This is a genomic window from Thioclava sp. JE_KL1 (assembly GCF_009296265.1).
Lineage (GTDB): Bacteria > Pseudomonadota > Alphaproteobacteria > Rhodobacterales > Rhodobacteraceae > Thioclava.
Window position 1 is genome coordinate 171,002 of record NZ_WBJS01000001.1, and the last position, 111,383, is coordinate 282,384.

At 64.6% G+C, this 111,383-nt stretch carries 109 protein-coding genes, 3 tRNA genes, 1 pseudogene and 1 riboswitch (2 of these 114 running past the window's edge); of the genes and pseudogenes, 62 read left to right on the forward strand and 51 right to left on the reverse strand.

Annotation, left to right across the window (positions count from 1 at the left end):
* A protein-coding gene (locus F8R15_RS00585; protein ID WP_368730985.1) for a Fur family transcriptional regulator crosses the window boundary here: on the reverse strand, positions 1 to 265 show its 5' portion. Its footprint begins 245 nt before the window's first position; 265 of the gene's 510 nt are visible here — the first part of the coding sequence; the start codon lies at positions 263 to 265; the stop codon falls past the left edge of the window.
* A 91-nt stretch (positions 266 to 356) separates the two neighbouring features.
* Here F8R15_RS00585 and F8R15_RS00590 point away from each other — a divergent pair, with 91 nt between their 5' ends.
* Genes F8R15_RS00590 through F8R15_RS00600 form a run of 3 tightly spaced genes read left to right on the forward strand, consistent with a single transcriptional unit; the run spans position 357 to position 2,676 of the window.
* Positions 357 to 1,313 carry a zinc ABC transporter substrate-binding protein gene (locus F8R15_RS00590; RefSeq protein WP_152842877.1) on the forward strand — a complete coding sequence of 319 codons (957 nt, stop codon included), beginning with the start codon at positions 357 to 359 and terminating at the stop codon, positions 1,311 to 1,313.
* 32 nt (positions 1,314 to 1,345) lie between these two features.
* The gene (locus F8R15_RS00595; RefSeq protein ID WP_152842879.1) at positions 1,346 to 2,110 is read left to right on the forward strand and encodes a 2-dehydro-3-deoxygalactonokinase; all 765 of its coding nucleotides are present in this window, start codon (positions 1,346 to 1,348) and stop codon (positions 2,108 to 2,110) included.
* 35 nt (positions 2,111 to 2,145) lie between these two features.
* Entirely contained in the window at positions 2,146 to 2,676 is a 531-nt protein-coding gene (locus tag F8R15_RS00600) for a GbsR/MarR family transcriptional regulator (protein WP_152842881.1), read from the forward strand.
* 33 nt (positions 2,677 to 2,709) lie between these two features.
* Here F8R15_RS00600 and F8R15_RS00605 read toward each other — a convergent pair whose 3' ends face one another.
* The 3 genes from F8R15_RS00605 to secG form a co-directional block, all read right to left on the reverse strand.
* Positions 2,710 to 3,492 carry a sulfotransferase gene (locus F8R15_RS00605; protein WP_152842883.1) on the reverse strand — a complete coding sequence of 261 codons (783 nt, stop codon included), beginning with the start codon at positions 3,490 to 3,492 and terminating at the stop codon, positions 2,710 to 2,712.
* Positions 3,493 to 3,536: 44 nt separating this feature from the next.
* Entirely contained in the window at positions 3,537 to 5,180 is a 1,644-nt protein-coding gene (locus F8R15_RS00610) for a CTP synthase (RefSeq protein ID WP_078519623.1), read from the reverse strand.
* A 183-nt stretch (positions 5,181 to 5,363) separates the two neighbouring features.
* Entirely contained in the window at positions 5,364 to 5,816 is a 453-nt protein-coding gene (secG, locus tag F8R15_RS00615) for a preprotein translocase subunit SecG (RefSeq protein WP_078569428.1), read from the reverse strand.
* A 290-nt stretch (positions 5,817 to 6,106) separates the two neighbouring features.
* Between secG and F8R15_RS00620 the strand changes: the two genes are divergently transcribed.
* From F8R15_RS00620 to F8R15_RS00630, 3 genes are read left to right on the forward strand one after another with little or no spacing between them, the layout of a single operon-like run.
* Positions 6,107 to 7,402: an adenylosuccinate synthase gene (locus F8R15_RS00620; protein ID WP_152842885.1), complete on the forward strand. Its 1,296-nt coding sequence runs from the start codon at positions 6,107 to 6,109 to the stop codon at positions 7,400 to 7,402.
* 4 nt (positions 7,403 to 7,406) lie between these two features.
* Positions 7,407 to 7,646 carry a DUF2842 domain-containing protein gene (locus tag F8R15_RS00625; protein ID WP_152842887.1) on the forward strand — a complete coding sequence of 80 codons (240 nt, stop codon included), beginning with the start codon at positions 7,407 to 7,409 and terminating at the stop codon, positions 7,644 to 7,646.
* 42 nt (positions 7,647 to 7,688) lie between these two features.
* Positions 7,689 to 8,867, forward strand: a complete 1,179-nt coding sequence (locus tag F8R15_RS00630; protein WP_152842889.1) for an amidohydrolase — start codon at positions 7,689 to 7,691, stop codon at positions 8,865 to 8,867.
* A 54-nt stretch (positions 8,868 to 8,921) separates the two neighbouring features.
* On the opposite strand, the gene F8R15_RS00635 is transcribed toward F8R15_RS00630, so the two are convergent.
* Positions 8,922 to 11,768, reverse strand: coding sequence for a hypothetical protein (locus F8R15_RS00635; RefSeq protein ID WP_152842891.1), 2,847 nt, complete (start codon positions 11,766 to 11,768; stop codon positions 8,922 to 8,924).
* A gap of 141 nt (positions 11,769 to 11,909) precedes the next feature.
* On the opposite strand from F8R15_RS00635, the gene F8R15_RS00640 reads away from it, so the two are divergent.
* Positions 11,910 to 12,563 carry a thiamine diphosphokinase gene (locus F8R15_RS00640; RefSeq protein ID WP_083079239.1) on the forward strand — a complete coding sequence of 218 codons (654 nt, stop codon included), beginning with the start codon at positions 11,910 to 11,912 and terminating at the stop codon, positions 12,561 to 12,563.
* A gap of 4 nt (positions 12,564 to 12,567) precedes the next feature.
* Here F8R15_RS00640 and F8R15_RS00645 read toward each other — a convergent pair whose 3' ends face one another.
* Positions 12,568 to 13,518: a LysR family transcriptional regulator gene (locus F8R15_RS00645; protein ID WP_152842893.1), complete on the reverse strand. Its 951-nt coding sequence runs from the start codon at positions 13,516 to 13,518 to the stop codon at positions 12,568 to 12,570.
* A gap of 166 nt (positions 13,519 to 13,684) precedes the next feature.
* Between F8R15_RS00645 and F8R15_RS00650 the strand changes: the two genes are divergently transcribed.
* Both F8R15_RS00650 and F8R15_RS00655 read left to right on the forward strand, forming a co-directional pair.
* Entirely contained in the window at positions 13,685 to 15,043 is a 1,359-nt protein-coding gene (locus tag F8R15_RS00650; RefSeq protein WP_152842895.1) for an aminotransferase, read from the forward strand.
* Between the two features lie 135 nt (positions 15,044 to 15,178).
* Entirely contained in the window at positions 15,179 to 15,676 is a 498-nt protein-coding gene (locus tag F8R15_RS00655; protein ID WP_083079130.1) for a hypothetical protein, read from the forward strand.
* Positions 15,677 to 15,779: 103 nt separating this feature from the next.
* Here F8R15_RS00655 and F8R15_RS00660 read toward each other — a convergent pair whose 3' ends face one another.
* Together F8R15_RS00660 and F8R15_RS00665 are read right to left on the reverse strand one after the other, a co-directional pair.
* Positions 15,780 to 17,159 (reverse strand): DEAD/DEAH box helicase, encoded by a 1,380-nt coding sequence (locus tag F8R15_RS00660; protein WP_078539702.1) that lies wholly within the window; start codon positions 17,157 to 17,159, stop codon positions 15,780 to 15,782.
* 507 nt (positions 17,160 to 17,666) lie between these two features.
* Positions 17,667 to 19,046: an L-serine ammonia-lyase gene (locus tag F8R15_RS00665; protein WP_152842897.1), complete on the reverse strand. Its 1,380-nt coding sequence runs from the start codon at positions 19,044 to 19,046 to the stop codon at positions 17,667 to 17,669.
* Between the two features lie 153 nt (positions 19,047 to 19,199).
* On the opposite strand from F8R15_RS00665, the gene F8R15_RS00670 reads away from it, so the two are divergent.
* The 8 genes from F8R15_RS00670 (at position 19,200) to F8R15_RS22070 (ending at position 27,347) form a co-directional block, all read left to right on the forward strand.
* Entirely contained in the window at positions 19,200 to 20,216 is a 1,017-nt protein-coding gene (locus tag F8R15_RS00670; RefSeq protein WP_152842899.1) for a Hint domain-containing protein, read from the forward strand.
* A gap of 85 nt (positions 20,217 to 20,301) precedes the next feature.
* Complete coding sequence (gene rpiA, locus F8R15_RS00675) at positions 20,302 to 21,087, forward strand: ribose-5-phosphate isomerase RpiA (protein ID WP_078519635.1); 786 nt, start codon at positions 20,302 to 20,304, stop codon at positions 21,085 to 21,087.
* 142 nt (positions 21,088 to 21,229) lie between these two features.
* On the forward strand, positions 21,230 to 22,582 hold the full coding sequence (gene gor, locus F8R15_RS00680; protein WP_152842901.1) for a glutathione-disulfide reductase: 1,353 nt from the start codon (positions 21,230 to 21,232) through the stop codon (positions 22,580 to 22,582).
* A gap of 55 nt (positions 22,583 to 22,637) precedes the next feature.
* The gene (gene hflK / locus F8R15_RS00685; RefSeq protein WP_078569437.1) at positions 22,638 to 23,819 is read left to right on the forward strand and encodes an FtsH protease activity modulator HflK; all 1,182 of its coding nucleotides are present in this window, start codon (positions 22,638 to 22,640) and stop codon (positions 23,817 to 23,819) included.
* Positions 23,816 to 24,751, forward strand: a complete 936-nt coding sequence (hflC, locus tag F8R15_RS00690; protein ID WP_166741438.1) for a protease modulator HflC — start codon at positions 23,816 to 23,818, stop codon at positions 24,749 to 24,751. The genes hflK and hflC overlap by 4 nt, the downstream gene beginning before the upstream one ends.
* The gene (locus F8R15_RS00695; protein ID WP_152842903.1) at positions 24,751 to 24,942 is read left to right on the forward strand and encodes a DUF2065 family protein; all 192 of its coding nucleotides are present in this window, start codon (positions 24,751 to 24,753) and stop codon (positions 24,940 to 24,942) included. Before hflC ends, F8R15_RS00695 begins: the two co-directional genes overlap by 1 nt.
* Positions 24,943 to 25,117: 175 nt before the next feature.
* Entirely contained in the window at positions 25,118 to 26,590 is a 1,473-nt protein-coding gene (locus tag F8R15_RS00700) for a DegQ family serine endoprotease (protein WP_078519638.1), read from the forward strand.
* Between the two features lie 199 nt (positions 26,591 to 26,789).
* Entirely contained in the window at positions 26,790 to 27,347 is a 558-nt protein-coding gene (locus tag F8R15_RS22070; protein WP_216644086.1) for a nucleotidyltransferase family protein, read from the forward strand.
* Positions 27,348 to 27,478: 131 nt separating this feature from the next.
* Here the strand turns inward: F8R15_RS22070 and F8R15_RS00710 are convergent, their stop codons facing one another.
* Positions 27,479 to 28,717 (reverse strand): MFS transporter, encoded by a 1,239-nt coding sequence (locus F8R15_RS00710; protein ID WP_152842905.1) that lies wholly within the window; start codon positions 28,715 to 28,717, stop codon positions 27,479 to 27,481.
* A 108-nt stretch (positions 28,718 to 28,825) separates the two neighbouring features.
* Positions 28,826 to 29,389, reverse strand: a complete 564-nt coding sequence (locus F8R15_RS00715; protein WP_152842907.1) for a peptidoglycan-binding protein — start codon at positions 29,387 to 29,389, stop codon at positions 28,826 to 28,828.
* 167 nt (positions 29,390 to 29,556) lie between these two features.
* Between F8R15_RS00715 and F8R15_RS00720 the strand changes: the two genes are divergently transcribed.
* The 4 genes from F8R15_RS00720 to purU all read left to right on the forward strand — a co-directional run bounded on the left by F8R15_RS00720 (position 29,557) and on the right by purU (position 32,748).
* Positions 29,557 to 29,880, forward strand: coding sequence for a 2Fe-2S iron-sulfur cluster-binding protein (locus tag F8R15_RS00720; protein WP_075776110.1), 324 nt, complete (start codon positions 29,557 to 29,559; stop codon positions 29,878 to 29,880).
* Positions 29,880 to 30,641, forward strand: a complete 762-nt coding sequence (locus F8R15_RS00725; protein ID WP_152842909.1) for a VCBS repeat-containing protein — start codon at positions 29,880 to 29,882, stop codon at positions 30,639 to 30,641. The genes F8R15_RS00720 and F8R15_RS00725 overlap by 1 nt, the downstream gene beginning before the upstream one ends.
* A 115-nt stretch (positions 30,642 to 30,756) precedes the next feature.
* Complete coding sequence (locus F8R15_RS00730) at positions 30,757 to 31,707, forward strand: cation diffusion facilitator family transporter (RefSeq protein ID WP_152842911.1); 951 nt, start codon at positions 30,757 to 30,759, stop codon at positions 31,705 to 31,707.
* 144 nt (positions 31,708 to 31,851) lie between these two features.
* On the forward strand, positions 31,852 to 32,748 hold the full coding sequence (gene purU, locus F8R15_RS00735; protein ID WP_152842913.1) for a formyltetrahydrofolate deformylase: 897 nt from the start codon (positions 31,852 to 31,854) through the stop codon (positions 32,746 to 32,748).
* Here purU and F8R15_RS00740 read toward each other — a convergent pair whose 3' ends face one another.
* Positions 32,749 to 33,285 carry a 5-formyltetrahydrofolate cyclo-ligase gene (locus F8R15_RS00740; protein ID WP_152842915.1) on the reverse strand — a complete coding sequence of 179 codons (537 nt, stop codon included), beginning with the start codon at positions 33,283 to 33,285 and terminating at the stop codon, positions 32,749 to 32,751.
* On the reverse strand, positions 33,282 to 34,667 hold the full coding sequence (mgtE, locus tag F8R15_RS00745; protein WP_078519646.1) for a magnesium transporter: 1,386 nt from the start codon (positions 34,665 to 34,667) through the stop codon (positions 33,282 to 33,284). Before mgtE ends, F8R15_RS00740 begins: the two co-directional genes overlap by 4 nt.
* Positions 34,668 to 34,813: 146 nt before the next feature.
* Between mgtE and guaD the strand changes: the two genes are divergently transcribed.
* Both guaD and F8R15_RS00755 read left to right on the forward strand, forming a co-directional pair.
* Positions 34,814 to 36,097, forward strand: coding sequence for a guanine deaminase (guaD, locus tag F8R15_RS00750; RefSeq protein ID WP_152842917.1), 1,284 nt, complete (start codon positions 34,814 to 34,816; stop codon positions 36,095 to 36,097).
* The gene (locus F8R15_RS00755; RefSeq protein ID WP_152842919.1) at positions 36,094 to 36,825 is read left to right on the forward strand and encodes a hypothetical protein; all 732 of its coding nucleotides are present in this window, start codon (positions 36,094 to 36,096) and stop codon (positions 36,823 to 36,825) included. The genes guaD and F8R15_RS00755 overlap by 4 nt, the downstream gene beginning before the upstream one ends.
* Here the strand turns inward: F8R15_RS00755 and F8R15_RS00760 are convergent.
* The 7 genes from F8R15_RS00760 to F8R15_RS00790 form a co-directional block, all read right to left on the reverse strand.
* Complete coding sequence (locus tag F8R15_RS00760) at positions 36,815 to 38,152, reverse strand: 8-oxoguanine deaminase (protein ID WP_152842921.1); 1,338 nt, start codon at positions 38,150 to 38,152, stop codon at positions 36,815 to 36,817. The two genes, F8R15_RS00755 and F8R15_RS00760, sit on opposite strands and share 11 nt — an antisense overlap.
* Before the next feature lie 66 nt (positions 38,153 to 38,218).
* Positions 38,219 to 38,785, reverse strand: a complete 567-nt coding sequence (locus F8R15_RS00765; RefSeq protein WP_078539717.1) for a peroxidase-related enzyme — start codon at positions 38,783 to 38,785, stop codon at positions 38,219 to 38,221.
* 76 nt (positions 38,786 to 38,861) lie between these two features.
* A complete protein-coding gene (gene xth / locus F8R15_RS00770) occupies positions 38,862 to 39,671 on the reverse strand; it encodes an exodeoxyribonuclease III (protein ID WP_152842923.1) in 810 nt (269 codons plus the stop codon).
* A gap of 66 nt (positions 39,672 to 39,737) precedes the next feature.
* Positions 39,738 to 40,349, reverse strand: a complete 612-nt coding sequence (locus F8R15_RS00775; RefSeq protein ID WP_078519652.1) for an inner membrane-spanning protein YciB — start codon at positions 40,347 to 40,349, stop codon at positions 39,738 to 39,740.
* A 6-nt stretch (positions 40,350 to 40,355) separates the two neighbouring features.
* Positions 40,356 to 41,258 carry an EamA family transporter gene (locus tag F8R15_RS00780; RefSeq protein ID WP_152842924.1) on the reverse strand — a complete coding sequence of 301 codons (903 nt, stop codon included), beginning with the start codon at positions 41,256 to 41,258 and terminating at the stop codon, positions 40,356 to 40,358.
* 180 nt (positions 41,259 to 41,438) lie between these two features.
* Positions 41,439 to 42,725, reverse strand: coding sequence for a signal recognition particle-docking protein FtsY (gene ftsY / locus F8R15_RS00785; protein ID WP_152842925.1), 1,287 nt, complete (start codon positions 42,723 to 42,725; stop codon positions 41,439 to 41,441).
* A gap of 55 nt (positions 42,726 to 42,780) precedes the next feature.
* Positions 42,781 to 43,419 carry a lysoplasmalogenase family protein gene (locus F8R15_RS00790; RefSeq protein WP_152842926.1) on the reverse strand — a complete coding sequence of 213 codons (639 nt, stop codon included), beginning with the start codon at positions 43,417 to 43,419 and terminating at the stop codon, positions 42,781 to 42,783.
* Positions 43,420 to 43,541: 122 nt separating this feature from the next.
* Between F8R15_RS00790 and F8R15_RS00795 the strand changes: the two genes are divergently transcribed.
* Both F8R15_RS00795 and F8R15_RS00800 read left to right on the forward strand, forming a co-directional pair.
* Positions 43,542 to 44,735, forward strand: coding sequence for an alkane 1-monooxygenase (locus F8R15_RS00795; protein WP_368730986.1), 1,194 nt, complete (start codon positions 43,542 to 43,544; stop codon positions 44,733 to 44,735).
* A gap of 55 nt (positions 44,736 to 44,790) precedes the next feature.
* The gene (locus tag F8R15_RS00800) at positions 44,791 to 45,213 is read left to right on the forward strand and encodes a hypothetical protein (protein WP_083079155.1); all 423 of its coding nucleotides are present in this window, start codon (positions 44,791 to 44,793) and stop codon (positions 45,211 to 45,213) included.
* Between the two features lie 3 nt (positions 45,214 to 45,216).
* On the opposite strand, the gene xseA is transcribed toward F8R15_RS00800, so the two are convergent.
* Entirely contained in the window at positions 45,217 to 46,797 is a 1,581-nt protein-coding gene (xseA, locus tag F8R15_RS00805) for an exodeoxyribonuclease VII large subunit (protein ID WP_152842927.1), read from the reverse strand.
* Between the two features lie 93 nt (positions 46,798 to 46,890).
* Between xseA and purD the strand changes: the two genes are divergently transcribed.
* From purD to F8R15_RS00835, 6 genes are all read left to right on the forward strand, one after another.
* Positions 46,891 to 48,156 (forward strand): phosphoribosylamine--glycine ligase, encoded by a 1,266-nt coding sequence (gene purD / locus F8R15_RS00810; RefSeq protein ID WP_152842928.1) that lies wholly within the window; start codon positions 46,891 to 46,893, stop codon positions 48,154 to 48,156.
* A 430-nt stretch (positions 48,157 to 48,586) separates the two neighbouring features.
* Positions 48,587 to 48,661 (forward strand) — tRNA-Gly (locus tag F8R15_RS00815).
* 22 nt (positions 48,662 to 48,683) lie between these two features.
* A tRNA-Gly gene (locus F8R15_RS00820) sits at positions 48,684 to 48,758 on the forward strand.
* Between the two features lie 127 nt (positions 48,759 to 48,885).
* Positions 48,886 to 49,473, forward strand: coding sequence for an imidazoleglycerol-phosphate dehydratase HisB (gene hisB / locus F8R15_RS00825; RefSeq protein WP_152842929.1), 588 nt, complete (start codon positions 48,886 to 48,888; stop codon positions 49,471 to 49,473).
* Entirely contained in the window at positions 49,473 to 50,111 is a 639-nt protein-coding gene (gene hisH, locus F8R15_RS00830; protein ID WP_152842930.1) for an imidazole glycerol phosphate synthase subunit HisH, read from the forward strand. Before hisB ends, hisH begins: the two co-directional genes overlap by 1 nt.
* Complete coding sequence (locus tag F8R15_RS00835; RefSeq protein ID WP_172976135.1) at positions 50,111 to 50,776, forward strand: adenine nucleotide alpha hydrolase; 666 nt, start codon at positions 50,111 to 50,113, stop codon at positions 50,774 to 50,776. Before hisH ends, F8R15_RS00835 begins: the two co-directional genes overlap by 1 nt.
* A gap of 52 nt (positions 50,777 to 50,828) precedes the next feature.
* Here the strand turns inward: F8R15_RS00835 and F8R15_RS00840 are convergent, their stop codons facing one another.
* Positions 50,829 to 51,215, reverse strand: a complete 387-nt coding sequence (locus F8R15_RS00840; RefSeq protein ID WP_152842932.1) for a DUF2147 domain-containing protein — start codon at positions 51,213 to 51,215, stop codon at positions 50,829 to 50,831.
* Between the two features lie 145 nt (positions 51,216 to 51,360).
* On the opposite strand from F8R15_RS00840, the gene hisA reads away from it, so the two are divergent.
* A complete protein-coding gene (gene hisA, locus F8R15_RS00845) occupies positions 51,361 to 52,080 on the forward strand; it encodes a 1-(5-phosphoribosyl)-5-[(5-phosphoribosylamino)methylideneamino]imidazole-4-carboxamide isomerase (protein WP_152842933.1) in 720 nt (239 codons plus the stop codon).
* A gap of 102 nt (positions 52,081 to 52,182) precedes the next feature.
* Positions 52,183 to 52,665: a hypothetical protein gene (locus F8R15_RS00850; RefSeq protein WP_152842934.1), complete on the forward strand. Its 483-nt coding sequence runs from the start codon at positions 52,183 to 52,185 to the stop codon at positions 52,663 to 52,665.
* A gap of 36 nt (positions 52,666 to 52,701) precedes the next feature.
* Here F8R15_RS00850 and F8R15_RS00855 read toward each other — a convergent pair whose 3' ends face one another.
* Positions 52,702 to 53,289 (reverse strand): TetR/AcrR family transcriptional regulator, encoded by a 588-nt coding sequence (locus F8R15_RS00855; protein WP_078539730.1) that lies wholly within the window; start codon positions 53,287 to 53,289, stop codon positions 52,702 to 52,704.
* A gap of 114 nt (positions 53,290 to 53,403) precedes the next feature.
* On the opposite strand from F8R15_RS00855, the gene F8R15_RS00860 reads away from it, so the two are divergent.
* The 3 genes from F8R15_RS00860 (at position 53,404) to glpX (ending at position 56,256) form a co-directional block, all read left to right on the forward strand.
* Positions 53,404 to 53,607 carry a hypothetical protein gene (locus tag F8R15_RS00860; RefSeq protein ID WP_098410351.1) on the forward strand — a complete coding sequence of 68 codons (204 nt, stop codon included), beginning with the start codon at positions 53,404 to 53,406 and terminating at the stop codon, positions 53,605 to 53,607.
* 100 nt (positions 53,608 to 53,707) lie between these two features.
* Positions 53,708 to 55,009: a homoserine dehydrogenase gene (locus F8R15_RS00865; protein WP_152842935.1), complete on the forward strand. Its 1,302-nt coding sequence runs from the start codon at positions 53,708 to 53,710 to the stop codon at positions 55,007 to 55,009.
* Between the two features lie 281 nt (positions 55,010 to 55,290).
* Complete coding sequence (glpX, locus tag F8R15_RS00870; RefSeq protein WP_078519667.1) at positions 55,291 to 56,256, forward strand: class II fructose-bisphosphatase; 966 nt, start codon at positions 55,291 to 55,293, stop codon at positions 56,254 to 56,256.
* A gap of 149 nt (positions 56,257 to 56,405) precedes the next feature.
* Here glpX and gcvP read toward each other — a convergent pair whose 3' ends face one another.
* From gcvP to gltX, 4 genes are all read right to left on the reverse strand, one after another.
* Positions 56,406 to 59,246 (reverse strand): aminomethyl-transferring glycine dehydrogenase, encoded by a 2,841-nt coding sequence (gcvP, locus tag F8R15_RS00875; RefSeq protein WP_152842936.1) that lies wholly within the window; start codon positions 59,244 to 59,246, stop codon positions 56,406 to 56,408.
* A 5-nt stretch (positions 59,247 to 59,251) separates the two neighbouring features.
* On the reverse strand, positions 59,252 to 59,611 hold the full coding sequence (gcvH, locus tag F8R15_RS00880; RefSeq protein ID WP_078599469.1) for a glycine cleavage system protein GcvH: 360 nt from the start codon (positions 59,609 to 59,611) through the stop codon (positions 59,252 to 59,254).
* A 22-nt stretch (positions 59,612 to 59,633) separates the two neighbouring features.
* A complete protein-coding gene (gene gcvT / locus F8R15_RS00885; RefSeq protein WP_152842937.1) occupies positions 59,634 to 60,737 on the reverse strand; it encodes a glycine cleavage system aminomethyltransferase GcvT in 1,104 nt (367 codons plus the stop codon).
* A gap of 156 nt (positions 60,738 to 60,893) precedes the next feature.
* Positions 60,894 to 60,984, reverse strand: a riboswitch (glycine riboswitch).
* Positions 60,985 to 61,150: 166 nt separating this feature from the next.
* Positions 61,151 to 62,479 carry a glutamate--tRNA ligase gene (gltX, locus tag F8R15_RS00890; protein ID WP_152842938.1) on the reverse strand — a complete coding sequence of 443 codons (1,329 nt, stop codon included), beginning with the start codon at positions 62,477 to 62,479 and terminating at the stop codon, positions 61,151 to 61,153.
* 97 nt (positions 62,480 to 62,576) lie between these two features.
* Between gltX and F8R15_RS00895 the strand changes: the two genes are divergently transcribed.
* Both F8R15_RS00895 and F8R15_RS00900 read left to right on the forward strand, forming a co-directional pair.
* Positions 62,577 to 62,993, forward strand: coding sequence for a metallopeptidase family protein (locus tag F8R15_RS00895; protein ID WP_152842939.1), 417 nt, complete (start codon positions 62,577 to 62,579; stop codon positions 62,991 to 62,993).
* Between the two features lie 97 nt (positions 62,994 to 63,090).
* Positions 63,091 to 64,023: an MBL fold metallo-hydrolase gene (locus F8R15_RS00900; protein ID WP_152842940.1), complete on the forward strand. Its 933-nt coding sequence runs from the start codon at positions 63,091 to 63,093 to the stop codon at positions 64,021 to 64,023.
* 132 nt (positions 64,024 to 64,155) lie between these two features.
* Here F8R15_RS00900 and F8R15_RS00905 read toward each other — a convergent pair whose 3' ends face one another.
* Both F8R15_RS00905 and F8R15_RS00910 read right to left on the reverse strand, forming a co-directional pair.
* Positions 64,156 to 65,154 carry a hypothetical protein gene (locus F8R15_RS00905; protein WP_152842942.1) on the reverse strand — a complete coding sequence of 333 codons (999 nt, stop codon included), beginning with the start codon at positions 65,152 to 65,154 and terminating at the stop codon, positions 64,156 to 64,158.
* A gap of 19 nt (positions 65,155 to 65,173) precedes the next feature.
* Positions 65,174 to 65,419 carry a hypothetical protein gene (locus F8R15_RS00910; RefSeq protein ID WP_253732307.1) on the reverse strand — a complete coding sequence of 82 codons (246 nt, stop codon included), beginning with the start codon at positions 65,417 to 65,419 and terminating at the stop codon, positions 65,174 to 65,176.
* An 80-nt stretch (positions 65,420 to 65,499) separates the two neighbouring features.
* On the opposite strand from F8R15_RS00910, the gene F8R15_RS00915 reads away from it, so the two are divergent.
* From F8R15_RS00915 to F8R15_RS21340, 3 genes are all read left to right on the forward strand, one after another.
* Entirely contained in the window at positions 65,500 to 66,447 is a 948-nt protein-coding gene (locus F8R15_RS00915; RefSeq protein WP_152842944.1) for a 1-phosphofructokinase family hexose kinase, read from the forward strand.
* A gap of 62 nt (positions 66,448 to 66,509) precedes the next feature.
* A complete protein-coding gene (hisF, locus tag F8R15_RS00920; protein ID WP_078519675.1) occupies positions 66,510 to 67,271 on the forward strand; it encodes an imidazole glycerol phosphate synthase subunit HisF in 762 nt (253 codons plus the stop codon).
* A complete protein-coding gene (locus F8R15_RS21340; RefSeq protein WP_088719062.1) occupies positions 67,268 to 67,579 on the forward strand; it encodes a phosphoribosyl-ATP diphosphatase in 312 nt (103 codons plus the stop codon). Before hisF ends, F8R15_RS21340 begins: the two co-directional genes overlap by 4 nt.
* 678 nt (positions 67,580 to 68,257) lie before the next feature.
* On the opposite strand, the pseudogene F8R15_RS21730 reads toward F8R15_RS21340, so the two are convergent.
* The 5 genes and pseudogenes from F8R15_RS21730 to F8R15_RS00945 all read right to left on the reverse strand — a co-directional run.
* A pseudogene (locus F8R15_RS21730) lies at positions 68,258 to 69,307 on the reverse strand (recombinase family protein); the annotation flags it as partial.
* A 6-nt stretch (positions 69,308 to 69,313) separates the two neighbouring features.
* Positions 69,314 to 69,505 (reverse strand): hypothetical protein, encoded by a 192-nt coding sequence (locus F8R15_RS00930; RefSeq protein WP_038148594.1) that lies wholly within the window; start codon positions 69,503 to 69,505, stop codon positions 69,314 to 69,316.
* Between the two features lie 278 nt (positions 69,506 to 69,783).
* Positions 69,784 to 70,119, reverse strand: coding sequence for a hypothetical protein (locus F8R15_RS00935; protein WP_152842948.1), 336 nt, complete (start codon positions 70,117 to 70,119; stop codon positions 69,784 to 69,786).
* 95 nt (positions 70,120 to 70,214) lie between these two features.
* On the reverse strand, positions 70,215 to 70,655 hold the full coding sequence (locus F8R15_RS00940; RefSeq protein ID WP_152842949.1) for a hypothetical protein: 441 nt from the start codon (positions 70,653 to 70,655) through the stop codon (positions 70,215 to 70,217).
* A 103-nt stretch (positions 70,656 to 70,758) separates the two neighbouring features.
* Positions 70,759 to 71,247, reverse strand: a complete 489-nt coding sequence (locus F8R15_RS00945; protein WP_152842950.1) for a hypothetical protein — start codon at positions 71,245 to 71,247, stop codon at positions 70,759 to 70,761.
* Between the two features lie 564 nt (positions 71,248 to 71,811).
* On the opposite strand from F8R15_RS00945, the gene F8R15_RS00950 reads away from it, so the two are divergent.
* Positions 71,812 to 73,368, forward strand: a complete 1,557-nt coding sequence (locus F8R15_RS00950; RefSeq protein WP_152842952.1) for a hypothetical protein — start codon at positions 71,812 to 71,814, stop codon at positions 73,366 to 73,368.
* A 24-nt stretch (positions 73,369 to 73,392) separates the two neighbouring features.
* On the opposite strand, the gene F8R15_RS00955 is transcribed toward F8R15_RS00950, so the two are convergent.
* The 6 genes from F8R15_RS00955 to F8R15_RS00980 all read right to left on the reverse strand — a co-directional run bounded on the left by F8R15_RS00955 (position 73,393) and on the right by F8R15_RS00980 (position 80,782).
* Positions 73,393 to 74,013, reverse strand: a complete 621-nt coding sequence (locus tag F8R15_RS00955; RefSeq protein ID WP_152842953.1) for a DNA-binding protein — start codon at positions 74,011 to 74,013, stop codon at positions 73,393 to 73,395.
* 407 nt (positions 74,014 to 74,420) lie between these two features.
* Positions 74,421 to 75,431 carry a PD-(D/E)XK motif protein gene (locus tag F8R15_RS00960; protein ID WP_152842955.1) on the reverse strand — a complete coding sequence of 337 codons (1,011 nt, stop codon included), beginning with the start codon at positions 75,429 to 75,431 and terminating at the stop codon, positions 74,421 to 74,423.
* Positions 75,428 to 77,659: a Z1 domain-containing protein gene (locus tag F8R15_RS00965; protein WP_152842957.1), complete on the reverse strand. Its 2,232-nt coding sequence runs from the start codon at positions 77,657 to 77,659 to the stop codon at positions 75,428 to 75,430. Before F8R15_RS00965 ends, F8R15_RS00960 begins: the two co-directional genes overlap by 4 nt.
* A 16-nt stretch (positions 77,660 to 77,675) precedes the next feature.
* Complete coding sequence (locus F8R15_RS00970; RefSeq protein ID WP_152842959.1) at positions 77,676 to 79,205, reverse strand: ATP-binding protein; 1,530 nt, start codon at positions 79,203 to 79,205, stop codon at positions 77,676 to 77,678.
* A gap of 28 nt (positions 79,206 to 79,233) precedes the next feature.
* Complete coding sequence (locus F8R15_RS00975) at positions 79,234 to 80,592, reverse strand: DNA cytosine methyltransferase (protein ID WP_152842961.1); 1,359 nt, start codon at positions 80,590 to 80,592, stop codon at positions 79,234 to 79,236.
* A gap of 1 nt (position 80,593) precedes the next feature.
* The gene (locus F8R15_RS00980; RefSeq protein ID WP_152842963.1) at positions 80,594 to 80,782 is read right to left on the reverse strand and encodes a hypothetical protein; all 189 of its coding nucleotides are present in this window, start codon (positions 80,780 to 80,782) and stop codon (positions 80,594 to 80,596) included.
* Between the two features lie 744 nt (positions 80,783 to 81,526).
* Between F8R15_RS00980 and F8R15_RS00985 the strand changes: the two genes are divergently transcribed.
* The 7 genes from F8R15_RS00985 to F8R15_RS01015 all read left to right on the forward strand — a co-directional run bounded on the left by F8R15_RS00985 (position 81,527) and on the right by F8R15_RS01015 (position 87,880).
* The gene (locus tag F8R15_RS00985) at positions 81,527 to 82,558 is read left to right on the forward strand and encodes an NADP-dependent oxidoreductase (protein WP_152842965.1); all 1,032 of its coding nucleotides are present in this window, start codon (positions 81,527 to 81,529) and stop codon (positions 82,556 to 82,558) included.
* A 93-nt stretch (positions 82,559 to 82,651) separates the two neighbouring features.
* Complete coding sequence (locus tag F8R15_RS00990; protein ID WP_246831943.1) at positions 82,652 to 83,074, forward strand: TerB family tellurite resistance protein; 423 nt, start codon at positions 82,652 to 82,654, stop codon at positions 83,072 to 83,074.
* Between the two features lie 163 nt (positions 83,075 to 83,237).
* On the forward strand, positions 83,238 to 84,032 hold the full coding sequence (locus F8R15_RS00995) for an ABC transporter ATP-binding protein (protein ID WP_078519679.1): 795 nt from the start codon (positions 83,238 to 83,240) through the stop codon (positions 84,030 to 84,032).
* A 32-nt stretch (positions 84,033 to 84,064) separates the two neighbouring features.
* On the forward strand, positions 84,065 to 84,787 hold the full coding sequence (locus F8R15_RS01000) for a transporter substrate-binding domain-containing protein (RefSeq protein WP_152842968.1): 723 nt from the start codon (positions 84,065 to 84,067) through the stop codon (positions 84,785 to 84,787).
* Between the two features lie 55 nt (positions 84,788 to 84,842).
* Entirely contained in the window at positions 84,843 to 85,721 is an 879-nt protein-coding gene (locus F8R15_RS01005; RefSeq protein ID WP_078519681.1) for an ABC transporter permease, read from the forward strand.
* Entirely contained in the window at positions 85,718 to 86,545 is an 828-nt protein-coding gene (locus tag F8R15_RS01010) for an ABC transporter permease (protein WP_078519682.1), read from the forward strand. Before F8R15_RS01005 ends, F8R15_RS01010 begins: the two co-directional genes overlap by 4 nt.
* Before the next feature lie 3 nt (positions 86,546 to 86,548).
* Positions 86,549 to 87,880: a glutamine synthetase family protein gene (locus tag F8R15_RS01015; protein WP_098410336.1), complete on the forward strand. Its 1,332-nt coding sequence runs from the start codon at positions 86,549 to 86,551 to the stop codon at positions 87,878 to 87,880.
* A 93-nt stretch (positions 87,881 to 87,973) separates the two neighbouring features.
* On the opposite strand, the gene F8R15_RS01020 is transcribed toward F8R15_RS01015, so the two are convergent.
* From F8R15_RS01020 to F8R15_RS01040, 5 genes are all read right to left on the reverse strand, one after another.
* The gene (locus F8R15_RS01020) at positions 87,974 to 89,281 is read right to left on the reverse strand and encodes an MATE family efflux transporter (RefSeq protein WP_078539745.1); all 1,308 of its coding nucleotides are present in this window, start codon (positions 89,279 to 89,281) and stop codon (positions 87,974 to 87,976) included.
* Positions 89,274 to 89,798, reverse strand: coding sequence for a PaaI family thioesterase (locus tag F8R15_RS01025; protein ID WP_075776152.1), 525 nt, complete (start codon positions 89,796 to 89,798; stop codon positions 89,274 to 89,276). Before F8R15_RS01025 ends, F8R15_RS01020 begins: the two co-directional genes overlap by 8 nt.
* A complete protein-coding gene (locus F8R15_RS01030) occupies positions 89,795 to 90,253 on the reverse strand; it encodes a PaaI family thioesterase (protein WP_152842970.1) in 459 nt (152 codons plus the stop codon). The genes F8R15_RS01025 and F8R15_RS01030 overlap by 4 nt, the downstream gene beginning before the upstream one ends.
* 65 nt (positions 90,254 to 90,318) lie before the next feature.
* Entirely contained in the window at positions 90,319 to 90,594 is a 276-nt protein-coding gene (locus F8R15_RS01035; RefSeq protein WP_152842972.1) for a peptidase, read from the reverse strand.
* Between the two features lie 105 nt (positions 90,595 to 90,699).
* A complete protein-coding gene (locus tag F8R15_RS01040; protein ID WP_152842974.1) occupies positions 90,700 to 91,149 on the reverse strand; it encodes a nucleoside deaminase in 450 nt (149 codons plus the stop codon).
* Positions 91,150 to 91,272: 123 nt separating this feature from the next.
* Between F8R15_RS01040 and F8R15_RS01045 the strand changes: the two genes are divergently transcribed.
* From F8R15_RS01045 to F8R15_RS01070, 6 genes are all read left to right on the forward strand, one after another.
* Entirely contained in the window at positions 91,273 to 92,916 is a 1,644-nt protein-coding gene (locus tag F8R15_RS01045; protein ID WP_152842976.1) for a pseudouridine synthase, read from the forward strand.
* Between the two features lie 253 nt (positions 92,917 to 93,169).
* Entirely contained in the window at positions 93,170 to 94,081 is a 912-nt protein-coding gene (locus F8R15_RS01050; RefSeq protein ID WP_152842978.1) for a 5-bromo-4-chloroindolyl phosphate hydrolysis family protein, read from the forward strand.
* Positions 94,082 to 94,142: 61 nt separating this feature from the next.
* Positions 94,143 to 95,321 (forward strand): toxic anion resistance protein, encoded by a 1,179-nt coding sequence (locus F8R15_RS01055; RefSeq protein ID WP_078519690.1) that lies wholly within the window; start codon positions 94,143 to 94,145, stop codon positions 95,319 to 95,321.
* A complete protein-coding gene (locus F8R15_RS01060; RefSeq protein WP_078539751.1) occupies positions 95,318 to 96,286 on the forward strand; it encodes a DUF2927 domain-containing protein in 969 nt (322 codons plus the stop codon). The genes F8R15_RS01055 and F8R15_RS01060 overlap by 4 nt, the downstream gene beginning before the upstream one ends.
* 22 nt (positions 96,287 to 96,308) lie before the next feature.
* The gene (locus F8R15_RS01065) at positions 96,309 to 97,445 is read left to right on the forward strand and encodes an SPFH domain-containing protein (RefSeq protein WP_078599486.1); all 1,137 of its coding nucleotides are present in this window, start codon (positions 96,309 to 96,311) and stop codon (positions 97,443 to 97,445) included.
* Between the two features lie 4 nt (positions 97,446 to 97,449).
* Positions 97,450 to 98,583 carry a zinc ribbon domain-containing protein gene (locus F8R15_RS01070; protein ID WP_253732309.1) on the forward strand — a complete coding sequence of 378 codons (1,134 nt, stop codon included), beginning with the start codon at positions 97,450 to 97,452 and terminating at the stop codon, positions 98,581 to 98,583.
* A gap of 5 nt (positions 98,584 to 98,588) precedes the next feature.
* On the opposite strand, the gene F8R15_RS21355 is transcribed toward F8R15_RS01070, so the two are convergent.
* Positions 98,589 to 98,765, reverse strand: coding sequence for a hypothetical protein (locus F8R15_RS21355; protein ID WP_158522074.1), 177 nt, complete (start codon positions 98,763 to 98,765; stop codon positions 98,589 to 98,591).
* 68 nt (positions 98,766 to 98,833) lie between these two features.
* Between F8R15_RS21355 and F8R15_RS01075 the strand changes: the two genes are divergently transcribed.
* The 7 genes from F8R15_RS01075 to F8R15_RS01105 all read left to right on the forward strand — a co-directional run bounded on the left by F8R15_RS01075 (position 98,834) and on the right by F8R15_RS01105 (position 103,516).
* Entirely contained in the window at positions 98,834 to 99,286 is a 453-nt protein-coding gene (locus tag F8R15_RS01075; protein ID WP_078569482.1) for a thioredoxin domain-containing protein, read from the forward strand.
* Between the two features lie 86 nt (positions 99,287 to 99,372).
* Positions 99,373 to 99,448, forward strand: a tRNA-Ala gene (locus F8R15_RS01080).
* Positions 99,449 to 99,732: 284 nt separating this feature from the next.
* A complete protein-coding gene (locus tag F8R15_RS01085; protein WP_078519694.1) occupies positions 99,733 to 100,236 on the forward strand; it encodes a YbjN domain-containing protein in 504 nt (167 codons plus the stop codon).
* 27 nt (positions 100,237 to 100,263) lie between these two features.
* Complete coding sequence (gene proC / locus F8R15_RS01090; protein ID WP_152842980.1) at positions 100,264 to 101,076, forward strand: pyrroline-5-carboxylate reductase; 813 nt, start codon at positions 100,264 to 100,266, stop codon at positions 101,074 to 101,076.
* Positions 101,073 to 101,408, forward strand: a complete 336-nt coding sequence (locus F8R15_RS01095; protein ID WP_078519696.1) for a tRNA-binding protein — start codon at positions 101,073 to 101,075, stop codon at positions 101,406 to 101,408. Before proC ends, F8R15_RS01095 begins: the two co-directional genes overlap by 4 nt.
* On the forward strand, positions 101,408 to 102,355 hold the full coding sequence (locus F8R15_RS01100) for a D-glycerate dehydrogenase (RefSeq protein ID WP_152842982.1): 948 nt from the start codon (positions 101,408 to 101,410) through the stop codon (positions 102,353 to 102,355). Before F8R15_RS01095 ends, F8R15_RS01100 begins: the two co-directional genes overlap by 1 nt.
* A gap of 42 nt (positions 102,356 to 102,397) precedes the next feature.
* Positions 102,398 to 103,516, forward strand: coding sequence for a beta-ketoacyl-ACP synthase III (locus tag F8R15_RS01105; RefSeq protein WP_152842984.1), 1,119 nt, complete (start codon positions 102,398 to 102,400; stop codon positions 103,514 to 103,516).
* A gap of 3 nt (positions 103,517 to 103,519) precedes the next feature.
* Here F8R15_RS01105 and F8R15_RS01110 read toward each other — a convergent pair whose 3' ends face one another.
* The 6 genes from F8R15_RS01110 to F8R15_RS01135 all read right to left on the reverse strand — a co-directional run.
* On the reverse strand, positions 103,520 to 104,101 hold the full coding sequence (locus tag F8R15_RS01110; RefSeq protein ID WP_152842986.1) for a thymidine kinase: 582 nt from the start codon (positions 104,099 to 104,101) through the stop codon (positions 103,520 to 103,522).
* Between the two features lie 51 nt (positions 104,102 to 104,152).
* Positions 104,153 to 104,602, reverse strand: coding sequence for a D-aminoacyl-tRNA deacylase (gene dtd / locus F8R15_RS01115; RefSeq protein ID WP_152842988.1), 450 nt, complete (start codon positions 104,600 to 104,602; stop codon positions 104,153 to 104,155).
* Entirely contained in the window at positions 104,599 to 105,522 is a 924-nt protein-coding gene (locus F8R15_RS01120) for a carbohydrate kinase (protein ID WP_152842990.1), read from the reverse strand. The genes dtd and F8R15_RS01120 overlap by 4 nt, the downstream gene beginning before the upstream one ends.
* Before the next feature lie 73 nt (positions 105,523 to 105,595).
* A complete protein-coding gene (locus tag F8R15_RS01125) occupies positions 105,596 to 107,734 on the reverse strand; it encodes a hypothetical protein (RefSeq protein ID WP_152842992.1) in 2,139 nt (712 codons plus the stop codon).
* Entirely contained in the window at positions 107,731 to 110,472 is a 2,742-nt protein-coding gene (locus tag F8R15_RS01130; protein ID WP_152842994.1) for a DUF4159 domain-containing protein, read from the reverse strand. The genes F8R15_RS01125 and F8R15_RS01130 overlap by 4 nt, the downstream gene beginning before the upstream one ends.
* Positions 110,472 to 111,383 carry the 3' portion of a DUF58 domain-containing protein gene (locus tag F8R15_RS01135; protein ID WP_253732312.1) on the reverse strand. Its footprint extends 9 nt past the window's final position, so only the last 912 of its 921 coding nucleotides appear in the window; its start codon lies beyond the right edge, outside the window — the gene reads right to left on this strand; its stop codon occupies positions 110,472 to 110,474. Before F8R15_RS01135 ends, F8R15_RS01130 begins: the two co-directional genes overlap by 1 nt.

Below are 111,383 nucleotides of genomic sequence, written 5' to 3' on the forward strand. Positions count from 1 at the left end.
GACCATGCTCGACAAGGAATTCCAGCGCGCGATAGGCGACGGGCGGCTGCTTGCCGAACCCATCCTCCGCGAGCCGGTCGAGCACCTCGTAGGCGCCCATAGCCCGATGTTCTTCCAGCAGAATTTCCAGCGCGCGCTTGCGCACCGGGGTCAGACGCGCGCCCTTTTCGGCGGCGACAGCCTCGGCGCGCGCCAGCGTCGTGCCAGCGCATCGGCTGTGGTCATGCGGCGTGAAAGCCTTGGCGGAAGAGGTCGAAGATCCCACGAGAGCGTTACCTTATCACATTTCTTCTTGACGAGTGATTTTATAACATACATGTTCCGCTCCTCAGATCAAGTTGGACAGGAGACCTCCGATGCGCCCCACCCTTCCCGTTCTCGTGAGCGCGCTTGCCGCACTGCCCGCCCTCTCCCAAGCCGAGGTGCCCAGCGTCGTCACCGATGTGCCGCCGGTGCAGTCGCTCGTCGCGCAGGTGATGGGCGATCTGGGCAAGCCCGAAGTGCTGCTCGGTCAGAATTCGGACGCGCATCACTATCAGCTGAAGCCCAGCCAAGCGCGCGATCTGCAGGATGCCGACCTCGTCTTCTGGGTCGGCCCGCGCCTGACGCCGTGGCTCGAACGCGCGATCGAGGGCGTCGGAGTGAAGGGCCAATCGGTCGAATTGCTGCACGCGCCCGGAACGACGCTGCGCAGCTTCTCGGCGCAGGATCCGCATGATCACAGCGCCGATCTCGACGAGGACGAGGATCACGCCGAGGCGGGGCACGACGACCACGGTGAGGTCGATCAGATGACCGATCCCCATGCGTGGCTCGACCCCGACAATGCGAAGCTTTGGCTCGGCCTGATCGCCGACGACCTCTCCAAAGCCGATCCCGAACATGCCGACACCTACGCGGCCAATGCCGAAGCCGCGCAGGCGCGGATCGAGACGCTCGACGCCAAACTCAAGGCCGAATTCGCCCCCGTCGCGGACAAGCCCTTCCTCGTCTATCACGCGGCTTATGGCTATCTGGCCGATCATTACGGGCTGACCATCATGGGCGCGCTCTCGCCCAGCGACGCCTCGACCCCCGGCGCGGCGCATCTGGTGAGCCTGCGCGACGAGGCCTCGGCAAAGGATGCCGTCTGTGCTTTCCCGGAAGCGAACCACGATCCGAAAATGGTCGAAATCCTCGTCGATGGGACGCCGGTGACGCTCGGCAAGCCGCTCGATCCGTCCGGCACCGCGCTGACCTATGGCCCCGGCCTCTATGAGGACCTGATGCAGGGAATGGCGGACACGATCACCACCTGCCTGTCGCAGGGTTGATCCTGCAAGACCTCCGTGCGATCTGGTGAGCCATGGCTGATTGGATCGCACTCACGGAAGAATTCGGGCGCTGGCGCGCCGCACATGTCTCGGACGGGGCGGTGAGCGACCGCAAATCCGGGCCCGCCGCGCGCCCGCTCTTGCCCGAAGGGGCCGCTGCGATCGTGGCGGCCTCCACTGCAGGCCCCGCCCCGCGCGCCCTGCCCTGCACGCCGCGCCCGGAAGGCGCGCTGCCGCTGACCGAGATCGGCGGACAAAGCTATCCTGCCCTGCCCGGCCTGATCCAAGACAGCGACGGCACCGAGATCAGCGCCCCCGAGGCGGCCCGGATCGCCGGCATCCTCGCAGGCCTCCCGCAATTCGACGGCGTGATCTGGATCTGCGGCGCAAGCGCGATCTGGGCGCATATCTCGGCGGGCGAAGTGGTCAGCGCGATGCGCGCAGGCTCCGCCGCGATGCTGGCCGCGCTTGGCGCGCCGCTGGAGGCAGGCGACGGGTTCGACGCAGCCCTCGCCGATACGCTTTCGCGCCCCGAACGCCTCGCGCGCGAATTGGCCCCGCTCAGCCTCGGACGCCCCACCCCGCGCGCCGCTGGGGCCGTGCTCGGAGCGGAACTCGCCGCGGCGAAACCGTGGTGGCTCGGGCAAACCGTGCTGGCGCTATCCTCCGCCTCCGCCCCCGGCTGGTCGGAAATTTGCGCCCGCGCCTTGCAAGCGCAGGGCGCGCAGGTCACTTTGGGCGATGGGGAGGCCGCGCTGATCGCGGGGCTGTCCGCGGCGCGCCGACCCGGCGCGTAACCGAGCGGCGACAATAGGCGGCAGAGGATGGATGCATGAGTGAAACCGAACTGCCCGAAGCCTTCGCCGAACTCGCCCCTCGTTTCGGATTTTCCCGCCCCGCAGGCCGCTGCCTCGGCGCGATCTGGCGCGCGGCGCAAGCGCCCTCGGCCGACGATCTGGTGACGCAGCTTGGGCTGTCGCGCTCCAATGTCTCGACCGCGCTGAAGGAGTTGCGCGATGCCGGTCTCGTGCAGGCCGCACGCTCGCCGGGCTCGCGCAAGGATTTCTTCGTGGCGCCCACCGAGCCGTGGGAACTGGCACGCCTGATGCTGGCCGAGCGCGAACGCCGCGTGATCGGCCCCGCGCGCGACCACCTGTCCGCCCTGGAAGCCCGCAGCGCCGATCCCCGCGCGGCGGCCCTATGCGAGCTGCTCGACGCGGCCTCGGGCTATATTCAGACGCTGATCCGCCTCGACCCGGCCGAGCTTGCCCGCCACATCGACCCGGCGCGCGGCGGTGGCAAAGCGGAAAAGCCCGCGCCTAAGCCGTCGAAGAAGAAAAAGAAAAAAGCCGCGCAAAGCTGAGCGCGGTTTTTTAGCCCGGCACCAAGAAGAAAGTTATCGGGACTTAGGCACCACGCTCGAATTCAAGTGAGGAATTGGCCCGACTTTATCGTCACCGACGTCGAGAAACTGACAAATCTCGCGTGTATCTTTGCTTTTGCTTAGATCAACACAGAGAAAATCATTCGGTCGATGAAGAAAGTATCGAATGATTTCGTCATTCCGCTTCAAGTATTTTGAGATGCAGAAATCGCGATCATACAAGAGACTCCAGTCCTCGCGCGGCTTTCCGTTCTCAACCACTGTCACAAATTGCTTATTCTGTTCGTAGAAGTAATTGTTCCGTATACCCTTCCAAAAATCGGGCCCCGCCTCGTCAATAGACTTGAAACCAAATACTTTTTGATGAAATCGGGTCAGACTTTCGTACCACGCGTCAGCGTCCCGAACAGTTAAAATGAACTTACTGTTCGGGAAGAGCGCATCTAGCGCAACGTAAAGCGAGTCTTGTGAAAAAGGTACATCTTGGAACGCATCGAAGTCTGAAACGAACCGCTTAAGAATATCGTATCGCCCCGATGAGAAGACGTGAGCCAGCAAGTTCTCCTGCAGGCCCTGATGCGGCATTCTCAACCCGAGATCCTTGAGTATTCTCTCTAGCGACGTCGTTCCGGTTTTATTGAAACCGATACAGAATACTTTATCGGAATTTGATCTCTTCCGGCCCTTCCCAGAGAAATATTCACGAAGCGCGGTCTCATCCTTTCCGATCAGACCCGAAGCATCTCTCGCGTACCTACGATACTGGAGCCAGCGCCGGATCTGTCTTCGTCCCATTACTCTGTAACCTCAGAACTTTGTCATTAGGCAGTCAGTCTCAATCACACCAACCGGCTCTGATCCCGCGCGGCCTTGATGAAGCCCGCAAACAGCGGATGCGGCGCGAAGGGCTTCGATTTCAGCTCGGGGTGGAACTGCACGCCGATGAACCACGGATGGTCCTTGTGCTCGACGATCTCGGGCAGGCGGCCATCGGGCGACATGCCGGAGAAGGTCATGCCGCATTTCTCCAGCGGCTCGCGATACTTGATGTCGACCTCGTAGCGGTGGCGGTGACGCTCTTCGATGTCGGTCGAGCCGTAGACTTCGGCGACCTTCGAGCCCTCTTTCAGCGCGGCGGAATAGGCGCCCAGACGCATCGTGCCGCCCTTGTCGTCGGTCACCTTGCGCTCGACCCGGTGGTTGCCCTGCACCCATTCCTTGAGGTGATAGACGACCGGGGTGAAGCGCTTCTTGCCCGCCTCGTGGTCGAACTCCTCAGAGCCCGCATCGCTGACCCCCGCGAGGTTCCGCGCGGCTTCGATGACGGCCATCTGCATCCCCAGACAGATGCCCAGATAAGGAACGCCCTTTTCGCGCGCGAATTGGGCCGCACGGATCTTGCCTTCCGTGCCGCGCTCGCCGAAGCCGCCGGGCACGAGGATGGCGTGGTAGTTCTCCAGATAGGGCGCGGGGTCTTCGTTCTCGAAAATCTCCGCGTCGATCCATTCCGCCTTCACGCGGACCCGGTTCGCCATGCCACCATGGGTCAGCGCCTCGGCGATCGACTTGTAGGCGTCTTCCAGCTGGACGTATTTGCCCACGATCGCGACGCGCACCTCGCCTTCGGCATGGTCGAGACGGTCCATCACGTCTTCCCAGCGGCTCAGTTCCGGCTTTGGCGCGGGCGAGATGCCGAACGCGTCCAGAACCGCCTGATCGAGCCCCATGCGGTGATAGGCCAGCGGCGCCTCGTAGATCGACTTCAGGTCATAGGCCGGGATCACCGCCTCGGGGCGCACGTTACAGAACAGCGCGATCTTGCCGCGCTCTTTCTCCGGAATCGGCTGCTCCGAACGGCAGACCAGTACGTCGGGCTGCAGGCCGATCGAGCGCAATTCCTTCACCGAGTGCTGCGTCGGCTTGGTCTTCAGCTCGCCCGACGCCGCCAGATAGGGCAGCAGCGTGAGATGCATGAAGATACATTGGCCGCGCGGACGGTCCTGGCTGAACTGGCGGATCGCTTCGAAGAAGGGCAGGCCCTCGATATCGCCGACCGTGCCGCCGATCTCGCAGAGCATGAAATCGACCTCGTCATCGCCGACATCGAGGAAGTCCTTGATCTCGTTGGTGACGTGCGGGATCACCTGAATCGTTTTGCCCAGATATTCGCCGCGGCGCTCCTTCTCGAGCACGTTGGTGTAGATCCGCCCCGACGAGATCGAGTCGGTCTTGCGCGCCGAGACACCGGTGAAGCGTTCGTAATGGCCAAGGTCGAGATCGGTCTCGGCCCCGTCATCGGTGACGAAGACCTCGCCATGCTCGAACGGGCTCATCGTGCCCGGATCGACGTTGAGATACGGGTCGAGCTTGCGCAGCCGAACCGAAAAGCCGCGTGCTTGCAGCAATGCCCCCAAGGCGGCGGATGCCAAACCCTTGCCGAGCGACGAGACAACGCCGCCGGTAATGAAGACATAACGTGCCATGAAGACCCCCGTGATCTGCGAAATTCGAATGGTTTCCCTGCCCCAAAGAGGGTCAGGATCACGGGATTTAATGCTTACACGATTCGCGGCCTGCCCGCAACCAGACCGCAAGCTATTGAGTTTGGATTGGACGCACCCGCAACTTTTTGTGGGTGCGAACCGATTGTCGGCTGAAGTGACGGCTTAGTTGGCGGCGGGCGGCGTAACCGGACCGCTTTGCGTATCCGTCGTGGTCTCGCCCGCGTTTCCGCCGGTCGAGGAATCCGACCCGCTTGCCGGCGGCGGCATCACCACATCGAGCGACGGCGTCGAGCCGGTCGTGTCATTGGCCGGCGCGGTCTCTGCCGGAGCGCTTTGCTCGGGCGCGGCGCTATCGAGCACCGAGCTGCTGCCCGCTTTCTGCGCGGCCAGAACCGTCAACGTCACCGAGGTCGCGAAGAAGCCAGCGGCCAGAACCCAGGTCACGCGAGTCAGCGCATTGGCCGCCTGCCGACCGGTCATCAGCCCGCCGACACCGCCGCCAGAGCTGTTGGACGACCCCATACCGAGGCCACCCCCTTCGGAGCGTTGCAGCAGCACCACGCCAATCAGCAGCAGTGCGAGGATCAGATGGATCGAGAGAACGACGTTTTCCATGAACGGGTCGGGCCTTCTTTCTTGCGACGCGCCTATCTAGGCGGATGAGACTGAGGGTGCAAGGCCGCAGAGGTGGATTTTCGGCTTTCGCGGGGTCAAATCGGCACACCCGCGCGGCCCACCTGCGCCCTCCCCTTCGTTTTGGTCCAAATATCCCGCCGGAGGCGCCTGCCTCCTCGCGCGCGCGTCACACGTGAATAGAGTGAACCACCTCTCGCAAATGCGGGCTTTCGCACCGCGCGCTCAGCCGCTATACCTCGCGCGGTTTTACACCTGCCAAGGAGAGAGCAATGGCCAATGTCGTCGTCGTCGGCGCCCAATGGGGTGACGAGGGGAAAGGCAAGATCGTGGACTGGCTCAGCGAGCGCGCGGATGTGATCGCGCGGTTTCAGGGCGGTCATAACGCGGGCCATACGCTCGTGATCGACGGCAAGGTCTACAAGCTCAACGCACTGCCTTCGGGCGTGGTGCGGGGCGGCAAGCTCTCGGTGATCGGCAATGGCGTCGTGCTCGACCCGTTCCACCTGCTCGCAGAGATCGAGAAGATCCGCGATCAGGGCGTTGAGATCACCCCCGAGACGCTGATGATCGCGGAAAACACACCGCTGATCCTGCCGATTCACGGCGAACTCGACCGCGCCCGCGAGGAAGCGGCGTCGAAAGGCACCAAGATCGGCACCACCGGTCGCGGCATCGGCCCGGCCTATGAAGACAAGGTGGGTCGCCGTTCGGTCCGCGTGGCAGACCTCGCCGATGACGCGACGCTGGAAGCCCGCGTCGACCGCGCGCTGCAGCACCACGATCCGCTGCGCAAGGGTCTCGGCATCGAGGCGATCGACCGCGACGCGCTGATCGCAAAGCTCAAGGAAGTCGCGCCCGAGATCCTGAAATACGCAGCCCCGGTCTGGAAAGTGCTCAACGAGAAGCGCAAGCAGGGCAAGCGCATCCTGTTCGAAGGTGCGCAGGGCTCGCTGCTGGACATCGATTTCGGCACCTACCCCTTCGTGACCTCGTCGAACGTGGTCGCGGGTCAGGCCGCAGCGGGCACCGGCATGGGCCCGGGCGCGATCGATTTCGTCCTCGGCATCGTCAAAGCCTACACCACCCGCGTCGGCGAAGGCCCCTTCCCGACCGAGCTGGACGACGAAGACGGCAATCGTCTCGGCACGCGCGGCCATGAATTCGGCACCGTCACCGGCCGCAAGCGTCGCTGCGGTTGGTTCGACGCGGCGCTGGTGCGCCAGACCTGCGCGATCTCGGGCGTGAACGGCATCGCGCTGACCAAGCTCGACGTGCTCGACGGGTTCGCGACGATCAAGATCTGCACCGGCTATGAGCTCGACGGCGAGACGCTCGACTATCTGCCGACCGCCGCGGAAGAGCAAAAGCGCTGCATCCCGGTCTATGAAGAGATCGAGGGCTGGGCCGAATCGACCGAAGGCGCGCGCAGCTGGGCCGATCTTCCGGCGGCGGCGATCAAATATGTCCGCCGGATCGAAGAGCTGATCGACTGCCCGGTCGCGATGCTGTCGACCTCGCCCGAGCGCGACGACACGATCCTCGTGACCGACCCCTTCGCGGATTGATCCGATGGCGCTGACCTACAAGGCCCGTCGCCGCCTCTCGCTGCTGGCCCTCGTCGTGGGGCTGCCCGCCTATATCGTCGTCGCGGTGACGGTGGTGAACTGGGCGGGCGCGCGCTGGGGGCGGTTGCCGATCTGGGCGGAGTTCGGCGTCTATGTCGTGCTTGGCCTGCTGTGGATCGCGCCGCTCAAGCCGATCTTCAAAGGCGTCGGCAAGGACGATCCCGACGATCCGTCGCAGCCGTGACACCCTCTGGCGGGCGCGCTGAAAAACGGGCAAATTAGCCCGATGACAAGCGCGCCCTGCCCCCTCCCGCCCGACAGTCTGACCAATTCCGACATCGCGGAACTGACCGCGTGGCGGCACCGTCTGCATCAGGACCCCGAGCTTTCCGGCGAGGAACGCGACACCGCCGCGCGTGTCGTCGCGATGCTGCTACCGACCGCCCCCGACCGGACGCTGACCGAGCTTGGTGGGCATGGCGTGGCCGCGATCTACGAGGGTGCGGAACCCGGGCCGACGATTCTCCTGCGCTGCGAATTGGACGCGCTGCCGATCCACGAGACCGGCACGCCGCCTTACCGGTCGAACTTTCCCGGCAAGGGGCATCTGTGCGGCCATGACGGCCACATGGCGATTCTCGCAGGGGTCGCGCGCTGGCTGTCGCGCAATCGTCCTGCGCGGGGCCGCGCGATCTTGCTGTTCCAACCTGCTGAAGAGACGGGCGCGGGGGCTGCGGCGGTGATCGCCGATCCGCGCTTTGCCGAGATCGCGCCCGATCTCTCCTTCGCGCTGCACAATATGCCCGGCGTGCCCTTCGGGGCGGCGGCGCTGCAGGACGGGGTGATGAATTGCGCCTCGCGCGGTATGAAAATCACGCTCACGGGGTGGACCGCCCATGCCTCGCTGCCTGAAAGCGGTCGTTCCCCCGCCCCGGCGCTGGCCCGGCTGCTGACCGACCTGACGGCGCTCGGCAACGATCTGCACCAGAGCGATCCCGATTTCGCGCGCGTGACGATCACCCATGCGCGGCTCGGCGAACCCGCCTTCGGTGTCGCGCCCGGCGCGGCGGAGCTGTGGGCGACCCTGCGCACCCAGCGCGATACGAGGATGGCGGGTCTCGTGGAGAAAGCCGAGGCGATGGTGCATGAGGCTGCCGATGCGCACGGTCTGGAGCGCGAGATCACCTATCACGACGTCTTTCGCCATTGCGAAAACACCCCCGAAGCGACCGAAATTCTGCGTGCGGCGCTGCAGGCCGAGGGGATCGAGACCACCGAGACCGATCTGCCGATGCGCGCCTCCGAGGATTTCGGGCGTTTCGCCGATCACGGCCTCGCCGCGATGGCGCTTCTGGGCGCGGGCGACCGCCCGGCCCTGCACAACCCCGATTACGATTTCCCCGACGCGCTGATCGGCCCCGGCGCGCGCGTTCTGATTCAGTGCCTGCGCGCGCGACTCTACTGATCCAATGAGAAGGGGCGGCCCCGCAGGACCGCCCCTTCTGATCTGTCGCCGGGCTTACTGCCCCGAGGCCATCTTCGCCTCGTCCCAGTAGCGCGAGGCTTCGGTGATCGCGTATTGGCCGCGCTTCACCTTGGTGATCTTGCCCTGACGCAGCAGGCGGCCGAAGACGCGCATCCGCTCTTCGCGCGGCACGTCAGCCGCATCGTCCATGACGGACAGCTTGCGCATGATCTGCGGCGGCGAGAAATGCGGGCGCCCTTCCACGGCCGAGGTATAGGCGGCGGCGGCTTCCAGCAGATCGGAGAGGCCTTGCGTGCCGAGGCTTTCCGCGAATTCGGCGAAGCTGGTCGCCTGCTCGGGGTTCATCGGCGTGGCTTCGGATTCGTCGCCTTGGGCAGCGGCGAACTGACCTGCCGAGACACGGCGCGGACGGATCGCGGCGGCAGGCTGAGCCGCGGGCTGCTCGACCTCCTCGACATCCGAGGCTTCTTCGGCGTCGACGCGCTGTTCGGAAACCAGCACCAGCGGCGCGGGGCGCAACGGATCGGGACGGCGCGATGCCGTCTCGCCCGAGCTGACCGGGCGGCGCGGGCGCACAGCCTGGGTCAGATCGGCGCGGTAGGGCTCGGACCCGTCCTCGTCCTCGACGCCCCCTTTCGCGGTGTCCTGCCCCTTGGCCAGACGATCCGCGACAGTGGCGGCGACGGCGGCCTTGAGATGCGCGATCGCGGAGAAGCGGCGGCGGGTTTCGACGACTTCGGCCTGCTTGTCGGCCTCGGCCAGAAGGCGATCCACCTCGGCTTCGCGGTCGGTCTCTTCCTCGGAGAGCGACGCGGCCTCGCGTGCGGCAACCTCGGTCGGGGCTTCTGCCTCTTCCATGTCTTCCGCATCGGCGGTCTCGAGGGTTTCGGCCTCTGCCTCCGCGCCCTCGGCTTCGGTCTCGTCTGCGGCCTCGGCGTCAAATTCCGGTGCGAAGACGTCGGCGGAGATATCCTCGGCCTCATCCTCGGCCACGACGTCGTCTTCCGACATCTCGGCTTCGGCCTCTTCGGCGATGATCGCGTTGCCCAGAACCAGCACGTTTTGCGCGTCGAGCGATGCGGCTTCCATGGACGCCTCGGGCTCTTCCGCCTCGGGCGCGGCGGCCTCGTCTTGCGTCAGAACCAGCGGCGCGTCGACCGCCTCGTCTTCCAGATCGGACAGGTCGATATCAGGCAGCGCCAGATCTTCGTAAACATCTGCCTGCGCGACCGCCTCTTCCGGGGTTTCGTCAGCAGTCTCGATTTCGGCGCCGGTGAAGAGGTTCTCCATCTGCAGCGCGGCGAGTTCGCGCATGAGATCGGCTTCGGCCTCGGGCGAGAGGCGCCCCGGCATCCGGCTGTCGCGATCACCTTCATCCTGCGGCTGCTCTGCCTGCGGCGTGACCGGAGCAGGGCTTGCCTCCTCCGTCGTTTCGTTCAACTCGGCAGCCAGACGTGCGGCGAGGTCGTCATCCTCGGCCTCTGCCTCCAGCTCGGCCTCGGTTTCGACGTCTTGCTCGGCTTCGGCAGCCACTTCAGGCACCTGTTGCGCGGCGTCGTCCTCGACCTGTTCGTCAGCCGGGATCGACTGGTCCTCGGCGCTGTCTGCCGTGGCCGCATCGTCGGTCTGCGCCGGAAGCTCGTCAGATGCGTCCGCTGCAACCTCCGCAACCGCGGCTTCGATCGTTTCGCGGCGGCGCACCTTGATCACACGCGCGCGCATTCGCGGCGCGGCGGGTGCTTCGGCCTCGAAGGTGATATCAGCCGTGGTCTCTTCGGTTTGATCCTCAGCCTGCTCGACCGTTTTCTCTTCGGTCGCACCGAGTTCTTCCGCTGCGGCCTTGAGCGCGGCGATGCGCTTGGCACGTTTGGCCGAGCGGCGCGCGCGGCGGCTTGCCTGACGGCGCTGCATATGATCGTCGGTCGGGCCAAACGCGGCTTCGGCTTCGTCGACAGCGTCCTCTTCCGAGGCAATGGGTTCGGCTGCTGCGATGTCTTCGGCTTCAACCTCATCCGCTTCGGCGACGGGCTCTTCCTCGGTGACGACCTCTTCGTCTTCGCGAGCAACTTCCGCCGCTTCTTCGTTTTCTTCCGCGATCTGTTCGAGTGCGGCGTCTGCCGAGGCTTCTTCTGCCACGTCCGCCTCGGGCATCTCGGCCTCGGGCTGCGTGGGTTCGGAGGCTTCGGGTTCGATTTCCTCGGCACTCAGCGGGCCGGAAATGTCGAGGTCATAGCCGAAATCTTCCGCTTCGCTCGACGGTTCGGCGTCGAAGCGATCCAGAAGTGCCTCGGGGGCGGAAACGGGTTCGTCTTCCTCAGAGAAGCTGTCGGCCTGAACCTCGCGGGCGCGGGCCACGGCTTCGCGGATACGTTGCAGCTTGGCGGCGACGGTTTCCGGCTGCGCGAAGCCTGCTTCGGGTTCGGCGTGCTGCGCCGCAACCTCGGCTTCGGGCTGCTCTGCGACCGGTTCGGGCGCGGCTGCCGGCTCAGGCGTCTCGGCGACCTCCGGCTGCGCGGGCGCTTCGGCGGCAGGCGCGGCTTCTTGCGGCGCTTCCGACGTCACCAACGGCTCTTCCTGAGAAGATGCGGGCGCTTCGTCGGCTGCAGCCTCGCCACCCAGAAGCGTGTCTTGCTGGCGCAGAACCACGCCGTTTTCTTGAATTTTCGCTTCGACCCGGCGCTGAATTTCGCGCTCTGCGATACGGTGAAGCATCTCCGCATCGGGCTGGGGCGGCTCTGCACCGAAATACCGGTCGTCGGCAGCCAGATCGCGGAAATACTCCGCAATCGCCTTCATCGTGTTGAAAGGCTCATCAAATCCTTCCAAGGTGCACGAAAAGGTGCCGTAGGATACGGTCAGGATCTTGCTCGCACCAACCATGGACCACTCGCTTTCTATTGGACCTCAATGCGTCGACATTCCTGTCCAACTGGTTCTTTCGCGTGGACGAAAGAAGGCATTTGAAAGGTTTTTTACCGGTCTCGATTGTCTTTCTTTGCCACAATCGTCATCAATCAGCCCATGATTAGCAGTATTGTCCATTCGTCAACCGGGGTTTCGCTTCTCGGCGCCGGCGCAGTTAACCATGCGGATGTTGACGAAGCGTTGACAATCGCCCCCTGTCTCGTGGCCGCAGATGGTGGCGGAGACCGGGCCTTGGCGATGGGTCTCGAGCCCGAAGCGGTGATCGGCGACCTCGATTCCCTGTCCGATGCGGCGCGCGCCACACTTGGCCCGCGGGTGCATCCGGTGGCCGAGCAGGACAGCACCGATTTCGCGAAATGCCTACAACGGATCAAAGCGCCGTTCATCCTGGCGCTCGGCTTCACCGGGATGCGGCTGGATCACACGCTGGCCGCGATGACCGATCTGATCCGCACGCCGCACCGGGTCGTGATGCTGGCCGAGGAAGAGGTGATCTTCCGCTGCCCCCCGTCCCTCTCGCTGGATGTGACGGAAGGCACGCGAGTCTCTTTGTTTCCATTCGGCGAGGTAAAGGCGCGTTCGGAAGGGCTGCAATGGCCGCTGGACGGGATCGGCTTCACGCCCGCCGAGCGGGTCGGCACATCGAACCGGGCGACGGGGCCTGTGCGGATCATGCTGGAGGGTCCAGCCCTGATGATGCTGCCGCGCGAAGAATTGGCCGCCGCCCTGACAGGTCTGGGGATCGGCTGAGGCGCTAGCCCGCCTCGACCCGCAACGTCCCGTCCAGCCACGGCGCTTCTTCCAGCGCTGGTCCGACCACGCGTTCTTGCAGCAGCGCCCGCAGGCGGGCAGCCACTTTCGCGGGCCAATCGGCCATCATCCCGTCGCGCGCCGCCAGCACGATGCGTCGGGTCAGCGGCGGCCCGTCGAGCGGCGAGAGCGCAAGCCCCGCACGTGGTGCATGGCGCACCGCCGACGGCGTCAGGATCGTCCAACCTCGCCCGGCCGCGACCAGTGCGAGGATCGCAGGATAACTGTCGAGCTCCAGCTGATGCGGCGGCGCCTTGCCCGTCTGTGCCAGATGCGCGGCGATCTGGCGGCCCATCAGCGTGCGCTGGGAATAGTGGATCAGCGGCAGCGGCGGATCGCTTTTCGCAGGCGCATCGGCGGGATGAATGGCGAGGAACGGTTCGGTCAGAAGCGGGTGCAGCTCGATCCCGTCGAGCGCCGCGCCCTGCGGCTCGGCGGCGACGGCGACATCCAGCCCGCGCGCTTCGAGCTTCGACAGCAGCCGGTGGCTCGGCCCGGTTTCCAGCTCGAAGCGGCAGGTGCTGAGCTCGTCGGCCATGCCCGCCAGCAGAAGCGGCGTCACCTCGGCCTCGAAATCCTCGATCATGCCCAGCCGAAAACTCGTGAGCCCCGCCGGATCGGCCTGACCGACCCCCGCACGACCGCGGGCCAACTCGTCCAGCATTGCCTCGGCATGAGGCAGGAAGGCCCGCCCGGCGGCCGTCAACGCGAAAGGTCGGGCCGAACGGTCCACGAGCTCCGCGCCCAAAGCTCCCTCCAGACCCGCAAGCTGCTGGCTGACCGCCGAAGCCGAGACGCCCAGACGGCGCGCGGCGGCGGTGGTCGCGCCTTCCTCCGCCGTGGCCACGAAGACCTCGACCGCCCAGAGGCTGATGCGCGGATTGGGGGCGGGCATGGGAGGCTCCGTGATCGGGGAGGCGGTAAGGCTTGAGGCGCAGACTGCCTTGCCCCGCCCCGGCGCGCAAGCCATGTGGCATCCTGAGACATCGCGGGCCATTGACGCCGCCCGCGCCGCGGATAGCCTCGCTTTCATCCATCGCCCATCCCGGAGGAGTCGCGAGATGAAAGACCAAAGCTGGCAGGCCCGCGCCGATGCGCATAGCTTCTACGGTTTCACCGATCTGCCCACGATCCACGATCGCGGCGCGGTCGTCGTGACCCATGGCGAGGGGCCGTACATCTTCGACACCGAGGGGCGGAAATATCTCGATGCGAATTCCGGGCTCTGGAACATGGTCGCGGGGTTCGACCACCCCGGACTGATCGAGGCCGCGCAGGCGCAATATGCGCGTTTCCCCGGTTATCACGCCTTCTTCGGTCGGATGTCGGACCAGACGGTGATGCTGTCCGAGAAGCTGATCGAGGTCTCGCCTTTCGAAGACGGCAAGGTGTTCTACACCAACTCCGGCTCCGAGGCGAATGACACGATGGTCAAGATGCTGTGGTTCCTGCACGGAGCCGAGGGCAAGCCGCAGAAGCGCAAGATCCTGACCCGCAAGAACGCCTATCACGGGGTCACGGCGGTTTCGGCTTCGATGACGGGCAAGCCCTACAACTCTGTCTTCGGCCTGCCGCTGCCGGGATTTCTGCACCTCACATGCCCGCATTTCTGGCGCGAAGGTCAGCCCGGCGAGACGGAAGAGCAGTTCACCCAGCGCCTCGCGAACGAACTGGAAGCCAAGATCATCAAGGAAGGCGCCGACACGATTGCGGGCTTCTTCGCGGAACCGGTGATGGGTGCAGGCGGGGTGATCACGCCACCCAAGGGCTATTTCCAGGCGGTCGCGAAGATCCTCAAGAAATACGACATCCCGCTGATCTCCGACGAGGTGATCTGCGGCTTCGGGCGCACCGGCAACACATGGGGCTGCGAGACCTATGACTTCCAGCCCGACGCGATCATCTCGTCGAAGAACCTCACCGCCGGGTTCTTCCCGATGGGCGCGGTGATCCTCGGCCCGGAATTGTCGGACCGCCTGCAGGCGGCCTCCGAGGCGATCGAGGAATTCCCCCACGGCTTCACCGCCTCGGGCCACCCCGTCGGCTGCGCGATTGCGCTGAAGGCGATCGACGTGGTGATGAACGAGGGCCTGGCCGAGAATGTCCGCCGCCTGAGCCCGCGGCTCGAAGCCGGCCTCGCCCAGATCGCGCAAAACCCCAATATCGGCGAGCTGCGCGGCGTGGGCTACATGTGGGCGCTGGAAGCGGTGAAGGATCGCGAGAGCAAGACCCCGTTCGACGGGTCGCTCTCGGTCTCGGAGCGCATCGCCAATGCCTGCACCGATCAGGGACTGATCTGCCGACCGCTCGGGCAATCGGTGGTGCTGTGCCCGCCGTTCATCCTGACGGAAGCGCAGATGGACGAGATGTTGGAAAAGCTGGAGACGGCGCTGAAGAAGGTGTTCACAGAGGTGGGGTGACCCGCCAAACCGCGAGATCACCTGCGTTCTGTCTTAGGCACCCCGACGCATAATTCAGTCCAACTGACGAAAATTATGCTATTTTTACCTCGCCCCCTGTGGGCGAGGTAAATTACGTTGGTCGGAGGAACGCGCATGAGCCGTCTTCTCAGAGTACTTATCTGCGCCGCCCTGATCGCCCTCGGTGCGCTCTCGCCAACCTATGCCGCCGATAGCATCGGCAATGTCGGGAAGTGGAGCGTCTTCGAAGAGAGAAACGGCACCATGAAGACCTGCTGGACAGCGACCGCGAATGATCGGCGGATTTTGCTGAATGGCTCGCTTCTCTATGTCGCGGTGACGAAGCACTCGGGCAGGCAACCGGAGCTGTCCGTCTATGCCGACCGACGACTTCCGCGCTCCGGCGGACTGACCATCGCGATCGGGCAGAGCACATTCCGCCTGCGTTCGACAGGGCAATATGCCTGGCTGGATCAACGCACCGACAAGCTTGCGATCAACGCGCTAAAACAAGTTGAGGCGGCAGGCGGGAACGCAAATTTCACCGTCTCCATTCCGAACGTGGGTGTCTTCGACTTCTCCGCAAAAGGCTTCGCCGCCGCGTTGGACATGACATTGAAGCGATGCAGATGACGGCTGAGGATGCGTTTCGATTGGGTCGTTCGGACGCGTCTCACGTGGACCGGACGGAGGAACTGAAACGGGCCGCATCTTACGATGCGGCCCGCTGTCAATTTCATGCAGCGCCTGCATTGCGCCGACGCGGGCGACGCCGCTTCGGCGAGGCGTTGCCACCGGCATCGACCTTGGGCTTGGCTTCGGCGCGAGGTTTCGAGCGCGCCTGGGCCTGAGCTTGACCTTGCGGCTGCCCCTGCCCCTGCGGTTTGCCCTGAGGCTTGCCACCGCGACCCTTGTTGCCGCCAGAGCGCGGACCGCCGCGACCGCGGCCTCGAGCTGCACGCGCCGAGGGGCGCACGGCCGCAGACGGGCGTTCGCCGCTCGCGGTCGGGATCTCGATCTTCATCAGCTTTTCGATCTGCAGGAAGTTATCTGCCTCGTCCGGCGAGCAGAAAGCAATCGCCTCGCCCTCGCGCCCGGCACGCGCGGTGCGCCCGATGCGGTGGACATAAGCGTCCGGCACGTCCGGCAGGTCGAAGTTCACGACATAGGACACGCCCGGAATGTCGATCCCGCGCGCGGCCACGTCGGTCGCGACCAGCACGTTGACCTTGCCATCGCGGAAGCCCTTGATCGCGCGGTCACGCTGGCCCTGCGATTTGTTGCCATGGATCGATTCCGCGTTGTAGCCATCGGCGCGCAGGCTCTTCATCAGCTTTTCCGCGCCGTGCTTGGTGCGGGCGAACACAAGCGTCAGCGCGCCCATATCGGCCGAGAGAATATCGCGCAGCTTGCGGGCCTTCTCGGCCTTGCTGTCGAGGAAGTGCACCGACTGGGTGATCTTGTCGGCGGCCTTGCCCGGGGGCGAGACCTGCACGCGCTTGGGATCGGTCAGATACGCCTGCGAGATTTCTTCCATCTGCTTCGGCATCGTGGCCGAGAACAGCAGGGTCTGGCGCGGCGTGCCAAGGCGCGACGCGATCTTGCGCAGCGCATGGATGAAGCCGAGGTCGAGCATCTGGTCGGCCTCGTCGAGCACCAGATGGCGGGTGTAGCGGAGGTCAACCGCGCCGCGATCCATCAGGTCGATCAGACGGCCCGGGGTGGCGACGAGAATGTCGTTGCCGCGATGCATCATGGTGATCTGACGGTTGATCGACTGGCCGCCGACGACGGTGGCCACGTTCATCTTGGTGCCCTGAACGAGCCCCGCGAGGTTGTCGGCGATCTGGTTCACCAGCTCGCGAGTCGGCGCGAGGATCAGCGCCTTGCAGGTCTTGGGCGAGGGTTTGCCTGGCTGCGCCATCAGCTTGTCGATGAGCGGCAGGCCGAAGGCCAGCGTCTTGCCGGTGCCGGTCTGGGCGAGGCCCAGCACGTCATGGCCCGCAAGAACCAGCGGGATCGCTTTTTCCTGAATCGGGGTCGGCTGGGTGAATTTTGCGCGTGCGAGCGACTTGAGAATGGCCGGGGAGAGCCCCAGCGAAGAGAAATCGGACAATGCCTATCCTTTATGGCCGAGGCTCCCAACGCGGGGATGCGCACGGCGATCAGCCCGGACGGGATTGTCCGGAGCGCAGGTTGACGCAGACCTCGGGACAGGCGGGCTAGTCCCGCGTGGTCCGGTCTTGCGTGTCAGAACCCTGCGTGAATGGGAACTCGGGAGGTATCGCCGGTGCGCCTCTCTCGGGCGCGGCTTGCTCACGCGGCAGCGCGGCGATTGGGGGTAAATGCGCGTGATGGCGCGAAAAGTCAAGGGGGAGCGTGTTTTGAGGGCTCCCCTTGGCGTGATGCCCCGCCCGGGCGATCAGCCCGGGCCGCGCCCATTCGTCGGACTTACGCCGCGCCACTGGCGCGACGGTCCTTCCTCATTCCCCCCAAGAGGGCGCATCTACGCAAGCTGCGCGCGCTCGGCCTTCGGGAGAGGTGGCACGATAAAGTGCAAACCACCTAGCGAGCATGCGCCCACCCGAGGTCGGGCGCAGCCCTCAGCACGAATGAGGCACCCTCAGCAGTTCGGCACGTTCACCGCCAGCCCGCCGAGGCTCGTTTCCTTGTAATGCTCGTGCATGTCGCGGCCCGTCTGGCGCATCGTTTCGATCGCCGCGTCCAGCGGCACGAAATGCGTGCCGTCCCCGCGCAGCGCCAGCGAGGCCGCCGACACCGCCTTGATCGCGCCCAGACCGTTGCGCTCGATGCAGGGCACCTGCACCAGCCCTTTCACCGGATCGCAGGTCATGCCGAGGTGATGCTCCAGCGCGATTTCGGCCGCGTTCTCGATCTGCTCAGGGCTCCCGCCCAGCACAGCGGCCAGCCCTGCCGCCGCCATCGCCGCAGCCGATCCGACCTCGGCCTGACAGCCGCATTCCGCCCCCGAGATCGAAGCGTTGGTCTTGATCAGCCCGCCGACAGCCGCCGCGGTCAGCAGGAAGTCGGGAATCTTCGCGGAAGAGGCCGAGGGCACATGATCGAGCCAGTAACGGATCACCGAGGGCAGCACGCCCGCCGCCCCGTTCGTCGGCGCGGTGACGACCTGCCCACCGGCGGCGTTTTCCTCGTTCACCGCCATCGCATAAGCCGAGATCCAGTCATTGATCTGATGCGGCGGCGCGAGGTTCTGACCCCAATCCGCCTTCAGGCTCTCGTGGATCGCCTTGGCGCGGCGCTTCACCCGCAGGCCGCCGGGCAATTCGCCCTCGCTCGTCAGCCCGCGCTCCATACAGTCGCGCATCGTGATCCAGATTTTCTCGAGACCTTCGTCGATCTCCTTCGGGCCGCGGAAGCGCGCCTCGTTGCGGCGCTTCATCTGCGCGATGCTCTGCCCCGAGGCATGGGCCATCGCCAGCATTTCCTCGGCGGTCTTGAAGGGGAACGGCACCGGGCTCGGCGCGTCGCGGGCGGCATCGTCGACGGCGGCCAGTTCGGCCTCGGTGCGCACGAAACCGCCGCCGATCGAGTAATAGACCTCGTGCATCAACACGTCGCCCTGCGCGTCGCGGGCCTCGATCACCATGCCATTCGCATGGCCGGGCAGCGACGTGTCGTAATCGAAGATCAGATCGGCCTCGGGGTCGAAGGCCAACGGCGGCAATCCGTCAGGTTTCAACAGGTGGTCGCGTGCATTCCCGGCCAGCAATTTCTCGGCCAGATCGTTATCGTAGCTCTCGGGCACCACGCCCGCGAGCCCGAGGATCGCAGCCCGATCCGTCGCATGGCCCTTGCCGGTGAAAGCGAGCGAGCCGTGCAGGCGCACCCGCACGCCATGCGCGGTGAAAGGCGAGGCCCGGAGCGCGTCGAGAAACCGCGCGCCGGCCACCATCGGCCCCATCGTGTGCGACGAGGACGGCCCGACGCCGATCTTGAAGATATCGAAGACGCTCAGAAACATGCGGCCTCCCTGCCCTGATTTGGGCCCAGACTGCCGTGTTCGCCCCGGGACCAACAGCCCCAAAACGACCCCGCCACGCGCAAAAGCAACATCGTTGACGCGATATTCAGGATTATCGCGCAGCCTGAGCGGCGAAAGGCTGTGGTGGGCACGATGCCGATTTTCGGTGCATGGCAATTTTCGGACCTGATCGTCTCGGGCCCGGACCCGTTCGGGTCGAACGCGTTGGCGAATGCCGACGCGGTGGGCGCGACCAGCTTCACGATCGAGGCTGACGCTGCGGTGCAGATGATCGATCTGACCGATGACGACGCCAATCTGGAGGATGCCGACGGCTCGCAGGAACTCACCGCCCCGATGACATTCGACGGCATCGCCTGGGGCGCGGGAGCGGCGGGCGATGTCGAAATCGAATACAGCTATGTCATTCGTCCGGCGGGCTCCGCCGATCCGGCCGACAATATCACGATCTTCGTGCTCGAATTCGAGGGCGACGTGCATGGAATCGCGTCATCCCAGCGGCTTTTCGCGGGGCAAACCTATGAAATCGTCGCAATCGACAGCAACGATCCGGTCATTCCTTATAGCGATCTCGCGGTCTGTTTCGCGCGCGGCACCCGGATCGCGACCAAGCAGGGCCCCGTCGCGGTGGAGGATCTGCGTCCGGGCATGAAGGTGCAGACCGCCGATAATGGCTATCGCGAGTTGATCTGGACGGGCCGCTGGCGGATGACGGGGCGCGACGAGAACGCGCCGATCCGCGTCGCGAAAGGCGCGCTTGGCAATGACCGCGCCTTCGAGGTCTCGGCCCAGCACCGGCTGCTGGTTCGCAGCCGCGCGGGCGTCCTTGGTGGGCGGGAGCTTCTGATCCCGGCCAAGGGGTTGCTCGATCTGCCGGGGATCGCGCGGGCACCGCGTCCGCGCATCGAATGGCTGCATCTGCTGTTCGAGGCGCATGAGATCGTCTTCGCGGACGGGGCCGCGGTCGAAAGCCTCCTGCCCGGCCCGATGGCGCTGCGCGGGGTCGGCCCTCAAGAGGCCGCACGGCTGCGCGCGCTGATGGCGGGGAACCCGCTCCTCACCCAGCCCGCGCGCCCGATCCTGCCGCCGGGACAAGCGCGACGCCACGCCAAGCAAGCGGGCGGGATGCGACAATTCCTCCTGCGCTGAAGACAGGCCGACAAAGCCCTCGCCTGAGCGCCTGTGATTGCCTATAAGCGTCGGAAACTCAGACTGCCCATGAATGGAGTGCCAAATGGCTGCCGACCTTTCCCCGATCGACAAGGCGAAATTCGCCGCCGCCCGCCGTGCCGTTGACCTCGTTGAAGACGGGATGCGTGTGGGCCTCGGCACCGGCTCGACCGCCGCATGGATGGTGCGCTGCCTTGGCGAGCGCATCCGCGACGAAGGGCTGCAGCTGATCGGGGTGCCCACCTCGACGCGCACCGCCGATCTCGCCCGTCAGGTCGGCATCAAGGTCGTGGCGCTCGACGAAGCGAAATGGCTCGATATCACGATCGACGGGGCAGACGAATTCGACCCCGACCTGAACCTGGTGAAGGGTGGCGGCGGCGCGCTGCTGCAGGAGAAGATCGTGGCCACCGCGTCCGATCAGATGGTCGTCATCACCGACGCCTCCAAGGAAGTGAACCATCTGGGCGCCTTCCCTCTTCCCGTCGAGGTCGTGCCCTTCGGCTGGCAGGTCACCCGCGCGCTGATCGAGGAACTGCTCGACTCGATGGATGTGATGGGTCGCCAGACCTCGCTGCGCCTGAACGGCCAGCAGCCCTTCGTGACCGATGAGGGCAATTACATCGTCGATCTGCATCTCAACCGCATCGGCAACCCGCGTCAGTTGGCGCTGGTGCTGAACCAGATTCCCGGCGTGGTCGAGAACGGCCTGTTCATCGACATCTGCGATAAGGTCATCATCGGCGGCACCGACGGCAAGGTCGAGATCCGCGACATCAATGAGGGCACGGTGGCCAACGAGACCATCGAGTTCGCCGAGGACGAGAATATCTTCCGCGATATGGACTGATCTGCGCGCAGGGCGCGCGCATTGGGGATGCAACGCTGTGACGCATCCCTGCCTTGCGCGCGTCTTTCCGTCCCCGCCTTGCTCCTGAGCGCATGGACCGCTAAGCCAAGACGCAAGGAATATCAGGAAGGAAGGCGCCCACATGAGCTTCGACTACGACCTTTTCGTCATCGGCGGTGGCTCGGGCGGGGTGCGCGCGGCTCGGATTGCCTCGGGCCATGGCGCGCGCGTCGCACTGGCCGAGGAATACCGGATGGGCGGCACCTGCGTGATCCGCGGCTGCGTCCCGAAGAAACTGATGGTTTTCGCCTCGACTGCACCGGCGGCCATCGAAGAAGCTCGCGCCTATGGCTGGAGCGCGGATGCAGGTCAGTTCGACTGGCCGGGTTTTCGCGGCAAGCTGGATGCGGAGCTTGACCGGCTCGAAGCGATCTATCGCAAGGGGCAGGAAAACGCGGGCGTGAAGGTCTTCGACCAGCGCGCCACCGTGTCTGGCCCGCATGAGGTCACGCTGGCTGACGGCACGAAGATCACCACCAAGCATATCCTCGTCGCGGTCGGCGGACGGCCCTTCGTACCCGAATTTCCGGGCTGCGAACTGGTGATGACTTCGAACGACATCTTCAAGCTCGACACCCTGCCCAAACGCATCCTGATCGTCGGTGGCGGCTACATCGCCTGCGAATTCGCCTGCATCCTCAACGGATTGGGCGTGGAGGTCACGCAATACAACCGCTCGCCCCTGCTGCGCGGCTTCGACGGTGAGGCGCGTGATCTGATCGTGGACCAGATGCAGGCGAACGGGGTCGACATTCACACCCATGTTGTCATCACCGAGATCGAGAAAACCGAGAACTGCCTGAAAGTCACATGCGGCGACGGGCGCGAGGACGAATTCGACGCGGTGCTCTACGCGACGGGCCGCACGCCGAATACCGAGGGGCTCGGCCTCGAGACCGCCGGCGTGGAGCTGGGCGAGCGCGGTGAGGTCATGGTCGACGAATGGTCGCAGACCAACGTGCCCTCGATCTTCGCGGTGGGCGATGTGACCGACCGCATCAACCTGACGCCGGTCGCGATCCGCGAGGGTCACGCTTTCGCCGATACCGTCTTTGGCGCCAATGCCCGCGCCTCCGATCATGAGCTGGTGGCCTCGGCCGTCTTCACCCAGCCCGAATTCGGCACCGTCGGCATCACCGAGGAAGAGGCAGAGGAACGCGGCAATGCCGAGGTCTACGTCTCCAGCTTCCGGCCGATGCGCTCGAGTTTTGCGGGCTCTGACGCGCGGGTGCTGATGAAATTGATCGTTTGCCGCGAGACGCGCTGCGTGCTGGGCTGCCATATCGTGGCCCCCGAAGCGGGCGAATTGATCCAAATGGTCGGTATCGCCGTCAAAATGGGGGCAACCAAGGAACAGTTCGACGCGACTTGCGCGGTCCACCCGACCATGGGCGAAGAGCTCGTGACCATGCGGAACCCTGTAAGACATTATTGAAATCACGGAAAAGATACCCAACTGTCCGACAAGATAACGGAAAGGTGAGGAGCATATGAGCAACGGAGGCCCCTGGGGCGGCGGAGGCGGTGGCGGCGATGACCGCGACGACGACCGCGAAGACAAGCGTCCCGGTCAGCGACGTCCCGGCGAGGGCGGACAGATCCCGGAAATAGAGGAATTCATGCGCAAGGGCTCCGAGCAGCTCAAGGTGCTGATGGGCGGCAAGGGGGGCGGCAATCGTCCCAACCGTCCCAATGGCGGCGGAGGCGGCAAGAGCCCCTTCCCGGCGAAGACCGCTGTAGTGATCGGCCTCGTGGCTCTGGTTGCGATCTGGCTCGGCTCCTCGCTCTACAAAGTTAACCCGGAAGAACGCTCGGTGGAGCTGATGTTCGGGCGCTACTACGCGACCAAAGGCCCCGGCCTGAACCTCGCGCCGTGGCCCTTCATCACCTATTCCAAGGTTCCGGTGACCCGCGAACAGACCGTCGATATCGGCTCGGGCCGCGCAGGCACGAACGATACCGGCCTGATGCTGACGGGCGACCAGAATATCGTCGATCTCGAATTCCAGGTGGTCTGGAACATCAGCGATCCGGCGAAATACCTGTTCAACCTCGGCGATCCGCAGGACACGATCCGCGCGGTGTCGGAATCCGCGATGCGTGACATTATCGCGCGCTCGAACCTCGCGCCGATCCTGTCGACCGCACGTGGCGAGATCGCGGGCGATCTGCGCTCGGCGGTGCAGAACACGCTCGACAGCTATGACGCGGGCATCAACATCGTCCGTGTGAACTTCAACCGTGCCGACCCGCCGCGCGAAGTGATCGACAGCTTCCGCGAGGTGCAGGCCGCCCAGCAGGAGCGGGACCGCCTCGAGAAGGAAGCCGACGCCTACGCCAACAAGGTGACGGCAGGGGCTCGCGGTGAGGCCGCTCAGGTCAAGGAAGAAGCCGAAGGCTACCGTGCGCAGATCGTGAATGCCGCCGAAGGTGACGCCGCGCGCTTCAACTCGATCCTCACGGAATACGAGAAAGCGCCCGAAGTGACCAAGCGCCGGATGTTCTACGAGACCATGGGCAAGCTGCTCCAGAACGTCGACAAGGTCGTCGTGGACACCAAGGACGGCGCTGGCGGCGTCGTGCCGTATCTGCCGCTGGATCAGCTGCGCAAGAACTCCAGCTCGGCGTCCAACACCACCAACTCGACCGCTAACACGGGAGGAAGCAACTGATGCGCGGACCTATCGCAATTGCCGTTCTCGTTGTTCTCATCTTCCTCGGACTGAATTCGGTCTTCGTGGTGGACGAGCGTGAAAAGGCCCTCGTGCTGCGCTTCGGTGAGGTGCAGCAGGTGAAGACCGAGCCCGGTCTCGGGTTCAAGATTCCGGTCGTGGACACCATCGTGAAATACGATGACCGCATCCTAAGCCTGACCACGCAGCCGCTCGAAGTCACGCCCGAGGATGACCGCCGTCTCGTGGTCGACGCCTTCGCGCGCTGGCGCATCGTCGACGCGGTGAAATTCCGCGAAGCGGTGGGCGCTGGTGGCGAGACGACCGCAAAGAGCCGCATCGACGGCATCCTGAACAACGCGATCCGCGAAGTTCTGGGCTCGGTCCCTTCGACGGCTGTGCTGTCGGATGACCGGACGCCGCTGATGAACCGCATCCGTGATCTGGCACGGCGCGAGGCGCTGTCGCTGGGCGTGGACGTGATCGACGTGCGTCTGACGCGCACCGATCTGCCCGAGCAGAACCTCGCCTCCACCTATGGCCGGATGCGGGCAGAGCGTGAACGCGAAGCCGCCGACGAGCGCGCCCGCGGCGCAGAAGCTGCACAGCGCATCCGCGCAACCGCCGACCGTACCGCGGTCGAAGTCACCTCGGAGGCCAAGAAACAGGCCGAGATCGTGCGCGGTGAAGCCGATGCGCAGGCCAACAAGGTCTATGCGGATGCGTACGGCAAGGATCGCCAGTTCTTCGCCTTCGTGCGCGCACTGCAATTCTACGCGCAGTCGATGAAGACGCAGACCTCGTCGCTGGTGACGCAGCCCGACAGCCTCTACTTCGATTACGGGCGCTTCCTGCGCTCGATCGGGGAAAACCCGGGGCCCGAAACCGGTGCAGGCCGGGGCAGTGCATCGGCGAGCCAGGTCGGCCAGTGATGGAGATGCTTTTGACCGGTCTCGGACTGGTCCTTGTGATCGAGGGGCTGGCGCTTGCGCTGGCCCCTTCACGTATCGAGGAAGCGCTGGACATGCTGCGCGCCATGTCGGCGGGCCAACGTCGTGCCCTTGGCCTTGCGGATCTGGCGACGGGCGTGGCGCTCCTCTGGGCGCTGCGGCAGTTCGGATAATCGCCCCCGCGCCCGCGCCTCAAACGCAAGAGAGCGCGCCTTCAGCCCCCTGCGACGCAATTTCCTGTCGTGAATTTTGGCGAATAACTTCCCTTCGCCCCTCCCTGCTCCTACATTTCAAATCAAAGAGAGCATCGCGCCGGTCTTCCGCACCGGCGAAGCAAGGGAGAGCCATATGACAATCCTCACCGGACCCGGATCCATGCTGCGCGCCGGATTGAGCGCCGCCACGCTTGCCGTGGCGCTCGCCTGCGCCCCTCTGGCCGGGCCCGCCTATGCCCGCGCAGCCCCGGAAAGCTTTGCCGAACTCGTCGATCAGGTGTCCAATTCGGTGGTGAACATCACCACCTCGACCACGGTGGCCGCGCCGACCGGCGACATGCCGAACTTCCCGCCCGGCTCGCCCTTCGAGGATCTGTTCCGCGATTTCGGCCTGCCGAACCCGAACGCCCCCAATGGCCCGAACGGGCGGGGCGCGCCGCGTCGCTCGAACGCGCTCGGCTCCGGCTTCGTGATCTCGGAGGACGGCTATATCGTGACCAATAACCACGTCATCGAAGATGCCGACGAGATCGAGATCGAATTCTTCTCGGGCAAGCGGCTCGACGCGAAACTGGTGGGCACCGATCCGAAAACCGACATCGCGCTGCTGAAGGTCGAGAGCGATTCCCCCCTGCCCTTCGTCGCCTTCGGCGACAGCGACGCCGTGCGCGTCGGCGACTGGGTGATGGCGATGGGCAACCCGCTGGGTCAGGGCTTCTCCGCCTCGGCCGGGATCATCTCGGCGCGCAACCGCGAGCTATCCGGCAGTTATGACGACTACCTGCAGACCGATGCCGCGATCAACCGCGGCAACTCGGGCGGTCCGCTCTTCGACATGGAAGGCGAGGTCGTCGGCGTGAACACCGCGATCCTGTCGCCCAATGGCGGCTCGATCGGGATCGGCTTCTCGATGGCGTCGAACGTGGTCGCGAAAGTGGTCGAACAACTCAAGGAATATGGAGAGACGCGGCGCGGCTGGCTGGGTGTGAAAATCCAGGACGTCACCGCGGACATGGCCGAAGCGATGGGCCTCGAGGCCCCCGAAGGCGCGCTTGTCTCTGAAGTGCCCGATGGCCCCGCCAAGGAAGCCGGCATCGAGGCGGGCGACGTGATCACCTCCTTCGATGGCGGCGAGGTCAAGAGCACCCGCGATCTGGTGCGTCGCGTGGCCGACGCGCCGGTGGGCGAGAAGGTCCGCGTGACCGTGATGCGCGATGGCGAGGCCAAGACGCTGCTGGTGACGCTGGGCCGCCGCGAAGCCGCCGAGGGCGAACAGCCCCCGAAAGCCGTGCAGGCCCCGCAGGAGGTCGAGAAGGACATGCTCGGCCTGACCGTGACCCCGCTGACGGATGACCTGCGCACCGAGATGGGTCTGACGAAAGAGGCGAACGGCCTTGTCATCAAGCAGATCGACGAGACCTCCTCGGCCTATGAGAAAGGGCTGCGCGTCGGCGATCTGATCACCGAGGTCGGGCAGAAACCGGTCTCCGCGGTCGATGATTTCGAAGAGCGCGTGCAGGCGGCGAAGGATGCGGGGCGTAAGTCGATCCTGCTGTTGATCCGCCGCGCTGGCGAGCCGCGTTTCGTGGCCCTTCCCGTGGAGTGATCCGCACCGTTCAAAACGATAGAAAAGGCGCCCCGCGGGGCGCCTTTTTCAGTAAATGGTGCGCGTGAGAACCTTGAAGGCTCGAAGCGCAATGGCCGCTTCGGGCCTACTGCGGACTTTGCTTCCTGTTGCGAAGGTTGGAGCGTCATCAATCTTCGCCTAACTTGGCTGAGTGGGCCGGAATACCGCGAGGGCATCAGTGCTTCAGTCCGACGACATCGCTTCTCTGCTGCGCGAAAACCGGCAGCGATGGGAGCTTCTTGAGTTGGTTGAATCACTCAATCTGCGTCAGGGAAGCATCGGTGCGGGCTTTGTCCGAAACTTCGTGTGGGACGCCCTTCACGGTCGGGCTTCGGATTGCAGAGATGACGACATAGACGTTCTCTACTTCGACGATAAAAACCTCGATCCTGCGTTGGACGAAGCTTTTGAGAATTGGCTTCGCCAAGCAGCGCCGGAGTACCAATGGTCCGTGAAAAACCAGGCGAGAATGCACCTGCGAAACGGAGATTCACCATATTGTTCAGTGGCAGATGCAATGCGCTACTGGCCAGAAACGGCCACGGCAGTCGCGGCCCAAAGGTCGGGCTCAGATTGTCGGATCCTTGCTCCCTTCACGCTCAACGACCTCTGTTCGATGATTTTGCGCCCAGCATCGAGCTTGCCACATAAGCGCGAAGCCTTCCGGACCAGAGTTCAGAGAAAAGGCTGGCTGGAACGATGGCCACTGGTGCGAGTGGTAGAAAGGTCCGCCTAGCCGACATCCGCCGCAGACAGCTCTCGAAGTTCCCGTCGGGAGCTGCTGATCGACATGGCGTTGCGCCTACAATGCGTCCGGCCCCAAGCTACACCATTTACTGCATGGGGCTGACCCGCGGGGCGCCTTTTTCATCGTGCCGTTTCGCGCGCCAGCACCCGGCGCGAGGCGATCGTCAGGCTCCCGGCTGCGATCACGCACCAGACCGCCATGCCCAGCATCTGGGTCGGCAGCTCCACCCCCATATCGATCAGCACGCCCGTGATCCCCGGCCCGATGGCCGTCGAGAGCACCATCGAGGCCACGATGATCGCGCGGATGCCGCCGAGGTTCTTCACCCCGTAGACCTCGGGCCAGAGCGCGCCCATCAGCGTGCCGGAAAACCCGTTCGACATGCCAAGCAGCGCCATGAAGGCATAGACGCCCCAGACCGGCGTGACCAAGGCGACCGTCAGCGAGGCCAATGTCAGCGGGGCCAGAACGAAGGGCAGCAGGCGCAGCGCCCCGAACCGGTCGATCAGCCCGCCGCAGACGAAGCCGAAGCCCACGGTCGCGAGGGACATCACCGGGAAGGCCGCCGCGAAGGCGAGCGGGGAGTAGCCACGCAGCTCGGTCAGGTAGCCTTGGTGGAAGAAGATTACCGTGCCGATGAAGGGTGGCGCGAGCAGCCCCGTCAGCAGCATGTAGAGGACCGGATCGCGGATCACCTCCGACCGGGTCCAGTCGCGCGCGGTGCCCGAGGCGCTCGATTGCACCTCGGTCGCGTTCGGCACCCGCTCGACCTGCATCAGCCGCATCAGGAGCGGCCAGGCGATCAAGACCAGCACCCCGGCCGAGAGCCACCACGCGAGATGCCAATTGCCGCTCGCCTGCGCGATCAGCACCACCAGAACCGGCAGCACCGCAGAGCCGAAGGGTTGGCCCGGCACGATCAGTGACATCGCCTTGCCGCGGCTCGCGACGAACCAGCGGCCGATCTCGGTGAAGGCAATCTCGGTCATCATGCCCTGCCCGAAAAGCCGCAGCATGTAGATCGCCAGCGTCAGGAAGATCAGGTTCGGGGCAAGCGTGATCCCGATACAGGCCAGCGCGAGCAGCGGAATGGTGAAGCGCACGACCTTCCAGCCGGGCATCAGGTCGAGCGTGCGCCCCAGAAACGGCAGCGTCGAGGCCGAGGCCAGCGTCGCCACCATGTAGAGCGCGCCGAAGGTGCCGCCCGACAGGCCGAAAGTCGCCCGGATGTCATTGCCCGACAGGCCAATGAAGAAGGTCTGACCGAAGGAGGAGAACAGCGTCAGCAGGAACCCCGCGCCGAGCCAGCGGGCATTGTCGCGCATGAAGCGCAGGTTGCTGCCGAAAAGCTTATGCATGATGCCCCCTGTCCTTTGGCCCCGGTTAGAGCCCCTTCCCCCCGTGGGCACAACCCCGCCGCCTGCGCAAAGGGCTGTGCGGCGATGCGATGGCGGGCGCGAGCGGCCTCAGTTCGACCAGATATAGAGGCCCAGCTCCTGCGCGGCGCGGACCGAAAGCGTCGGGCTGTCGAGGCCGCGCGGCGCCTGATAGGCCGCGATCGCGCGGCCCGTCGCTGGGTCCAGCTTGCCGTCGGCGGGGCCGGAATACAGCCCGCGCAGCGCCAGCGCGCGCTGGGTCATCGCAACGAAAGCGGGCGTCAGATCCTCCGAGCAGACGGATTCGAAATAGCGCGGCTTGCCGCTATCGACGAGCTTCTGACCGCTCAATTCGCGATAGATCGCAGGCTGCGTGACCTTGCCGGTCTTCGGGTCGCGCTGTTCTGGGAGGACCTGCACCTGCCCGGTCACGGTCTCGACCTTGGCCGGGCCTTTGAGTTGGGTGAAACATCCCTGCGCGTCGTCGGCGGGCGGGCGGCTTTGCAGCACATGGGCGAGCGTCTTGGCGGGCGGGTCCTTCGGGGCGGGATCCGAACCCTGCGCGGTGGGCTGACAGCCCGCCAGCCCCATCGTCACACCCAGCGCCACCAGCGCCGCCCGCGCCGTGCCGAAGTTTTCAGCGATCTGCCGCATTCTCGTCTCCGCCTGCCTTGGGCCGGCACACTAGCCGATATCTACGCTGCGGCAATCCCTTGCCCGTGATAGCCCACCTCTGGCCAAATCGCCGAAAGCAGCTTAGATCACTTGCGACCGGCCCTGCCGGCAAGCGCGTTTTGATTACGAACAAGAGGCCCCGAGCTATGGCGAAAATCACCTATGTCGAATTCAACGGCACCCGTCACGAGATCGACGTGAAGCCCGGCATGACCGTGATGGAAGGTGCGCGCGACAATGGCGTGCCCGGCATCGACGCCGATTGCGGTGGCGCCTGCGCCTGTTCGACCTGCCATGTCTATGTCGACAAGGACTGGATCGAGAAACTGCCTCCGCGCGATCCGATGGAAGAGGACATGCTCGACTTCGCGTACGAGCCCGATCCTGTCACCTCGCGCCTGACCTGCCAGATCAAGGTCACGGACGAGCTCGACGGCTTGATCGTCAACCTTCCCGAAAAGCAGATCTGATGCGACGCGCGGTGGCCCTCGCCTTTGCGCTGGTCACCGCTGCCGCCCTGCCCGCGCGGGCCGAGATCACCCTCGCTGCGCGGTTCACCGAGCCTACGGATCGCTACGGTCACGGCGCGCTCGGCCCCGATCAGGAATTCGCAAATCTCCAGATCGACGTGACCCGCAAGGCGGGCAATCCCAAGGGTCTGTTCTCAGGCCACAGCACGTTGACCTACGAGCTGCGCCTCGACCCCGACATGGTCTATGAGGATACGGCGCCGCGCCTGAGCGATCTCGACGGCGATGGCATCGCCGAGGTGATCGTGGTGCAATCGCATCTGAAGTTCGGCTCGCGGCTTCTGGTGCTAACGGTGAAATCGGGAAAGCCGGAATTCCTCGCCGCGACCGATTTCGTGGGCGAGCCGAACCATTGGCTCGCGCCCATCGGCAGCGCCGATTTCAATGGCAACGGGCATCGCGACATCGCGCTGATCGACGCGCCGCATCGGTTGGGCGTGCTGCGCGTTTTCGAGTATCGCGACGGCGCTTTGCACCCGACCTTCGCGGGCGGGCAGTTCACCAATCACCGTTTCGGGTCTGACACGATCCTGGGCGGGGTGCGCGATTGCGGCTCTGGTCCCGAGATGGTCGTCGCCAGTTTCGACTGGTCCGCGTTGCTGTCGCTCTCTGTCACGCCCAGACAAACCGTGGAATGGACACGCCTCAGCACCGACACCTCGCCCGGCGGTTTCGCGAAAGCGCTGAACTGCAACGGCTGAGCCCTGTCGCACCAGCCTCGGGAACCGCCCTGCCCCCGCCCATGTTACCCCTGCATCACGACACCGGCGCGCGGTCGTTCCTCCCCGTCGCGCGCCCCGATGCAGGATCCCAGCCATGGCCGACGCCCAAGCCTCCGAAGAAAAGCCGATTGCCGTCTATGGGGCGCTCGCGGCGAACCTCCTGATCGCCATCGCGAAATTCATAGCCGCGGCCTTCACGGGTAGCTCATCCATGCTGGCGGAGGCGTTCCACTCGGTGGTCGATACCGGCAATGAGGGGCTGCTGTTGCTGGGCCACAAGCGCAGCAAGAAGGAACCGGACGAGAAACACCCGTTCGGCTATGGCAAGGAGCTGTATTTCTGGTCGCTCGTCGTCGCGATGCTGCTGTTTGCGATCGGCGGCGGGCTCTCGATCTATGAGGGCATCGTCCATATCCAGAACCCCGAGCCGATCGAAAAGCCGATCTGGAATTACGGCGTGCTGCTCGTGGCTTTCCTCGCCGAAGGCACGTCCTGGGTCATCGCGATCCGTCAGCTTCTGAAGCAGCGCAAACCGGGCGAAGGCTATTTCAAAGCCTTCCGCCGTTCCAAGGACCCGTCGATCTTCGTCGTCGTCGCCGAAGACAGTGCGGCCCTTCTGGGTATCCTCGCCGCCGCACTTGGCGTCTATCTCTCGGTGACGTTCGAGAACCCGTTCTTCGACGGCGCGGCCTCCATCGTCATCGGGCTCATCCTGATCGTCGTCGCCATCATCCTCGTCTACGAGACCCGCGCGCTGATCATGGGCGAAGCCGCTGACCGCGACGTGCGCAAGTCGATCCGCGAGATCGCGACCGGGTTCGACGAGGTCGCAGAGGTCAAACGCCTCCTGACGATGCATTTCGCGCCCGATCAGGTGCTGGTGAATATCGAGCTGAAGATGCGCACAGACCTCTCGCCCGAAGCGATCTTCCACGCGGTGGAGGCGGTGCAGAAGAAAATCCACGAGGCCCATCCCGAGGTTTCGAGCGTTTTCCTCGAAATCGAATCCCTGCGCGGTACGCAGCCTGAAAACGCGGCGGCCTGAGGCCGCGCGCCGCGCTCCTGACGCGATGCCGCTTTTCACCGCAACGCCGTCGCTTTCTCCCGCGCCCCTCCCCGGACTCGGGGTGATTGTGTCCCCACCCCCGGCGCGCTAGGAAACCGGGCGAAAGATCAAAAGGGATGCGACATGACCCAGACTGCCGACGCTTACGTTCTCACCGTTGCCTGCCCCTCGACGCGGGGGATCGTCGCGGGGATCGCGAACGTGTTGGCCGATCAGGGCTGCAACATCACCGACTCGCATCAGTATGACGACCCGAAGACGGGCCAGTTCTTCATGCGCGTCAGCTTCGTCTCCGAGAAGGGCAAGGATGCCGAGACGATCCGCGCCGCCTTCGAGCCGGTCGCCAAGGATTTCGAGATGGACTGGGCGGTCCGCGACTCCCGCGAGAAGATGAAGGTTCTGGTGATGGTGTCGAACTTCGGCCACTGCCTGAACGACCTTCTCTATCGCTGGCGCATCGGGGCGCTGCCAATCGAGATCGTGGGCGTGGTGTCGAACCACATGACCTATCAGAAGGTCGTCGTGAACCATGACCTGCCCTTCCACCACATCAAGGTGACGAAAGAGAACAAGCCCGAGGCCGAGAAGCGTCTTCTGGACGTCGTCGATGAGTCGGGTGCGGAACTGATCGTGCTGGCGCGCTACATGCAGATCCTGTCGGATGCGCTGTGCCAGAAGATGTCGGGCCGGATCATCAACATCCACCACTCCTTCCTGCCGAGCTTCAAGGGTGCGAACCCCTACAAGCAGGCCTATGAGCGTGGCGTGAAGCTGATCGGGGCGACCTCGCATTACGTGACCGCCGATCTCGACGAAGGCCCGATCATCGAGCAGGACACCGTGCGCGTCACCCATGCGCAAAGCCCGTCGGATTACGTCTCGCTGGGCCGCGATGTCGAGGCGCAGGTGCTTTCGCGCGCGATCCACGCCCATGTGCAGCACCGGGTGTTCCTGAACGACAGCAAGACGGTCGTCTTCCCGGCCTCGCCTGGCGCCTACGCCTCCGAGCGGATGGGCTGATCAGAGATGTAGGATGCCCGCCTCGGTCACGATCATGTCGAGAGGCTGATCGGTCGGCTCGGTGGGCACTTCCGGCACTTCCTGCGCCGCAAAAGCAAAGCCGATCGCCGTGACGGGGCCGCGGGCGCGCAGCCCCTCCAGCGTGCGGTCGTAGAAGCCGCCGCCATAGCCCAGCCGATAGCCCTTCGCGTCGAAAGCCAGTAGCGGCACGATCAGCACCTCGGGGGTGACCTCTTCGCCCTCCGCCGGGATATGCGCCCCGAACGCGCCCGCGATCATCTCGGTCTCGGGCGTCCAGCGGTGAAAGACCAAAGGCTGCGCCTCCGCGACCACCACCGGCAGACAGAGCGGCCCGCCATGGGCGACCATCGCCGGGCGCGGATCGGGCTCGGTGCGGATCGGCCAATAGCCCGCGAGCACCTTGCCCGCGAAGGGCTCCAGCGCCGCTGTCAGCGCACGGGTCGCCGCCCCGTCATCGGCGGCATGGGCCGCCTTACGCGCCGCGAAAGCGTCCTTGCGCGCGAGATCCTTGCTCATAGCAGAACCACAGAAGCCAGCCCGAGGAAGGCGAAGAAGCCCACCACATCGGTCATCGTCGTCACGAACGTGCCCGAGGCCAGCGCCGGGTCCGCGCCGAGCTTCTCCAGCGCCAACGGGATCAGGATGCCAGACAATGCGGCCACCACGAGGTTGATCACCATCGCCAACCCGATCACGATCCCAAGCTGCGCGCCCGAGAACCAGAAGGCGGCCACCGCGCCCATCACCACCGCGAAGGCCAGACCGTTCAGCAGCCCCACGATGGCTTCCCGTCGCACGACCCTCCAGACGTTGCTGTCGGTCAGGTCGCGGGTCGCGAGCGCACGCACCGCCACCGTCAGCGTCTGCGTGCCCGCATTGCCGCCCATCGAGGCCACGATCGGCATCAGCACGGCGAGCGCCACGAGCTGCTGGATCGTACCCTCGAAGATCGAGATCACCGCCGAGGCGAGAATGGCCGTCAGGAGGTTAATGAAGAGCCAAGGCAGGCGCTGACGCACGGTTTCCAGAACGGTATCCGAGATCGCGGATTCGTCGCCCACACCGGCGAGGCGGAGGATGTCTTCCTCGTGTTCCTCGTCGAGCACCGACATCGCGTCGTCGATGGTGATGACGCCGACCAAGCGGTCGTCTTCATCCACGACCGGGGCAGAGATCAGGTGATACTGGTTGAACGCATAGGCCACGTCGCCCTCGTCCTGATAGGCCGAGATCTTGCGGAACTCTTCCTCGCAAATCTCGATCAGCTTCGAGGCGCGCGGGGCGGACAGGATCCGTCCCAGAGTGACATTGCCGACCGGATGATGGCCCGGATCGACAAGAGTCACGTGATAGAACTGGTCGGGCAGCCATTTGGCTTTCCGCAGAAAGTCGATCGTCTCGCCCACCGTCCAATGCTCGGGGGCGGTCACGACCTCGCGCTGCATCAAGCGACCGGCGGAATATTCGGGATAGCCCAGCGATTTCTCGACCGCGGCCCGGTCGGTCTCGTCGAGCGCGCCGAGGATCGCTTCCTGCTGCGGCTCCTCGAGGTCTTCGATCAGGTCGACGACGTCATCGGAATCGAGCTCACGGACAGCGTCGGCCAGAACTTCCGGCGGCAGGCTCGCGAGAACCTCCTCGCGGATGCCCTCGTCGATCTCGGTCAGGATCTCGCCGTCGATCTGGCGGCCCCAGAGGCGCAGAATCTCGCGCCGCTCATGGCCGGAGACCTGTTCGATAAGGTCGGCGATATCGGCGGCGTGCAAGGGCTCGAGCAGTTCGCTCAGGCGATCTGCATCTTCCTGCTCGACGGCATCGAGAATTTCCTCGACCAGCTCTCCGCTCAGCCGATAATCCTCTTCCTCGCGCTCTGTCTCTTCGGCAAGTGCTTCGGCCATGTCGCCCCCATTCCGATCGCGCGTGAAACATAGCTGTTTTCTCGCAGATGGACAGGGGGGCGATGGCGAAAAAGAAGCGCCGCGACGGCAGAGATTTACCTTCGCCCCGCCCCGCCCTAGCATGGCGCGTCGGACAGGAGAGAATGATGGCTGAACTGCACCTTGGGCAGGTTCTGGAATACCGTGGCGACGCGCTTGTCGAAGGGCCGGAGGCAGTCTCGCACCGGCGCCGCGGCGGTATGCTGATCGACGGCGGTATGATCGCCGCCGTGGGCGAGGCCGACGATCTGCGCGAGACCCATCCGCAGGCCGAGATCATCGATCATGGCGATCATCTCCTGTCACCCGGTTTCGTCGATGCGCATGTGCATTACCCGCAGACCGCGATCGTCGCGAGCTGGGGTAAGCGGCTGATCGACTGGCTCAACACCTATACTTTCCCCGAGGAGATTTCCTTCGCCGATCCCGCCCATGCCGAGGAGATCGCGACCCGCTATCTCGATCTGGCGCTGATGAACGGCACGACGTCGATGTGCAGCTATTGCACGATCCATCCCGCCAGCGTCGAAGCCTTCTTCACCGCCGCCAAGGCGCGCGGGATGCGCGCCGCGGCGGGCAAGACCTGCATGGATCGCCACGCCCCCGAGGCTTTGCGCGACACCCCGCAATCGGCCTATGACGACAGCCGCGTCCTCTTGCAGAAGTGGCACGGGACTGGCCGGCTGAGCTATGTCATCACGCCGCGCTTCTCGCCCACCTCGTCGGCGGATCAGCTTTGCGCCCTAGGCGCGCTCTGGGCGGAGCATCCCGATTGCCTGATGCAAACCCATCTGAGCGAGCAGGTGGACGAGATCGCTTGGGTGCGCGAGCTATATCCCACCGCGCGCGACTATCTCGACACTTACGAGACTTATGGCCTGCTGGGCGAGAACGCGCTTTACGGCCACGCGATCCATCTGGAACCGCGCGAGGCCGACCGGATCAAGGAGGTCGGCGCGGCGCTGATCCATTGCCCGACGTCGAACACGTTCATCGGCTCGGGGCTGTTCGACTGGCCGACGCGTCTGGCCGAGGGGCAGCAAATCGGGCTGGCCACCGATACCGGCGGCGGGTCGAGCTTCTCGATGCTGCGCACGATGGCCGCCGCCTATGAGATCGGGCAGCTGACGCATCAGCCGCTGCACCCCGCGCAGCTTTGGTGGCTGGCCACGCAAGGCTCGGCCCAGTCGATGCGGATGGGCGACAAGATCGGTGCGCTGGCGCCGGGAATGGAGGCGGATTTCATCGCGGTCGACCTCGCCTCGACGCCTGCCATTTCGCAACGCGCAGCGCGGGCGGAGGATATCTGGGAGGCGATCTTCCCCACGATCATGATGGGCGACGACCGCGCGATCGCGGGCACCTGGGTCGCCGGCAAGCGGCTGCATTGAGCGATCCGGCCTTCGAGAGAATCTACGCCCGCGCGCCTTTCACGGTCGATTTCCTAGACGGTGCGGGCAGTGATCTGGTGATCTCCTTCGCCTCGATCGGCCATGACTCCAGCCGCCCGCCCGCACCGGAATTCGTCGCCACTGCCACGGGGCGCGGCACGCCCGGCTTCCCGCGCCGAGCGTTGTTCATCAGCGACGAAAGCCGCAGCTGGGCAAACGATCCGGGTTTCGCCCCTGCCCTGCGTGCCGCCTTGGCAGAGGTGACGCGCCGCCGCCCCGTCACCCGCATCGCCGCCATTGGCCTTTCGATGGGCGCGGTCTCGGCGCTGGTCGCGGCTGAGGTGATCCCGATCGATGTGGTGCTCGCGCTGTCGCCCCAAGTCTCGGTCAAACCGGGCGTCGTGCCGGGGGAGACGCGCTGGAGCGAGTGGACGGGACAGATCGCGACCTTCGCCCGCGAGATCACGCCGCTCCCGCCCGCGCCCTGCTGGACGATCCTGTGCCACGGCGCGCATGACGACCTGGATCAGGCGATGCCTTTCCCGCGTGCCTCGAATGTCGACCACCTGATCTTCCCCGATCTCGGCCATTCCGACCTCGGGCCGCATCTGAAGGCGCGCGGCGGGCTATCGGGGCTGATGGAGGCCGCCCTTGCAGGCGACCGACGCCGCCTGCTGCGGATCGCGAGCACAGCCGGTGCCGTGCGGCGCGCGAAATTCAGCCCATAAGTCGTGCCGCGAGACGGTTCTGCGTCTCGATCACCCGCGGCAGGTCGATCGTCACCACCTGCCCATCGCGCACCACCTGACGACCCTCGACGAAGAGATGCTTCACCTTGGGCGGCCCGCACAGCACCAGCGCCGCGACCGGATCCCATGCGCCTGCCGCCTCCAGCCCCGAGACATCCCAGATCGCCACATCCGCGCGCTTTCCGGGCGCGAGCACGCCGCAATCGGGACGGCCCAACACCTGCGCCCCGCCCAAAGTCGCGATCTCCAGCGCCTCGCGCGCGGCCATCGCGTCGGCGCCGTTTTGCACCCGCTGCAGCAGCACCGCCATGCGCGCCTCGCCGATCAGAGAGCCTGCATCATTCGAGGCCGAGCCATCGACGCCAAGCGCCACCTTCACCCCCGCATCGCGCATCTGCCGCACCGGCGCGATGCCCGACCCCAGACGGCAGTTCGAGCACGGACAATGCGCAACGCCCGTCTTCGTGCGCGCGAACAGGTCGATCTCGCCCGCGTCCAACTTCACGCAATGCGCGTGCCAGACATCGTCGCCGGTCCAGCCCAGATCTTCCGCATACTGCCCCGGCCGACAGCCGAACTGTTCGAGGGAATAGGAGATATCCTCGTCATTCTCGGCCAGATGGGTGTGCAGCATCACGCCCTTGTCGCGCGCCAGCAGGGCCGCATCGCGCATCAATTCGCGCGAGACCGAGAAGGGCGAGCACGGCGCGATCCCTACCCGGCACATCGAGCCCTCGCTTGCATCGTGGAACGCGTCGACGACCCGGATACAGTCGTTCAGGATCGCGTCCTCGCGCTCCACCAGACTATCGGGTGGCAACCCGCCATCGCTCTCGCCGATGCTCATCGCGCCGCGCGTGGGGTGGAAGCGCAGGCCCAGCTCGGCGGCGGCGTGGATCGTATCCTCCAGCCGCGCGCCATTCGGATACATATACAGATGATCGGAACTGGTGGTGCAGCCGGTGAGCGCCAGCTCCGCCAGCCCCACCTGCGCCGAGACGCGGATCTCCTCGGGGCCCATCTTCGCCCAGATCGGGTAGAGCGTCTGCAGCCAGCCAAATAGCAGCGCGTCCTGGCCGCCCGGCACCGCACGGGTCAGCGTCTGGTAGAGGTGATGATGGGTGTTCACGAGGCCCGGCGTGACGACGCAGCCCTTGGCCTCGACCACCTCGCCCGGGCTTTCCAGCCCCGGCCCGACGGCCGCAATCTGCCCGTCGCGCAGCAGCAGATCCGCGCCCTTCAGCTCGCGCCGGGTGCCGTCCATCGTGACGATCACCTCGGCGCCCCGGATCAAGATCTCGCCCATCGCGCGCTCCTATTGGCTGGTTTCGCCAGAGCCTAGACCGCGCGGATGGGCGAAGACCAGAGGCGCTCAGCGCCCCATCGCGTAGAACTCGGGGTTCGGCGGGATCGCAGCCATGTTCACCAAGCGGTTCGACAGGCCGAAAAACGCGGTGATCGCGCCGATGTCCCAGATATCGTCATCGGTGAACCCGTGGGCGCGCAGCGCTTCGTAATCGGCCTCCTCGACCTCCTGCGCGCGCAGGCTCACCTTCATTGCGAAATCGAGCATCGCGCGCTGGCGCGGCGTGATCTCGGACTTGCGGTAATTCACCGCGACCTGATCGGCGATCAGAGGGTTCTTGGCGCGGATGCGCAGGATCGCCCCATGCGCGATCACGCAATACTGGCACTCATTGGCCGCCGAGGTCGCCACCACGATCATCTCGCGCTCGGCGATCGTCAGGTTGCCGGGCTTCTCCATCAGCGCGTCATGATAGGCGAAGAAGGCGCGACACTCGTCGGGCCGGTGCGCCAGCGCGAGGAAGATGTTCGGGATGAACCCGGCCTTCTCCTGCACCGCCTCGATCCGCGTGCGGATATCCTCGGGCATGTCGGCGAGTTTCGGCACCGGATGCCGGCTGATCTTGTCTTGCATGTGGGGTCTCCTCTCTTCCGCCGCCACTATGCACAGCTGCGACGGGGCCGAGGAAATGACGTTGCGGCAATCGCGCTCAGAGGTCGAGCGTGATCCACACCGGCACGTGGTCCGAGGGCTTGTCACGGCCGCGGATTTCCTTGTCGATGCCGACATCGCGCAGCAGATCCGCCGCCTGCGGGCTTAGCAGCAGATGGTCGATCCGGATGCCGTTATTCTTCTGCCAGGCACCCGCCTGATAATCCCAGAACGAGTAATGCCCCGGCCCTTGCACGCGGGCGCGGAACGCCTCGGTGAAACCGAGATTGAGGATACGGCGGAAGGCTTCGCGGCTTTGCGGCAGCGCCAGCGCATCACCGCGCCACGCCTCGGGTTTCGCGGCATCCTCGTCCTGCGGAATGATGTTGTAATCGCCCGCCATCACGAAGGGCTCTTCCAGCGCCAGCAGCTCTTCCGCGCGCGCCTTCATCCGGGCCATCCATGACAGCTTGTAGGCGTATTTGCCGCCCTCGACGGGCTGGCCTGCATCGTCCAGCTCCACCGGGTTGCCATTGGGCAGATAGAGACCACAGAGCCGCACCGCGCCCTTGTCGCCGACCACGGTGGCCTCGATCCAGCGCGCCTGTTCGTCGCTCTCATCGCCGGGCAAGCCGCGCGTCACATCCTCCAGAGGCAGCTTCGAGAGGATAGCGACGCCGTTGAAGCTTTTCTGGCCGTGCGTCTCGACCGAATAGCCCAGCTCTTCGAAGAGCTCGCGCGGGAAACCCTCGTCAACCGACTTGATCTCCTGCAGCAAAGCCACGTCGGGCTCGGCCTCCTTCAGCCAATCGACCAGCGCCTGATGGCGCGCCTTGATGCCGTTGATGTTGAAGGTGGCGATTTTCATGAGCGGCTCCGGGGTTGGCAGTCGCGAAAGGTGTAACGGATCGCGGCGGGCGCGGACAGGGCGGAGTTAGCCCTCCTCGCTTTCCTCCGTGTCGATCCCGTGACGCTCGAACAGCTTCGCTTGCGACATGATGAAGGCGATCATGATGATCGGCAGACCGAAGGTCTTGAAATCGACCCAATGCGCGTCCGACATCGTGCGCCAGACGATCTCATTGGCCACGGCAAGGCCCAGAAACAGCCAGACGAAGCGCTTGGTCAGGATCATCCAGCCCTCATGCGCCATCGGCATCGCCTCGTTCATCACCAGTTGCAGCCAGGCCTTGCCGCGCAGCAATCCGGCCCCGAGGATGCCCGCAAACAGCAGATAGATGATCGTGGGCTTCATCTTGAAGAAGGTCGGATCGTTCAGCCAGACCGACAGCCCGCCAAAGATCGCCACCAGCACGAGCGTCGCGATCTGCATCGCCGAGAGCTTGCCGGTCAGCAGCCACAGAATCAGCGTCGTCGCCGCGATCAGCGGGATGAACAGCGCGGTGGCCACGACGAAGCCCGAATAGTCGGTGCCGAGGATCGTGTAGGTGCCGTCCTTGAGCCGGTTGAAGGCGACGAAGAACACGATGAGCGGCCCCCAGTCGAGCGCCGCTTTCACCCAGGGGGAAATCTTTTTCTCTGCCATCTGCCTTTACCTGCCTGCTATCTCAACGATCACGGCCCCTGCCGCGATCAGCGCCATCAGAGCCGTGCGCCGCGGCCCCACTTTCTCGCCCAGCACGAGCCAGCCGATAAGCGCTGCGAAGACCGTAGACGTCTCGCGCAGCACCGCCGCCTCGCCCACCTTGTCGAGCCGTGTCGCCAACATGATCGAGCCAAAGGAGAAATAAGCAACAATCGCGCCGATAACACCCCTCTTGATGAGCGGCACCATTTCCGAACTCGGCAGCTTCGTCCAGCGCCGCGCGGTGAAGATCGGCATGAACCAGCCGTCGATGAAGAAGAACCACGCAAGGAAGGTGAACGGATCGGCGGTCGCGCGGATGCCATAGGCGTCATAGGTGGTGTAGAGCGCGACGAAAGCGCCGGTCGCCACGGCCAGCATCAGGGCGGGCACCATCGTGTCGCGATCGACCGTCACATTGCGCAGATTGTAAAGCGCTAGCCCGTATATGCCCGCCAGAAGCGTCGCCACCCCGGCCCATTGGCCGATCGTGAAATGCTCACCGAAGATGAACCCCGCCCCGATCACCGCGAAAAGCGGTCCGGTGCCGCGCACCACCGGATAGACCACCGTATAGGCTCCGCGCTGGTAGCAGGCCGCCTGCAAGAGTTTGTAGGCGACATGGATGAAGAAGACGCCCACGAAGATCGGCCACATGAAGGGCTCGGGCCACGGCACGACGAAGAGCGCGAAGGGGGCCGCGATGATCCCGTAGCTCGCATCGATCGCGGCGCGGCTGAGCCACGGATCGTGCCGCCCCTTCTGTAGCGCCCCGAACAGCGCGTGAAGAAAGGCGGCGAGCAGAGCGAGGCTCAGCGCGAGGTGCTTGCCGGTCTCGGTGCCCGAGACGGAGATGATCCAGTCGCTCAAGGGGAAGTCCTTCGTGATGTCGGCGGCAAGGGGGCGCTGCCCCCTCTGGCCTCAGGGGCCATTCACCCCCGGGATATTTCGACCAAGGGGAAGAGGAAAGGCGCATCCCTCTCTTCGTTCTTGCACAAATATCCCGGGGGGCGCGCGCAAGCGCGGGGGGCAGTGCCCCCCTTCTCGACCTCAGTCTTCGAGACCGACGAGGGCTTGTGCGAATTCCTCCGGATCGAAAGGCGCCAGATCGTCGAGCTGTTCACCCACCCCGATCGCGTGGATCGGCAGGCCGAACTTGTCGGCCAGCGCCACCAGAACGCCGCCCTTCGCGGTACCGTCGAGCTTGGTCATCACCAGGCCCGACACGTTCGAGATCTTGCGGAACACATCGACCTGCTGCAGCGCGTTCTGCCCCGTCGTCGCATCGAGCACGAGAAGCGTGTTATGCGGCGCGGTCTCGTCGACCTTGCGGATCACGCGGACGATCTTGGCCAGTTCTTCCATCAGGTCGGCGCGGTTCTGCAACCGGCCCGCCGTGTCGATCATCAGAAGGTCCGCACCTTCGGCCTCGGCCTTCTTCATCGCATCATAGGCGAGCGAGGCCGGGTCCGAACCTTCAGGCGCTGTCAGCACCGGCACGCCGGCGCGATCGCCCCAGACCTGAAGCTGCTCGACCGCAGCTGCGCGGAACGTGTCGCCCGCGGCGATCACCACCTGCTTGCCGGCGGCGCGGAATTGCGAGGCGAGCTTACCGATCGTCGTGGTCTTGCCCGAGCCGTTGACGCCCACCACCAGCACGACCTGCGGTTTTTTCGGGTAAAGCGGCAGCGGTTTCGCGACCGGTTCCATGATCCGGGCGACCTCTTGGGCCAGCAGCCCCTTGATCTCGGAGACCGAGAGCTTGCGGCCCATCCGCCCCTCGGCGAGGTTCGCCGAGACGCGCAGCGCGGTGTCCACGCCCATGTCGGAAGCGATCAGCAGCTCTTCGAGGCTTTCGAGCATCTCGTCATCGAGGACGCGGCGCGGCTCGGCCACTTTCGCCTCGCCACCGCCGAAGATGCGGCCCAGAAGGCTGGGCTTCTTCGGCTCGGGGCTGGGACGTTCGGGCGCGGGCTCGACGTCGAGCGGCGCCTTGGCGATCTGCGCGTGCTCCTCCTCGACCGGTTCGGTCACCGGCGCGGGCACATAGCCGGGCGCTGGCGGCGTCGGATCAGGGAGGTTGATCGTCTCGCTGTGCGGCGGCTCGGGTTCGGGTTCCGGCTCTGCCTCGGGCTCAGGTTCCGGGGCGGGTTCGGCGCGGGTCTGCGGCGCGGCCTCGGGGGAGGTCTCTGCGGGCGTCGCGGGCGCGGAAGGTTCCGGCGTCTCCGCGACCTCGTCTTCACTGGCCGCATTCTCGGCGACGATATCCTCGAGGCCCTGCTCGAGCTTCGAGGAGGAACGCGTCAGACGCGATTTGAGCTTTTTGAAAAACGACATGGATCAGGCCTTTCCTTACGCTCCACCTAGTTCATCGCAGGCCCGGATGGAAGGCTTATCCCCCGGCAAAACCCGATCCCGCGCCCCAGCCGATCAAGGCCTGACCGCCCCAGTAGAGCACCCAGAGCGCGCGCGCCGCCAGCTGTTTGCGGCCCGCGTCGCGCAGCACGAACATCTCCAGCGCGAGGATCAGGTCAGAGAGGACGAAGGCGAGGCTGCCCACGATCACCATCAGATAGCCCGCAGGCAGGCCCATCGCCACCGCCGCCATCGCCACGATGATCCAGATGTAGCTGCGCACCGGCCAGCACAGCCCGCCCGTGCGCGGCAGCAGCCAGAACTCCGCCGACAGCCCCAGGGCGATGAGCGGGATGGTCCAGGCGGAGGGCCGCGCGCCGATGTCGAGAAACCCCAGAAGATAGGCCAGATGCCCCGCCGCGAAGGCCGCCATGCCGATCAGGAAGGCCCGTTGACCGGGGCGCGACAGGGCGAAATCGCCCGCCGCCCCGAGCGCGAGGCCCGCGAGGATCGCAAGCGGCGCGCCCATGGCCGCCGCCATCGGAATCAGCGCCACGACGGAGGCGGTCTTCACAAGGGTTTTCGCGCCGCTTTCCCCAGCGCCTGCATGGCGCGCGAGGTAAATCAGCGCGAAGACGGCGGCGATGAGGAGACTGATCGGGGCTGCGGACATCATGGCCACATCTCGCGCAGAAAAGCCCGGCTGCCGCAAGCGGGGTCATAAAAGGGTCGAAATTGGCGAAAGAATAGCGCAAAACCATTGCACTATTGAGAGTGAGCGAAGCGGACCCGCAGCACGTGACCCAAGGCAAAGACCCTTCACGCAAGCGCCGCCTGAGCGGAGCAATTGCAAATCTGCTGCGGCGGTCGCGCGAGATCCCCGGGGTCGACAGTTTCGCGGTCGTGACGCTTCTGCCGGTGCCGCTTCTGCTGGTGGCGGGCGTCTTCGGCGGGATCGCGGCCTGGGCGGCACTGGTCTGGATCGGGCTGTGCATCTTTATCCTGGATGAGGCGCTGAAGCATCCCTCTCCCGATGCACCGGAAGGCTCGGAATTTCCGGCAGCGGATGCGCTCTCGACGACATTGGCGGTGGTGCATTTCGTGCTGCTCGTGCTCGGCGTAGCGGCGATGTCGGGGCATACGCTGCTGGAGGGGCCAAGCTGGATCGCGGTCTGGCTGGCCTTCGGGCTATTCTTCGGGCAGGTATCGAATTCCAATGCGCATGAGATGATCCATCGCTCGGACAAACGGCTCTTTCTGCTGGGGAAATGGGTCTATATCTCGCTGCTCTTCGGGCATCACACCTCGGCGCATCGGCTCGTCCATCACCGCTTCGTCGCGACGCCGGACGATCCGAATTCCGCGCAGCTTGGCGAGGGGTTCTGGTCGTTTGCGCCGCGAGCCTGGATCGGCAGCTTCGTCGGCGGCTACGAGATGGAGCGCAACCGCTTCGCCCGTCTGCCCGCGATCGATCCGAAAGCGCCGCTGAGCGCGCGGATCAAGGCGAGGATCGCGCGGCTCGGCCCCTACCCGTCCTATCTGCTGGGTGGACTGTGGTTCGCGGTGCTGTTCGGGATGCTCTTCGGGGCGGAGGGCGTGGTGGCTTACCTGATGCTCTGCGCCTATGCGCAGGTGCAGATCCTGCTCGCCGATTACGTCCAGCATTACGGTCTGTCGCGCAAGCGTCGCGGCGATGGCAGCTTCGATCCGGTCGATGCGCATCACAGCTGGGATGCGCCCGCGCCGATCACCTCGCTGTGGATGCTCAACGCGCCGCGCCATTCGGATCACCACGCGCATCCGGCGCGGGAATACCCGGCGCTGCGGCTTGGCGATCTGACCGAACCGCGGCGGCCCGTTCTGCCGCGTAGCCTGCCCGCGATGGCGGCGCTGGCGCTGTTCCCGCCGCTCTGGCGCAAGGTCATGGACAAGCGCGTGAAGGCATTGGGCAAAGCGCAGCCAGTCGGCACCGAAGGGGCGAGCGCGCGCTAGGCAAGCGGTCTGCGATCTGGCAGGTTGGGTGAAAGACCTTGCCGGAGCCTCCCCCATGCGCCCGAACCCGATCCTGACTTTATCCCTTGCGGCCTTGGCTCTGATGCCGACGCTTGCGCGTGCCGCCGATCCGCTCGGCCCACCGCTCAATGCGGAGCAATTCGATCAGCGGACCGTCGGACGCACAATCACCTATTCGGTCTTCGGCCAACCCTACGGCTCCGAGCAATACAAGCCCGGCCACAAGGTGATCTGGGCCTTCACCGAAAGCGAGTGCAAGGAAGGCGACTGGTATCAGGACGGGCAGTATATCTGCTTCGATTACGGCGAATATGCGCCGCTGCAATGCTGGACCTTCTACGACACGGCGCAGGGGCTGCTCGCACAGTTCAAGGGCGATCCCTCGCAGGAACCGCTGGTGAGCCTGTCGGAAAGCCAGGATCCGCTGGTCTGTCAGGGCCCCGACGTCGGCGTGTAAGCCTCAGAACAGACTGCCCTGAGACGGACCGGGATCGGGCTTTTTCTTCTTCGGCTTCGGCGGGGCCGCGCTGCCGCCCCCGCCCGGGATGACAGCGAGCTTGCCATCGGCGAACTCGATCTCAAGACCGGGCTGTTTCTCCGCCGCTGCCTGCGAGGTCACCACGCCATCGGGGCCGCGCACCACCGCATAGCCGCGCTTGAGCGTCTCGGTATAGCCCAGCGTCTGGCGCATCCGGTCGAGCCGCTCGAGCCGTTCGCGCTGCGCCTCGATCCGTGCGGGAAAGGAGCGCTCGAGCCGGGCTTCCAGCCCCGCCAGCCGCTCGGCGCCGTCGCGGTTGCGCCGCTGCGCATCGCCGATCATCCGCACCCGCGCCGCATCCAGCCGCCGCGCAAGCTGCGTGTGATCCTGACCCGCGCGCCGCATCCGCGCCGCAGGTGCCGGCGCCAACCGCGCCGACAGCCCCTCGATCTCGCGCGAGCGATCCCGAATGAAGCGCCGCAGCAGGTTCGGCGAGATTTGCGCGGCCAGCGGCGCGAAACGTGTATTCTTGCGCAGCACCAGCGTGCGCAGCGCAGGCCCCAGCCGCTCGGCCCAGAGATCGAAGCTTTGCCGCGCCGGTTGCGTCAGCGCCTCGGGACGGCCCAGCCCGCGCGCCAGATCGCGCAGCCGCTGGCCGCGCTGATCGAGCCGCCCGCGCGCCGCCCGCATCATCCGCGTCTGCGCCTCCGACAGCCAAGCGGCCAGTTCGGCGCGCACCGGCACCGCCATTTCCGCAGCCGCCGTGGGCGTGGGCGCACGCCGGTCGGCGGCGTGATCGACGAGGGTCGTATCGGTCTCGTGGCCCACGGCTGAGATCACCGGGATGTCGCTTTCGGCCACGGCGCGGACCACGGCTTCTTCGTTGAAGCCCCAGAGGTCTTCGATCGAGCCGCCGCCGCGTGCGACGATGATCAGATCGGGGCGCGGGATCTCCCCGCCCGGCGCCAGCGCGTTGAAGCCCCGCACCGCGCGCGCCACTTCCGGCGCACAGGCCTGCCCCTGCACCGCCACCGGCCAGATCAGCACATGGCGCGGGAAGCGGTCGGCGAGCCTGTGCAGAATGTCGCGGATCACCGCGCCCGAGGGCGAGGTCACCACGCCGATCACCTGCGGCAGCCACGGAATCGGTTTCTTGCGGCCCGCGTCGAACAGCCCCTCGGCGGCCAGCGCCTTGCGGCGCGCCTCCAGCATCGCCATCAGCGCGCCCGCGCCCGCCGGTTCGACATTGTCGACGATCAGCTGATATTTCGACTGGCCCGCGAAAGTCGTCATCCGGCCCGTGGCGATGACCTCCATCCCCTCCTCGGGGCGGACCTGCATCTTCGCCACCTGCCCCTTCCAGCTGACGGCGGCGATCACCGAGCGGTCGTCCTTGAGGTCGAAATACATATGGCCCGAGCGCGGCATCGACACACGGCCCACTTCGCCACGCACCCGGACGCGGCCGAATTCGCCCTCGATCACCCGCTTCACCGCCCCCGAAATCTCGGAGACGGTGTAGTCATGCGCGTTCGAGCCGCTTTCGTCGTCGAGAAGGTCCATATGCCTGCCTGCTTGAGCGTTGGTCCGGGGCGCCTTGCCTCAGAGTTTCGCGCAGCTTAGAAGGCGGGAAAGCGAAGGCCAAGGGGGCGAGCGATGAACATTCTGGTTCTGGGCGGCGGCGGGCGCGAACATGCGCTGGCTTGGGCGATCAAGCAAAATCCGAAATGCGACCGGCTGATCGTGGCCCCGGGCAATGCCGGGATCGCGCAGATCGCCGATTGCGCGGCGATCGATCCGAACGATGCGGCGGCGGCGCTGGAACTCTGCGAAGCCAACGCGGTCGATTTCGTGGTGATCGGGCCGGAAGCGCCGCTCGCCGCGGGCGTGGCCGATGCGCTGCGAGCGCAGAACATCCTGACCTTCGGCCCCTCGGCGGAGGCCGCGAAGCTGGAAGCCTCGAAAGCCTTCACGAAAGAGATTTGCGACGCCTGCAACGCGCCCACGGCAGCCTATGCCCGCTTCACCAGCGCGGAAGGCGCGAAGGGCTATGTCCGCGAACAGGGCGCCCCGATCGTAGTGAAGGCTGACGGGCTGGCCGCCGGAAAGGGCGTGATCGTCGCGATGACGCTCGATGAGGCGTTCAATGGCATCGACGAGATTTTCGGCGGCGCGTTCGGCAGCGCAGGCGCGGAAGTCGTGATCGAGGAATTCATGGAGGGCGAGGAAGCCTCGCTCTTCGTGCTGTGCGATGGCGAGAACGTGCTCGCCGTGGGCGGTGCGCAGGATCACAAGCGCGTCGGCGAAGGCGATACCGGCCCGAACACCGGCGGCATGGGGGCCTATTCCCCCGCCCCGATCCTGAGCCCCGAGATCGAGGCGAAGGCGATGGACGAAATCGTCCGCCCCACCGTCGCCGAGATGGCCAAGCGCGGCACCCCGTTCCAGGGCGTGCTCTATGCCGGGCTGATGATCAAGGATGGCCAGCCGCGGCTCGTGGAATACAACGTGCGCTTCGGCGATCCCGAATGTCAGGTGCTGATGCTGCGGCTCGGCGCACAGGCGCTCGACCTGCTGCTGGCCTGCGCCGAAGGGCGGCTGAACGAGGTGCAGGCGCAATGGGCCCCCGATCACGCGATGACGGTGGTGATGGCCGCGCAGGGCTATCCCGGCGCCTATGAAAAAGGCTCGGTGATCGGCGGGCTCGACGCGCTACCCGAAGACGGCTCGCGCATGGTCTTCCACGCGGGCACCTCTGAGAAAGACGGACACGTCGTCGCAAGCGGCGGCCGCGTTCTCAACGTCACCGCCCGCGGCGAGAGCCTGCAGGAAGCGCGCGATCGGGCCTATGAAATGGTCGACGCGATCGACTGGCCCGAAGGCTTCTGTCGCCGCGATATCGGCTGGCGCGCGCTGAGCTGAGGCGTGGCAGGGGGCGCAGCCCCCGCTCGCGTTCCGCGAGCCCCCCGGGATATTTCCACCAAGCCGAACGGGCGCAACGGAACATTAACTACGCTCACGTTATCAAGGATTCGCGGAACAGGCGGGGACGCCGATGACCGCCCAAGACGAACGTGCCCGGCTCGCCCGCCCTTCTGCGGATCGAGTCGGGTATTTTTCGTTTTCGGCTTGGGTCAAATATCCCGGGGGGCTGGCACAGCCAGCGGGGGCAGAGCCCCCTCGCTTGGCGCGTCCCAAGATCGCCGGCTCGCTGTCCTCTTGCGTCGCTAGGTGCTTGCAACGCGGCTCGGCGCCGCCTGCCGAAACGTCAGGCAGGAAAATTCCTCTTCGCGCAAAATTTCCTCTTGCAGCCTACGCCGCTATCCCCTAAATCCGCCTCCACCGAACCGGCGCGGGCGTAGCTCAGGGGTAGAGCATAACCTTGCCAAGGTTAGGGTCGGGCGTTCGAATCGCCTCGCCCGCTCCAGTTCGGTCAAATACCCAAGGATGCGGGCGTAGCTCAGGGGTAGAGCATAACCTTGCCAAGGTTAGGGTCGGGCGTTCGAATCGCCTCGCCCGCTCCAATACAAAAAAGCCTCCCTTCGGGGAGGCTTTTGTTTTTCCGCCCCACTGCCCGTCAATCGACATGCCCCCGCTTGAGCGCGCCCCCTGCCCCGGCCTATAAGGCGGTGAGTTTCAAGGAGGCGCCCAATGCGCAAAGCCACCATCAGCCGCAAGACCGCCGAGACCGAGATCAGCGTCGAGATCGATCTCGATGGCACCGGTCAATTCGATAACAAGACGGGCGTGGGCTTCTTCGACCACATGCTCGACCAGCTCGCGCGGCATTCGCTGATCGACATGACCGTGCGCGCGAAGGGCGACCTGCATATCGACGACCACCACACGGTCGAGGACACCGGGATCGCGCTGGGTCAGGCGCTGGTGCAGGCGCTCGGCGACAAGCGCGGCATCCGCCGCTACGGCCATTTCGCGCTGGCGATGGATGACACGCAGGTGCAATGCGCGCTGGACCTGTCCGCGCGCCCGTTCTTCGTGTGGAATTGCGACATGCCCTCGCCGAAGATCGGCACGTTCGACACCGAGCTGGTGCGCGAGTTCTTCCAGGCGCTCGCCACCCATGGCGGGATCACGCTGCATATCGACCGCGTGCATGGCTTCAACAGCCACCACATTGCCGAAGCCGCGTTCAAATCGGTCGCCCGCGCCCTACGCATGGCGGTCGAGACCGATCCGCGTATGGGCGGCGTGCTGCCTTCGACCAAAGGGGCACTTTGATGCTCACGGCACTTGTCGATTACGATTCGGGCAACCTGCACTCGGCCGAGAAGGCGTTTCAGCGCATGGCGAACGAGACCGGCCACGGCACGATCGTCGTGACCTCGGAGCCCGACGTCGTCGCGCGCGCCGATCGGATCGTGCTGCCGGGCGACGGGGCGTTTCCGTCCTGCAGCGCGGCGCTCTATCGCTTCGAGGGGCTGGCGCAGGCGATCGAAGAGGCGGTGATCGTGAAAGGCCGCCCCTTCCTCGGGATCTGCATCGGCATGCAGATGCTGGCGACGCGCGGGCTCGAGTTCCGCGAGACCGAGGGGTTCGGCTGGATCCCCGGAGAAGTGGTGAAGATCGAGCCTTCCGATCCGTCGATGAAGGTCCCGCATATGGGCTGGAACGATCTGGTGGTCGGCTACAATCACCCGGTGCTGAAAGGCATCAACACCGGCGATCACGCCTATTTCGTGCATAGCTACCACTTCAACGTAGCCGAGCCCGAACACCGTCTGGCCTATGCCGAATATGGCGCCGAGATCACCGCGATCGTGGGCCGCGACAATATCGTCGGCACCCAGTTTCACCCGGAGAAATCTCAGGCCACCGGTTTGCGGCTGATCGCGAACTTCCTCGGCTGGAAACCCTGATGGCGCCCAAGGCGGTTCTGTCGTGGTCCTCGGGCAAGGATTGCGCGATGGCGCTCCATGCTTGCCGCACGGAAGGTCACGCGGATGTCGTGGCGCTGCTGTCCACGACCAACGAGGCTTTCGACCGGGTCGCGATGCACGGCACGCGCAATGAGCTGCTGCGCCGTCAGGCGAAGGCCGTGGGCCTGCCGCTGATCGAGGTGCCGCTGCCCTGGCCCTGCTCGAACGAGGATTACGAGGCGCGGATGGCCTCTGCCATGGATCAGGTGAAGGCGCTTGGCGTCGAGACGATGGTCTTCGGCGATCTCTTCCTCGAAGACGTGCGCGATTACCGGATCGAGAAGCTGAAACCGCTGGGCGTCGAGGCGCTCTTCCCGCTCTGGCAGCGCCCCACGGATCAGCTCGCGCGCGAGATGATCGCGGCGGGGTTCGTGACCCATCTGGTGACGGTGGATCCGAGCAAGCTCGACCCCAGCTTCGCGGGGCGGCAGTTCGATGAAGGCCTGCTGGCCGATCTGCCCGAAGGCGTCGATCCCTGCGGCGAGAATGGCGAGTTTCACACCGCCGTCAGCGCGGGCCCGACCTTCGACGCGCCGATCCCGGTGCGGGTGGGCGAGACGGTGATGCGCGACGGCTTTGCCTACGCAGACCTGATCCCCGAGTAAGCCCGGCGAGAAATCCCGGCCCGCCGCGTCATCGCAGGGGCCGGGGAATACATCACTTCACGCGCTGCCAGTCCTGCGACTTGCAGAACAGGCCGCCCGCCACGCAACCGGCCAGCGCCATCGCGTTGCCGTTCACGGTGACCTTGCCGAGGTAGATCTTGTTGTTGGACGGGCGCCAGACCTTGCCCTGGTATTTGTTGTTGCCCTTCGGCTCCATCCCGATCACGAGCTGCTTGCCGAGGTTCTCCGACTTGTATTCGCCGCCATCCTTGAAGGTCTTCACGATGGTGCCGCAGAACTTCGACCCGCAGGGCGCGATGTCCACATAGGCATAGGCGCCGTCATCGGGCTGCGTTTTCCAGGTGCCCTCGATCGGGTCGGCAAGCGCCGCGCCTGCGCCCAGTGCCAGGGTCGCTGCGGCGATCATCAAAGTCTTCATGGCAAATCTCCTCCCTTTTGCCTGCTGGCCGCATCAGGCCATACAAGAGCGATTCCCGGCAAGACTGACGTGACGTCCGCGTCAGGCTTGGAAAATCCGCGAACCCGTGGCAAGAGGCATCGCGACAGTTCAGGAGTGCCCACAGATGATCCTCTACCCCGCAATCGACCTCAAGGATGGCCAATGCGTGCGTCTGCTGCATGGCGAGATGGACAAGGCCACGGTCTTCGGCGACGACCCGGCGGCGCAGGCGGCCAAATTCGAGGCGGCGGGTTGCGAATGGGTGCATCTGGTGGACCTCAACGGTGCCTTCGCGGGGGAGCCGGTGAACGCCGCCGCCGTCGAGGCGATCCTGTCGCGCATCAAGGTGCCCGCACAGCTGGGCGGCGGCATCCGCGACATGGCGACGATCGAGCGTTGGCTGGAAAAGGGTCTGGCGCGGGTGATCCTCGGCACCGTCGCGGTCGAGAACCCCGATCTTGTGCGCGAGGCGGCGAAAGCCTTCCCCGGTCAGGTGGCCGTCGGGATCGACGCGCGTAACGGCAAAGTCGCGACCAAGGGCTGGGCGGAAGAGACCGATGTGATGGTCACCGATCTGGCGAAGTCCTTCGAGGACGCAGGCGTCGCCGCGATCATCTACACCGACATCATGCGCGACGGCGCGATGGGCGGGCCGAATATCGCCGCGACCGAGGCACTGGCCCGCGCGGTCGAAATCCCGGTCATCGCGAGCGGTGGCGTGTCGTCCTTGCCCGACCTGATTGCCCTGCGCGACACGGGCGTGATCGCGGGCGCGATCTCGGGGCGCGCGATCTATGACGGCGCGCTCGATCTGACCGAGGCGCTGGCCGCGCTGCGCGCCTGACACAGCGCTGAGGAAATCCACCGCAAGTGACACAAATCATTGCGCCATGTGAATTTCCGCGTGAGGGTTAACCCAGCGTTAACACCAAGTGTGGAGGGTGCCATGAAACGCATGATGACGATTGCCGCGGTGACCGCTTGCCTCGCAAGCGCGGCCATGGCGAATGATACCAAGGGCTTTGTGGGTCTGAACTGGACCTTCGGCCCGGGCGCGAGCGGCCTTGAAGGTGTGTTCGGCGCGATGAATTACGACCTCGATCCGGATGGCGACATCAACGGCGCGAAGCTGTCATTGCATCTCGGCATCGGTCCGGGGCCGGTGCAAGGCAAAATCAAGCTGACCGGCGTCGCCGGACAGGACAACGCCATGGCGGAACTGGGCATGGGCTACGGCAGCCGCGGCTGGTTCGGCACGGGCGGGCTGATGGGCGAGCATTGGACCGTCGGCGGCGATCTCTTCTTCCAAGGCGGCTGGGAAGGCTTCGGCGGCATTCACAGCCTGCAATTCGATCGGCCGAAAGCGCCCACAGCGCCGCCTCCGCCGGCCAATGAAGCCGTCATCGGCTCAACAACGAACCTGAACTGACGATCAAGGGCGGCTCAAGCCGCCCTTTTCCTTAGCTCAAGCGCCCACCGACTTACGCACCATATCCCAGTAGATATCGGCCACGGTAGCGCGGCTCAGACGCCCGCCCTCGCGGAACCATGTATTCACGCCCGTCAGCATCGCGATGATCGCCATCGTCGCAAGCTTGGTATCGGGGATCAGGAACACGCCCTCGTCCTGCCCCGCCTTCAGGATCGCTTCCAGCTCGGTCTCGTAGGTCTTGCGCAGCCCTTCGATCACCGCGAAATTCTCCGGGCTGAGGTTGCGCAGCTCCATGTAGCTGAGGAACACCGCCTCCGCCCGCTCGAGGTTGAAGCGAATGTGGAAGCGCACGAAACGCTCCAGCCGCGCATGGGCATCGCCGCCGCCGGGCTCGGCGTGCCACGCGGCGATCAGCTCGTCCATGTGGGTCTTGAGCAGATCGAACAGCAGCGCCTCTTTGTCGGGCGTATAGAGGTAGAGCGCGCCCGCCTGGACCCCCACCGCACCGGCGATCTGGCGCATCGAGACAGCGGCAAAGCCGTGCCGCGCAAAGAGCCTTTGCGCCTCGGCGCGGATCTTCGGGCCGGTAATCTCGGAATGGGAGCCAGTCTTGCGTGCCATGATACCGACGCTAACTGAACGGGCGTTCATTATCAAACCCGATTTGCGGCGCAATCGGCACTGGCAATGGGGCCGCGCGCGCAATAGTTTGCCCCTGTCCCGAGAGGAGAAACCATGCGCGCCCCTGCCCTGATCGCCCTGTTTGCCTTGCTGGCCTCGCTCGCCGCCTGTTCGAAACAGTCGATGGAGGGCTATCCGACGCTGCTGCCGATGGACGAGATCCTGACCGATCAGCCCCTCACCCCCGACCCGGCCCCCGAGCTGGAGGCGCGCGCCGATGCGTTGCGCACCCGCGCAGACGCGATGCGCAGCCAATAAAATCACGCCATAGAGCGGTTGAAGCCGCACGCCGCGTTGCCCTGCCTGCGCTTTCCCGCTAACAGGGCGCAAACCACCCAGTTTCTCTAATGAGGTCCCTATGTCCGCCGTCTCAGATACCGCACCCTTGCGTCTTGGCATCGCGGGTCTCGGCACCGTGGGCATCGGTGTGGTGAAGATCGTACAACGCCATGCAGATCTGCTGGCAGCCCGCGCGGGCCGTCCGGTCGAAATCACCGCCGTCTCGGCCCGCGACCGCACTAAAAACCGCGATGCGGACCTGTCGAGCTATGCATGGGAAGACGATGCGGTGACGCTCGCGCAGCGCGACGACATCGACGTCTTCGTCGAACTGATGGGCGGCCATGAAGGCCCCGCGAAAGACGCGACCGAAGCCGCGCTGAAAGCGGGCAAGGACGTGGTGACCGCGAACAAGGCGTTGCTCGCGCATCACGGTCAGGCGCTGGCGGAACTCGCCGAAAGCCTCGGCCGCACGATCCGCTACGAGGCCGCTGTCGCGGGCGGCATCCCGGTCATCAAGACGCTGACCGAAGGGCTTGCCGGCAACGGCATCCGCCGCGTGATGGGCGTGATGAACGGCACCTGCAACTACATCCTGACGCGGATGGAAGATGCGGGCCTGCCCTATGACACGGTGTTCGAAGAGGCACGCGCGCTTGGCTATCTCGAGGCTGATCCGAACCTCGACGTGGGCGGGATCGACGCGGGCCACAAGCTCGCCATCCTCGCCTCAATCGCTTTCGGCACTCAGCTCGCTTTCGACCACGTGACGCTGGAAGGGATCGGGCGCATCTCGATCGACGATATCCGCCGCGCGGGCGATATGGGCTACAAGATCAAGCTTCTGGGCGTCGCGCAGATGACCGGCCGCGGGCTGGAGCAGCGGATGACGCCGTGCCTCGTGCCCGCCACCTCGCCGCTGGGTCAGCTGACCGGCGGCACCAACATGACGGTGCTGGAAGGCGACTCGGTCGGCCAGATCGTGCTGCGTGGCGCGGGTGCGGGCGAAGGCCCGACCGCGAGCGCCGTGATGGGCGACGTGATGGACCTCGCACGCGGGTTGCGGCTGCCGGTCTTCGGCCAGCCCGCAGACAAGCTCGAGGCCCCCACCCCGGCCGTCACCGCGATCCCGGCGCCCTATTACCTGCGCCTGCAACTGTCGGACAAACCCGGCGCGCTGGCGAAGGTCGCGACCGTTCTGGGCGAGGCGGGCGTCTCGATCAGCCGGATGCGCCAATACGGCCATGCCGACACCTCGGCCCCGGTGCTGATCGTCACCCACAAGACGACCCGCGACGCGATCGACGCCGCGATCGACGCCCTGCCCGCGACCCGCGTAGTCGAGGGCGAGCCGATCGCGATCCGCATCGAAGAGGTCTGAGAGACGCGCGGCGACAATTATCGCGCCGCGTATCGCCCTCGTCCTTTGATCGGACCTGAGCCGCGTGGAAGCCCCGCGCAGGGCCTTTGACTCCCGATCGCGCCGGTTGTCACCGTGCTTATTTTCGTGCCTGCCGGCGGCAACAAGCCCCTCAATCCGTGCCATTTTTCGCCGCAACATGGGCGGGCCCTGCATGTTAGCGTTCACGGGGTTGCCCTTCGGTCCCCCACAGGCTTTACCTGTCCGCGGCCCGTAACGCCTAGGCAGACAGGAAGACCCAAATGACCCCTCCGAGTGATTTCAACGACCGCATGCTTTCGCTGGGCCTCGCCCGCGTGTCGGAAGCGGCTGCTCATGCCTCCGCCGACCTGATCGGTCGCGGCGACGAGAAAGCTGCCGACCAGGCGGCGGTGAACGCGATGCGCGATCAGCTCAACAAGCTGGAAATCCGCGGCACCGTGGTCATCGGGGAAGGCGAGCGCGACGAGGCGCCGATGCTGTATATCGGCGAGGAAGTCGGTCAGGGCGTCGGCCCGGAAGTGGATATCGCGCTCGACCCGCTGGAAGGCACCACGCTGACCGCGAAGGACATGCCCAACGCGCTGACCGTGATCGCGATGGCGCCGCGCGGCACGATGCTGCACGCGCCCGACGTCTACATGGACAAGCTGGCCATCGGTCCGGGCTACGAGAAGGACGTGGTCTCGCTCGACATGACCCCGACCGAGCGCGTTCAGGCGCTGGCCAAGGCGCAAGGCGTCGAGACCAAGGACATCGCGGTCTGCATCCTCGACCGTCCGCGCCATGAGGACATGATCGCCGAGGTCCGCGAGACCGGTGCGAAAATCCGCCTGATCACCGATGGCGACGTGGCGGGCGTCATTCACTGCGCCGAGCCGGATTTCACCGGCATCGACATGTATATGGGCTCGGGCGGCGCGCCTGAGGGCGTGCTGGCGGCCTCGGCGCTGAAATGCATGGGCGGCCAGATGTGGGGCAAGCTGTTGTTCCGCAACGACGACGAGCGTGGCCGTGCGAAGAAGGCCGGGATCACCGATCTCGACAAGGTCTATACGCGCGACGAGATGGTGCGTTCGGACGTGATCTTCGCCGCGACCGGTGTGACCAACGGGTCCATCGTGAAGGGCGTGAAGCGCGAGCCGACCTATATCGAATCCGAGACGATGCTGATGCGCTCGAAAACCGGCTCGCTGCGCCGCGTGATCTACCGCAACCCGGTGAAGTGATTGGACGCTGGGGGGCTCCGCGCCCCGTCGCCGATTGGTTCTCGAACCAATGGCGCACCAATCGACGACCCCCAGCGGGATATTTCTGCCAAGAGGAAGAGAAAAGGCCGGAGCGCGATGCTCCGGCCTTTCTTCATTCTGGCTGGCGGTTACTCCGCCGCGTCGGCGTAGCTCTCGACCGGCGGACAGGTGCAGATCAGGTTGCGGTCGCCGAAGACGTTGTCGACCCGGCCCACGGGCGGCCAGTATTTGTCGACCCGGAAGGCGCCTGCCGGGAAACAGCCCTGTTCGCGGGTGTATTTCCGGTCCCAATCGGCCACGAGGTCTTCCACCGTATGCGGCGCATGGCGCAGCGGGCTGTCCTCGGGGGTAATCTCGCCCGCCTCGATATCGCGGATTTCATCACGGATCGAAAGCATCGCGGTGATGAAGCGATCGATCTCGGCCTTAGTCTCGGATTCGGTGGGCTCCACCATCAGCGTGCCGGCGACCGGCCAGCTCATCGTGGGCGCGTGGAAACCGTTATCCATCAGACGTTTGGCGATGTCGTCCACCGTCACGCCCACCTCCGCGAAGGGCCGCGTGTCGATGATGCATTCATGCGCGACACGGCCACGGTTGCCCATGAAGAGGATCGGGTAGCCCTCTTTCAGCTTCGCGGCGATGTAGTTCGCAGCGAGGATCGCCACGCGGGTCGCCTGCGTCAGGCCCGGCCCGCCCATCATCAGGATATAGGCCCAGGAGATCAGCAGGATCGAGGCCGAGCCATAAGGCGCGGCACTCACCGGCCCCTCGTCTCCGCCGGTCTCGGGATGGCCCGGCAGGAAGGGCGCGAGGTGCGACTTCACGCCGATCGGCCCCATGCCAGGACCGCCGCCACCATGCGGGATCGCGAAGGTCTTGTGCAGGTTGAGGTGGCTGACGTCCGAGCCGATCTCCCCCGGCTTCACCAGCCCCACCAGCGCGTTGAGGTTCGCACCGTCGAGATAGACCTGACCGCCATATTCGTGGGTGATGTCGCAGATGCGCTTCACCGTCTCCTCAAAGACGCCATGGGTCGAGGGATAGGTGATCATGCAGGCCGCGAGCTTGTCGCCTGCCTCTGCCGCCTTCGCCTCGAAATCCTCCAGATCCACATCGCCGTTTGGCGCCGAGTTCACCACCACGACCTTCATCCCCGCCATATGCGCCGAAGCCGGGTTCGTGCCATGCGCCGACATCGGGATCAGGCAGACATCGCGCTGATCGTCGCCATTGGCGCGGTGATAGGCGGCGATGGTCAGCAGCCCCGCATATTCCCCCTGCGCGCCCGAATTGGGCTGCATCGAGAACGCGTCATAGCCGGTGATCTCGCACAGCTTCGCGGTCAGATCGTCGATCATCTCTGCATAGCCCTGCGCCTGATCGAGCGGCACGAACGGGTGCAGCGAGCCGAATTCCGGCCAGGTGAGCGGCATCATCTCGGCGGCTGCGTTGAGCTTCATCGTGCAGGACCCGAGCGGGATCATCGCACGGTCGAGCGCGAGGTCACGATCCGAGAGACGACGCATGTAGCGCATCATCTCGGATTCGGCGCGATTCATGTGGAAGACCGGATGGGTGAGGTAGTCGCTCTCGCGCAGTAGCGCATCCGGCACCGCCGGTTGCGTGGCCTCGGGGGCGGGTTCGGTGATCCCGAACGCGTCGAGCACCTTGGCCACCACGCCCGGATCGCTGGTCTCGTCGAGCGAAATCCCGACCCGGTCGCGGCCCACCTTGCGCAGGTTGATCCCGCGATGACGGGCGGCAGCGAGGATGCCCTGCTGGCCCACGCCCACCTCGACGGTGATCGTGTCGTAGAAATTCGCAGGCTCCACCAGAGCGCCTGCCGCTTTCAACGCCTCGGCCAGTTGCACGGTCAGCAGGTGCACCCGTTCCGAGATCGCACGCAGACCGACGGGGCCGTGGAAGACCGCATAGAAGCTCGCCATGACGGCCAGAAGCGCCTGCGCGGTGCAGACATTCGAGGTCGCCTTCTCGCGGCGGATATGCTGCTCGCGGGTCTGCAGGCTCAGGCGATAAGCACGGTTGCCGTGGCTGTCGATGGAGACACCGACGATCCGCCCCGGCATCGCGCGCTTCATCTTGTCGGTGGAGGACATGAAGGCCGCATGCGGGCCGCCATAGCCCATCGGCACGCCGAAGCGCTGCGCGGAGCCCACGGCGATATCCGCGCCCATCGCGCCCGGCTCTTTGAGCAGGCACAGCGCCAGAAGATCGGTCGCAACCACGGCCACGGCCTTCGCGGCATGGAGCGCCTCGCATTCGGCGGTGAAGTCGCGGACATGGCCGTAGGTGCCCGGATATTGGAAAATCGCGCCGAAGACCTTCTCGGCCTCCAGCATCTCGGGCGCGCCCACGATCACTTCGATCCCGAGCGGCTCGGCGCGGGTCTGGATCACGCCGATGGTCTGCGGGTGGCAGTTCTCGTCGACGAAGAAGGCGGTGGCCTTCGACTTCGACACGCGCTGCGCCATCGCCATGGCTTCCGCCGCCGCCGTCGCCTCGTCCAGAAGCGAGGCATTGGCGACCGGCAGGCCGGTCAGGTCCGACACCATCGTCTGGAAGTTCAGAAGCGCCTCAAGACGTCCCTGCGCAATCTCGGGCTGGTAGGGCGTGTAGGCCGTATACCAGGCCGGGTTCTCGAGGATATTGCGCTGGATCGCGGGCGGCGTGACCGTGCCGTAATAGCCCTGCCCGATCAGGCTGGTCATCACGCGGTTCTTCTTGGCGACGTCCTGCATCTTCTGCAGGAGGCCGTATTCGGTCAGCGGCGCCCAGCCCAGCGGCTCGGCCTGACGGATGCTTTTCGGCACCGTCTCGGCGATCAGCGCGTCGAGGTCCGGCGCCCCCACGGCTTTGAGCATCTCCTCCATCTCGGCCGGTGAGGGTCCGATATGGCGGCGATTGGCGAAATCGTAACTGTCGTAAGTCGTGGGGGTGAAGGTCATGGATATTACCCGATGAAGTCTTTGTAAGCGGCCTCGTCCATGAAGCCGTCGAGCGCGGAGGCGTCGGCGAGTTTCATCTTGAAGAACCACGCCTTGCCCAGCGGGTCTTCGTTCACGAGGCCCGGATTGTCGGCGAGATCCTCGTTGATCTCGACGATCTCGCCACCCAGCGGCGCGAGGATGTCGGAGGCGGCCTTGACCGACTCGATCACGCAGATCTCGTCGCCCTTCTCGACCGTGTCGCCCACATCGGGCAGTTCGACGAAAACGACATCGCCCAATTGCTCGGAAGCGTGCTCGGTGATGCCGACGATCACAACGTCGCCTTCAGTTTTGAGCCATTCGTGGTCTTCGGTGAATTTCATGTAACGTCTCCCGATTGGTTGTTCAGCGTTTGTAAGTGGCAGGGCGGAAGGGCATCGGCACGACCTTGGCGGGCAGACGTTTGCCGCGCACCTCGCCATAGACGGTAGTGCCTTCCTCGGTGCCCGCGGGCAGATAGGCCATCGCCATAGGCGCTTCGATCGAGGGGCCAAAGCCGCCCGAGGTCACGCGCCCGATCGGATCGCCACCCTCGGCCTCGGCGAAAATCTCGACGCCCTCGCGCATCGGCGCGCGGCCCTCGGGGCGCAGGCCGAGGCGCAGGCGGCTCGGGCCGTTTTCCAGTTCGCTCAGGATGCGATCCGCGCCGGGGAAGCCGCCTTCGCGCTCGCCTCCCTTGCGACGCACCTTCTGGATCGCCCAGGCGATGTTGCCCTCGACCGGGGTCGTGGTGGTGTCGATATCATGCCCGTAGAGGCAAAGCCCCGCTTCGAGCCGAAGGCTGTCGCGCGCGCCCAGACCGATCGGCTCCACCGCCTCATCGGCGAGCAGTTTGCGGGCGAATTCCACCGCGCGGTCGGCAGGCACGGAAATCTCGTAGCCGTCTTCACCGGTATAGCCCGAGCGCGAAATCCAAAGCTCCGTCCCGTTCCAGTGATAGACGCCCACATCCATGAAGCGCATCTTGGCGGTGCCGGGCACCAGAGCCTCGAGCACGCCCTCTGCGGCGGGCCCTTGCAGAGCCAAGAGCGCGCGGTCGGTGAGTTCCTCGACCGATTCCAGATGCGCCCGCATGTGCGCAATGTCGTCTTCCTTGCAGGCCGCGTTCACCACGACGAACAGATGATCGCCACGGTTCGCCACCATCAGGTCATCGAGAATGCCGCCATTCTCATCGGTAAACATCGCATAGCGCTGGCGGCCCTCTTTCAGCCCCATCAGGCTGACCGGCACCAGCGCCTCGAACGCCTCGGCAGCGCCTTCGCCCGGCACGATCACCTGCCCCATGTGGCTGACATCGAACAGCCCCGCCTTGGCGCGGGTGTGCAGATGTTCCTTCATCACGCCCAGCGGGTATTGCACGGGCATCTCGTAGCCCGCGAAAGGCACCATCTTGGCGCCCAGTTCCAGATGCAGATCGTATAGCGGTGTGCGTTTCAACTCGCTCATCGCGGCCTCCCCTTCAGCCGGATGATCCGGCATCGATTCATGAGCCTTCCGGCTCGCCCGATGCCCCCTCTGTCCGTGCCTGCCATGCAGACGCCTGAGATCGTTATCCCTTCGGCGGATGCCGCGATTGCGCGCCGCATCACTCTCCAGAGTCCTTCGTCGGGCACGGTCCTTTTGCCTGAGAGTTTACCGGGGCGGTTGCTCCTTCGGCACCGAGGTTTCCCCCGGATTCTCCCGTATCCAACTTCTCCCGATTACCTGAGGCCCCGCGCAACTGACAAGCCCCAATCGCCAAAACCGCCGCTTTGCCGCCGAAAACGACCTCACGAGGTCGCGAATTGCCCAAACAAAAAGCGCGAGGGGCTCTCCCCTCGCGCCTTTGGAATTGGTTGTGCAAGCCTGCGGCGGAGCCGTCAGCCGCGCGCCGGAACCTTGTGCAGAAGCGGCATCAACTCGCCCATATCGGGCCCGTGCGCCATGCCGGTCACGGCCTTGCGCAGCGGCATGAACAGCCCCTTGCCCTTGCGCCCGGTCGCTTCCTTCACCTCCGCGGTCCAGTCCTTCCACGTGGTGTCGGAATAGGGCGGCGCGGGCAGCATCGTCATGGCCTGCGCGATGAAGTCGCGATCTTCCTCGTCGATCGACGGCTCCGCCCCGTTCAGACACAGATCGGCCCAGCCCTTCAGATCGTCGAGCTTGTCGATATTTTGCGAGGCGACCTTCCAGAAGCGCTCGCGCTGATCCTCGGGGATGCCGAGTTCCGCAATCCGGTCCGCCACGGCCGAGAACGGCAGGTGCTGGTTGCGCGCGCGGGTCAGCGGGATCAGGTCTGCCGGGTCGAATTTCGTCGGCGCCGAGCCGAAATGGTTCAGCTCGAACCCGTCGGCCAGCTCGTCGATCGACATTTTCAGCTCGATCGGCTGGCTCGAACCCAGACGCGCCATCATCGACAGCAGCGCCTCGGGGGCGATGCCTTCGGCGCGCAGATCGCGGATCGAGAGCGCGCCAAGGCGCTTCGACAGTTCCTCGCCCTGCGGGCCGGTCAGCAGCGAATGGTGCGCGAAGCTCGGAACCTTGCCGCCGATCGCCTCGATGATCTGGATCTGCGTCGCGGTATTGGTGACGTGGTCGCCGCCGCGCACGATATGGGTGATGCCCATATCCGCGTCGTCGACCGGTGAGGCGAAGGTATAGAGCACCTGCCCCGAGGCCTTGATCAGCACCGGGTCGGACACGGAGGCCGCGTCGATCGACAGATCGCCGAGGATGCCGTCTTTCCACTCGATCCGCTCAAGCTCGAGCTTGAAGCGCCAGTAACCTTCCTTGCCTTCCGCGCGCATCGCGTCTTTTTCGGCATCCGACAGATGCATCGACGCGCGGTCATAAACCGGCGGCTTGCCCATGTTCAGCTGTTTCTTGCGCTTGAGGTCCAGTTCGGTCGGGCTCTCGAAACATTCATAAAGCTTACCGTCAGCCTTCAGCTGCTCGGCCACTTCGGCATAGCGGTCCAGACGCAGCGACTGACGCTCTTCCCGGTCCCATTCGATGCCGAGCCATTCGAGATCCTGCTTCAGCGCGTCGATATATTCCTGCTTCGAACGCTCCTGATCGGTATCGTCGAGGCGCAGGATGAATTGACCGCCGGTCTTGCGGGCGATCAGGTAGTTCATCAGCGCGGTGCGCAGGTTGCCGACATGGATATAGCCGGTGGGCGACGGGGCGAAACGGGTAACGGTGGTCATCTGGGCAAACTCCTGTTGGCGCCTGCTCTTTCACAAGGCGGCCCGTTTGTCCATATGAGGGGCCATGCGGCGCGTGCAGAGCGGCTTGGAGGGTGCGATGAGCGAGGGTTACGACTGGGCGGAGGTCACGGCGCCGGGCATCGAGGAAATCGAGGCGCTGGCCGAGGCCGCACGCGCGGCGCTTCCGCCGGAATTCGCCCGCGCCGCGCAAGGTGTCGCGATCCGGGTGGAAGACTTTGCCTCCGAGGCGATGCTCGCCGATCTGGGCATCGAGGACCCTTTCGAACTGACCGGGCTTTATGACGGCATCCCGCTGACCGAGAAATCCGTGATGGACCCCGGCGGCCACACGGATGTGATCTGGCTCTTCCGCCGCCCGATCCTCGACGAGTGGATTTCGCGCGGAAACGAGCCCCTCGGAACACTCGTCACCCATATTTTCGTGCATGAATTGGCACATCATCTGGGGTGGTCCGACGCGGATATTTCGTCGATCGATCGCTGGTGGGAGTGAACCGAAGCGGCTCACGCAACGTTCACGACTCTGTGGAAGCGGCGCGATGCGCTAGACTTCGACCTGCGAAGACCAACCATCGAGAGGGAGAGACCCGATGACCAGGACCTTCATGACCCGCCGTGCAGCACTAAAAACCGCCGCTTTCCTGCCCGCCGCCCCTGCGCTTCTGACCGGGACCGGCGCCGCCGCGCAAAGCTCGAACGAAGCCCCGCCCGCGATCCCGCGCTATCGCCGGATGCAGATGGGCGATCTGACGATTACCACGCTGCTCGCCGGATCGCGCGAGCTGGAAAACCCGCAGACGATCTTCGGCATGAATGCCAGCCCCGAGGACTTCGCGGCCGTCTCGGAAGACGCCTATATCCCCGCCGATAAGTCTCTGAATTTCTTCACGCCGACTCTGATCGAGACCGGGTCGGAGAAAATCCTCTTCGACACCGGCCTGTCGCCAGATGGCATCACCTCGGCGCTTGCCGCAGCCGGACATGCGCCCGAGGACATCACCCATGTCGTGATCACCCATATGCATGGCGACCATATTGGCGGGCTGATGGGCGATGGCGGAGAGACCTTCGCCAATGCCGCCTATATCACCGGGCAGAAAGAATTCGACCACTGGTCGAACGCGGGCAACGACACGTTCGAGGCCAAGGTCCGTCCCCTGGCCGAGAAGATTAGCTATCTCGAGGGCGGCGATTCAGTCGTCTCCGGCATCTCGGCGGTCGAGGCGTTCGGACATACGCCGGGCCATATGGCCTTCATGGTGGAGTCGGGCGGCAAGGGGCTGATGCTCGCCGCCGATACGTCGAACCACTATGTCTGGTCGCTTCAGCGGCCCGATTGGGAAGTGAAATACGACATGGACAAGGAGATGGCGGCGAAGACCCGCAAGGAGCTTCTGGGCCGTGTCGCCGCCGACAAGCTGGCCTTCATCGGCTATCACATGCCCTTCCCCGGCGTCGGCCATCTCGAGGCGCTGGACACCGGCTTCCACTTCCATCCGATTACCTATCAGCTCAACGTCTGATCCGTGATGCGTGCGGGTCCAACTCGCACGGAGAGTTTCAGGCGCGCGCCCGACCGGCGCGCGCTTTTCTTATGTCACCCCGCTGAGAGAGGGGCATGCCTCTAAGAACCACGACTGGCTGCGCCCCACCCGTCAGGCGGCGGCATCGCCCTCATGCAACTCCATGCGCACAAGGGTCTGGTTGAGCAGGATATAGGCGATCTCGCCGAACGTGACGGGGCCGGTGAAGCCGCCGGTGCGCTGTCCTTCCAACTCGCCGTAGAGATAGTTCAGGATACAGTTGCACGAATATTCGTTGGCACCTTTGCCCCCCGCGCCTTCAGCGAAGGCCTGCGCGTAGGAGCCCAGCGCCTGCGCCAGACGGTACTCGACCCCTTCGACGACGGGGGCGTAGAATTTCACCTTGCCTGCCTCGGCATCGACCTCCTGGATCGAGACATTGACGAGCGTGCCTGCGTAATTTGCAACCAGAGGCAGGCGTGTGTCGAGCTCATGCTCGGCGATGTAGCGGGCGAGATTGACCTCTTGCCCGTCGACCGTAACAGTCTCTGCCTCAAAGCCGCCTTTGGGGAAGGTAAAACGTACCGCCTCGGCCTCGCCTTGGGCGAAGATATTGAGAATGTCGAGATCGGCCGCGACGCCGTCGGGCAGCTCGACATGCAGCAGCACCGCCCCCTCGTCATACGCCGCGCCCGTCGCGCCGTCGAACACCTTCGGCGCGCGTTTGCCCAGCTCGTCGAGATGCACCCCGGTGATCCAGCCCGCCAGCGGCTGATCGAAGAGGCCGGGATAGCCCTGCCCCTCCACCGCGAAGTCGGAATGCGCCACCGAGAAGGCGGGGATCATGATCATGGTGAAGCCATTTTCGGCGTAGCCTTCGGAAATCTTCGGCAGATCGCCCACGTCGACCCAACGCGGCACCGCGCCCGTCGCCCGCTGGAACCGGGTGCAGAACAGCTTGTCACGCACCACCGCCCCGCCCTCTTCGGTGACGAAGTAAACGGTGGTGCCGCCGATCCATTTCCCGCGCGGGAGCTGCGCCAGAAGCGCCTCGTCCCCCGCCACGACCATGACGTCACCCGCCTCGATCCGCGCGGCGGCCTCGGCCACGCTCAACATCTCATTTTTCATCCCGGATCCCCTCTCGAGCCTAGAACGCCGCGACATCGCCGGCGGCAAAAGCATTTTTCGTCACGAACTCACGCAGCTCCGCGATCTTGTCGCCAAGCGAGGCCGGGCGCGCGGCCACCTCGCGACGCAAGCGCGCAATCAAGATCTTCGTTGCCAGCGACGCCGCACTCAAATCGCTCTGACTCGTCAAAACCCGCTTCCATCGCGGATCATCGGCACCCGGGACCATCCTCACACTCCTTTGAAACAGCACGGGAGCGGTCATAGCGCACCATCCCTTAACACTGCGTTGACAGGCGCGCGCCCCGCGCCGCAAAGTCGGGCTCTGGGCCAAAAGGAGACGCGATGACCTCGATCCTCACGATCACGCTCAACCCGACGGTCGATCTGTCGATCGAGACCCCCGAGGTCGCCCCCGAGCGCAAGCTGCGCTGCACGCGGCCGCTCACCGATCCGGGCGGCGGCGGCCTGAATGTCAGCCGCGCGATCGCCGCTCTGGGGGGCAATTCGACGGCTTTCGTGGCCCTTGGCGGGACCACTGGCGACCGGGTGATGCGGCTTCTGGCCGAGGCCGGGATCGCCGTCTTCCCCTTCCCCGCGCCGGGCGAGACGCGGATGAGCCTGACCGCCACGGATCAAAGCACGGGCGCGCAATATCGCTTCGTGATGCCGGGACCGGACTGGGGCGCGCGCGATGTCGCCAAAGCGCTCAGCCGGATCGCGCGGGCCGCGCCCGAAGGCGGGATCGTGGTTCTGTCGGGCTCGCAACCGCCCGGTGTGCCCGAAGATTTCCCCGCGCGTCTGGCGACGAAGATGGCGCGGACCAAGGCGCGGCTTTTCCTCGACACGTCCGGCGAGGCCCTGCACCAGCTGATGGAACGCAAGGCGCAACCTGCCGACGTGCTGCGGATGGACGAGCTGGAGGCCGAGGGGCTGGCGGGTCGCAAACTGCCCGAACGCCGGGATAGCGCCGATTTCGCCCAAGGCCTCGTGCAGCGCGGGCTGGCCCATGCGGTGATCGTCGCGCGCGGCGCGGACGGCAATGTGTTGGCCACCAAGGACGCGCGCTGGTTCGCCGTGGCGCCGAAGGTCGACGTGGTGTCGAAAGTGGGCGCGGGCGACAGTTTCGTGGGGGCCTTCACGCTGGCGCTTTCCCGCGGCAAGAACTTCCGCGAGGCGTTACAGCACGGCGCCGCGGGCGCAGCGGCCGCCGTGACCACCCCTGCGACCGATCTGTGTTCCGCCGCGATGGTGCGCCGCCTCCTGCCGCATTGCCCGGTCGAACCGGTCTGAGCACTCTGCCCCTTTGCCTCGCGGCACCTGCGCGTTATGAAAGCGCCAAAGGAGCGCCGCCCATGCTGAAGACCCGCATCATTCCCTGTCTCGACGTCGCCGATGGCCGCGTCGTGAAAGGCGTCAATTTCGTGAACCTGATCGACGCGGGCGACCCGGTCGAGGCCGCCAAGGCCTATGACGCGGCGGGCGCCGACGAGCTGTGTTTCCTCGACATCCACGCGACGCATGAGAACCGCGGCACGATGTTCGATTTGGTGACCCGCACCGCCGAGCAATGTTTCATGCCGCTCACCGTGGGCGGTGGTGTGCGCACCCATGAGGACGTGCGCGCGCTTCTGCTGGCGGGGGCCGACAAGGTCTCGTTCAACTCCGCCGCCGTGGCCGATCCGAACGTGATCACCGAAGCCGCCGACCGCTTCGGCTCGCAATGCATCGTCTGCGCGATCGACGCCAAGACGGTGGAGCCGGGCCGCTGGGAAATCTTCACCCATGGGGGCCGAAAATCCACCGGGATCGACGCGGTGGAATTCGCGCGCACCGTGACTGCAAAGGGCGCTGGGGAAATCCTGCTGACCTCGATGGATCGCGACGGCACGCGCGCGGGCTTCAATCTGGAGCTGACGAAGGCGATCTCGGACGCGGTGGACGTGCCGGTGATCGCTTCCGGCGGCGTCGGCAATCTCGATCATCTGGTGGAAGGCGTGACCAAGGGCGGGGCCTCGGCCGTGCTCGCCGCCTCGATCTTCCACTTCGGCGAATACACGATCCGCGAGGCCAAAGAATACATGGCCGCCGCGGGCATTCCGATGAGGCTGCAATGAGCATTCTTGACCAACTCGCCGCGACCATCGAGAGCCGCAAGGGCGCGGATCCCGACACGTCGTGGACCGCGAAGCTGCTCGCCAAGGGCCCGGAAAAATGCGCCGAGAAATTCGGTGAGGAAGCGGTGGAAGCGATCATCGCCGCAGCGAAGGACGACCGCGAGAACCTGACCTATGAGGCGGCGGATGTGCTCTATCACCTCTTGGTGATGCTGGCGGCGCGCGACGTGAAGTTGGCCGATGTGCTGGCCGAACTGGAGCGCCGCGAAGGGACGTCCGGCATCGCCGAGAAAGCCGCGCGCAGCTGAGGGGCGCTGCCCCTCTGCCTTGCGGCATTCACCCCGGGATATTTTCCAAGAGCGAAGGGGCGGCCCGTGCCTGCCTTCGCTCTTGCCGAAATATCCCGGGGGTGAGGGCTTCGCCCGAGGGGGCAGCGCCCCCAGTTTGACCGTTATTTGCCGTCTCTTGCGAAATACGTCGGCGAGTACCTTCGGCTGGTCTGCCGCGGAAAGCAAATCGCCGAGATCTATCGAGATCTCGGCGTTCATACGACTTTCGTCATTTGGGTCGGGTAGCAGCGTCACCCTCCCTATCAGCGCTGATAAGTGCTCGTTTGCGAGATGCACCCAAGCCGGGTCGTTCAGCACCTCTTCGAGCCTCTCCAGCACCTGCTCAAGGGCTCGAGGCGCGCTTTCGACGAGAGGTGCCGTCGGCTTTCCGGTGCTGAGGCGAGAGATTTCTTCGGTCAATTTCACCTGCTGCGCCTCGAGTTCGTTCATACGCGCCTTTAGTTGGGCAAACGGCGCTCCTTCCTCCAACGATCGCACGAGCGTGCGCAGGCCCTTCTCTGTTCGCGCCAGTGCAGCACGTTTAGCGGTTAGCTCCGCATCAGGCGGGTTTTTGCGAAGCTCCTGAATCTCTTGCTTCAATGCGGCGTCGAACGCCTTGGAAAGGCTTTCCGAAGCGAGCGGTGCCCGGAGCGCCGCGAAGACGCGCGCTTCGATCTCTTCGCGCTTGATGTACGATCGGTTCCGGCAGGCTCCCTTGATGTTCTCAGCGCAGCCGTACGCATCTTTCGACCGCATGACGAAACTCCGCCCACAGCAGCCGCATTTGAGAAGCCCACTCAGGAGGTATTTCTTCCGTCGCGCCCCCTCGGGGTTGTCGCGAGTGGTGACTTTGCGTCGGGTCTTCGTGGCGCGCGCCTGTACCGTTTCCCAGAGCTCGTCGGAAACGATCCTCAGTGCCGGGATCTCGATTTCTTCAACCCGATCGGGCGTCGCTTCGATGATGCTCGCTTCTGTCTCGGGATGGACCCGCTTCGTCGTACGAAACATCAGCACGCGCCCGGTGTAGATCGGGTTGTGCAGAATACCTTCTTGGCGCTCGATGTTGCCTCGGATTGTTCTTGATTCCCACGTCCCGCCACGCGGTGCGGGGATCCCCTCGCTATTCAGCCTCCGCGCGATCGCGAGGGCGGACTGCCCGTCGGCGAACGCCTGAAAAATCCGACGCACTATCGCAGCCTGCTCGGGATCGACCTCTCGGTTGTGATCGCCAGAACCCTCGGATTTGCGGTAGCCGTAAGGGCGCATATGGAACGTCCCACGTTTCAGCGCCGCTTGCATGCCACGTTTAGTATGGATGCTCACGTTGTTCGAATATTCGCGCGCACCCCAAGCTGTGAGCATGACCGACATGAAATTCTGAGATCCTTCTGCAAGCGAGTGCAGTTCAACATTCGCGAAGCTCATCAGATCGAAGACTTGAAGCGCGTGGGTCACGTTACGTGTAAGACGGTCGATTGCTTCGACGACGACGACATCGACTGCTCCCCGTCGGATCGCCTCGCGCAGTTCCAGAAGACCGGGGCGTTGGCCGAGGCGCCCGGATATTTCCGAGTCCGAAAAGCGCTGTGTCACGGTCCAGCCCTGTGTCTGCACAAACCGCTCCGCCATGTCGAACTGATCGTCGATCGAGGTCGGTTTTTGAAGTTTCGAGCTGTAGCGTGCATAGACTGCGACCCGTTTAGTCATCGTCGTTTACTCCTGAATTTGGCCCGGACCCGGAGCTGCATTCTCATTTGCCGCGTGCAGACGATGCGCTTCGACGCGTGCGAGGAAGCGGACGAATTGCTCCGCCGATACGATCTGGGAGAAGTCATGGGATGCCGGGGTGTCGCCGTTGTCGTTCGCGGCGGGACGGCTGGTGAAATCGCGGGGGTGAAAGGACATTTTTGGCTCCAGAAAATTTATTCTGGATTCAATATTCGTTCGACCAGTTGGAGCGACTCCATCAAAGTCGAAGAAAATTGTGAGTCCCTTGTTTTTATTAGGCTTTCAGATTTCATATGAAATCATCTTCCAGCCTCCGCTTCAAATTAGCTGGTATTGAGGGAAAGTCGGGCGCGCCGGTTCCGTTTGGTTTGTGGAGCAAGTGCGGAAAGGTTTCTATGGCGCGCCCGGGCGGGTTCACACCGCCATATCTGACGCAATTTCGCGTCGTATCTCGGTCATGCGGCTCGCAGGATGCCGGGCTCGCAATCGTTGGCAAGGCCCCCTGCAATGCAGTACGAGCCGTTAATAGCATCTCGGATCTGACGGATAGCTGTGTCGATATTCCGCTCGAGTTCTTCGTCAGGTTCAACTCGTGCCAAGTGCCGCAAGAGGCTTGCACCGCAATCACGAAAATCCTCGCCGAGTACCTCGCCGCGTGTCACGATTTCCTGGAAAAAATTGCGATCTTCCTCGGTGCCGAACAAGCACACGGGAGGCAAGACGTCGAGCGCCTCGAGAGCTGCGCGCGCCGTCGAGATCACGTCGTCAATCGGGTTCATTTGATGAAACATCTGGCATCCTCTCGAAGCTGAACGGTGGGCGCTGCGGCCCTCACTTGCAGGGCCGCAGCGATCGTAGTTCAGCCGCCCATCGGGCGATCCTGGAGTCACGCATCGCAACGTGGACTGCCGAGAGCATCCAGCGCCATCTGAAGCCACTTGGCCTGTCCTTTCAGATGGTCGCGGATCTTGCGTAGATCCACCGGTGCAGCATGATAGACGACATAGGGAGCAGCCGGCTCGAAGCCGAACCTCGGTCCGAGACGCATCCATCCGTCTTCAAAACGCACCCAGTTCAGATCATCATCGAGTGCGATGATCGCGCGCGTCGTTCGTACTCGGGACCGTCCGCTGGCTTCCGTGATGCGGCCCACGAGCGAGAGGTCATTGAAGGCGGTGAACAGCGACCAATCGTCGATAACGGGCGCGTTCGCCAGTTCTTGCGGAGTCGGGCGCTCGGTTGCGGCAGCGACGATTGTCGTAAGCAGATCGCGCTCAGCGCGGAGTTCCTCGCGCGTCATTTCGGACGGGTGTTTTGCGTGGGTCATGTCGGGGCCTTTCAAATGTAGAATGGGAGAGAAACAGAGCTGCAAGATCCGTCCGCCTTGGAAAGCAGGCGGACGGACGCTGCAGCCCAATGGGGCGCGTCGTTCACGGTTTCAGGAGGCGCTTCGGACGATAGATCTCGACGCGCGGCTTGAGCCGCGATCGGATTTCCATTCGAACGTTCGCGAGCATCTTATCGACGGCTTCGAACTGCGCTCGCTGTGCGGAGCCCAGTCGACCAATCCGCGCGTTGCGTTCGAACAATTCGGAGCCGATCGAGATGAAAAGACGATGCGACGCACGGAACACGGTCGGTCGAAAGAGGCCGCAAGCTTTGGCCTCTTCGAAACCGTCAACGACGATGTCATCAGGCCGCAACAGCCGACCCTCGGGGCTCAGCCCAGGCGCCACGATATTCATCGGCGCATCGCCGATACGACCCCGAGAAAGCAGTAAGCAGGGCCGTGTGCCGGGCGGAATATCGAACTCCCCGTCGGGCCTTCGATCAGAGGCGTACGGGAAGCGCATCAGGAAAATATCACCTGGCTTGAGCTGCCCACCCGGCAGCAGGTGAAGGTGTCGATCATGGAGCATGAGAGCCTCGTTTTTTGAGTAGAGAAAACGACGCGCAACACCTCACCACTTCACCGATACGCGGCCTCGTGGCGTGGCTTGATTGCGTGCGTCAAAGACGCTGCACGCAAGCAAGGCATGCCTCGAGGTTTCCCCTCCCGCGGAACGTTGATCGCCCGCCTACGGGCAGATCTCGCGAGTGCCGGGGAGAGCGGCGAGAGGGGTGACATCCCTCTCGACCCGCCGGGGGCGCTGGGAGAGTTCGGAGAGGGTGGCGAGCGCCTCTTCGATCCGCCGGATGGGCGCCTTAGGGTGCAGGGAAAGTGGCGAACGATCCCTGCCCTGGGGGGTTGGGGGATGTGGAGCTTCCCCCATGCGGCGCGCAGCGGCGCCGGGGGGTGTCCAGAGGGGGGCTACGCCTCACTTTGGCCGACACGTATTCGAAGCCCTGCGAGAATACGTATAGTCGGTCCCTATAACCTGTTGTCACAGCGCCCGAAGTACGCGGCGGCGCGCACATTTTTTGATCCGCCTGAATTGTCCCTAATTCCCCCGCATCCATCAACCGGGCGCGAGAAAATTTGGATGCAGGGCTATCAATTCGGGCATGTCGAAACCTGGTCCCAGCAAGGGGCTACGAGGTCGGGTGGTAAGGTCGGCCGCGCTCGTAAAAACGGTCAGCGCGCGTGGCGTGCGCAGCAGGTTCTCGACGAAGCCGAGCGTGTCGAAGGAAGCTGTAATCATGTGAGGCGCCCCAATCCGACGCCCCAGATCATTGCGGGCACGTGTGGGTCTTTCGCCGAGCTGCGCGCCGCACATGAGCAAGCCGCGAATGTCACTCAATACTTTCCATATACGGATCCCAAGACCGGCGCGAAGACGACGCGCAAGCGAAGGCTTCGTAAAGATGCGCACACGCTTTATTCGAGCGTGTTCTCGCTTCCGATTACGAGCGCGGAAGCGCGCGCAGATCAGGCGTTGATGAATGAATGCCTTGCGGTCTTGGAAGACTTTGTCGCCTTCGAGAAGGATCGGATCGAAGCGGCGGGTGGGGAGTTTGCGCTCGCTGTTATCCATACTGATGAAGCGCAGATGCACATTCATCTCTTCGCGCTCGATCGCGAGCGAGGGTCGGTGATCGATTTGCATCCAGGACGTGCGGCTTTTGAAGATCGTAGGCGGCATCTGCGTGCATGCGGCTTTGAGCGCTCTCTCTCGAAAGAAGCGGGCGATAAGCTCTATAAAGAAGCGATGCGGGAGTGGCAGGACGAGCTTTACGAAGCGGTCTCGCGTCATACAGGACTGCTGAGGTTCGGCCCGCGGCGCGAGCGTTTGTCGCGCGCGGAATATTGTCTTCGTATGGCCAGCCGTGAACAGAACGCAAAGGATGAAAGTCGGGCTGTGGAGGCCCGGAAAACACGAAAAGCGGCGGAAGGCCTAAAGCGTGCAGCTGACGGTCTCTTCGAGCTCGGCAATGAACAACTCGCGGAGATTGCAGAGGAGCGAGCCGCGCTCGGTCGGGAAAAGGAGCGCGATGAGATTGTGCGTCGAGAAAACGCGGATCAGGTCAACGCGAATGAGTCTCGAGCGCGCGAACTCGACGCTCAGGAAGAGCGGCTGCGGGATGCGAGCCAAGATCTGGTCGCTCAGAAAAAAGAGATAGCGGAGAAAGAGAAGATCGCGGATCGAAAATATCGATCCGCAGATGCCGTTCTCGCGACGGCGGAGCTACTTGGGCAAGCCGAAAATTCACCAGAGCAGGTGCCTGAATTGCTGAAGGCCACGCCGGTGCAGGCGAACGAAAACGTTCGTGCGAAACTGGCCCGTATGAGACGCGCCCCGCATGCAGCGGTGCGCATGGCTGAGATGTTCGGCGCAGCGCTGACACATCTGAAAACGATCGCCCAGTCCGAGGCCGAAGCCTCGGTCGAGAATGAGCGTCGTGAACTCGCCGAAGGCCTCAACGCCGTAACCCGCGTGACCAGCTTCGCGGCGGAACTGATCGCGCCTTTCGTGCCGCCACAGAGCCGTGAAAACGAACACGGCAAACTCAGAAAACTGCTCATGACCGTCGCGCGGGTAAAAACACGAAACGAGCGAAGAAAGCGGGACGAAAAGGGCCGGAGCGGCGATGAACGGTGAGTGCCGCACCGGCCGTCGCGATCATCACGTTTCTGGAGTGTCGTGGCGGTTGGATCCGGAATTGTTCTCGTGCTTTGAGCCTCGCGCCGGGGCCCGCTGTGTGATTTCTGCACGTAGGCCCTCGAGCAATGTAGCACGTTCGGCGAGGCGACCGTTGAGCGCGGCGATCTCGCGATCTGCCTTCTCGAGCTTACACTCGAGAGTACGGATCTGCTTCTCCGTATCGTCGGCACGGAGGCGTTCGGCATCACGGGCTTCCTCAAGGTCGTCGATTACGTCCTCAAGATCTGCGAGTTCCGCGCGTTGGCTCGCTTCACGTCTGCTCTGCATGGTGCGGAGTGTCTCGATTTCGGAGTTCGCGATTTCACATGCAGCTTTCCAGACGGCCTGCGCCAGGCGATCGTTCACTTCCCGAACCGCGTCCGGCATTTCAGGCAGCGCCGCAAGGGCCGTCTGTTCTTCTCGGATGCGTTCGATGACACGCTTCGCGACCGGGTTGAGGTCGCGAAGCGATCCACCGAGAGTTGCGAGCAAATTACGGCGGCTTGGGAAATGCCCATCATGCGCCGACATGTAATGCCGAACTGCGCGTTCGACTTCGATCTCGAAATCGGGCTTCAGCTCGGCGGGGGCGACAGTCTTCATGCTTCATCTCCTGGTAACAGGTAACAGTGGTAACGCCGTTACCGAGCGTTCCCGGCCGGACGTGAAAGCAAAGATTGGCCTCGGCGCGGAAGCACGAAGGATTCTTTTTGTGGTGAGCCCAGCCACGAAAAATCGTATCAATCGGCTTGCAGAGATTGGCGAGGACGAGGCCGGAGCTTCGATCGCGGGCGAAGAAAGGGCGGGAAGCGGGCTTTCGCTGTGCTCGCGAGTGCGTCCCTCTCTGATAGCGGAAGCCGACATTCGCGCCGCGGGTCGACCTCAACCTGAAGTATTGGCGCGCAGGGGGAGCACGATTCCTTGCGGAGGTGCAAAAATTAAGCCACTGATATTACTTATTTTTAAAATCTGCACGCAACGTTGCAAAGAATTCGCAACGAAACATCACGCTAAGCGATATCAGCCGGAAGCAGGTCCCAAAACAGCGGATCGCGATCAACCAATCCGGTAGCGTCTAAGGGCTCGCTTCCAGACAGATCAGAGGCAAAGCGCACGTCCGATACGTTTGCAGGCAGCTGCTCACGCATCGCCGGTATGGTGCGTAAATCGAAGTATCGTAGTGAACTCTCGGCAAGTCGTTGATCGAAAGGTAAATCAAGAGAGATCGCTAAACTTGTGCCGAGCGTTGATGCAACCACGTCGTGGAGCTTGAGTAGCAGGTTTTCGTCATCGCCTATCCGGTCTTGAATCATCGCAATCAGATCAGAGAGCGCCAACCCTCTCGGCACCCTTTCAATCATCAGCGAGGCGAGAACGGCAACCGTGCCTGGTGGCGGGTTACATTGGTCAAATGAGAAAGTGTGCTGCCGCAATCGGCCCGCGCATGTTTTTACTTCAAGCCTGATGTCGCCGGTCGAGAAGTCAAAACGCGCGCTATCATCGATCCGCCACGCGGCCAGAGCACGCGCCGGACTGCGGCACTTTGATATCAAAAACAACTCGCCAAAGAGCCCGTTGAGCGATCTGACGGGCGGCCTGCGAATGCTCTGGAAGATCGAGGCAAGTCGCTGCACGGCACTCGCAAGAGCAGTGCGCGAGGGTGTGTCCCCCATGTGGCGCATGATGATATGGCACACGGACAGGAAATAACGGATCGTCTCCGGTTCGGCGGATCGGCAACGCGCGACCGTAAAGCGTCCATCTTGCGTATCACCACGGGCATCGGTGATCCGGCAACCGAGTTCGAACTGCGCATCGAGCGATTCCAGTCTGATCGGCGGCGGAGCGCGCCCGCTGGCATCGGACGTACGCACAAGGAGGCAGGCTTTGCACTGCGAGTCCTTGCCAACGAAGTAGCTCTGATACGAAGCGACCGGCCTGACGGCAAACATCGGTGTACCGGATTGATCGGCAGGCGGCGCAGCAAGGGCTTCGAATATTTCGAAGAGCGCAGCGGTCATGCGTTCTGACCTGGCTGTTCCTGATTAACCCAGGCAGCTTCCATGCGCGCGGGGACCCAGACCACCAGGACCGGAATATTCTCGGCGATGATCGGACCGGTCTGCTCTCTGCGCAAATCCAGCGTGTGTATCTGAATATTGACCTGACCGTCCTCGCGCATGTCGCGGTCACCGGGGTAGATTTCACCGCGGCGTTCAAGCGGCCATTGCGGGTTGGCACCTTGGTAGAGATTTACGACCGCCCCGTTTTCATCAACTGATCGTCTGCGCCGGGTGCCGGGGCTCATCCGGTAGACCGTGCAAAGTTCATCCGGGTTCTGCTCAAGCGCACGGCTAAGCTGCAAAAGCAAGCCCGTGATCTGCTGGGAGTCGCGCGAACTGGTAATTCGCATAGGAACCAGAAGCTGCTCCATCACAGCGCGAAGCGACAAACCGGACGCGATTTCATGTCGCTGTTCGTCTGTACGGTTCGGGTGGCCGTCCACTTCTTCGAAGACCGTGTCTGCTATGAAATCCGCTACAGTCTGCCGGTTTGCGCGTACGACTGCATCCGCGGCAAGCACAACTCGCGGGGCAACCCAGCTATCCGAAAAGCGCCCGCGAATATAGTCGAATTCCAGAACGTTGTGGCGGCAAGGCCGGAGCGCGTTGTCCAGAACAAACGCCCGTTTCCAGTCATTGAGTGAGCGCCCGCTATCGCGGATTTGTTCGAGTTGGGTGCGCATGTCTTCTTCATGCTCGACATAGCGTTGGAAGGCGCGATGTGTCCCCTGCTCCAGATACACTCGGCAGAATCCGAGGTAGTCACGCTTGTACCCGAAAAAGCGCGCGCGCTGCTGCACCGTGTCAGCATTTCCGACGCCTATGCCACGCGGCATATATGTGACGGTCAGCCCTTCTACGGTGAAGCCACGATCCATGGCCTGCCCGCCCACGAGAATCCAGCCATAGACGCTGCGCCAATCCACCGGCGGTGTTCTCCCGCCGCTGGCATTGACCTCAAGAATGCGGGTGCTGCGAAACGCAAAGCGTAGTGTTGGTGCAAGCTCATCAAACGTTGGCAAACCGCCCTGCACAGTCTCTGCGAGATCATCGTACGCACCGCGCAATTCGTCCAAGAGTTCTTGCTTGTCCGGATCATTGTCCGGCAAGCCCAGGATGCGTTTCCATTCCTCGAAAATGTCGCGGACCCAATTGTAGTACTCCCTGTGCTGGGCCGTACGGTGCGACGGATGCACGAGCATCGATCGGTTGCCACGATTTCCGCCCTGGCGAAGTCCAGCAGCCACGCCCACCATAAATATCCGCAAGGCTTCAAGAAGTGTGTCCGGGGGTTCTGTGAGTGGATTAGCGTTTGTCGGCACTTCACCTGACGGAATCGTGCGAACAAGCGCCTGATTGTCAACGAAAAAATCGCGCCCACCGACATAGGCTTCGCCCGGCGTCAGCACTTCGACAAAATTTGGCGAAAGCGAGTCTACGATGCTGACGAGCAACGGGGCCTGCGGGGTGGCAGTATACTGGAGATAGCTGTGAAGCGGCAGCGTACCGCGCATCTCCATAAGCCGCGCATAGGTGCTGCTCTCATCGCCCTGCGCAACTTCGGTGTTCAGGCTGGCTTGATCGGCCTCATCATCGATGATCAGAACCGGTACGTTTTCCATGCCAACCGCGCGCAGCAAAGCCGTCAGGTTCCCAAGCCGCTGATAGTGCTTAAGGACGGTCACAAGAACTGTCATCTTGTAATCGTCCGGTGTTCCCGGATCACGCCATGCCTCGAATACATCGCGCATGGTCTGGACTGTCGAATCTTCATGCTCTGGGTTCTGGAAGTGCATCCAGCTCCGTGTCCGATCGGGATCATCAAGACGCAAGTCGCGGCGCACGCGACCTGTTGATTGCTCAAGCAGCGGATTGGAACTTCCAGCAACGATGATGACCATCTGGAAACCGTTATCCCGCGCGAGGGCTGCGGCGGTCTCAAACGACATGGTCTTTCCGCTCTGCACATAGCCGACGACAAGCCCTGTCTCTTGACCGTTCGCATCGGCTGGCGTTATTCCGCGCCCCAGGATTGAGGCCGCTGCACCAGCAATGTCGTCGCGACTTTCGGCGGGCACGACGTGATCCAGAAAATCCTGTGTTTCGCGACCGACGGCAGGTTGCCAGCGTGCACCGGGCGCGGTTCCGGCGACTGGCTGGACAATCAGCGGTGCATCATCTGTCATTTTTCACCTATGTTTTTCACGCCTCGGAGAGCGCACTGCGAACAATATCGTTAACATTGCGACGGATCGTTCCGGCATGACGGACACCGGACTCGCGGGCTATGACTTCGGCAAGCGCGAGTGCGGCGGCAACTCGCAATAGTGCCTCAACATCTTCGCTATCCGTCTGGGCAAAGCGCACCATGAATGGATGGATCATCGAAACACGGATATCCAGGCGACGCGGCCGCTCTATTGAGGCCGCTACGTCGCTAAACACAAGCCACTGGCTTTCGGCAGGGTCTTCGGTCAACTCGATGCTGATATGCCAATCTTTGTCACGAAACCGGATATTGAATTCTTTACGTGCCAGCGTTCCGGCATGGGGTAATTCTTCATCCGGCGCATCGACCGGCGGCGCGTCCGCAATATCCGGTAAGGCCGATGGCAAATTGTCCTCCATCGCCCGCGCTGTGTTGTTCACCGCCTGTGTGGCCGTGTTGGCAAGCTGCGCACGTGCCGGTCGCGCGCGATAACCTTCGGCCTGCTTAAGAAGTGGCAACTCTTCACTGTCCAAATGCTCGCGCAAGAGCTCAAGAAACGGCTGCTCGTTCTCATCCCACCGGAACCCGTCCTTTGTATGGCTCACTTCGAAGCCATCCAGATGCAACTCGCCGAAAAGCCGCTGATAGCGGAAGCTATTCGAACTGCCGAAAATGGCGGCGGGGCGGTAGCCTTCATCACCGCTGCCCTCAATGACGCGCCCACGCCGAAACAGGGAGAATCCGGCCTTGGCAGTATTCGCCGTTTCACGCAACGCGGCAAAGCCGTGAACGGAAAGCCCGTCACCGAAATCAAAAGACACGTCCTTGCGCCACAGCCTGGCGGGCTGGTCCTTCTCCCGAAAGTACGGTGCCGTTAAGACAGGCGGTTCTTGCGGTGTCAGCGCATCACCACCAAAGCGGAGTTCCAATGTGCCTTCGCGAATGAACACGCGGTAGATGTCGGTCAGATGCTCCTTGAGCTTGCCGACTGTCCGTCCCACCGGGACCTGGAAAATGTCCTCCAGAATAATTTCTGTATAGTGGTGGTTTACGTCTTCGAGTTCTTCATGGATATCGAGTTCTTCGATTTCATCATTGACGATGTTCTCGATCTCGAAGCGCACAGTGCGGGCTACGTCCTCACCGAACGCGGATGTGCGAACCGACCATTGAGGCGCGAACCAGCAGGCCGCGCTTTTCATACCCATTCCGAATTCAGCAAGGCCTGATCGATCAGGTGGAATGGCAGCCGGACGAAAGGCACGCCCAAAATCCTCAAGGGCAATGCCTGCCGCATTATCGCGGATGGAAATGCGAGCGGGTGCGGCGGTATCGATATCGATATTGACGACAAGCTTGAATTCATCGCCGTGGTGCGCACGAAGCGCCTCTTGATGCCGCGCGTAGCTTTGGACGGCGTTGTCCACGAATTCGGCAAGCGCAAACCACGGCTTGTAGTTTAGGTGCCGAAGCACTGCGAGCACACTCACTCCGGGCCGAATATCAACCTTGTTAGGCGCCACACCTACGCTCCTTCAAATTATCCCCGTCTCAGGCCACTGAAATGAGGGCGGGTTGCGCATGGTCTTCCCGCTTGGGACGGATGCAATCTCTCGCCGACACGTTCTGCTCATCAGGAGCAACGGAAAGCAACTGGCGGGCAATCGCGCGCACGACTTCAACATTTACGGCGTTACCGAGCGCTTTGAATGCTGCGGTTTGCGCTTCCGGCAAATGCTTGAGGTCACCCATGCTTTGCAGTCGGCTGCATTCGCGAGTTGTCATGTAGCGCCGCTCCCATGCGATCACCGGCACCTGACTTGTCGTCATCGCCACGAGCGACGGCGCTGTGACGGGGCGTTTCACACGGATGCCTGAAGCGCGAAACTGGATGACCAAATCCCAAATCGAGCGCTGCTCGCCTTTGCAATTCCACTCGAACTTCTGAAAGCTGGGTGCAAATCCGCGGATGCGCGGCAGCCAATCGTCAATCCAACCCTTATGACGCTCATAAAGCTCACGGTTCTGGCGAATGAAGTCGATTTTCCATTTGGGGAAGCTCTCTTGCGTATCGCGCGCATACGCAGGAAGCGCCGTCGCGATCTCGTCGGCTGCCAAGCCACGCAGCGGCTGCCCGAAACCGCCTTTATAGGATTTTAGCTTGGAAAAGCCGGTGCCGTAAGGAGAGCGGTCGCGATAGGGATATGTTGCCCCGAATTCCATGGCCCATATCGGGAAAGACGGAAGCTGTTCATCTGCCGGAAACCTGTCAAGAAATGCTTGCCAGGCTTCCAGATAATCAATGAACGCCGGAGGCAGCACACGCGCATCGGTCGGGTTCTTGTCCAGAACCTTTCGTATCGACAGATCGGCGTTGGCGTCAGGCGTGGGCCAAGAGAAGCCTTCCAGACCGCCGCGCCGACCGACAATGAATGCCCGCTCGCGGATCTGCGGAACGCCGAACTCGTGAGGCGAGAAATGGTTATCATCTACGCTGTAACCCGCCAGCCGTAGCCGATGGATAATCGAGCGCCAGGTCTGCCCCTGCCTGTGCCGGACAAGGTTCGGCACATTCTCGATGATGAAATACTGGGGCTTGTGCAGCCGCAGAATGCGAACGATGTAATCGATCAAATCACCCCATTGCGGACACTGGAACCCTTGTTGTCCGCCCGCTTTCGAGAAGGGCTGACAGGGAAAACCGGCGCACAGGATGTCGTGGGCAGGCACAGACGCCAGATCAAGCGTACGAATGTCGCCATGGGGCCTGATACCGAAATTCTTTTCGTAAAGCGCAGCAAGGTCGTCGTCGCGCTCACACGCGAAGACGCAATCATGACCGAGTGCTTTGAGGGCGAGGTGAAAACCGCCGAGTCCGGCGAATAAATCAATGAATTTAAGGGCCTGCATGTTACTCGATGTCCAGCTTTAGCTGCTGACCTCTGTTCTCTTCAAGAAAGCGAAGAAGGGCGTATCTGACGGTATACTGTAGGGTGAGTGGCGGGCGCTGTGAAGCCGCGATGTCTTTCAACTCTTGATAGGCAGACGCCTCCAGCGAGATCGTAAAACGGCGCATCTCTGTCTTGCCGGTGCCGGACATGGCCGCTCCTGGTGTAATTTGGCACCAACCTACACGGGGTTGCACCAAAATGCACCAAAAAATCGCCAGAACAGTGGCTGGAGTTGCAGCCGTGATCGACGTTCGCTCCCCACTGCATCAGGCGAGGAAATCGCTAAGGTCGCCATCCCGCGGTCCGCGGATACACGGCTCGCGAACCGCTGGAGGGCCAAGGCCCGCTTCGTCCCGCAGACCTTTGTCGCACGACGTCCAAGCGAATTGCCGGTCTGGGCTGAATTGCGGCCACTGCGTGCTGTGGAACGAACAGCAAATTCGTCTGTGAACTGCAGGTTCGACCGAGCTTAGATGTCGCGCTGGCTGCGAGGGACCGCAAAGCGGGCTGCGACCGCAGCATCTGGGCACGAGGTTTAGTGGCAGCTATGGACTGAGAGCACCAGGAGGCTGAGTCCTCAGTTGTGCGGCGGCGCGGAGCTTTCCAGCTACAATTCCACTTTGACTGCCAGAGCAATTTGGCACGAATATTGGTTTTTGGTGGGAGGCTGAAAATATGGCGGAATTGATGACGCTGGTGCCACTCGGTTGCGACATCGGGAATATGAATCGACTTCATTGTAGCTTGCCAAATCGCTAAGTAAGTTCCAGCCTCATTTTCAGTCTGAGATTCTTCTATTTCCTTATGAATTCATCAGCCAAATAGCAGTCAAATTAGGCCCCCTTTCCCCGCGCGAACCGCGTGCTAGCTGGCCTCTCAAACAGGAGGCTTTCATGGCACAGACGCAAGACACCAACCGCAAGATCATCCTCGCCGAGCGCCCGAAAGGCGCGCCGAACGAGAACACGCTGAAGCTGGAAACCGAGGCCGTGCCGCAATCCGGCAAGGGCGAGATGCTGCTGCGTACCGTCTGGCTGTCGCTCGACCCCTATATGCGCGGGCGGATGTCGGATGCGAAATCCTACGCGACCTCGGTCGAGATCGGCGGCGTGATGACCGGTCAGGTCGTGGCCGAGGTCATGGAAAGCGATGTCGCGGGCTTCTCGAAGGGCGACTTTGTGCTTTCGCCCTCGGGCTGGCAGGACTTCTTCGTCTCTGATGGGACGCAAGTGCTCAATCTCGGGCCGGAGCCGGAGAACCCGAGCTGGGCTTTGGGCATCCTCGGGATGCCGGGCTACACGGCCTATGCGGGCCTGCTGAAGATCGGCGAGCCGAAACCGGGCGAGACGGTTGTGGTTGCCGCCGCCTCCGGTCCCGTCGGTGCAACGGTCGGCCAGATTGCCAAAATCAAGGGCTGCCGGGTCGTCGGCGTCGCGGGCGGGGCCGAGAAATGCGCCCATGTCACCGACACGCTGGGGTTTGACGCCTGCATCGACCACCGCGCCGAGGATTTCGCCGAGCAACTGGCCGCGGCCTGCCCGGACGGGATCGACGTCTATTTCGAGAATGTCGGCGGCAAGGTGCTCTACGGCGTACTGCCGCTTCTCAACCCCTTCGCGCGGATGCCGGTCTGCGGCATGGTCGCGTGGTATAACCTGCAAGGCCTGCCCGAGGGGCCCGATCACGGCCCGCAGATCCTCTCGACGATCCTGCGCATGAAGGTGAAGGTGCAGGGCTTCATCATCTTCGACAGCTTCCCGATCGAGCTTTATCAGGAATTTTCCGAGGCGATGACCGGCTGGCTGAAAGAGGGCAAGGTTCAGTACAAGGAGCAGGTGGTGGAGGGCCTCGAGGCCGCGCCGCAGGGGCTCTACGACCTGCTGGAGGGCCGCAATTTCGGCAAGATGGTCGTGAAAGTCGGCTAAAAGCGAGGCACGCGCGCAGGGCTTTCGCATCCGTGACTTGCCCTGCGCCGCGCATCGCTTATCTCTATCTCTATGTTTGGACGCCTTTTCGATATGCTCAACGATCCCGCCCCCGATCCGATGGAGGGGGAAGATCGCGAATTGGCGCTTGGCGCACTTCTGGTGCGGCTCGCGCGGTCGGATGAAAACTATACCGAAGAGGAGAAAATCCGGATCGACCGGGTTCTCGCTCAGCGCAACGGGCTCTCGGGCTTCGAAGCGACCGAGATGCGCAAGCGCGCCGAAGAGGTCGAGGCGGGCGCGCCCGACACGGTCCGCTTCACCCGCGCGCTTAAGGACAAGGTCGCCTATGAGGACCGCACCGGCGTGATCGAGGCGCTGTGGGACGTGGCGCTGGCCGATGGCGTGCGCGATGCTCATGAGGATGCGTTGATCCGCCTCGCGGCGAAGCTTCTGGGCGTTAACGACGTCGATTCGGCGGTGGCGCGGCAACGCGTCGAAGCCCGCCGCACCTGAATTCGACGGTCAAGGCAGCGCGGGGCGCGACCGCTCCGCGCCTGTTTTTTCCTCAGATGCTCGTGATTTCGGCCCCTTCCCCATCGTCAACCGGGCAGACGCAGTTGCATTCACCGGTCAAATCGCGCCAGATTGCGCGGATGGACAAAGAGAAGCTGCCTGCGTGACCCGAAACGAGCCTGCGCCCAAAGACGCGCCCGTCATCGAAATCCGTGACCTTTACAAGAGCTACGGCTCGCTCGAGGTGCTCAAGGGCGTCTCGATCACCGCGCCGCGCGGCCATGTGGTGTCGTTGATCGGCTCCTCCGGCTCGGGCAAATCGACGCTCTTGCGATGCTGCAACCTGCTTGAAGACAGCCAGAAGGGCGATGTGATCTTCGAGGGCGAGTCTGTGCATTGGCGTGGCGAGGGGCTCAATCGTCGCCCTGCCGACCGCGCGCAGGTCACCCGGTTCCGCACCAACCTGTCGATGGTGTTCCAGCAGTTCAATCTCTGGGCGCACATGACGATCCTGCAGAACGTGATGGAAGCGCCGGTGACGGTGCTGGGCCGCGACAAGGCAGAGGTCGAACCGCTGGCGCGCCAGTTGCTCGACAAGGTCGGCATCGGCGACAAATGCGACGCCTGGCCCGCGCAGCTCTCGGGCGGCCAGCAGCAGCGCGCGGCGATCGCGCGGGCGCTGTGCATGGAGCCCAAGGCGCTTCTCTTCGACGAGCCCACCTCGGCGCTCGACCCGGAATTGCAGCAAGAGGTGGTGAAGGTCATCAAGGACCTCGCCGCCGAACACCGCACCATGATCCTCGTCACCCACGATATGCGGCTGGCGCGTGACGTCTCCGACCACGTCGTCTTCCTGCATCAGGGCAAGATCGAGGAAGAGGGCCCGCCAGAGGCTCTGTTCGGCGCGCCGAAATCGACGCGCCTGCAACAATTCCTGTCGGCCACCGCGCCGGCGTGAATCAACCCAAGAATTAACAACGGGGAACCAAGATGAAAAAACTGATCCTGACCGCTGCCATCCTCGGCCTTTCGGCCGGCGTCGCCGCGGCACAGACCGTCCGCATGGGCACCGAGGGCGCCTACCCTCCCTACAACTTCATCGACGATAACGGTGAAGTCGCAGGCTTCGAGCGCGAACTCGGCGACAAGCTGTGCGAGATGGAGAGCCTCGACTGCACCTGGGTCACCAATGACTGGGATTCGATCATCCCGAACCTGCTCTCGGGCAACTACGACACGATCATGGCTGGCATGTCGATCACCGCTGAGCGTGAGAAGACCATCGACTTCACCCAGGCCTATTACCCGCCGGCGGCTTCGTCCTACATGTCGATGGACCCGGGCGCGGACCTCAAGGGCGGCGTGATCGCGGCGCAGACCGGCACCATTCAGGCGGCCCACGTCGCCGAAACCGGTGCGACGCTGGCGGAATACGCGACCCTCGACGACACGATCGCGGCCGTGAAGAACGGCGAAGCCGACGCGGTCTTCGCCGACAAGGACGCGCTCAAGCCCTTCGCGGGCCAGGACAACCTGGAATTCGTGGGCGATCCCGTGCAGCTCGGCAAAGGCATCGGCATCGGTCTGCGCAAGTCCGACACCGAGCTGAAGGACAAGTTCAACGACGGCATTTCGAAGCTGAAAGCCGATGGCACGCTCAACGAAATGCTCAAGAAGTATTTCGGCGACAACGTCATGACCTTCAAGAACTGATCCAGGAAACGAGGCCGGGGCGGCATGAGCCGCTCCGGTCCCGACCGAAAGTCCGATGTTCGAAAGCTGTTCCGATCCTTCTGCCCTTCACGGGCTTGGCTGGCTGCTCTGCTACCTGACCACAGGTAAGCAGATCATGTTCTATGGCTCGTTCGGCATCGTGCTGATCCTGCTGGCCGTGACCGCGCCGGTGGCGCTGATCTTCGGCTTCGGCGGGGCGCTGGCTGCCCGGTCGAGCGCCGCCCCGCTGCGCTTTCTCGGACGGGGCTACATCGCGATGGTGCGCGGTGTACCCGATATCATCTTCTTCCTTTTCGTGCCGATCGCGATGGACCAGGGGCTTGAGTACCTGAAGTCACGCGCGGTCTGCCCCGATCCCGGCCCAGCCTGGACGGGTAACGAATTCCACGTCTGTGCCTCCGCGAAAATCCCGCTCGGCACGGCCCCGCAATTCTATCACGAGGCCTATGGCTTCGCGCTGGCGGTGGTGGCCTTTTCCATCGTCTACGGCGCCTTCGCCGCCAACGTGCTGTTCGGCGCGATGCAGGCGGTGCCGCGCGCGCAGCTGGAGACCGCCGAGGCCTATGGCATGACACGCGCGCAGGTGAACCGTCGCGTGCTGATCCCGCAGATGTGGGCCTATGCGATCCCCGGCCTGTCGAACCTCTGGATGATCCTCATCAAGGCAACGCCCCTGCTGTTCCTTCTGGGCATCGAGGATATCGTCTATTGGGCGCGCGAACTGGGCGCGACCAAGTCGAGCATCTACGCCTATCCGCATCCCGACTGGCGTCTCTATTACTTCCTCGTGCTGCTGGTCTTCTATCTGGTGATGACCAAGCTCTCCGAGATCGTGCTGGCCCGCATCAATCGCCGCCTCGCTTTCGGGCAGGCCACGGCTGCCGGGGAAGCGCTGAGAAAGGCGGACGCATGAGCTGCATTCAGACCATCGCGGATTACGGGCTGCGCTCCGTCGGCATCGGCGAGCGGCTGCTGCCGCGCTCCGATTTCACCATGTGCCAGCAATTCACCCTGATCGGCTCGGGGATGATCTGGAACCTCTATTTCGGCATTCTCGCGCTGCTCGCAGGTTTCTTCCTCGCGACGACGCTGGCGGTGGCGAAGAACTCCGATCGCGCGATCTTCCGCAAACCGGCCGAATGGTTCATCTTCCTGTTCCGCGGCTCGCCACTCTTCATCCAGTTCTTCCTCGCCTACGAGGCCTTCGCGATGCTGCCCCGTGCAGGCTTCCCGATCCTCGGCATCACGGTCGCGACGGACTGGATCACGCGGGCCTGGGCAGGCGCACTGATCGTGCTGTTCTTCAACACCTCCGCCTATGCCGCCGAGATCTTCTACGGCGCGCTGCGCTCCGTGCCGAAAGGCGACATGGAAGCCGCGGACGCCTACGGGATGACCGGCTGGACCAAGTTCCGCCGCGTGACATGGCCCACGATGCTCCGGCTCGGCTGGCCGTCCTACACCAACGAGGCGATCTTCCTGTTCCACGCCACCACGCTCGTGTTCTTCTCGGGCTTCCCGGCGTTCCGACAGGAGGGCGACGCGCTCTATTACGCGAAATATTTCGCGGACAAGACCTTCAACCCCTTCATCCCCTACCCGATCGCGGCGTTCTACTTCATCCTGCTTACGCTCTGCGTCATCGCGGTCTTCGGGGTGATCAACCGCCGCCTGAACCGCCATCTGCCGCAGGAAAGCCGCAAGCGCTTCCGGTTCAGGCCGCAGATTATCAGGTGACACATGAACTGGCTGCACGACCATCCCGACGTTCGCACGATCCGCGTGGCGGCGGCCGATCTCAACGGGGTGGCGCGCGGCAAGCGCCTGCCGGCCCGCTTCGCCGATAAGGTCTTCACCGAAGGGACGCGCTTTCCCTACTCGGTGATGAATCTCGACATCTGGGGCGAGGATGTCGAAGACAGCCCGCTCGTGTTCGAATCCGGCGATGCCGACGGGCTTTTGATGCCGACCGAGCGGGGCTTCCTGCCGATGCCGTGGCTCTCGGCGCCGACCGCGCTGCTGCCGATCTGGATGTTCCATATGGACGGCAAGCCCTATGCGGGCGATCCCCGGCAGGCGCTGGCGCGGGTGGTGGAACGCTACAAGGCGCTGGGGCTGACTCCGGTGGTCGCGACCGAGCTGGAGTTCTTCCTGATCGACGACAGCGGCAAGACCCTGCGCGTGCCGCCCTCGCCGCGCTCGGGCAAGCGCCGCACCGGCGGCGAGGTCCTCTCGCTCCGCGCCCTCGACGCCTTCGACATCTTCTTCAGCCAGCTCTACGACGCCTGCGAGGCGATGGATATTCCCGCCGATACCGCGATCTCCGAAGCGGGTCCCGGCCAGTTCGAGATCAACCTTTCCCATCAGCCCGACCCGCTGAAGGCCGCCGATGACAGCTGGCTGTTCAAGATGCTGGTGAAAGGGCTCGCGCGCGCGCATGGCTTCGCGGCATCGTTCATGGCCAAGCCTTACGACGAATGGCCCGGCAACGGGATGCATATGCATTTCTCGGTGCTCGATGCCGAGGGCAACAACATCTTCAACGACGGCACGCCGCAAGGTTCGGACCAGATGCGCCACGCGGTTGCCGGGTGTCTGGCCGCGATGGCGGGCTCGGGCCTGATCTTCGCGCCGCATGAGAACAGCTATGACCGGCTGGTGCCCGACGCCCATGCGCCGACCGGCATCGCCTGGGCCTATGAGAACCGCACCGCGGCGCTGCGCATCCCGGCCTCGGGCCCGCAGGCGCGCCGGATCGAACATCGCGTGGCGGGCGGCGACGTGAACCCCTACCTGATGATCGCGGCGATCCTCGGCGCGGCCCTGATCGGGATCGAGGACAAGATGGAGGCGCCCGAGCCGATCAAGGGCAACGCCTATGCGCTCGACCTGCCGCAGATGCCCACCGACTGGGAAGCGGCGATCGACGCCTTCCAGAATTGCGAGATCATGCCGCGCATCTTCGACCGCGACCTGATCACCAATTTCGCCATGACCAAGCGGCAGGAGCTGCATTACATGGCGGAGCTGTCGGATCAGGAACAGACCGAGCTTTACTTGGATACCGTCTAAGGGGGCGCTGCCCCCTCGGGCTTCGCCCTCACCCCCGGGATATTTCCATCAAGGGGAAGGGAGCGGCGGGGCGCAGGCAGAGGGACAGCGCCCCTATCCGGCTGCCGCTTTCGCCTCGGCCCGAGGATAGAGCCGCGCCATCGTCAGGCCGCGCGTTGCGTTGAGGATCATCAGCCCCGCCCAGAGCCCGTGATTGCCGAAAAGCGGGATCAGCACGAAAAGCGCGGCCGTGTAGATCGCGACCGAGATCACCATCGCGTTGCGCATCTCACGGGTCAGGGTCGCGCCGATGAAGATGCCGTCTAGCATCCAGGCCGGCCCGCCGATCAGCGGCGCGGCGGCGATCCAGATCAGATAGTCGCGCGCCTCGATGCGGACATTCGGGGCGGTGGTCATCAGGTCGATGATCGCAGGCCCCGCGAGCAGGAAGACCGCGCCCAGCGCGAGCGCGCCGCCGATCCCCCATTGCGAGGACACGATGCTCGCCCGGCGCAGCCTTGCAGCCGAATGTGCGCCCACCGCTTGGCCCACGAGGCTCTCGGCGGAGAAGGCGAACCCGTCCAGCGCGAAGGCGGTGATCTGCAGGAATTGCAGCAGCACCTGATTGGCCGCAAGGGTCACATCGCCCTGCCCCGCGCCGAGGAAGAGGAAGGAGGTGAAGCTCGCCTGCAGCAAGATCGAGCGCAGCATGATGTCGGTATTCACCCGCGCCATCGTCGCCAGTTTCACCCGATCAAAGATTGCGCGCGCCCGCCACAACCCGCCTGCGAAGGCCGCGCGACAGAGCCACAGCGCCAGCACCACACCACTGATCTCGGAGATCAGCGTGGCGCCCGCGACGCCTTGCACGCCCCAGCCGAGGCCCAGCACGAAGAGAAGATCCAGCCCCACGTTCAGCGCGTTCATCGCCACCTGCAGCAAGAGGACACCGCGCGTGCGTTCCAGCGCGATCAGCCAGCCGGTGAAGGCGTAGAGCGAGATGGTGAGCGGCGCGCCCCAGATGCGGATCTGCAGGTAGTCGCGAGCAAGGCGCTCGACCTCGTCGCTCGCCGGGGCAAGCTGAAACGCGGCCCAGAAGAGCGGCAGTTGCAGCACGATCAGGCTCAGCCCGGCGATGCCCGCGATGATCAGCGCCCGCATCAGCCCGGCGGAGACCTCGCCGGTATCGCCCGTCCCATGCGCCTGGCTGACCAGCCCGGTCGTACCCATCCGCAGGAAGCCGAAAATCCAGTAGAGCGAGGAGAGGATCACCGCGCCGATCCCCACGGCTCCGATCGGCGCGGGCAGGCCGATCTGGCCGACGACGGCCGTGTCGACCGCGCCGAGGATCGGGATCGTGGCGTTCGAGAGGACGATGGGCAGCGCGATCTTCAGAACCCGCGCATGGGTAATCTCAGCCATTGGCGGAGGTGTCGTCCCGCGCGGGCATCAGGAAATGGCCGGTCGCTTGGGCAAAAATCCGGGTCCGGTTGTCCTGCCACGCCTCGACATGGACGCTGGCGTAACGCCGCCCCGAACGATTGACGCGGGCGCGCGCATAGGCGTCGCGCGGCAGGCCAGAGCGCAGGTAGTCCACGGTGAAATCGATCGTCTTGGGCAGCCGCGGCAGGCTCTCGGGCGTGAGCGCGTCGAAATCGATCCGTCCCGCCTCGATATCGTCCCACAGGTAAGACCAGCTGAGTTCGATGATCGCGGTGACTTCGAGAAAGGCCGCCGTCACCCCGCCATGGATCGCGGGCAGCATCGGGTTACCGATCAGTTTGTCGTCATAGGACAGAACGCCGGTCAGCTCATCGCCGCGCCGGTCGAAACCAATGCCGAGGAACTGCGCGTAAGGAATGCCCTCGACGAGCATCTTGAGCGCGCCGTCTCGGCGCTGCTTGACTTGCTGGACGGGTTCGGGCTTGGGACGGCTCATGCTTGCCCCTCCGATTTGGGTTTGTCGGGGCGCGAGACGGTGAAGGCGCCGGTGGCGGTCGCCACGGGACGCTCGGCATCCTCGTCATGGGTGGTGGCGCGCACGAAGGCCACCGAGCGGGTGACGTGGTAGCATTCGGCCCGCGCGGTGATCCGCTGGCCGGGCGTGGCGGGGCGCATGTAATCGATGCGCAGATCCAGCGTCGCGGTGGAGGCTCCGGCCTGCGGATGGCTCATAACGGCGGCGCCTGCGCAGGTATCCATCAGCGCCGAAACCGCGCCGCCATGGATCACGCCGGTGCGCGGATCGCCCACGAAGCGCGTGTCATAGGGCATCGACAGGGTCGCGCAGCCGGGGCGGATCTCGTCCATCTGCATCCCCAGCGCGCGGGAATGCGGGATCGCCTCGATGAACTGGCGCGCCTGTTCGAGTATCTTGTCGTTCTGGTCGCTCATGAAATCATCCCCGAATGTCTTGCGCGACTATCCCCGCTGGCCGACGGGGTTACAAGACCCGCGCCTCAGCCCTGACCCTGCGACACAAGGAAATAGCGCGCGATCCCGTAAAGGTAGAAGCCGGTGAACATGATGTTGAGATATTTCAGCTGGCGCTCGGTATGGAGCCAGGCGTGATAGGCCCAGATCATGCAGAACGGCAGGCTGAGAAAGAGATTGAGCGGATACCAGTTCTGCACGATGGCGATGGTCGAGGCGATGCCGAGGGCCAGAGCGACCCATTTCATCTCTTGCTGATAGGCCGCAAGGCCACCTTCGCGCAGACGCGTTGCCGGACGCATGCCCGCTCCTTCTGACTGATACCAATGTCGGGGGTCGCGGCCCTTGGGGCCTGCGATGCGATTGATATGCCACAGGAAAGGCAATCCGTCCAGACGGGCGCGGATCTAGCGGCGCGCGGCGAAGAAATCCTTCAAGAGCGCCTCCGCCTCCGCCGCCCCGATGCCGTCATAGATTTCCGGCACATGATGGCTTTGCGGATGCGAGAAGATGCGGGGACCCTGTGCGACGCCGCCCGATTTCGGATCGGCCGCGCCGTAATAAAGCCGCGCGATCCGGGCCTGAGAGATCGCCGAGGCGCACATCGGGCAGGGCTCGAGCGTGACATAGAGGTCATAGCCCGGCAGCCGCTCCGAGCCGATCTGCGCACAGGCCTCGCGCATCGCGAGGATCTCCGCATGGGCGGTCGGATCGCCCAGCTCGCGGGTGCGGTTGCCAGCGGCGGCCACCACCCTACCGTCAGGAGAGACGACGACTGCGCCCACGGGCACCTCGCCGCGCTTAGCCGCCTCGCGCGCCTCTGCGAGCGCCTGTTGCATGAAAGACCGGAATTCCATGGCTCTTCATCGCTTGCAAATCCGCGCTTATCAAGACGCTTCCCACGCGCAGCAGAAAGGTGTAGATCGCCATCTTTCGCGCCCGAGCGACTCGCGCGCCCCCTCCCCTAGAAGGAACCGGACATGACCGACACTCCCGAAAATTCCCCCGAAAATTCCGTTTCGAAATCCGCCGACAAATCCGGCGCGAAAGAGCGCATCGCCAAGGTTATCGCGCGCTCCGGCGTCGCCTCGCGCCGTGACGCCGAGAAGATGATCCTCGCCGGCAAGGTCGCGGTGAACGGCAAGCAGATCGACTCGCCCGCGCTCGACGTGGCGGCGTCCGACAAGATCACCATCGACGGCAAGCCGATCGACGCGCCGCAGGAAACGCGGCTGTGGCTCTATTACAAGCCGCTGGGTCTGGTCACCACTGAGAAGGACGAACAGGGCCGCCGCACGATCTTCGACGAGATGCCCGAGGGCATGCCGCGCGTGCTGAACGTGGGCCGTCTCGACATCAACTCAGAAGGCTTGCTGCTCTTGACCAATGATGGTGGGTTGAAGCGCCGTCTGGAGCTGCCCGAGACCGGTTGGCTGCGCAAATACCGCGTCCGCGTGAATGGCCGCCCGACCGAGCAGTCTTTCGAGCCGCTGCGTCAGGGCATCACCATCGAGGGCGAGGAATTCCTGCCGATGGAAGTCTCGCTCGACCGTCAGCAAGGCGCGAATGCGTGGCTGACCGTGGGCATCCGCGAAGGCCGCAACCGCGAAATCCGTCGCGCGATGACCGAGATCGGCTTCCAGGTGAACCGCCTGATCCGCATCAGCTACGGCCCATTCCGCCTGATGGACATGAAGGCGGGCGACGTGATGGAAGTGAAGCGCAGGATGCTGCGCGACCAGCTTGGCGGGTTGCTCGACGACAAGCCGGTGGGCGGCGAAGCCAAGCCCGAGCGCAAAGAGCGTGGGGATCGTCCCGAGCGCGGCGAGCGCAAGGATCGGGGCGACAAGCCGCGTTTCAAGCGCGATCGCGATGAGGGCGGCCGTGATGACAAGCCGCGCTTCCGCAAGGATCGTGACGAAGGCGGCCGTGAAGATCGTCCGCGCAAGCCGCGCACGGGCGGCTTCAAATCGCATCGTGACGAGGGCGACCGCGGCGATCGTGGCGATCGGGGGCCGCGCTTCTCGAAGGACCGGGGCGACCGCCCGGATCGCGGGCCGCGTGGCGACAAGCCGCGCTTCAACCGCGACCGCGACGAGGGTGGCCGTGACGACAAACCGCGTTTCCGAAAGGATCGCGAAGAGGGCGGCCGCGAGGATCGTCCGTTCCGCGACGGGCCGCGCAAGCCGCGCACCGGTGGGTTCAAGTCGCATCGTGATGAAGGCGAGCGTGGCGACCGGGGCCCGCGTTTCTCGAAAGATCGTGGCGACCGCCCCGATCGTGGGCCGCGCGGCGACAAGCCTAGCTTCAACCGCGACCGCGACGACCGCTCCTCGGGCGGGAAGTTCGGCGGCAAGCCCAGCGGGAAGTTCGGCGACAAGGCGCGCTTCAACCGGGATCGCGACGAAGGTGGCCGTGACGACCGTGGCGGCGACAAGCCCCGCTCGGGCGGCTTCAAATCGCATGGCGGAAAGCCGGGAGGCAAGCCGCGCTCGGGCGGGTTCAAATCCCACGGCGACCGGCCCGCACGCTCGGGCGGCTTCAAGTCGCATTCGGGCAAACCGGGCGGGAAACCCGGTGGCAAGCCCTTCGGTGGCAAGCCCCGCGGTGGCAATCGCGACTGACCGGCGAAAACGCGCTTTGAGAGAGGGGAAAACCGCCATGGTTTTCCCCTCTTCTTTTTCCTCGGCGGGTTTACGCGAATTTCACACCGTCTCTCTGGCATAGACCCGCCAGCCTGCTTATAAATTCCCCTGAGGACGTCGAAATTCGCGTCCGATGGCAGGGGCTGGCGATGTCGCGCGAGGCGCAAAAGAGAATCGCTTTCTGGCTGATGATCGCGCTGACGCTGTCGGTCGCGCTCACCGGGAGCGTATGATGGCTCAACGCTATGGCGGAAAATACTCGCCCCAAGGCCCGGCCAGCGGGCCCGACCTGCACGATCCCCGCAGCGTGCCGCCCCATCGTCGTCCCGATGCAAGACACCCCGAAGAAGGCCGTCCGTTCTGGATCGTGGCCGCCGCCCTGCCCTTCCTGCTGGGCGCCTTCGGCGAAGGCCCCTTCGCACTGGCCCGCGCGCTTGGCGCCTTCGCGCTGATCGCAGGCGCCGCCTGGACGATCCGCGAGGGGCTGCGGGCCGAATTCGCCTATGTGGCGCGCAGCTCGGCCAAGCGCCCGGCCTTTCCGCGGAAAATTCTTGGCTCCGTCGCCTATGGTCTGGGTCTCGCACTGGGTGCGCAGGCCCCCGAACTGGGCGTGATCGGCGCGGCCGGGATCGGGGCGATCGGCACGGTGGTCTCGCTCGTGGCTTTCGGTCTCGACCCGCTGAAAGACAAGGGGATGGAGGGCGTCGACGAGTTTCAGCAAGAGCGCGTGGCCCGCGTGGTCAAGGAAGGCGAGGCCTATCTGACCGAGATGCGCAAGGCGATCACCCCCTCGGGTGAGCGCGTGCTGATCACCCGGGTCGAGCAATTCGCCACCACCGCGCGCGATCTGTTCCGCGCGGTCGAGGAAGATCCCGGCGATCTGGCGCAGGCGCGGCGCTACATGACCGTTTATCTGGAGGGCGCGCGCGACGCGACGATCAAGTTCGCCGATCTGTGGCGCAACACGCGCGATCAAAAGGCACGCAACGATTACGCGGCGCTGCTCGATGATCTGGAGGCGAATTTCACCGCCCGCACCCGCAAGATGCTTGAAGATGGCCGCGAGGGGCTGGAGATCGAGATCGACGTGCTTCGCGACCGGCTGGCGCGCGAAGGGGTCGTGCCGACGACCCGCGAGAATTGACGAAGCGTGAGTTGAAGAGTGACACCGGGAACTGCCCCGACAGGCGCAAGGAGGCCCTGAGATGACCGAGACGACCCGCCAAAAGGCAACCGAGCTGATGACCGAAGTGGAAGGTGTCAGCGGTTCGCTGCTGCCCGAGCCGGGCCCGGCAGAGGCGGTGACGCCGCTCGATCAGGCCCCGCCCGAGACCGCAGAGGAAATCCGCAAGCGCATGGCCGAGCTGGACATGGGCGACTCGAATTCCATCGTGCAGTTCGGCTCGCGCGCGCAGGTCGATCTGCAATCGATCAGCCAGGAGATGCTCTCGGGCGTCAAGAACAAGGATGTCGGTCCCGCCGGAGACAGCCTGCGCCAGATCGTCACCACAATCCGCGGCTTCTCGGTCTCGGAACTCGACGTGCGCCGCAAGCGGAGCTGGTGGGAAAAGCTGCTGGGCCGGGCCGCGCCTTTCGGCAACTTCATCGCCCGGTTCGAAGAGGTACAGGGCCAGATCGACCGCGTCACCGACGAGTTGCTGAGCCACGAGCACAAGCTGCTCAAGGACATCAAATCGCTCGATATGCTCTACGACAAGACGCTGCATTTCTATGACGAGCTCGCCCTCTATATCGCCGCGGGCGAGGAAAAGCTCGCCCAGCTCGACCGGGAGGAAATCCCTGCGAAAGAGGCGGCGATGGAAGCCGCGTCCGAGGATCAGAAAGTGCTCAAGGCGCAGGAAATCCGCGATCTGCGCGCCGCCCGCGACGATCTGGAGCGCCGGGTGCATGATCTGAAACTGACCCGTCAGGTGACGATGCAGTCGCTGCCCTCGATCCGGCTGGTGCAGGAAAACGACAAGAGCCTTGTGACCAAGATCAACTCGACGCTGGTGAACACCGTGCCGCTGTGGGAAACCCAGCTGGCGCAGGCGGTCACGATCCAGCGCTCGCGCGAGGCGGCGGGCGCTGTGCGCGAGGCCAATGACCTGACCAACGAGCTTCTGAAATCGAATGCCAAGAATCTGCGCGAAGCCAATGCCGAGATCCGCACCGAGATGGAGCGCGGCGTCTTCGATATCGAGGCGGTGAAGGCGGCAAATGCCGATCTGGTCGCCACGATCGAGGACTCCTTGCGTATCGCGGATGAGGGCAAGCGCAAGCGCGCCGCGGCAGAGCATGATCTGGTGGAGATGGAAGACAAGCTGCGCGACACCCTGTCGGCGGCGAAATCCTCCGCACAGGCTGGCGGGGCTGCGGGATGACACGGATGCGTGCGGCCTTTCCGGTTCTTGCAGGGCTGGCGGCGCTGGCCCTTTCGGCCTGCGCGCCGGGCTTGGGCGGCTCGCCGCTCGCACCGGACAAGACCGCGCGCCCGCCCAGCGCACCGGCCGATCTCGATCGCTCGAACGCCACCAAGCAAAGCGCGCTCTCGCGGGAGATGTCGGCCTATTTCGCCAAGACCGCCGCCGAGATGGAAGCGCGCGGCCAGTTGCGCACCGATGTCGCGCCGCGCGATGCGCCGTTCAACCAGCGGCAACTGGTGCAGGACTTCATCCATATCGCGCTTTACGACGAATACGCGGCGCAGGGCGGCGGGTTCGTCGCGCGTCAGACGCCCTCGCGCCTGCGGCGCTGGGACAAGCCGGTGCGGATGGATATCGACTTCGGCGCCTCGATCCCCAAGGCCGACCGCGCCTCGGATATCGCCGAAGTGCGCGCCTATGCGGGCAAGCTCGCGCGCGCCTCGCGCCATCCGGTCAGCGTGGTGAACCGGGGCGGCAATTTCCACGTCCTGTTCCTAAATGAGGACGAGCGCCGGGCGATTGGCCCGCGCCTGCGCCAATTGGTGCCGGGGATCGATGACAGCTCAGTCGAGGCGATCACCAACCTGCCGCTCTCGACTTATTGCGTGGTCTTCGCCTTCTCGCAGGGCGACAGTCCGATCTATACCGACGCCGTCGCGGTCATCCGGGGCGAACACCCACCGGAACTGCGCACGAGCTGTATCCATGAGGAACTGGCCCAGGGGCTTGGCCTCGCCAATGACTATCCGCGCGCGCGACCCTCGATCTTCAACGATGACGAGGAATTCTCGCTGCTGACCAAGCATGACGAGTTGCTGCTGCAGATGCTTTACGACCCGCGCCTGACGCCCGGCATGACCGAACGCGAGGCCCGCCCGATCGTCACCACCATCGCCTCCGAATTGCTGGGCGGCGCAAGCTGAGAACCAAGAAGGAACCGCATCCATGGGCATTCTCGATTTCCTCTCCGGCGAATTCATCGACGTCATCGGCTGGACCGACGACACCCGCGACACGATGGTCTGGCGGTTCGAGCGCGAGGGTCACGCGATCAAATACGGCGCGAAGCTGACCGTGCGCGAAGGTCAGGCCGCCGTCTTCGTCCATGAGGGGCAGCTGGCCGATATCTTCGGGCCCGGGCTCTACATGCTCGAGACCAACAACCTGCCGATCCTGACGACGCTTCAGCATTGGGATCACGGCTTCAAATCGCCCTTCCAGTCCGAGATCTATTTCGTCAACACCACCCGGTTCAACGACCTGAAATGGGGCACGAAGAACCCGGTCATGGCGCGCGATCCCGAATTCGGCCCGGTGCGCATCCGCGCTTTCGGCACTTATTCGATGCGCGTCACCGATCCGGGCAAGTTCTTGACCGAGATCGTCGGCACCGATGGCGAGTTCACCTCTGACGAGATCAGCTACCAGCTGCGCAACGTGATCGTGCAGGAGTTCTCGCGCGCCATTGCCAGCTCGGGCATCCCGATCTTGGACATGGCCGCGAACACCGCCGACATGGGCAAGCTGATCACCAAGGCGATCGCGCCCACCATCGCGAATTACGGGCTGGAGCTGCCCGAGTTCTACATCGAGAACGTCTCGCTGCCCGAAGCGGTCGAGGCGGTTCTCGACAAGCGCACCTCGATGGGGATCGTGGGCGATCTGAACAAATACATGCAATACAATGCCGCCGAGGCGATGGGCCAGCCGGGCTCGGGCGCCTCCGCCGGAATGGGCGCCGCGATGGGCGCGGGCATGGGTGCCGGGATGGGCATGGCGATGGGCCAGCAGATGGGGCCCTGGGGGCAGATGGGCCAGCAACCCGCCGCCGCCGCACCGCCGCCCCCTCCCCCGCCGCCGGTCGAGAAGGTTTGGCATCTCGCGGTCAACGGCCAGACGCAGGGGCCCTTCGGGCGCGGGCATCTGGGGCGTATGGTGTCGGAAGGCTCGCTCACCCGCGACAGCCTCGTCTGGACGCCGGGTCAGAACGGCTGGATGCGCGCCGAGGACGTGACCGAACTGGCGCAGCTATTCACCATCGCGCCGCCGCCGCCCCCGCCTGCAGCACCTCCTGCGAGCTGATCAGATGCTGGGTTTCCCGAAAGTGGGGCGGAGCGCGGCTGCCGCCCCTGCCGACCCACGCGGCGAGAGCCACTATCACTGCGAAAGCTGCGGCGCCGATCTGCGCTTCGCGCCGGGCCAGACGCGGCTCGTCTGCGATCATTGCGGCCATGTGCAGGACATCCCCTCCGCCACCGGGCGCGGAGAGGCGCGCTTGCGCGAATTGCCGCTCGACGATGCGCTGACCCGCGAATTGCCCGCGCAGGAGATGGAGGAGCACCGCACCGTCTCCTGCCCCAATTGCGGTGCCTCGATCGAGTTGCAAAACGGCGAGCACGCGACCGAATGCCCATTCTGCGCGACGCCCGTGGTGGTCGATACCGGCACGACGCGGCTGATCAAGCCGCAAGGGGTGCTGCCCTTCCAGCTGACCGAGGACCAAGCGCGCGCGGCGCTCTCGAAATGGCTCGGTTCGCTGTGGTTCGCGCCCAACGGGCTGTCGCAATATGCCCGCAAGGGCCGGCGCATGACCGGCATCTACGCGCCCTTCTGGACCTTCGACGCCGCAACCCGCACGCGCTATTCCGGCCAGCGCGGCGACGCCTATTACGTCACGCGCACGGTGCAGACCGACAAAGGCCCCCGCACCGAGCAGGTCCGGAGCATCCGCTGGACGCCGGTCTCGGGTCAGGTGGCGCGCGATTTCGACGATGTGGTGATCTATGCCGCGCGCTCGCTGCCGCCCGATTACGTGCAGGCGCTGCGCCCGTGGGACCTCACGGCGCTGGAGCCCTATCGGCGCGACTATCTCGCGGGCTTCACCGCCGAGGGCTACACGGTGCAACTGCAGGAGGGTCATCACGCCGCGCAAGCCGAGATGATCCGCGTCATCCAGACCGACATCCGCCGCGATATTGGCGGCGACGAGCAGCGTATCGGCGCGATGGACCCGCAGTTCTCGGCCGAGACCTTCAAGCACATCCTGCTGCCGATCTGGACCGCCGCCTACAAGTTCCGTGGCCGCTCCTACCGCTTCGTCGTGAACGCCCAGACGGGCCGCGTGCGCGGGGATCGTCCGTGGTCGGCATGGAAGATCGCGCTGGCGGTGCTCGCTGCGGTGATCGTCGGGGGAACGCTCTTCTACCTGAAGAGCCGCTGAGCGAGTCAGCCTTTCGCGAGATCGTCCATCCCGAAGGCGATGCCCTGCGGGGCGAGCCATTCTGCGAAGCGCGCGATCTTCTCGTCGAGCGAACAGGTATTGGTTTGCCGCGCCATCTCGATGTCATAGGCGGCACGAAGGTCCATCTGGCGTTCGGGGCTCAGCTCTTTCCAGCGCGTCATGTCGTCTCCTTGCAAAGCCGAAGTGGGTTCCCGATATATCTTGCAACCCAATGTAAAGGAGGGGTGACATGACCCAATCCTCCAAGACCTATCGTGTAACCTGCCTCGATTGCGGGCAGGCCAACCGCGTCCCCGCCGAGAAGCTGGGCGCGAATCCGAAATGCGGCACCTGCGGCGGCTGGCTCGTCTCGCACAAGGTGACCGAGGTCGACTTCAAGACGCTCGCCAAGGCCGAGAAGGACGACCTGCCGCTGCTGGTCGATTTCTGGGCCCCGTGGTGCGGCCCGTGCAAGGCGATGGCGCCGCAGTTCAATATGGCCGCCGAGAAGCTGACACCGCATGTGCGGTTGGCGAAGATCAACACGCAGGTGAACCCCACCGCGACCCAGCGCTACCGGATTCAGGGCATCCCCGCCTTCATCCTGTTCGCCAAGGGCCGCGAGGTCGCCCGCGCCGCAGGGGCGCGCCCGGCAGGCGATCTGGTCAATTTCGTGAAGTCGAAAATCTCGGTGCCCGCATAACGCGGATCGGCAGAAAATTTCGCGCGCGGCGCGGGCGGGCCGCTTGACAACGCCCGCGCCTTGCGCGAAACACCACGCCACGGTTCGGGGCCTTAGCTCAGCTGGGAGAGCGCGTCGTTCGCAATGACGAGGTCAGGGGTTCGATCCCCCTAGGCTCCACCAAACCGCTTCAAAAAGCGCCCGATCTTCGGGCGCTTTTTGCGTTTCCAAACAATCTCAAATGCTTAGCGTGTAGCAATCCGCAATCCGCCCCGCGTTGTGGATGAACTATCCCCAGATTTCGTGGGGGCCACCCGGCTTATCCACCAGAAATTGCTTTACACAATAGCAACCTGCCTACACGATATCTTGTAGGGACAGGCGGCTGCTACCGCCGTTCCTTGTAAAGCCGACAAGCCCTAGGGGAGCTGCACCCCGGGCATCTAAAAAGGCAGGGGGATACGAGCATGGCACTGAGCGAAGACTATCTGTACGCCGAAGAACTCCACCCGATCGACATCGTCGAGACGCTGGCCGAAGCCCATGAATGGGAATTCGACCGGGTCACCGATGACCAGATCGCAATGGCGGTCGAGGGTCAGTGGCGGACCTACTCGATCACCCTCGCCTGGTCGCCGATGGACGAAACCCTGCGGCTGATCTGCACTTTCGAGATGGACCCGCCGCCGGCCCGCGAAGGCGCGCTTTACGAGCTTCTCAACCGCATCAACGACCGGGTCTGGACCGGCGCCTTCACCTTCTGGCCCGATCAGCGGCTGATGGTCTGGCGGCACGGGCTCGTGCTCTCGGGCGGGCAACTGCCCGGGCCGGAGCAGATCGACCGTCTGATCGGCGCGGCTGTCGTGTCCTCCGAGCGGTTCTACCCGGCCTTCCAACTGGCGACCTGGGGCGAGCGCGATCCCGAAGACGCGATGCAGGTGGCCATTGCGGAGGCCTACGGGCGCGCCTAATCTCCCCCCGAACCAAAAGGGGGAAGCATGAGCTTTGACAAGATTTCCGACCGCGGCCTCGTCATTCTGGGCTGCGGACGCATGGGCGGCGCGATCCTTCAGGGGCTGTTGAAGGGCGGCCTGCCCGCAACCTCGGTCTGGGTGGTCGATCCGAATCCGTCCGACTGGCTGAAAGAGTCCGGCGTGAACCTCAACGCCGATCTGCCCGAGAATCCGGCTGTCGTTCTGGTCGCGGTGAAGCCGCAGATGATGGCCGACGCGCTGCCGCAACTCTCGGCCATGGCCGAGGGCGACACGCTGTTCGTGACCGTCGCCGCCGGGATCACCATCGAGGGCTACGAGAAGATGCTGGGCAAGCAGGCCCGGCTGGTGCGCGCGATGCCCAACACGCCTGCCGCGATCGGCCGGGGCGTGACCGCGATCGTCGGCAATCCGAACGCGACGAGCGACGATCTGGACACGGCGGATGCGCTGATGACCGGCGTGGGTCAGGTCGTGCGGCTCGACGATGAGGAACAGATGAACGCCGTGATCGGCGTCTCCGGCTCGGGCCCGGCATACGTCTTCCACCTGATCGAGGTGATGGCGGCGGCGGGCGAGGCCGAGGGGCTGGACCCCGATCTGGCGCTGCGGCTCGCGAAGGCGACCGTCGGCGGCGCGGGACAATTGGCCGAGGATAGCGACGAGACGCCTTCGAAACTTCGCGAGAACGTGACCTCGCCCGGCGGGACGACGGCAGCGGCGCTGGAGGTTCTGATGGACCCCGAGACCGGCATGCCGCCCCTGATGCGCAGAGCGGTCGCCGCGAATATCGCGCGCAACCGGGAGCTGGGGAAATGACCATCTCCTTCGACGACTTCATGAAGGTCGACATCCGCTGCGGCCGGATCACCGAGGCCGAGCCCTTCCCCGAGGCGCGCAAGCCCGCGATCAAGCTCTGGGTCGATTACGGCCCGGAGATCGGCGTGAAGAAAAGTTCCGCCCAGATCACGGTGCATTACGCGCCCGAGGAGCTGGTCGGCAAGCTGGTCTTCGGCGTGGTCAACTTTCCGCCGCGCCAGATCGGGCCGTTCATGTCCGAGGCGCTGGTCTTGGGCGTGCCCGATGAGGCAGGCGAGGTCGTGCTGCTGACGCCCGACAAGGACGTGCCGATCGGCGGGAGGATGTTCTGATGAAGCTCCTCGTGACCCGCAAGCTGACCGACGAGGTCGAGGCCCGCGTGGCGAAGGAATTCGACGTGACCTTCCGCAACGGGGCCGCGCCGATGACCGAGGACGAGGCGCGGCAGGCGCTGGCCGAATACGATGCGCTTCTTGTGACCTTGGGCGACAAGGTGACGGCAGCGGCCTTCGAGGGTAGCCCCCGCGCGAGGATCGTGGCCAACTTCGGGGTGGGCTATAACCATATTGACGTGGCCGCCGCCGAGGCGAAGGGCATTACGGTGACCAACACGCCGGGCGCGGTGACCGATGCGACCGCCGATATCGCGATGATGCTGATCCTGATGAGCGCAAGACGGGCCTCGGCGGGCGAGCGGTTCGTGCGGCGCGGCGACTGGACTGGATGGACGCCGACGCAATTCCTCGGCCAGCACGTCTCGGGCAAGAAGGTCGGCATCATCGGTCTGGGCCGGATCGGCACAGCGATTGCGAAACGCTGCCACTTCGGCTTCGGCATGGAGGTCGCCTACACCAAGCGCACCCCCGTCGATCCGGGCTTCCCCGCGACGCATCTGAGCCAGGACGAGCTGCTCGCGACTTCCGATTTCGTGGTGATCGCGGTGCCCGCCAGTCCCGCCACGCATCACCTGATCGGCGCGGCGGAGATTGCGAAGATGCAGCCGCATGCGCATCTCATCAACATCGCGCGCGGCGATATCGTCGACGAGGCAGCACTGGTGGCCGCAATGCAGGGCAATGCGATCGCAGGCGCGGGTCTCGACGTCTATGAGCGCGAGCCTTATGTGCCGGAAGCCCTGCGCGCGCTGGATAACGTCACGTTGCTTCCGCATCTCGGCACCGCCGCTCTTGAGGTGCGCGACGACATGGGCCACATGGCGGTCGACAATCTCATCGCCTTTCGTGACGGCAACACGCCGCCCAATCGCGTGTCGTCTTGACCTTTCACCTCCTTGGCGGGAGGCTCTGCCAAGGAGGATCCGATGCATCAAGCCGTCATTACCGGGACCGGGGTCTATACGCCGGAACACGTCATCACGAATGCCGAACTCGTCGAGGCGTTCAACGCCTATGCCGACCTGTTCAACGCCGAGAACGCGGAGTCCATCACCGCGGGCGAGATCGAGGCCAAGCCGCATAGCTCGGTCGAGTTCATCGAGAAAGCCTCCGGGATCGAGCAGCGCTACGTGATGGACAAGGAAGGCGTGCTGGACCCCACGCGCATGTATCCGCGCTTGCGCCAGCGCTCGGATGACGAGCCGGGCATCATGGCCGAGATCGCGCTCGATGCCTGCAACAAGGCGCTGGCGCAGGCCGGGCGGAAGGGCGAAGACATTGACCTCGTGATCTGCGCGGCCTCGAATATGGAGCGCGCCTACCCCGCCGTCGCCATCGAGATCCAGAAGCTACTCGGCGCGGGCGGGTTCGCGTTCGATATGAACGTCGCCTGCTCCTCGGCCACGTTCGGCATTCAGGCCGCCGCCGACATGATCCGCACCGGCTCCGTGCGCCGCGCGCTGGTCGTGAACCCAGAGATCACCTCAGGCCACCTCGAATGGCGCGACCGCGACTGCCACTTCATCTTTGGCGATGTGGCGACCGCGACGCTGATCGAACGGCGCGAGGATGCGCCGCATGGCTTCCTGATCCGCTCCACCCGTTGCGCGACGGAGTTTTCCAACAACATCCGCAACAATAACGGCTTCTTGCGCCGCACCCGGCCCGATGGCGTGGCCGACCGCCGCGACATGCAGTTCATGCAGGAGGGTAGGAAGGTCTTCAAGGAAGTGATGCCGATGGTGGCGCAACACATCCTCGCCCATCTCTCCGACGCGGAGGTGAAACCCGAGGAACTGCACCGTCTCTGGCTGCATCAGGCCAACAAGACGATGAACGACTTCGTGGGCAAGAAGGTCTTGGGCCGCGACCCCGAGCCGGGCGAGCAGCCCAACATCCTGCAGGACTACGCCAACACGTCCTCCGCCGGGTCGATCATCGCGTTTTCGAAATATTCCGACGATTTCAAACCGGGCGAGATCGGGCTGATCTGTTCCTTCGGGGCGGGCTACTCGGTGGGCTCGGTCGTTCTCGAGAAGATCTGAGGCTTACGCCTCGCCCATCGCTTTGCGCCAGTGGCGGCGGCAGAGGCTGACATAGGTCTCATTGCCGCCGATCTGCACCTGATCGCCATCGCGTAGCGCCTGTCCGTCCGGGCCCATCCGCACCACCATCGTGGCCTTCTTGCCGCAATGGCAGATCGTGCGGACTTCGCGCATCTCGTCGGCCAGCGCCAGCAGTGCCGCCGAGCCGGGGAACAGCTTGCCCTGAAAATCCACCCGCAGCCCGTAGCACATCACCGGCACGCGCAGGTCATCGACCGCGCGGGCGATCTGCCAGACCTGCGTCTCGGTCAGGAACTGCGCCTCGTCCACGAAGATGCAGGCGCAGGGGCCCTCGGCCAGCCGCGCCTCGATCAGCGCGAACATGTCCGTCTCTTCGGTGAAACAGGCCGCCTCCGCACCGATGCCGATCCGGCTCGCAATGCGCCCGTCGCCCGCGCGATTGTCGAGCCGCGCGGTCACGAGGAAGGTCTCCATCCCGCGTTCGATATAGTTGTGGGAGGCTTGCAAGAGGATCGTGCTCTTGCCCGCGTTCATTGTGGAATAATGGAAGTACAGCTTGGCCATGGCCTGCAATAGCCCGCGATTTTCAGGGGAGCAAGACTGCCCACGCGACGCTCAGGGACGGTCGGCGCTGTCCATCCAGATCGTGACCGGCCCGTCATTCAGAAGCGCAACTTTCATATCCGCACCGAACTCCCCGGTCTGGACCGGCGGGCCCAGAGATTCGAGGTGCCGGGCGAAATGCTGATACAGCCGACCGCCGTCTTCGGGCGGGGCTGCCGCAGAGAAACCGGGGCGGTTGCCGCGCGACGTGTCGGCCGCCAGCGTGAACTGGCTGACCACCAGACAGGCGCCGCCGATATCGCCCACCGCGCGGTTCATCTTGCCCGCCTCATCCTTGAAGATGCGCAGCTTCGAGACCCGCTCGGCCAATTTCTCGGCGACTTTCTCGTCATCGCCCTGCATCGCGCAGCACAGGATCAGGAGGCCCGGCCCGATCTCGGAGATGCGCTTGCCGTCGACGGTGACCGAGGCCTCGGAGACCCGCTGGATGAGCGCCCTCATGCCAGTTCGTCCGACCAGGGCGGGTTGGCCCCTGCCCGGCTGACGACCACCGCAGCGGCAGCCACGCCCAGTTTCAGGCAGTCCGAGATCAGCCCTTCCTCGGCGCGCGCGAGCGCGCCTTTGTCGAGCGCCTCGGCACGGTCCAGCGCAGCCAGCACGCCCGCGTTGAACGTATCGCCCGCGCCGACCGTGTCGATGACCTCGACCTTGCGCGCGGGCACGAAGACCTCGCAGTGCTTCGAGAAACCATGCGCGCCGGTCGCACCTTCGGTCACGAAGACCAGCTTCGGCCCTTTCGCCAGCAGCCCGCGCGCGAGATCGGCGATGGTGCCCGGCCCTTCGATCCAGCGCAGATCCTCATCCGATACCTTCACGATATCGGCGACAGTGAACATCCGTTCCAGCCGCGCGCGATAGGCCGCCTCGTCGCGGATGAACCCGGGGCGGATATTCGGGTCGATCATCGTCACGCGATTCTCGGCCTCGCGCAGCATCAGCGCCTCATAGGCCGCGCCGCAAGGCTCGACCGGCAGCGAGATGCCACCGAAGAACATCGCCTTCACCTCTGCCGGGATCTCGGGCATGTCCTCGATCCTCAGCATCCGGCCAGCCGTGTTCTCGTCGTAGAAGGCGTAGCTCGCGTGGCCGTCGGTCAACGTCACGAAGGCGAGCGTCGTCGGCCGGTCCGAACGCACTGCAAGCCCCGCATCGACGCCACTATCGGACAGCGAGTGGATCAGCATCTTGCCGAACAGGTCCTCCGACAGGCCCGACAGGAACCCCGAGCGCGCACCGAGCCGCCCCAGCGCAATCGCGGTGTTGAACACCGCGCCGCCCGGATAGGGCGCAAAGGCCGCCTCGCCTTGCGCGCTTTCGCGCGGGAGCATGTCGATCAGGGCTTCGCCACAACTCAGGATCATCGGGGGCCTCCTCATTCCGATACCGCTAACACCTGCTACACGCGAAGCGGTGTCCGGGCAATCCCCGCAGGGATCACGCTGCGGTCGGCCCGCCCTTGTCGCCGCCACCGCCGCGCCGGTTGCGCCCTTCGATCAACCACGCGCCCACGGTCAGCAGGGCCGCCAGGATCAGCCAGGCCCAGGCGGGCAGCAGCGGCTGCACCCGGATGTCGGTGGTGGCCGTGGCACCACGCGGCGTGATGCCGATCCAGCCGCGCCCCGATGTCGGGCGACCCGCGCGCACTTCGCGGATGGCGGGCACCCCGTCCTCGAGCCTTGTCACGCCGCCATTCGACGCCTCGACCACGGCGGAGAGGGGATCGCCGCTGGCGATCGTCTGTTCGAACTCGCGCGGGCTGGCCGGTCCCATCGCCACGACACGTTCGAGATCGCCGTCCTTGAGGCGGTAGAGCCCCGCCTCGGGCGCAGTCCAGCGCGCGGTGAAGCGGCCCGGTGCGGCCTCGGTCAACGGCACCTCTTGGGTCGAGCCATCAGGCAGGGTCACGGTCACCGGCGGCGCGCTGTCTTCCATCGTGCGACGGATGATCCGCATCGAGAGCGCGCCGGGATCGATCTCGGCATAAAGCGCCTCTTCTTCCAGCTCGGGCTCTTTCATTTCCCAATGCGCGATCCGACGCAGCAATTCGAGCTGCGGCCCGCCGCCGTCATAGCCGCGATCCCAGAGCCACGCCTGATCCGAGGCCAGCAGCGCCACGCGCCCCTCGCCTTCGCGCGAGAGCACCAGCAGCGGTTTGCCCTCGGCGCCGGACATCACGACCTCGCCGGTGGGGTTCGTCAGTTCGATCTGGCGCAGCCAATGGCCCCAATGCGGGCCGTCTTTCTCGGCTTCCGTATCCTCGCCCTCGGGCGCGGGGGCGCCTTCCAGCCCCGCAGTCACCGGATGGCGCAGCCCCAAATCGGTCGGGCGCGGCAGGAAGCTTTCCGACATCACCCGGCCCGTGGGGCGCGCGGGCATGATATCGCCAAGGCTCGTCTGATAGAGGCTTTCGACGGTCGCAAATTCCGGACCGGCGGCCACGAGGATCGCCCCGCCACGCTCGACGTAATCCTTGATATTGTCGAAATAGGCGGACGGCAGAATGCCCCGCGCGCCGTAGCGGTCGAAAATGATCAGGTCGAACTCGTCGATCTTGTCGACGAACAGCTCCTGCGTCGGGAAGGCGATGAGCGACAGTTCCGTCACCGGCACGCCGTCCTGTTTCTCGGGCGGGCGCAGGATGGTGAAATGCACGAGGTCCACGCCAGCATCCGATTTCAGCAAGTTGCGCCAAGTCCGCTCGCCCGCATGGGGCTGGCCGGAGACCAGCAGCACCCGCAGCCGGTCGCGCACGCCATTGATCTGGACGGTGGCGACGTTGTTACGGTCGGTCAGCTCGCCATCGGTCGGCGACAGCGTGAACTGCACCACGTTCTGCCCGCCATGGGTCAGCGTCAGCGGCAGTTCCAGATCGCGGTCGGTGCGCACCGTGTAGCTTTTCGGATCCTTGCCATCGATCGAGATGGTCAGATCGGCAGTGCCACCCGCGCTTGCGGGCACGTTGCCCATATCCTCGACCTTGAGGCGGATATCGGTCTCCTCGCCGATGATCCCGAAGGACGGCGCGGTCTCGATCAGGATACGCCGATCCCAGTCGCTGCGTTTGCCGGTCAGCAGCACCTGCAACGGCGCGGGCAGATCGGGGGCGAGCTGCGCATCATGGGCCTGCCCGTCGGTGACCATCAGCGCGCCCGCGACCCGCGCGCGGGGCTCTGCGGCGAGCGCCTCGGCCAGGGTCGAGCCCAGCTCGGTGCCCGCATTGTCGGCCCCGTCCGGAACGGTGATCCGGCGCGTCTCGACATTGGGCATCGCGTCGAGTTGCGCCTGCAGACGCGTCAGGGCGGTATCGGTCTGCGCGACACGATCCGAGAGTTTCTGCGACGAGGAACGGTCGTCGATCAGCAGCACGATATTGGACAGCGGCGCGGTCTGTTCGCGCTGCAAGGAGGGCTGCGCGATGGCGGCCAGCAGCACCAGCGCGGCCAAGGCCCGCAGCGCCCAGCCCTTCAGCCCGCGCCACAGCGCCAGCGCCAGCAGCACGACAGCCACCACGCCTGCGCCCGCGATCACAGGCCACGGCAGAAGCGGTGCGAAGATGATCGACATCCCGTTCATTGCCCCAGCCTTTCGAGAAGCGCAGGCACATGGACCTGATCGGATTTATAATTACCGGTCAGCACATGCATGATCAGGTTCACCCCGAAGCGATCCGCGATCTCGCGCTGACGCTCGCCGGTGCGGCCACGGCCCACCGGGAACATCGGCATCCCGCGATCGTCGACGGCCCAGGCCGAGGCCCAGTCATTGCCGCCGATCACCACCGGCGTCACCCCGTCATTGAGGTTGCGAAACGGCATCCCCTCGGCGCGTTCGGCATCGGCGGGCGGGGCCTCCACCCAGATCGTGCCGTCATAGCGGCCGGGGAAATCCTGCAGCAGGTAGAAGGTGCGGGTCAGTACGTGATCGTCCGGAATCGGCGCAAGCGGCGGGATATCCAAGGGGGCTGCCAGCGCCTGCAAACGCTTGCCTGCGGGCGTCGCCTCGCCGAAGCCCGCGATATCGGCGTCGCGCGTGTCGAACAGGATCATGCCGCCGCCGCGCAGGTAGCGGTTCAGCTTGGCATATTCCATCGGGCTCGGCGCGGGCTGATCTGCGGTGATCGGCCAGTAGATGAAGGTAAAGACGGCCAGATCGTCGTTCTTGAGGTCGACCATCATCGGCGCGGAGGGCTCGACCGTGGTACGGCGATTGAGAACCTGCGACAGCCCCTTGAGCCCCGCCATGGACACCCGGTCCACCTCGGCATCGCCGGTGGGCATCGCGGCCAGAACCACATTGGACGCAGCCTCGATCGCGCGGGCCGGATCCATATCCTCGGCATGGGCTTGCGGCGGCGCTATGCTGGCGAGGATCAGGGCGCCCCCGAAGGCGGCGGCCTTCATCGCGCGCGGCCCCCAGAGCTTGCCCGACAGCGCCAGCGTCGCGAGAATATCGATCAGCAGCGCCGCCAGCGCCGCGCCCAGCAGCCAGCCCTTCAGCGGCATTTCGCGCTGCTCGAAGGCCCCTTCGACGGGGACATTTGCGGGCCAACTGGCCGGGGAGAGCGTCGCGCCGCGCGGCAGAGCGTTCAGCGCGACCGAGCGATCCTCGGCGGTGTAGATACCCGGTCGCAGCTTCGGCCCCGGCTCTGCTTTGGCGAGCTCCTCGCCCGGCACACCTGCGGCGGCGCCTGCGTCCTGCAACCGCCCGAACCCGTCGAGCAGCTTCTGCGGCACCCAGGTCTGGCCCGCAAGATCAGCCTCTTCCGGCGCGGCGGGCCGGGCCGAGACCGCGAGCCGCTCCAGCATCTGCGGGAACAGAAGCGACAGCGGCAGCGTCGACCATTCAGCATTGGCGGTGACATGGAATAGCACGACCGCCCCCTGCCCCATCTTGGCGCGGGTCACGAGCGGCGTGCCATCGGTCAGTGCGGCGATGGTGTGCTCGGAGAGGTCCGGCGTGGGCTCGGCCATCACCTGCGCCTTCACGGTCACATCCTCAGGAACCTTCAGCCCCGCGAAGGGCGAGTTCTCCGGGAAGGGCGCCAGCGCGCGCGGATCGCCCCAGCTCATCGTGCCGCCCAGCGAGCGGCCGCCCGCGCGCAGTTGCACGGGCAGAAGCGTATCGGCATCGAGATCTGCATTGGCCATGCGGGGCCCTGCGAAACGGATCAGCAGCCCGCCCTTCTCAACCCACTCCTGCAGCTTCGGCTGCTCGGGCAGATCGGCCATATCGGCGAGGATGATTACGTCCGGATCGGCGGTCAGCACATCGGCCAGCGTGCCCTCTATCAGGTCCGCCGTGGGGGCGAGCGCCTGATGCAGGTAATGGGTGGGCGAGAGCAGCTCCAGCCCTTCGCGGTCGCGCGCGCCCGACAGGATCGCGACCTTGCGGCGCTTCACCGCGTCGTCGGTCAGGCTGACTGCGCCTGCCGAGCGCATGCCGGTGATCTCGATCCGGGTGATGCGGTTGCGCAGCTCGGGCGGCAGATCGAAGCGCAGCTCGGTCTCGCGGCTGTCGGTGAATTGCAGCGGCTGGCTGGCCAGTTCCCGCTCGATCCCCGCCGGGTCGCGCCCCACGGCGGCAACATCGCGCGGGCTGGGCGGGATTGTTGAGGCGAGCGCAGGCACGACGAGCGCGCCATCCTCGATCCGGGCAGCCCCCAGCGCCAAGACCGGTAATTGCGGTTGCCAGACCTTGACCGGACCGCGCGCCTCCAGCGCATTCAGAACGCCCGCGCGGCTGTCGCGGGCCAAGCCGTCCGACAGCCAGAGCGTCTCGAAATTCCCCTCCGGCAGATTGGCGGCGTCGAAGCTCTGCGGAGCCCAGGGCTGCGGCTGGATACCGGGCAGCGACTGGATCAGCGCACCCGCATCCGTGAAACTCACTTGCCCGGGCGGCGGATCGGTCAGCGAGATCACCGCTGCGGGACGTCCGGCCTGCTGCGCATCCTTCAGCGCCGACGTCATCCGCTCCAACCGGCGCGGCCAGTCGCGCGCGGAGGCCCAGCTGCCGTCGGCCACGATCAGGAGCGGCCCGGTTCCGGGCACGGCCCGCTGCGGGTTCAGCACCGGCCCGGCAAAGCCGATGATCGCGGCAGCCAGCGCCAGAAGACGCAGCGCCAGCAGCCACCACGGCGTGCGCGCGGCCTGCACTTCCTCGTCCTTGAGACCCAGGAGCAGCGCGACGCCGGGAAAACGCCTGCGGATCGGCGCGGGCGGCACCGCGCGCAGGATCAGCCAGATGATCGGCAACGCAGCCAGCCCCAGCAAGAGCCAGGGCGCGGTGAAGCCGATGGGGCCGAGCATCCACATCAGCGCCCCCTCTCGAGCGCGGAATAAAGCCACAGCAGCGCAGCCTGCGCCGGATCGCCCGTGTGATGGGTCGAGAATTGCCAGCCCGCGCTGCGCGCCAGCCGGGCGAGCTGATCGCGCCGCGCAGCCAGCCGATCCAGATAACGCGCGCGCAGATCGCCCGCCTTGCGGGTCTCATGGATCAGCCCGCCCGCCATCGACTGGAAGATCGTGCGCCCATCATAGGGAAAGGCCTCTTCGTCGGGGTCGAGCACCTGCATCATCACGCCCGACACACCACGATCGGCCAAACGGCCCAGCGCTGCCTCGATCGGGCCGAGATCACCGAAGAAATCCGACAGCAGCACCACCCGCGATTGCGGCGTGACACCTGCGATTTCGGGCGCGCCGTAATCCTGCACACCCGCATCGCGCGACAGAAGGCCTGCAAGCTCCATCAGCTGCGCGCGGCCCGGACGTGGCGGCGCGAGCGGGCCGGTCAGCCCAACGCGTTCGCCGCCGCGCACCATCAGCACCGCAAGCGCGAGGCCCAGCACACGGGCGCGCTCTGATTTGGTGACGCGCGCCTTTCGCCCGCTCTCGGCCCCGGTGAAGCGCATCGAGGCCGCGTCATCGACCCAGAGATGGACCGATTGCGCCAGCTGCCATTCCCGCTGGCGCACATATTGGCTATCCGAGCGCGCCGAGCGCCGCCAATCGACGAAGCGCAGCTCGTCGCCCGCATGGGCGGGACGGTATTGCCAGAATTCCTCACCCGATCCCGCACGCCTGCGGCCATGCGCGCCCATCTGGACGGTCGCCGCCAGATGCTCTGCCGCGACCAGCAGCGGAGGCAGCGCAGAGGCCGCCCCTTCCGCCTCGCGGCGCAGGCTCAGCGCGGGGGATTGCCCCGGCGCTGCGGTATCGGAGGT

Coding starts and splice junctions, on each gene's coding strand:
- F8R15_RS00590 (WP_152842877.1), top strand. CDS start 357: ATGCGCCCCACCCTTCCCGTTCTCGTGAGCGCGCTTGCCGCACTGCCC.
- F8R15_RS00595 (WP_152842879.1), top strand. CDS start 1,346: ATGGCTGATTGGATCGCACTCACGGAAGAATTCGGGCGCTGGCGCGCC.
- F8R15_RS00600 (WP_152842881.1), top strand. CDS start 2,146: ATGAGTGAAACCGAACTGCCCGAAGCCTTCGCCGAACTCGCCCCTCGT.
- F8R15_RS00605 (WP_152842883.1), bottom strand. CDS start 3,492: ATGGGACGAAGACAGATCCGGCGCTGGCTCCAGTATCGTAGGTACGCG.
- F8R15_RS00610 (WP_078519623.1), bottom strand. CDS start 5,180: ATGGCACGTTATGTCTTCATTACCGGCGGCGTTGTCTCGTCGCTCGGC.
- secG (WP_078569428.1), bottom strand. CDS start 5,816: ATGGAAAACGTCGTTCTCTCGATCCATCTGATCCTCGCACTGCTGCTG.
- F8R15_RS00620 (WP_152842885.1), top strand. CDS start 6,107: ATGGCCAATGTCGTCGTCGTCGGCGCCCAATGGGGTGACGAGGGGAAA.
- F8R15_RS00625 (WP_152842887.1), top strand. CDS start 7,407: ATGGCGCTGACCTACAAGGCCCGTCGCCGCCTCTCGCTGCTGGCCCTC.
- F8R15_RS00630 (WP_152842889.1), top strand. CDS start 7,689: ATGACAAGCGCGCCCTGCCCCCTCCCGCCCGACAGTCTGACCAATTCC.
- F8R15_RS00635 (WP_152842891.1), bottom strand. CDS start 11,768: ATGGTTGGTGCGAGCAAGATCCTGACCGTATCCTACGGCACCTTTTCG.
- F8R15_RS00640 (WP_083079239.1), top strand. CDS start 11,910: ATGATTAGCAGTATTGTCCATTCGTCAACCGGGGTTTCGCTTCTCGGC.
- F8R15_RS00645 (WP_152842893.1), bottom strand. CDS start 13,518: ATGCCCGCCCCCAATCCGCGCATCAGCCTCTGGGCGGTCGAGGTCTTC.
- F8R15_RS00650 (WP_152842895.1), top strand. CDS start 13,685: ATGAAAGACCAAAGCTGGCAGGCCCGCGCCGATGCGCATAGCTTCTAC.
- F8R15_RS00655 (WP_083079130.1), top strand. CDS start 15,179: ATGAGCCGTCTTCTCAGAGTACTTATCTGCGCCGCCCTGATCGCCCTC.
- F8R15_RS00665 (WP_152842897.1), bottom strand. CDS start 19,046: ATGTTTCTGAGCGTCTTCGATATCTTCAAGATCGGCGTCGGGCCGTCC.
- F8R15_RS00670 (WP_152842899.1), top strand. CDS start 19,200: ATGCCGATTTTCGGTGCATGGCAATTTTCGGACCTGATCGTCTCGGGC.
- rpiA (WP_078519635.1), top strand. CDS start 20,302: ATGGCTGCCGACCTTTCCCCGATCGACAAGGCGAAATTCGCCGCCGCC.
- gor (WP_152842901.1), top strand. CDS start 21,230: ATGAGCTTCGACTACGACCTTTTCGTCATCGGCGGTGGCTCGGGCGGG.
- hflK (WP_078569437.1), top strand. CDS start 22,638: ATGAGCAACGGAGGCCCCTGGGGCGGCGGAGGCGGTGGCGGCGATGAC.
- F8R15_RS00695 (WP_152842903.1), top strand. CDS start 24,751: ATGGAGATGCTTTTGACCGGTCTCGGACTGGTCCTTGTGATCGAGGGG.
- F8R15_RS00700 (WP_078519638.1), top strand. CDS start 25,118: ATGACAATCCTCACCGGACCCGGATCCATGCTGCGCGCCGGATTGAGC.
- F8R15_RS00710 (WP_152842905.1), bottom strand. CDS start 28,717: ATGCATAAGCTTTTCGGCAGCAACCTGCGCTTCATGCGCGACAATGCC.
- F8R15_RS00715 (WP_152842907.1), bottom strand. CDS start 29,389: ATGCGGCAGATCGCTGAAAACTTCGGCACGGCGCGGGCGGCGCTGGTG.
- F8R15_RS00720 (WP_075776110.1), top strand. CDS start 29,557: ATGGCGAAAATCACCTATGTCGAATTCAACGGCACCCGTCACGAGATC.
- F8R15_RS00725 (WP_152842909.1), top strand. CDS start 29,880: ATGCGACGCGCGGTGGCCCTCGCCTTTGCGCTGGTCACCGCTGCCGCC.
- F8R15_RS00730 (WP_152842911.1), top strand. CDS start 30,757: ATGGCCGACGCCCAAGCCTCCGAAGAAAAGCCGATTGCCGTCTATGGG.
- purU (WP_152842913.1), top strand. CDS start 31,852: ATGACCCAGACTGCCGACGCTTACGTTCTCACCGTTGCCTGCCCCTCG.
- F8R15_RS00740 (WP_152842915.1), bottom strand. CDS start 33,285: ATGAGCAAGGATCTCGCGCGCAAGGACGCTTTCGCGGCGCGTAAGGCG.
- mgtE (WP_078519646.1), bottom strand. CDS start 34,667: ATGGCCGAAGCACTTGCCGAAGAGACAGAGCGCGAGGAAGAGGATTAT.
- guaD (WP_152842917.1), top strand. CDS start 34,814: ATGGCTGAACTGCACCTTGGGCAGGTTCTGGAATACCGTGGCGACGCG.
- F8R15_RS00760 (WP_152842921.1), bottom strand. CDS start 38,152: ATGGGCGAGATCTTGATCCGGGGCGCCGAGGTGATCGTCACGATGGAC.
- F8R15_RS00765 (WP_078539717.1), bottom strand. CDS start 38,785: ATGCAAGACAAGATCAGCCGGCATCCGGTGCCGAAACTCGCCGACATG.
- xth (WP_152842923.1), bottom strand. CDS start 39,671: ATGAAAATCGCCACCTTCAACATCAACGGCATCAAGGCGCGCCATCAG.
- F8R15_RS00775 (WP_078519652.1), bottom strand. CDS start 40,349: ATGGCAGAGAAAAAGATTTCCCCCTGGGTGAAAGCGGCGCTCGACTGG.
- ftsY (WP_152842925.1), bottom strand. CDS start 42,725: ATGTCGTTTTTCAAAAAGCTCAAATCGCGTCTGACGCGTTCCTCCTCG.
- F8R15_RS00790 (WP_152842926.1), bottom strand. CDS start 43,419: ATGATGTCCGCAGCCCCGATCAGTCTCCTCATCGCCGCCGTCTTCGCG.
- F8R15_RS00800 (WP_083079155.1), top strand. CDS start 44,791: ATGCGCCCGAACCCGATCCTGACTTTATCCCTTGCGGCCTTGGCTCTG.
- xseA (WP_152842927.1), bottom strand. CDS start 46,797: ATGGACCTTCTCGACGACGAAAGCGGCTCGAACGCGCATGACTACACC.
- purD (WP_152842928.1), top strand. CDS start 46,891: ATGAACATTCTGGTTCTGGGCGGCGGCGGGCGCGAACATGCGCTGGCT.
- hisB (WP_152842929.1), top strand. CDS start 48,886: ATGCGCAAAGCCACCATCAGCCGCAAGACCGCCGAGACCGAGATCAGC.
- hisH (WP_152842930.1), top strand. CDS start 49,473: ATGCTCACGGCACTTGTCGATTACGATTCGGGCAACCTGCACTCGGCC.
- F8R15_RS00835 (WP_172976135.1), top strand. CDS start 50,111: ATGGCGCCCAAGGCGGTTCTGTCGTGGTCCTCGGGCAAGGATTGCGCG.
- F8R15_RS00840 (WP_152842932.1), bottom strand. CDS start 51,215: ATGAAGACTTTGATGATCGCCGCAGCGACCCTGGCACTGGGCGCAGGC.
- hisA (WP_152842933.1), top strand. CDS start 51,361: ATGATCCTCTACCCCGCAATCGACCTCAAGGATGGCCAATGCGTGCGT.
- F8R15_RS00850 (WP_152842934.1), top strand. CDS start 52,183: ATGAAACGCATGATGACGATTGCCGCGGTGACCGCTTGCCTCGCAAGC.
- F8R15_RS00855 (WP_078539730.1), bottom strand. CDS start 53,289: ATGGCACGCAAGACTGGCTCCCATTCCGAGATTACCGGCCCGAAGATC.
- F8R15_RS00860 (WP_098410351.1), top strand. CDS start 53,404: ATGCGCGCCCCTGCCCTGATCGCCCTGTTTGCCTTGCTGGCCTCGCTC.
- F8R15_RS00865 (WP_152842935.1), top strand. CDS start 53,708: ATGTCCGCCGTCTCAGATACCGCACCCTTGCGTCTTGGCATCGCGGGT.
- glpX (WP_078519667.1), top strand. CDS start 55,291: ATGACCCCTCCGAGTGATTTCAACGACCGCATGCTTTCGCTGGGCCTC.
- gcvP (WP_152842936.1), bottom strand. CDS start 59,246: ATGACCTTCACCCCCACGACTTACGACAGTTACGATTTCGCCAATCGC.
- gcvH (WP_078599469.1), bottom strand. CDS start 59,611: ATGAAATTCACCGAAGACCACGAATGGCTCAAAACTGAAGGCGACGTT.
- gcvT (WP_152842937.1), bottom strand. CDS start 60,737: ATGAGCGAGTTGAAACGCACACCGCTATACGATCTGCATCTGGAACTG.
- gltX (WP_152842938.1), bottom strand. CDS start 62,479: ATGACCACCGTTACCCGTTTCGCCCCGTCGCCCACCGGCTATATCCAT.
- F8R15_RS00895 (WP_152842939.1), top strand. CDS start 62,577: ATGAGCGAGGGTTACGACTGGGCGGAGGTCACGGCGCCGGGCATCGAG.
- F8R15_RS00900 (WP_152842940.1), top strand. CDS start 63,091: ATGACCAGGACCTTCATGACCCGCCGTGCAGCACTAAAAACCGCCGCT.
- F8R15_RS00905 (WP_152842942.1), bottom strand. CDS start 65,154: ATGAAAAATGAGATGTTGAGCGTGGCCGAGGCCGCCGCGCGGATCGAG.
- F8R15_RS00910 (WP_253732307.1), bottom strand. CDS start 65,419: ATGACCGCTCCCGTGCTGTTTCAAAGGAGTGTGAGGATGGTCCCGGGT.
- F8R15_RS00915 (WP_152842944.1), top strand. CDS start 65,500: ATGACCTCGATCCTCACGATCACGCTCAACCCGACGGTCGATCTGTCG.
- hisF (WP_078519675.1), top strand. CDS start 66,510: ATGCTGAAGACCCGCATCATTCCCTGTCTCGACGTCGCCGATGGCCGC.
- F8R15_RS21340 (WP_088719062.1), top strand. CDS start 67,268: ATGAGCATTCTTGACCAACTCGCCGCGACCATCGAGAGCCGCAAGGGC.
- F8R15_RS00930 (WP_038148594.1), bottom strand. CDS start 69,505: ATGTCCTTTCACCCCCGCGATTTCACCAGCCGTCCCGCCGCGAACGAC.
- F8R15_RS00935 (WP_152842948.1), bottom strand. CDS start 70,119: ATGTTTCATCAAATGAACCCGATTGACGACGTGATCTCGACGGCGCGC.
- F8R15_RS00940 (WP_152842949.1), bottom strand. CDS start 70,655: ATGACCCACGCAAAACACCCGTCCGAAATGACGCGCGAGGAACTCCGC.
- F8R15_RS00945 (WP_152842950.1), bottom strand. CDS start 71,247: ATGCTCCATGATCGACACCTTCACCTGCTGCCGGGTGGGCAGCTCAAG.
- F8R15_RS00950 (WP_152842952.1), top strand. CDS start 71,812: ATGCAGGGCTATCAATTCGGGCATGTCGAAACCTGGTCCCAGCAAGGG.
- F8R15_RS00955 (WP_152842953.1), bottom strand. CDS start 74,013: ATGAAGACTGTCGCCCCCGCCGAGCTGAAGCCCGATTTCGAGATCGAA.
- F8R15_RS00960 (WP_152842955.1), bottom strand. CDS start 75,431: ATGACCGCTGCGCTCTTCGAAATATTCGAAGCCCTTGCTGCGCCGCCT.
- F8R15_RS00965 (WP_152842957.1), bottom strand. CDS start 77,659: ATGACAGATGATGCACCGCTGATTGTCCAGCCAGTCGCCGGAACCGCG.
- F8R15_RS00975 (WP_152842961.1), bottom strand. CDS start 80,592: ATGCAGGCCCTTAAATTCATTGATTTATTCGCCGGACTCGGCGGTTTT.
- F8R15_RS00980 (WP_152842963.1), bottom strand. CDS start 80,782: ATGTCCGGCACCGGCAAGACAGAGATGCGCCGTTTTACGATCTCGCTG.
- F8R15_RS00985 (WP_152842965.1), top strand. CDS start 81,527: ATGGCACAGACGCAAGACACCAACCGCAAGATCATCCTCGCCGAGCGC.
- F8R15_RS00990 (WP_246831943.1), top strand. CDS start 82,652: ATGCTCAACGATCCCGCCCCCGATCCGATGGAGGGGGAAGATCGCGAA.
- F8R15_RS01000 (WP_152842968.1), top strand. CDS start 84,065: ATGAAAAAACTGATCCTGACCGCTGCCATCCTCGGCCTTTCGGCCGGC.
- F8R15_RS01005 (WP_078519681.1), top strand. CDS start 84,843: ATGTTCGAAAGCTGTTCCGATCCTTCTGCCCTTCACGGGCTTGGCTGG.
- F8R15_RS01010 (WP_078519682.1), top strand. CDS start 85,718: ATGAGCTGCATTCAGACCATCGCGGATTACGGGCTGCGCTCCGTCGGC.
- F8R15_RS01015 (WP_098410336.1), top strand. CDS start 86,549: ATGAACTGGCTGCACGACCATCCCGACGTTCGCACGATCCGCGTGGCG.
- F8R15_RS01020 (WP_078539745.1), bottom strand. CDS start 89,281: ATGGCTGAGATTACCCATGCGCGGGTTCTGAAGATCGCGCTGCCCATC.
- F8R15_RS01025 (WP_075776152.1), bottom strand. CDS start 89,798: ATGAGCCGTCCCAAGCCCGAACCCGTCCAGCAAGTCAAGCAGCGCCGA.
- F8R15_RS01030 (WP_152842970.1), bottom strand. CDS start 90,253: ATGAGCGACCAGAACGACAAGATACTCGAACAGGCGCGCCAGTTCATC.
- F8R15_RS01035 (WP_152842972.1), bottom strand. CDS start 90,594: ATGCGTCCGGCAACGCGTCTGCGCGAAGGTGGCCTTGCGGCCTATCAG.
- F8R15_RS01040 (WP_152842974.1), bottom strand. CDS start 91,149: ATGGAATTCCGGTCTTTCATGCAACAGGCGCTCGCAGAGGCGCGCGAG.
- F8R15_RS01045 (WP_152842976.1), top strand. CDS start 91,273: ATGACCGACACTCCCGAAAATTCCCCCGAAAATTCCGTTTCGAAATCC.
- F8R15_RS01050 (WP_152842978.1), top strand. CDS start 93,170: ATGGCTCAACGCTATGGCGGAAAATACTCGCCCCAAGGCCCGGCCAGC.
- F8R15_RS01055 (WP_078519690.1), top strand. CDS start 94,143: ATGACCGAGACGACCCGCCAAAAGGCAACCGAGCTGATGACCGAAGTG.
- F8R15_RS01060 (WP_078539751.1), top strand. CDS start 95,318: ATGACACGGATGCGTGCGGCCTTTCCGGTTCTTGCAGGGCTGGCGGCG.
- F8R15_RS01065 (WP_078599486.1), top strand. CDS start 96,309: ATGGGCATTCTCGATTTCCTCTCCGGCGAATTCATCGACGTCATCGGC.
- F8R15_RS01070 (WP_253732309.1), top strand. CDS start 97,450: ATGCTGGGTTTCCCGAAAGTGGGGCGGAGCGCGGCTGCCGCCCCTGCC.
- F8R15_RS21355 (WP_158522074.1), bottom strand. CDS start 98,765: ATGACGCGCTGGAAAGAGCTGAGCCCCGAACGCCAGATGGACCTTCGT.
- F8R15_RS01075 (WP_078569482.1), top strand. CDS start 98,834: ATGACCCAATCCTCCAAGACCTATCGTGTAACCTGCCTCGATTGCGGG.
- F8R15_RS01085 (WP_078519694.1), top strand. CDS start 99,733: ATGGCACTGAGCGAAGACTATCTGTACGCCGAAGAACTCCACCCGATC.
- proC (WP_152842980.1), top strand. CDS start 100,264: ATGAGCTTTGACAAGATTTCCGACCGCGGCCTCGTCATTCTGGGCTGC.
- F8R15_RS01095 (WP_078519696.1), top strand. CDS start 101,073: ATGACCATCTCCTTCGACGACTTCATGAAGGTCGACATCCGCTGCGGC.
- F8R15_RS01100 (WP_152842982.1), top strand. CDS start 101,408: ATGAAGCTCCTCGTGACCCGCAAGCTGACCGACGAGGTCGAGGCCCGC.
- F8R15_RS01105 (WP_152842984.1), top strand. CDS start 102,398: ATGCATCAAGCCGTCATTACCGGGACCGGGGTCTATACGCCGGAACAC.
- F8R15_RS01110 (WP_152842986.1), bottom strand. CDS start 104,101: ATGGCCAAGCTGTACTTCCATTATTCCACAATGAACGCGGGCAAGAGC.
- dtd (WP_152842988.1), bottom strand. CDS start 104,602: ATGAGGGCGCTCATCCAGCGGGTCTCCGAGGCCTCGGTCACCGTCGAC.
- F8R15_RS01120 (WP_152842990.1), bottom strand. CDS start 105,522: ATGATCCTGAGTTGTGGCGAAGCCCTGATCGACATGCTCCCGCGCGAA.
- F8R15_RS01125 (WP_152842992.1), bottom strand. CDS start 107,734: ATGAACGGGATGTCGATCATCTTCGCACCGCTTCTGCCGTGGCCTGTG.
- F8R15_RS01130 (WP_152842994.1), bottom strand. CDS start 110,472: ATGTGGATGCTCGGCCCCATCGGCTTCACCGCGCCCTGGCTCTTGCTG.